This is a genomic window from uncultured Ruegeria sp. (assembly GCF_947504215.1).
GTDB lineage: Bacteria > Pseudomonadota > Alphaproteobacteria > Rhodobacterales > Rhodobacteraceae > Ruegeria.
The window spans coordinates 1-109189 of record NZ_CANNGO010000012.1; the positions used below are offsets into that span (position 1 = coordinate 1).

At 55.3% G+C, this 109189-nt stretch carries 132 protein-coding genes, 3 tRNA genes and 1 pseudogene (1 of these 136 cut by a window edge); 93 read left to right on the top strand and 43 right to left on the bottom strand.

Annotation, left to right across the window (positions count from 1 at the left end):
* Window positions 1-109: 109 nt before the first annotated feature.
* Together Q1B21_RS17600 and Q1B21_RS17605 are read right to left on the bottom strand one after the other, a co-directional pair.
* A complete protein-coding gene (locus Q1B21_RS17600; RefSeq protein ID WP_299891558.1) occupies window positions 110-451 on the bottom strand; it encodes a RidA family protein in 342 nt (113 codons plus the stop codon).
* A 226-nt stretch (window positions 452-677) separates the two neighbouring features.
* Window positions 678-1655 carry an oxidoreductase gene (locus Q1B21_RS17605; RefSeq protein ID WP_299891561.1) on the bottom strand — a complete coding sequence of 326 codons (978 nt, stop codon included), beginning with the start codon at window positions 1653-1655 and terminating at the stop codon, window positions 678-680.
* 281 nt (window positions 1656-1936) lie between these two features.
* On the opposite strand from Q1B21_RS17605, the gene rpsJ reads away from it, so the two are divergent.
* The 6 genes from rpsJ (at window position 1937) to Q1B21_RS17635 (ending at window position 4512) form a co-directional block, all read left to right on the top strand.
* Window positions 1937-2251 carry a 30S ribosomal protein S10 gene (gene rpsJ, locus Q1B21_RS17610; protein WP_008756422.1) on the top strand — a complete coding sequence of 105 codons (315 nt, stop codon included), beginning with the start codon at window positions 1937-1939 and terminating at the stop codon, window positions 2249-2251.
* 18 nt (window positions 2252-2269) lie between these two features.
* The gene (rplC, locus tag Q1B21_RS17615) at window positions 2270-2995 is read left to right on the top strand and encodes a 50S ribosomal protein L3 (protein ID WP_037314939.1); all 726 of its coding nucleotides are present in this window, start codon (window positions 2270-2272) and stop codon (window positions 2993-2995) included.
* Window positions 2992-3609, top strand: a complete 618-nt coding sequence (gene rplD / locus Q1B21_RS17620; RefSeq protein WP_299891565.1) for a 50S ribosomal protein L4 — start codon at window positions 2992-2994, stop codon at window positions 3607-3609. The genes rplC and rplD overlap by 4 nt, the downstream gene beginning before the upstream one ends.
* Window positions 3606-3902 (top strand): 50S ribosomal protein L23, encoded by a 297-nt coding sequence (locus tag Q1B21_RS17625; RefSeq protein WP_085823275.1) that lies wholly within the window; start codon window positions 3606-3608, stop codon window positions 3900-3902. Before rplD ends, Q1B21_RS17625 begins: the two co-directional genes overlap by 4 nt.
* 148 nt (window positions 3903-4050) lie before the next feature.
* A complete protein-coding gene (locus Q1B21_RS17630) occupies window positions 4051-4269 on the top strand; it encodes a DUF6500 family protein (protein WP_299891567.1) in 219 nt (72 codons plus the stop codon).
* A gap of 12 nt (window positions 4270-4281) precedes the next feature.
* Window positions 4282-4512 carry a hypothetical protein gene (locus Q1B21_RS17635; RefSeq protein WP_299891860.1) on the top strand — a complete coding sequence of 77 codons (231 nt, stop codon included), beginning with the start codon at window positions 4282-4284 and terminating at the stop codon, window positions 4510-4512.
* A 167-nt stretch (window positions 4513-4679) separates the two neighbouring features.
* Here Q1B21_RS17635 and Q1B21_RS17640 read toward each other — a convergent pair whose 3' ends face one another.
* Entirely contained in the window at window positions 4680-5408 is a 729-nt protein-coding gene (locus Q1B21_RS17640) for a hypothetical protein (protein WP_299891570.1), read from the bottom strand.
* Window positions 5392-5889, bottom strand: coding sequence for a hypothetical protein (locus Q1B21_RS17645; RefSeq protein ID WP_299891572.1), 498 nt, complete (start codon window positions 5887-5889; stop codon window positions 5392-5394). The genes Q1B21_RS17640 and Q1B21_RS17645 overlap by 17 nt, the downstream gene beginning before the upstream one ends.
* A 326-nt stretch (window positions 5890-6215) precedes the next feature.
* Here Q1B21_RS17645 and rplB point away from each other — a divergent pair, with 326 nt between their 5' ends.
* From rplB to rpmD, 20 genes are all read left to right on the top strand, one after another.
* Window positions 6216-7058 carry a 50S ribosomal protein L2 gene (rplB, locus tag Q1B21_RS17650; protein WP_298937824.1) on the top strand — a complete coding sequence of 281 codons (843 nt, stop codon included), beginning with the start codon at window positions 6216-6218 and terminating at the stop codon, window positions 7056-7058.
* Between the two features lie 3 nt (window positions 7059-7061).
* The gene (rpsS, locus tag Q1B21_RS17655; RefSeq protein WP_010437056.1) at window positions 7062-7340 is read left to right on the top strand and encodes a 30S ribosomal protein S19; all 279 of its coding nucleotides are present in this window, start codon (window positions 7062-7064) and stop codon (window positions 7338-7340) included.
* Between the two features lie 3 nt (window positions 7341-7343).
* The gene (gene rplV / locus Q1B21_RS17660; protein ID WP_120633916.1) at window positions 7344-7724 is read left to right on the top strand and encodes a 50S ribosomal protein L22; all 381 of its coding nucleotides are present in this window, start codon (window positions 7344-7346) and stop codon (window positions 7722-7724) included.
* Complete coding sequence (gene rpsC, locus Q1B21_RS17665; protein ID WP_037311761.1) at window positions 7724-8434, top strand: 30S ribosomal protein S3; 711 nt, start codon at window positions 7724-7726, stop codon at window positions 8432-8434. The genes rplV and rpsC overlap by 1 nt, the downstream gene beginning before the upstream one ends.
* 12 nt (window positions 8435-8446) lie before the next feature.
* Window positions 8447-8860 carry a 50S ribosomal protein L16 gene (gene rplP / locus Q1B21_RS17670; protein WP_085823145.1) on the top strand — a complete coding sequence of 138 codons (414 nt, stop codon included), beginning with the start codon at window positions 8447-8449 and terminating at the stop codon, window positions 8858-8860.
* 161 nt (window positions 8861-9021) lie between these two features.
* Window positions 9022-9570, top strand: coding sequence for an amino acid synthesis family protein (locus tag Q1B21_RS17675; RefSeq protein ID WP_299891579.1), 549 nt, complete (start codon window positions 9022-9024; stop codon window positions 9568-9570).
* Window positions 9571-9620: 50 nt separating this feature from the next.
* Complete coding sequence (locus Q1B21_RS17680; protein ID WP_299891582.1) at window positions 9621-10241, top strand: 2OG-Fe(II) oxygenase family protein; 621 nt, start codon at window positions 9621-9623, stop codon at window positions 10239-10241.
* Window positions 10242-10447: 206 nt separating this feature from the next.
* Window positions 10448-10654, top strand: coding sequence for a cold-shock protein (locus Q1B21_RS17685; RefSeq protein ID WP_298937827.1), 207 nt, complete (start codon window positions 10448-10450; stop codon window positions 10652-10654).
* A 199-nt stretch (window positions 10655-10853) separates the two neighbouring features.
* The gene (locus tag Q1B21_RS17690; RefSeq protein WP_298937828.1) at window positions 10854-11279 is read left to right on the top strand and encodes an ester cyclase; all 426 of its coding nucleotides are present in this window, start codon (window positions 10854-10856) and stop codon (window positions 11277-11279) included.
* 196 nt (window positions 11280-11475) lie between these two features.
* Complete coding sequence (rpmC, locus tag Q1B21_RS17695; protein WP_037311745.1) at window positions 11476-11682, top strand: 50S ribosomal protein L29; 207 nt, start codon at window positions 11476-11478, stop codon at window positions 11680-11682.
* 4 nt (window positions 11683-11686) lie between these two features.
* Entirely contained in the window at window positions 11687-11917 is a 231-nt protein-coding gene (gene rpsQ / locus Q1B21_RS17700) for a 30S ribosomal protein S17 (protein WP_298937829.1), read from the top strand.
* A 76-nt stretch (window positions 11918-11993) separates the two neighbouring features.
* The gene (gene rplN / locus Q1B21_RS17705) at window positions 11994-12362 is read left to right on the top strand and encodes a 50S ribosomal protein L14 (RefSeq protein ID WP_298937830.1); all 369 of its coding nucleotides are present in this window, start codon (window positions 11994-11996) and stop codon (window positions 12360-12362) included.
* Window positions 12363-12364: 2 nt separating this feature from the next.
* Window positions 12365-12676: a 50S ribosomal protein L24 gene (rplX, locus tag Q1B21_RS17710; protein ID WP_120633911.1), complete on the top strand. Its 312-nt coding sequence runs from the start codon at window positions 12365-12367 to the stop codon at window positions 12674-12676.
* On the top strand, window positions 12669-13229 hold the full coding sequence (gene rplE, locus Q1B21_RS17715; RefSeq protein ID WP_298937832.1) for a 50S ribosomal protein L5: 561 nt from the start codon (window positions 12669-12671) through the stop codon (window positions 13227-13229). The genes rplX and rplE overlap by 8 nt, the downstream gene beginning before the upstream one ends.
* Before the next feature lie 19 nt (window positions 13230-13248).
* Complete coding sequence (gene rpsN, locus Q1B21_RS17720; protein WP_010437098.1) at window positions 13249-13554, top strand: 30S ribosomal protein S14; 306 nt, start codon at window positions 13249-13251, stop codon at window positions 13552-13554.
* Window positions 13555-13567: 13 nt separating this feature from the next.
* The gene (gene rpsH, locus Q1B21_RS17725; protein WP_298937833.1) at window positions 13568-13960 is read left to right on the top strand and encodes a 30S ribosomal protein S8; all 393 of its coding nucleotides are present in this window, start codon (window positions 13568-13570) and stop codon (window positions 13958-13960) included.
* Between the two features lie 12 nt (window positions 13961-13972).
* Entirely contained in the window at window positions 13973-14506 is a 534-nt protein-coding gene (gene rplF / locus Q1B21_RS17730) for a 50S ribosomal protein L6 (protein WP_298937834.1), read from the top strand.
* An 11-nt stretch (window positions 14507-14517) separates the two neighbouring features.
* On the top strand, window positions 14518-14877 hold the full coding sequence (gene rplR, locus Q1B21_RS17735; protein WP_010437103.1) for a 50S ribosomal protein L18: 360 nt from the start codon (window positions 14518-14520) through the stop codon (window positions 14875-14877).
* A 116-nt stretch (window positions 14878-14993) separates the two neighbouring features.
* Window positions 14994-15563 carry a 30S ribosomal protein S5 gene (gene rpsE / locus Q1B21_RS17740; protein WP_120633993.1) on the top strand — a complete coding sequence of 190 codons (570 nt, stop codon included), beginning with the start codon at window positions 14994-14996 and terminating at the stop codon, window positions 15561-15563.
* Between the two features lie 12 nt (window positions 15564-15575).
* Window positions 15576-15764 (top strand): 50S ribosomal protein L30, encoded by a 189-nt coding sequence (gene rpmD / locus Q1B21_RS17745; RefSeq protein ID WP_008757946.1) that lies wholly within the window; start codon window positions 15576-15578, stop codon window positions 15762-15764.
* A gap of 90 nt (window positions 15765-15854) precedes the next feature.
* On the opposite strand, the gene Q1B21_RS17750 is transcribed toward rpmD, so the two are convergent.
* Entirely contained in the window at window positions 15855-16286 is a 432-nt protein-coding gene (locus tag Q1B21_RS17750; RefSeq protein ID WP_298937835.1) for a MarR family winged helix-turn-helix transcriptional regulator, read from the bottom strand.
* A 78-nt stretch (window positions 16287-16364) separates the two neighbouring features.
* Between Q1B21_RS17750 and Q1B21_RS17755 the strand changes: the two genes are divergently transcribed.
* The 21 genes from Q1B21_RS17755 to Q1B21_RS17855 all read left to right on the top strand — a co-directional run bounded on the left by Q1B21_RS17755 (window position 16365) and on the right by Q1B21_RS17855 (window position 35562).
* On the top strand, window positions 16365-16733 hold the full coding sequence (locus Q1B21_RS17755) for an antibiotic biosynthesis monooxygenase (protein ID WP_298937836.1): 369 nt from the start codon (window positions 16365-16367) through the stop codon (window positions 16731-16733).
* Between the two features lie 21 nt (window positions 16734-16754).
* Entirely contained in the window at window positions 16755-17204 is a 450-nt protein-coding gene (locus Q1B21_RS17760; RefSeq protein ID WP_298937837.1) for a hypothetical protein, read from the top strand.
* 217 nt (window positions 17205-17421) lie between these two features.
* Window positions 17422-17637 (top strand): DUF1127 domain-containing protein, encoded by a 216-nt coding sequence (locus Q1B21_RS17765; RefSeq protein ID WP_298937838.1) that lies wholly within the window; start codon window positions 17422-17424, stop codon window positions 17635-17637.
* 235 nt (window positions 17638-17872) lie between these two features.
* Window positions 17873-18346, top strand: a complete 474-nt coding sequence (gene rplO / locus Q1B21_RS17770) for a 50S ribosomal protein L15 (protein WP_299077844.1) — start codon at window positions 17873-17875, stop codon at window positions 18344-18346.
* A gap of 109 nt (window positions 18347-18455) precedes the next feature.
* The gene (secY, locus tag Q1B21_RS17775; RefSeq protein ID WP_298937840.1) at window positions 18456-19820 is read left to right on the top strand and encodes a preprotein translocase subunit SecY; all 1365 of its coding nucleotides are present in this window, start codon (window positions 18456-18458) and stop codon (window positions 19818-19820) included.
* A complete protein-coding gene (locus Q1B21_RS17780) occupies window positions 19817-20479 on the top strand; it encodes an adenylate kinase (RefSeq protein ID WP_299891600.1) in 663 nt (220 codons plus the stop codon). The genes secY and Q1B21_RS17780 overlap by 4 nt, the downstream gene beginning before the upstream one ends.
* A 129-nt stretch (window positions 20480-20608) precedes the next feature.
* Complete coding sequence (locus tag Q1B21_RS17785) at window positions 20609-21772, top strand: glycosyltransferase family 87 protein (RefSeq protein WP_299891603.1); 1164 nt, start codon at window positions 20609-20611, stop codon at window positions 21770-21772.
* Between the two features lie 278 nt (window positions 21773-22050).
* Window positions 22051-22419 carry a 30S ribosomal protein S13 gene (rpsM, locus tag Q1B21_RS17790; protein ID WP_074736181.1) on the top strand — a complete coding sequence of 123 codons (369 nt, stop codon included), beginning with the start codon at window positions 22051-22053 and terminating at the stop codon, window positions 22417-22419.
* A gap of 14 nt (window positions 22420-22433) precedes the next feature.
* Window positions 22434-22823 (top strand): 30S ribosomal protein S11, encoded by a 390-nt coding sequence (gene rpsK / locus Q1B21_RS17795; protein ID WP_037311698.1) that lies wholly within the window; start codon window positions 22434-22436, stop codon window positions 22821-22823.
* Window positions 22824-22939: 116 nt separating this feature from the next.
* A complete protein-coding gene (locus tag Q1B21_RS17800; protein ID WP_170403678.1) occupies window positions 22940-23956 on the top strand; it encodes a DNA-directed RNA polymerase subunit alpha in 1017 nt (338 codons plus the stop codon).
* A 117-nt stretch (window positions 23957-24073) separates the two neighbouring features.
* Complete coding sequence (rplQ, locus tag Q1B21_RS17805) at window positions 24074-24496, top strand: 50S ribosomal protein L17 (RefSeq protein WP_298937843.1); 423 nt, start codon at window positions 24074-24076, stop codon at window positions 24494-24496.
* A 224-nt stretch (window positions 24497-24720) separates the two neighbouring features.
* Window positions 24721-26106: a trypsin-like peptidase domain-containing protein gene (locus tag Q1B21_RS17810; RefSeq protein WP_299891607.1), complete on the top strand. Its 1386-nt coding sequence runs from the start codon at window positions 24721-24723 to the stop codon at window positions 26104-26106.
* Between the two features lie 3 nt (window positions 26107-26109).
* Entirely contained in the window at window positions 26110-27420 is a 1311-nt protein-coding gene (locus tag Q1B21_RS17815) for a replication-associated recombination protein A (protein ID WP_299891609.1), read from the top strand.
* A gap of 97 nt (window positions 27421-27517) precedes the next feature.
* Complete coding sequence (locus Q1B21_RS17820; RefSeq protein WP_299077827.1) at window positions 27518-28324, top strand: crotonase/enoyl-CoA hydratase family protein; 807 nt, start codon at window positions 27518-27520, stop codon at window positions 28322-28324.
* 127 nt (window positions 28325-28451) lie between these two features.
* On the top strand, window positions 28452-29495 hold the full coding sequence (locus Q1B21_RS17825; protein WP_299891613.1) for an RluA family pseudouridine synthase: 1044 nt from the start codon (window positions 28452-28454) through the stop codon (window positions 29493-29495).
* Entirely contained in the window at window positions 29492-30163 is a 672-nt protein-coding gene (locus Q1B21_RS17830; protein WP_299891615.1) for an HAD-IA family hydrolase, read from the top strand. The genes Q1B21_RS17825 and Q1B21_RS17830 overlap by 4 nt, the downstream gene beginning before the upstream one ends.
* Before the next feature lie 4 nt (window positions 30164-30167).
* A complete protein-coding gene (locus tag Q1B21_RS17835; RefSeq protein WP_299891618.1) occupies window positions 30168-30875 on the top strand; it encodes an ATP12 family chaperone protein in 708 nt (235 codons plus the stop codon).
* Window positions 30876-31081: 206 nt separating this feature from the next.
* Window positions 31082-32098, top strand: coding sequence for an amino acid ABC transporter substrate-binding protein (locus Q1B21_RS17840; RefSeq protein WP_298937849.1), 1017 nt, complete (start codon window positions 31082-31084; stop codon window positions 32096-32098).
* Window positions 32099-32223: 125 nt separating this feature from the next.
* The gene (locus Q1B21_RS17845) at window positions 32224-33456 is read left to right on the top strand and encodes an ABC transporter permease subunit (protein WP_298937850.1); all 1233 of its coding nucleotides are present in this window, start codon (window positions 32224-32226) and stop codon (window positions 33454-33456) included.
* 3 nt (window positions 33457-33459) lie between these two features.
* The gene (locus Q1B21_RS17850; protein ID WP_299891622.1) at window positions 33460-34758 is read left to right on the top strand and encodes an amino acid ABC transporter permease; all 1299 of its coding nucleotides are present in this window, start codon (window positions 33460-33462) and stop codon (window positions 34756-34758) included.
* A 12-nt stretch (window positions 34759-34770) separates the two neighbouring features.
* Window positions 34771-35562, top strand: a complete 792-nt coding sequence (locus tag Q1B21_RS17855) for an amino acid ABC transporter ATP-binding protein (RefSeq protein WP_298937852.1) — start codon at window positions 34771-34773, stop codon at window positions 35560-35562.
* Window positions 35563-35610: 48 nt separating this feature from the next.
* Here the strand turns inward: Q1B21_RS17855 and Q1B21_RS17860 are convergent, their stop codons facing one another.
* From Q1B21_RS17860 to ttcA, 10 genes are all read right to left on the bottom strand, one after another.
* Window positions 35611-36108, bottom strand: coding sequence for a histidine phosphatase family protein (locus tag Q1B21_RS17860; RefSeq protein WP_299891626.1), 498 nt, complete (start codon window positions 36106-36108; stop codon window positions 35611-35613).
* A complete protein-coding gene (locus tag Q1B21_RS17865; protein WP_299891629.1) occupies window positions 36105-36800 on the bottom strand; it encodes a ferredoxin in 696 nt (231 codons plus the stop codon). The genes Q1B21_RS17860 and Q1B21_RS17865 overlap by 4 nt, the downstream gene beginning before the upstream one ends.
* 22 nt (window positions 36801-36822) lie before the next feature.
* Window positions 36823-37686 carry an acetylglutamate kinase gene (argB, locus tag Q1B21_RS17870; protein ID WP_298937855.1) on the bottom strand — a complete coding sequence of 288 codons (864 nt, stop codon included), beginning with the start codon at window positions 37684-37686 and terminating at the stop codon, window positions 36823-36825.
* Window positions 37687-37800: 114 nt separating this feature from the next.
* The gene (locus Q1B21_RS17875; protein ID WP_299891632.1) at window positions 37801-39204 is read right to left on the bottom strand and encodes a PepSY domain-containing protein; all 1404 of its coding nucleotides are present in this window, start codon (window positions 39202-39204) and stop codon (window positions 37801-37803) included.
* A 66-nt stretch (window positions 39205-39270) separates the two neighbouring features.
* A complete protein-coding gene (locus Q1B21_RS17880) occupies window positions 39271-39639 on the bottom strand; it encodes a DUF2946 domain-containing protein (protein ID WP_299891635.1) in 369 nt (122 codons plus the stop codon).
* On the bottom strand, window positions 39636-40289 hold the full coding sequence (gene yihA, locus Q1B21_RS17885; protein WP_298937857.1) for a ribosome biogenesis GTP-binding protein YihA/YsxC: 654 nt from the start codon (window positions 40287-40289) through the stop codon (window positions 39636-39638). The genes Q1B21_RS17880 and yihA overlap by 4 nt, the downstream gene beginning before the upstream one ends.
* A complete protein-coding gene (locus tag Q1B21_RS17890; protein WP_299891639.1) occupies window positions 40286-41023 on the bottom strand; it encodes an MOSC N-terminal beta barrel domain-containing protein in 738 nt (245 codons plus the stop codon). The genes yihA and Q1B21_RS17890 overlap by 4 nt, the downstream gene beginning before the upstream one ends.
* Window positions 41020-42849: a membrane protein insertase YidC gene (gene yidC, locus Q1B21_RS17895; protein ID WP_299891642.1), complete on the bottom strand. Its 1830-nt coding sequence runs from the start codon at window positions 42847-42849 to the stop codon at window positions 41020-41022. The genes Q1B21_RS17890 and yidC overlap by 4 nt, the downstream gene beginning before the upstream one ends.
* 126 nt (window positions 42850-42975) lie before the next feature.
* Window positions 42976-44511: a bifunctional diguanylate cyclase/phosphodiesterase gene (locus Q1B21_RS17900; protein WP_299891645.1), complete on the bottom strand. Its 1536-nt coding sequence runs from the start codon at window positions 44509-44511 to the stop codon at window positions 42976-42978.
* 64 nt (window positions 44512-44575) lie between these two features.
* A complete protein-coding gene (gene ttcA, locus Q1B21_RS17905) occupies window positions 44576-45469 on the bottom strand; it encodes a tRNA 2-thiocytidine(32) synthetase TtcA (RefSeq protein WP_299891647.1) in 894 nt (297 codons plus the stop codon).
* A 114-nt stretch (window positions 45470-45583) separates the two neighbouring features.
* Between ttcA and Q1B21_RS17910 the strand changes: the two genes are divergently transcribed.
* The gene (locus Q1B21_RS17910; protein WP_299891650.1) at window positions 45584-46519 is read left to right on the top strand and encodes an alpha/beta fold hydrolase; all 936 of its coding nucleotides are present in this window, start codon (window positions 45584-45586) and stop codon (window positions 46517-46519) included.
* Between the two features lie 5 nt (window positions 46520-46524).
* Here the strand turns inward: Q1B21_RS17910 and yidD are convergent, their stop codons facing one another.
* From yidD to rpmH, 3 genes are read right to left on the bottom strand one after another with little or no spacing between them, the layout of a single operon-like run.
* On the bottom strand, window positions 46525-46758 hold the full coding sequence (yidD, locus tag Q1B21_RS17915) for a membrane protein insertion efficiency factor YidD (protein WP_298937863.1): 234 nt from the start codon (window positions 46756-46758) through the stop codon (window positions 46525-46527).
* The gene (rnpA, locus tag Q1B21_RS17920) at window positions 46755-47180 is read right to left on the bottom strand and encodes a ribonuclease P protein component (protein ID WP_299891653.1); all 426 of its coding nucleotides are present in this window, start codon (window positions 47178-47180) and stop codon (window positions 46755-46757) included. Before rnpA ends, yidD begins: the two co-directional genes overlap by 4 nt.
* Before the next feature lie 26 nt (window positions 47181-47206).
* Window positions 47207-47341, bottom strand: coding sequence for a 50S ribosomal protein L34 (rpmH, locus tag Q1B21_RS17925; RefSeq protein ID WP_005632162.1), 135 nt, complete (start codon window positions 47339-47341; stop codon window positions 47207-47209).
* 295 nt (window positions 47342-47636) lie between these two features.
* On the opposite strand from rpmH, the gene Q1B21_RS17930 reads away from it, so the two are divergent.
* From Q1B21_RS17930 to Q1B21_RS17945, 4 genes are all read left to right on the top strand, one after another.
* Complete coding sequence (locus tag Q1B21_RS17930) at window positions 47637-48368, top strand: TVP38/TMEM64 family protein (protein ID WP_299077780.1); 732 nt, start codon at window positions 47637-47639, stop codon at window positions 48366-48368.
* A gap of 3 nt (window positions 48369-48371) precedes the next feature.
* Complete coding sequence (locus tag Q1B21_RS17935) at window positions 48372-49790, top strand: FAD-dependent oxidoreductase (protein WP_299891657.1); 1419 nt, start codon at window positions 48372-48374, stop codon at window positions 49788-49790.
* A gap of 18 nt (window positions 49791-49808) precedes the next feature.
* A complete protein-coding gene (locus Q1B21_RS17940; protein ID WP_299891660.1) occupies window positions 49809-51191 on the top strand; it encodes an ATP-binding protein in 1383 nt (460 codons plus the stop codon).
* Window positions 51192-51255: 64 nt separating this feature from the next.
* Window positions 51256-51332 (top strand) — tRNA-Arg (locus Q1B21_RS17945).
* 617 nt (window positions 51333-51949) lie between these two features.
* Here the strand turns inward: Q1B21_RS17945 and Q1B21_RS17950 are convergent.
* Both Q1B21_RS17950 and Q1B21_RS17955 read right to left on the bottom strand, forming a co-directional pair.
* A complete protein-coding gene (locus tag Q1B21_RS17950) occupies window positions 51950-52492 on the bottom strand; it encodes a GNAT family N-acetyltransferase (protein ID WP_299891663.1) in 543 nt (180 codons plus the stop codon).
* 204 nt (window positions 52493-52696) lie between these two features.
* On the bottom strand, window positions 52697-53293 hold the full coding sequence (locus Q1B21_RS17955) for a hypothetical protein (RefSeq protein ID WP_299891666.1): 597 nt from the start codon (window positions 53291-53293) through the stop codon (window positions 52697-52699).
* 206 nt (window positions 53294-53499) lie between these two features.
* Between Q1B21_RS17955 and Q1B21_RS17960 the strand changes: the two genes are divergently transcribed.
* Genes Q1B21_RS17960 through Q1B21_RS17975 form a run of 4 tightly spaced genes read left to right on the top strand, consistent with a single transcriptional unit; the run spans window position 53500 to window position 55431 of the window.
* Window positions 53500-54111 carry a TetR/AcrR family transcriptional regulator gene (locus Q1B21_RS17960; protein WP_299891669.1) on the top strand — a complete coding sequence of 204 codons (612 nt, stop codon included), beginning with the start codon at window positions 53500-53502 and terminating at the stop codon, window positions 54109-54111.
* Window positions 54112-54148: 37 nt separating this feature from the next.
* The gene (locus tag Q1B21_RS17965; RefSeq protein WP_299891671.1) at window positions 54149-54535 is read left to right on the top strand and encodes a hypothetical protein; all 387 of its coding nucleotides are present in this window, start codon (window positions 54149-54151) and stop codon (window positions 54533-54535) included.
* Between the two features lie 7 nt (window positions 54536-54542).
* Complete coding sequence (locus Q1B21_RS17970; protein ID WP_299891674.1) at window positions 54543-54980, top strand: RidA family protein; 438 nt, start codon at window positions 54543-54545, stop codon at window positions 54978-54980.
* A gap of 10 nt (window positions 54981-54990) precedes the next feature.
* Window positions 54991-55431 carry an SRPBCC family protein gene (locus Q1B21_RS17975; RefSeq protein WP_299891677.1) on the top strand — a complete coding sequence of 147 codons (441 nt, stop codon included), beginning with the start codon at window positions 54991-54993 and terminating at the stop codon, window positions 55429-55431.
* A gap of 88 nt (window positions 55432-55519) precedes the next feature.
* Here the strand turns inward: Q1B21_RS17975 and Q1B21_RS17980 are convergent, their stop codons facing one another.
* Window positions 55520-55969 carry a GNAT family N-acetyltransferase gene (locus Q1B21_RS17980; protein ID WP_299891679.1) on the bottom strand — a complete coding sequence of 150 codons (450 nt, stop codon included), beginning with the start codon at window positions 55967-55969 and terminating at the stop codon, window positions 55520-55522.
* A gap of 256 nt (window positions 55970-56225) precedes the next feature.
* Window positions 56226-56867, bottom strand: a complete 642-nt coding sequence (locus Q1B21_RS17985) for a TetR/AcrR family transcriptional regulator (protein ID WP_299891682.1) — start codon at window positions 56865-56867, stop codon at window positions 56226-56228.
* A gap of 130 nt (window positions 56868-56997) precedes the next feature.
* Between Q1B21_RS17985 and Q1B21_RS17990 the strand changes: the two genes are divergently transcribed.
* Together Q1B21_RS17990 and Q1B21_RS17995 are read left to right on the top strand one after the other, a co-directional pair.
* Window positions 56998-58107: an HlyD family secretion protein gene (locus Q1B21_RS17990; RefSeq protein ID WP_299891684.1), complete on the top strand. Its 1110-nt coding sequence runs from the start codon at window positions 56998-57000 to the stop codon at window positions 58105-58107.
* A gap of 154 nt (window positions 58108-58261) precedes the next feature.
* Window positions 58262-59779 carry a DHA2 family efflux MFS transporter permease subunit gene (locus Q1B21_RS17995; protein WP_299891687.1) on the top strand — a complete coding sequence of 506 codons (1518 nt, stop codon included), beginning with the start codon at window positions 58262-58264 and terminating at the stop codon, window positions 59777-59779.
* A gap of 518 nt (window positions 59780-60297) precedes the next feature.
* On the opposite strand, the gene Q1B21_RS18000 is transcribed toward Q1B21_RS17995, so the two are convergent.
* From Q1B21_RS18000 to Q1B21_RS18020, 5 genes are all read right to left on the bottom strand, one after another.
* Complete coding sequence (locus tag Q1B21_RS18000; RefSeq protein WP_299891689.1) at window positions 60298-60930, bottom strand: tyrosine-type recombinase/integrase; 633 nt, start codon at window positions 60928-60930, stop codon at window positions 60298-60300.
* Window positions 60931-61154: 224 nt separating this feature from the next.
* The gene (locus Q1B21_RS18005; RefSeq protein WP_299891692.1) at window positions 61155-61280 is read right to left on the bottom strand and encodes a hypothetical protein; all 126 of its coding nucleotides are present in this window, start codon (window positions 61278-61280) and stop codon (window positions 61155-61157) included.
* A 244-nt stretch (window positions 61281-61524) separates the two neighbouring features.
* The gene (locus tag Q1B21_RS18010; RefSeq protein WP_299891695.1) at window positions 61525-62004 is read right to left on the bottom strand and encodes a RidA family protein; all 480 of its coding nucleotides are present in this window, start codon (window positions 62002-62004) and stop codon (window positions 61525-61527) included.
* Window positions 62005-62027: 23 nt separating this feature from the next.
* Window positions 62028-62786: an alpha/beta hydrolase gene (locus Q1B21_RS18015; protein WP_299891697.1), complete on the bottom strand. Its 759-nt coding sequence runs from the start codon at window positions 62784-62786 to the stop codon at window positions 62028-62030.
* Between the two features lie 96 nt (window positions 62787-62882).
* Complete coding sequence (locus Q1B21_RS18020) at window positions 62883-63329, bottom strand: MarR family transcriptional regulator (RefSeq protein ID WP_299891700.1); 447 nt, start codon at window positions 63327-63329, stop codon at window positions 62883-62885.
* 337 nt (window positions 63330-63666) lie between these two features.
* On the opposite strand from Q1B21_RS18020, the gene Q1B21_RS18025 reads away from it, so the two are divergent.
* From Q1B21_RS18025 to Q1B21_RS18035, 3 genes are all read left to right on the top strand, one after another.
* On the top strand, window positions 63667-64701 hold the full coding sequence (locus Q1B21_RS18025) for an amino acid ABC transporter substrate-binding protein (protein ID WP_299891702.1): 1035 nt from the start codon (window positions 63667-63669) through the stop codon (window positions 64699-64701).
* A gap of 72 nt (window positions 64702-64773) precedes the next feature.
* Window positions 64774-65907, top strand: a complete 1134-nt coding sequence (locus Q1B21_RS18030; protein ID WP_299891705.1) for an ABC transporter permease subunit — start codon at window positions 64774-64776, stop codon at window positions 65905-65907.
* A gap of 1 nt (window position 65908) precedes the next feature.
* A complete protein-coding gene (locus Q1B21_RS18035) occupies window positions 65909-66976 on the top strand; it encodes an amino acid ABC transporter permease (protein WP_299891708.1) in 1068 nt (355 codons plus the stop codon).
* Between the two features lie 98 nt (window positions 66977-67074).
* On the opposite strand, the gene Q1B21_RS18040 is transcribed toward Q1B21_RS18035, so the two are convergent.
* From Q1B21_RS18040 to metC, 3 genes are read right to left on the bottom strand one after another with little or no spacing between them, the layout of a single operon-like run.
* Window positions 67075-67959, bottom strand: coding sequence for an MBL fold metallo-hydrolase (locus tag Q1B21_RS18040; RefSeq protein ID WP_299891711.1), 885 nt, complete (start codon window positions 67957-67959; stop codon window positions 67075-67077).
* A 14-nt stretch (window positions 67960-67973) separates the two neighbouring features.
* Window positions 67974-68609: a VOC family protein gene (locus tag Q1B21_RS18045; RefSeq protein WP_299891714.1), complete on the bottom strand. Its 636-nt coding sequence runs from the start codon at window positions 68607-68609 to the stop codon at window positions 67974-67976.
* Between the two features lie 10 nt (window positions 68610-68619).
* Complete coding sequence (metC, locus tag Q1B21_RS18050; RefSeq protein WP_366525416.1) at window positions 68620-69795, bottom strand: cystathionine beta-lyase; 1176 nt, start codon at window positions 69793-69795, stop codon at window positions 68620-68622.
* A 92-nt stretch (window positions 69796-69887) separates the two neighbouring features.
* On the opposite strand from metC, the gene Q1B21_RS18055 reads away from it, so the two are divergent.
* Window positions 69888-72221: a molybdopterin-dependent oxidoreductase gene (locus tag Q1B21_RS18055; protein WP_299891717.1), complete on the top strand. Its 2334-nt coding sequence runs from the start codon at window positions 69888-69890 to the stop codon at window positions 72219-72221.
* A complete protein-coding gene (locus Q1B21_RS18060) occupies window positions 72218-72985 on the top strand; it encodes an IclR family transcriptional regulator (protein ID WP_299891719.1) in 768 nt (255 codons plus the stop codon). Before Q1B21_RS18055 ends, Q1B21_RS18060 begins: the two co-directional genes overlap by 4 nt.
* A gap of 20 nt (window positions 72986-73005) precedes the next feature.
* On the opposite strand, the gene Q1B21_RS18065 is transcribed toward Q1B21_RS18060, so the two are convergent.
* Entirely contained in the window at window positions 73006-73401 is a 396-nt protein-coding gene (locus Q1B21_RS18065; RefSeq protein ID WP_299891722.1) for a rhodanese-like domain-containing protein, read from the bottom strand.
* A gap of 129 nt (window positions 73402-73530) precedes the next feature.
* On the opposite strand from Q1B21_RS18065, the gene Q1B21_RS18070 reads away from it, so the two are divergent.
* The 8 genes and pseudogenes from Q1B21_RS18070 (at window position 73531) to Q1B21_RS18105 (ending at window position 83378) form a co-directional block, all read left to right on the top strand.
* The gene (locus tag Q1B21_RS18070) at window positions 73531-74805 is read left to right on the top strand and encodes an FAD-binding oxidoreductase (protein WP_299891725.1); all 1275 of its coding nucleotides are present in this window, start codon (window positions 73531-73533) and stop codon (window positions 74803-74805) included.
* Window positions 74806-74811: 6 nt separating this feature from the next.
* The gene (locus tag Q1B21_RS18075; protein ID WP_299891727.1) at window positions 74812-76878 is read left to right on the top strand and encodes a hydantoinase/oxoprolinase family protein; all 2067 of its coding nucleotides are present in this window, start codon (window positions 74812-74814) and stop codon (window positions 76876-76878) included.
* Between the two features lie 3 nt (window positions 76879-76881).
* The gene (locus Q1B21_RS18080) at window positions 76882-78528 is read left to right on the top strand and encodes a hydantoinase B/oxoprolinase family protein (protein WP_299891729.1); all 1647 of its coding nucleotides are present in this window, start codon (window positions 76882-76884) and stop codon (window positions 78526-78528) included.
* 5 nt (window positions 78529-78533) lie between these two features.
* Window positions 78534-79280 carry an SDR family NAD(P)-dependent oxidoreductase gene (locus Q1B21_RS18085; protein WP_299891732.1) on the top strand — a complete coding sequence of 249 codons (747 nt, stop codon included), beginning with the start codon at window positions 78534-78536 and terminating at the stop codon, window positions 79278-79280.
* A complete protein-coding gene (locus Q1B21_RS18090) occupies window positions 79277-81178 on the top strand; it encodes a propionyl-CoA synthetase (RefSeq protein ID WP_299891734.1) in 1902 nt (633 codons plus the stop codon). The genes Q1B21_RS18085 and Q1B21_RS18090 overlap by 4 nt, the downstream gene beginning before the upstream one ends.
* A complete protein-coding gene (locus tag Q1B21_RS18095; protein ID WP_299891736.1) occupies window positions 81175-81519 on the top strand; it encodes a RidA family protein in 345 nt (114 codons plus the stop codon). Before Q1B21_RS18090 ends, Q1B21_RS18095 begins: the two co-directional genes overlap by 4 nt.
* A gap of 13 nt (window positions 81520-81532) precedes the next feature.
* Entirely contained in the window at window positions 81533-82276 is a 744-nt protein-coding gene (locus tag Q1B21_RS18100) for an amino acid ABC transporter ATP-binding protein (protein WP_299891739.1), read from the top strand.
* Between the two features lie 418 nt (window positions 82277-82694).
* Window positions 82695-83378, top strand: a pseudogene (locus Q1B21_RS18105) (IS6 family transposase).
* A 91-nt stretch (window positions 83379-83469) separates the two neighbouring features.
* Here Q1B21_RS18105 and Q1B21_RS18110 read toward each other — a convergent pair.
* Together Q1B21_RS18110 and Q1B21_RS18115 are read right to left on the bottom strand one after the other, a co-directional pair.
* Window positions 83470-83820 carry an antibiotic biosynthesis monooxygenase gene (locus Q1B21_RS18110; RefSeq protein ID WP_299891742.1) on the bottom strand — a complete coding sequence of 117 codons (351 nt, stop codon included), beginning with the start codon at window positions 83818-83820 and terminating at the stop codon, window positions 83470-83472.
* 60 nt (window positions 83821-83880) lie between these two features.
* Entirely contained in the window at window positions 83881-84183 is a 303-nt protein-coding gene (locus Q1B21_RS18115; RefSeq protein WP_299891744.1) for a DUF1330 domain-containing protein, read from the bottom strand.
* Between the two features lie 107 nt (window positions 84184-84290).
* On the opposite strand from Q1B21_RS18115, the gene Q1B21_RS18120 reads away from it, so the two are divergent.
* Entirely contained in the window at window positions 84291-85205 is a 915-nt protein-coding gene (locus Q1B21_RS18120) for a LysR family transcriptional regulator (RefSeq protein WP_299891747.1), read from the top strand.
* A gap of 49 nt (window positions 85206-85254) precedes the next feature.
* Here the strand turns inward: Q1B21_RS18120 and Q1B21_RS18125 are convergent, their stop codons facing one another.
* Window positions 85255-85863 (bottom strand): TetR/AcrR family transcriptional regulator, encoded by a 609-nt coding sequence (locus Q1B21_RS18125; RefSeq protein WP_299891750.1) that lies wholly within the window; start codon window positions 85861-85863, stop codon window positions 85255-85257.
* A gap of 72 nt (window positions 85864-85935) precedes the next feature.
* Between Q1B21_RS18125 and Q1B21_RS18130 the strand changes: the two genes are divergently transcribed.
* From Q1B21_RS18130 to Q1B21_RS18140, 3 genes are read left to right on the top strand one after another with little or no spacing between them, the layout of a single operon-like run.
* Window positions 85936-86469 carry a peroxiredoxin-like family protein gene (locus Q1B21_RS18130; RefSeq protein ID WP_299891752.1) on the top strand — a complete coding sequence of 178 codons (534 nt, stop codon included), beginning with the start codon at window positions 85936-85938 and terminating at the stop codon, window positions 86467-86469.
* Window positions 86470-86480: 11 nt separating this feature from the next.
* A complete protein-coding gene (locus Q1B21_RS18135; RefSeq protein ID WP_299891755.1) occupies window positions 86481-86882 on the top strand; it encodes a nuclear transport factor 2 family protein in 402 nt (133 codons plus the stop codon).
* A 27-nt stretch (window positions 86883-86909) separates the two neighbouring features.
* A complete protein-coding gene (locus Q1B21_RS18140; protein ID WP_299891758.1) occupies window positions 86910-87350 on the top strand; it encodes a nuclear transport factor 2 family protein in 441 nt (146 codons plus the stop codon).
* Window positions 87351-87888: 538 nt separating this feature from the next.
* On the opposite strand, the gene Q1B21_RS18145 is transcribed toward Q1B21_RS18140, so the two are convergent.
* From Q1B21_RS18145 to Q1B21_RS18160, 4 genes are all read right to left on the bottom strand, one after another.
* Complete coding sequence (locus Q1B21_RS18145; protein ID WP_299891760.1) at window positions 87889-88587, bottom strand: vWA domain-containing protein; 699 nt, start codon at window positions 88585-88587, stop codon at window positions 87889-87891.
* A gap of 232 nt (window positions 88588-88819) precedes the next feature.
* Window positions 88820-89440, bottom strand: a complete 621-nt coding sequence (locus tag Q1B21_RS18150) for a cysteine hydrolase (RefSeq protein WP_299891763.1) — start codon at window positions 89438-89440, stop codon at window positions 88820-88822.
* 481 nt (window positions 89441-89921) lie between these two features.
* On the bottom strand, window positions 89922-90206 hold the full coding sequence (locus Q1B21_RS18155) for a hypothetical protein (RefSeq protein ID WP_299891765.1): 285 nt from the start codon (window positions 90204-90206) through the stop codon (window positions 89922-89924).
* 218 nt (window positions 90207-90424) lie between these two features.
* A complete protein-coding gene (locus Q1B21_RS18160) occupies window positions 90425-90880 on the bottom strand; it encodes an Lrp/AsnC family transcriptional regulator (protein ID WP_299891767.1) in 456 nt (151 codons plus the stop codon).
* A 103-nt stretch (window positions 90881-90983) separates the two neighbouring features.
* On the opposite strand from Q1B21_RS18160, the gene Q1B21_RS18165 reads away from it, so the two are divergent.
* From Q1B21_RS18165 to Q1B21_RS18205, 9 genes are all read left to right on the top strand, one after another.
* A complete protein-coding gene (locus Q1B21_RS18165; protein ID WP_299891770.1) occupies window positions 90984-91664 on the top strand; it encodes an AzlC family ABC transporter permease in 681 nt (226 codons plus the stop codon).
* Window positions 91661-91957 carry an AzlD domain-containing protein gene (locus Q1B21_RS18170; RefSeq protein WP_299891772.1) on the top strand — a complete coding sequence of 99 codons (297 nt, stop codon included), beginning with the start codon at window positions 91661-91663 and terminating at the stop codon, window positions 91955-91957. The genes Q1B21_RS18165 and Q1B21_RS18170 overlap by 4 nt, the downstream gene beginning before the upstream one ends.
* A gap of 184 nt (window positions 91958-92141) precedes the next feature.
* Window positions 92142-93017, top strand: coding sequence for a carbon-nitrogen hydrolase family protein (locus Q1B21_RS18175; RefSeq protein WP_299891775.1), 876 nt, complete (start codon window positions 92142-92144; stop codon window positions 93015-93017).
* 91 nt (window positions 93018-93108) lie between these two features.
* Window positions 93109-93327 (top strand): translation initiation factor IF-1, encoded by a 219-nt coding sequence (gene infA, locus Q1B21_RS18180; protein ID WP_005978431.1) that lies wholly within the window; start codon window positions 93109-93111, stop codon window positions 93325-93327.
* 11 nt (window positions 93328-93338) lie between these two features.
* The gene (locus Q1B21_RS18185) at window positions 93339-93917 is read left to right on the top strand and encodes a nucleoside triphosphate pyrophosphatase (protein WP_299891778.1); all 579 of its coding nucleotides are present in this window, start codon (window positions 93339-93341) and stop codon (window positions 93915-93917) included.
* Window positions 93914-94936, top strand: a complete 1023-nt coding sequence (locus Q1B21_RS18190; RefSeq protein WP_299891781.1) for a ribonuclease E/G — start codon at window positions 93914-93916, stop codon at window positions 94934-94936. Before Q1B21_RS18185 ends, Q1B21_RS18190 begins: the two co-directional genes overlap by 4 nt.
* The gene (locus tag Q1B21_RS18195) at window positions 94933-95115 is read left to right on the top strand and encodes a DNA gyrase inhibitor YacG (protein WP_299076757.1); all 183 of its coding nucleotides are present in this window, start codon (window positions 94933-94935) and stop codon (window positions 95113-95115) included. Before Q1B21_RS18190 ends, Q1B21_RS18195 begins: the two co-directional genes overlap by 4 nt.
* 79 nt (window positions 95116-95194) lie before the next feature.
* Window positions 95195-95269: transfer RNA gene (locus tag Q1B21_RS18200), tRNA-Phe, on the top strand.
* Between the two features lie 320 nt (window positions 95270-95589).
* On the top strand, window positions 95590-96024 hold the full coding sequence (locus tag Q1B21_RS18205; protein WP_299891784.1) for a hypothetical protein: 435 nt from the start codon (window positions 95590-95592) through the stop codon (window positions 96022-96024).
* Between the two features lie 144 nt (window positions 96025-96168).
* Here the strand turns inward: Q1B21_RS18205 and Q1B21_RS18210 are convergent.
* The 3 genes from Q1B21_RS18210 to Q1B21_RS18220 all read right to left on the bottom strand — a co-directional run bounded on the left by Q1B21_RS18210 (window position 96169) and on the right by Q1B21_RS18220 (window position 97908).
* Window positions 96169-96243, bottom strand: a tRNA-Gln gene (locus tag Q1B21_RS18210).
* Window positions 96244-96334: 91 nt separating this feature from the next.
* Window positions 96335-97324, bottom strand: coding sequence for an NADPH:quinone reductase (locus tag Q1B21_RS18215; protein ID WP_299891787.1), 990 nt, complete (start codon window positions 97322-97324; stop codon window positions 96335-96337).
* 110 nt (window positions 97325-97434) lie between these two features.
* Window positions 97435-97908 carry an SH3 domain-containing protein gene (locus tag Q1B21_RS18220; RefSeq protein ID WP_299891854.1) on the bottom strand — a complete coding sequence of 158 codons (474 nt, stop codon included), beginning with the start codon at window positions 97906-97908 and terminating at the stop codon, window positions 97435-97437.
* A 186-nt stretch (window positions 97909-98094) separates the two neighbouring features.
* Between Q1B21_RS18220 and Q1B21_RS18225 the strand changes: the two genes are divergently transcribed.
* From Q1B21_RS18225 to Q1B21_RS18260, 8 genes are all read left to right on the top strand, one after another.
* Window positions 98095-99081, top strand: a complete 987-nt coding sequence (locus Q1B21_RS18225; RefSeq protein ID WP_299891790.1) for a D-glycerate dehydrogenase — start codon at window positions 98095-98097, stop codon at window positions 99079-99081.
* Window positions 99082-99257: 176 nt separating this feature from the next.
* Window positions 99258-99524, top strand: coding sequence for a hypothetical protein (locus tag Q1B21_RS18230; RefSeq protein WP_299891794.1), 267 nt, complete (start codon window positions 99258-99260; stop codon window positions 99522-99524).
* Complete coding sequence (locus tag Q1B21_RS18235; RefSeq protein ID WP_299891797.1) at window positions 99443-99814, top strand: CocE/NonD family hydrolase; 372 nt, start codon at window positions 99443-99445, stop codon at window positions 99812-99814. The genes Q1B21_RS18230 and Q1B21_RS18235 overlap by 82 nt, the downstream gene beginning before the upstream one ends.
* Before the next feature lie 16 nt (window positions 99815-99830).
* Window positions 99831-101012, top strand: coding sequence for a CocE/NonD family hydrolase (locus Q1B21_RS18240; protein WP_299891800.1), 1182 nt, complete (start codon window positions 99831-99833; stop codon window positions 101010-101012).
* A gap of 1110 nt (window positions 101013-102122) precedes the next feature.
* Complete coding sequence (locus Q1B21_RS18245) at window positions 102123-102476, top strand: roadblock/LC7 domain-containing protein (RefSeq protein ID WP_170516119.1); 354 nt, start codon at window positions 102123-102125, stop codon at window positions 102474-102476.
* 111 nt (window positions 102477-102587) lie between these two features.
* The gene (locus Q1B21_RS18250; RefSeq protein WP_299891857.1) at window positions 102588-103265 is read left to right on the top strand and encodes a response regulator transcription factor; all 678 of its coding nucleotides are present in this window, start codon (window positions 102588-102590) and stop codon (window positions 103263-103265) included.
* Window positions 103252-104622 carry a HAMP domain-containing sensor histidine kinase gene (locus tag Q1B21_RS18255; RefSeq protein ID WP_299891812.1) on the top strand — a complete coding sequence of 457 codons (1371 nt, stop codon included), beginning with the start codon at window positions 103252-103254 and terminating at the stop codon, window positions 104620-104622. The genes Q1B21_RS18250 and Q1B21_RS18255 overlap by 14 nt, the downstream gene beginning before the upstream one ends.
* Window positions 104623-105598: 976 nt before the next feature.
* Window positions 105599-106969 carry a HAMP domain-containing sensor histidine kinase gene (locus Q1B21_RS18260; protein WP_299891815.1) on the top strand — a complete coding sequence of 457 codons (1371 nt, stop codon included), beginning with the start codon at window positions 105599-105601 and terminating at the stop codon, window positions 106967-106969.
* 377 nt (window positions 106970-107346) lie between these two features.
* Here Q1B21_RS18260 and Q1B21_RS18265 read toward each other — a convergent pair whose 3' ends face one another.
* Together Q1B21_RS18265 and Q1B21_RS18270 are read right to left on the bottom strand one after the other, a co-directional pair.
* The gene (locus Q1B21_RS18265; protein ID WP_299891817.1) at window positions 107347-107886 is read right to left on the bottom strand and encodes a luciferase family protein; all 540 of its coding nucleotides are present in this window, start codon (window positions 107884-107886) and stop codon (window positions 107347-107349) included.
* 65 nt (window positions 107887-107951) lie between these two features.
* A complete protein-coding gene (locus tag Q1B21_RS18270; protein WP_299891820.1) occupies window positions 107952-108542 on the bottom strand; it encodes a YceI family protein in 591 nt (196 codons plus the stop codon).
* A 124-nt stretch (window positions 108543-108666) separates the two neighbouring features.
* Between Q1B21_RS18270 and Q1B21_RS18275 the strand changes: the two genes are divergently transcribed.
* Window positions 108667-109189: the 5' portion of a TetR/AcrR family transcriptional regulator gene (locus Q1B21_RS18275; RefSeq protein ID WP_299891822.1), read on the top strand. Its footprint extends 59 nt past the window's final position; 523 of the gene's 582 nt are visible here — the first part of the coding sequence; its start codon is at window positions 108667-108669; the stop codon falls past the right edge of the window.

Consider the following 109189-nt stretch of genomic DNA (forward strand, 5'->3'; position numbering starts at 1 on the left):
CGTTGTGTCGAAGATTGTAGAGTAATCGGTAGACCGGGCGTCAGCCCGGCACATCGTTGAAACAAAGAAGGCCGCCCGTTGTGGGGCGGCCTTCTTTTTGATCTACCGCTTAGCCGTATGCGGCATCGACTATGAATTCTACCTTAAGTTCGGCGCGTGCCAGTTTGGCTTCGCCGCACGCCCGCGCGGGGGCGTGCCCGGAAGGAACCCAAGCATTCCAGATCTCGTTCAATCCCGCAAAGTCCTTCATGTCGGCAAGCCAGATCGTCACGCGCAGCATTTTTTCACGGGACGAACCTGCCTGCACAAGTAGAGCGTCGATTTTCTCAAGGCAAATCCGGACTTGTTCCTGAATCGTCTCACCTTCAGCAACTTGCCCGGTCAGATAGGCGACTCCGTTGTGTTTTACAATTTTGGACGAACGTTCGCCGGTCTCTATGCGATTGATCATAAGGGTCTCTTGCCATTTCTAAGGAGTGGATGCAGATTTGTTGTGTACTGCCAGTGTAGTTTTGGATGCAGAATGCCATTCAACGCAAACGCAAACTGATAAAAACAATTTCAAAATTTCTGAACTCTTTCGCCAGGTCAAACGCGTATAAGCGCCACCAAAAAGTGCCAAGGTAGCCTTACGGCGTCACACAAAAGCGGACAGGCTGAGTTGCAGTATGCTGCTCTCAGGTAGCTTTCAACAGTCGCTCGCTGATTTCCCACAAACGCTCGGCGCTTTCATCATCGCAAGCATGTGGGTCAACACCCACGTACCGGGCCATCGGGCTTTCCGGGTCGGTTGGTGCTGCCACATTGCAATCTTCACAATACACACCGGGGTAGTCTGCGAGCACCGTTGCCGTTGCCGCCCACAGCGTCGTTGAGCAGCCCTGTTCTGGTGTTTTGAACCCTTGCTTGGCCAGCTCGGATGGCTCGCCGTCTTCTCCGAGCCATCCTAGTGCGATCATTTCTTCTTTGGGCAAGTGCCGCTGCAGGGGCGTGAAAATTCCCCCAGGATGGGCGGAGAAAGCGGTACCTCCGGCGTCCTTCAGTCGCCGGGACAGGCCGTTTGCAAACAATGCGTTTGCCGTCTTTGCCTGTCCATAGGCCTGCCACTTTTCGTAGGCGGCCTGCTCAAAGTTGATGTCGTCCCAAATCATGTCTGAGAGTTTATGAGCTGTCGAAGATAGGCTCACCACCCGGGCGCCTGATGTGTCTTTCAGTTTGGACAGCATCCCTAAACTCAGTGCAAAATGGCCCATATGATTGACCCCGAATTGAGATTCCCAACCGGGTCCGACGCGGGTTTCGGGGCAGGCCATGATACCCGCATTGTTGATGAGGAAATCCAACTGCGAAAGTTGATCCTGCATCGCTTCGGTGAAGCGCTTAACTGAATCAAGATCCGCCAGATTCATCGGAGCAGTTTGAACATCGCCGGGTACGCCACCCAGCGCGTCCTCGGCTTTTTTCGGAGTGCGAACCGGAACAATCACCGAGGCGCCATTTGCGGCCAGACAGCGAACCGTTTCAAGGCCAATCCCGCTATAACCACCGGTCACAATCGCGGTTTTCCCCGAGAGGTCCAAACCATTCAACACCTCGGCTCCTGTGCTCTTGGCGTGAAATGCCGATTGCGTCGGGACTTGATCAGTTATTGCCATGATATGCTCCTGCCTTCGTGGTTCAGTTTCGGCGTTGTTTGATGTTGACATGTTGTATTGGGCGTGTGGGAAAGGCAAACGCGTTGGGCAAAGGTTTGCTTCAGCGACCAATGCTGTTTGTTGCACTTCCCCCTTGCCAAACCCCTCACACCCCTGTAGATCGCGCGAGTTCTCAACAAGAACATCAAGGCGGGGTGATTCCCGCCTTTTGGGTTCGATGAGGGTTGGCGATGCGCGCTTGTCCTCCTCTCAACCTCAACGCCTGATAAAAGGCTGTTATTATGCAAAGCCAAAATATTCGTATTCGGCTGAAGGCATTTGACTATCGCGTCCTGGATGCCAGCACGCAAGAGATCGTCAACACTGCCAAGCGGACCGGCGCGAACGTGCGCGGCCCGATCCCGCTGCCGAACAAGATCGAGAAGTTCACGGTTCTCCGTGGCCCTCACGTTGACAAGAAATCCCGCGACCAGTTCGAGATCCGCACGCACAAGCGTCTGCTCGACATCGTTGATCCGACCCCCCAGACCGTTGACGCGCTGATGAAGCTCGACCTCGCCGCTGGTGTGGACGTCGAGATCAAGCTGCAGTCGTAAGATCGGAGGGTATAGATTATGCGCTCTGGTATTATCGCAAAAAAAGTCGGCATGACCCGCCTGTTCATGGAAGACGGCAAGCAGATCCCTGTGACCGTTCTTCACCTGGACAACCTGCAGGTTGTTGCACAGCGCACTGATGAGCAGGATGGCTATACCGCTGTTCAGCTGGGTGCCGGTGCTGCCAAGGCAAAACGCACCTCGAAGGCCATGCGCGGCCACTATGCCGCTGCCAAGGTCGAGCCCAAGCGTAAGCTGGCCGAGTTCCGCGTCTCAGCCGATGGCCTGATCGAAGTGGGCGCCGAGATTTCGGCAGAACACTTCCTGGAAGGTCAGAAGGTTGACGTTTCGGGCACCTCGATTGGTAAAGGCTTTGCCGGTGCAATGAAGCGCCACAACTTCGGTGGTCTTCGCGCCTCACACGGTGTTTCGATCAGCCACCGCTCGCACGGTTCAACTGGCCAGTGTCAGGATCCAGGCAAGGTTTTCAAAGGCAAGAAGATGGCCGGTCACATGGGTGCAGCCCGTGTAACCACCCAGAACCTGGAAGTCGTCAAAACTGACGCCGACCGGAACCTGGTCTTCATCAAAGGCGCCGTTCCCGGACCGAAATCGGGCTGGGTAACTGTCAAGGACGCCGTCAAGAAGAAAGCACCGGAAGGTCTGCCTTTCCCGGCAGCCGTAAAAGGTGCCGCAACTGAAGCACCTGCGGAAGAAGCACCCGCGGAAGGTGGTGAAGCATGAAACTTGATGTAATCAAACTGGACGGCAAAAAAGCCGGCAACATCGAGCTGGATGCAGACCTGTTCGGCCTCGAGCCGCGCGCGGACATCCTGCACCGTGTGGTCCGTTGGCAGCGCAACAACGCGCAGGCTGGCACCCACAAGGTCAAGACCCGCTCGGAAGTGTCCTACTCGACCAAGAAGATCTATCGTCAAAAAGGCACCGGTGGCGCACGCCACGGCGCCCGTTCGGCACCGATCTTCCGGGGTGGTGGCGTTTACAAAGGTCCCGTCGTGCGCTCGCACGGTCACGACCTGCCGAAAAAGTTCCGCAAACTTGGTCTGCGCCACGCGTTGTCTGCCAAAATGGCAGCTGGTGAGCTGGTCGTGATCGAAGACGCCGCATCCGAGGGCAAGACTGCCGCTCTGGCCAAGCAGGTTGCAAACCTGGGCTGGAAACGCGCTCTGGTTATCGACGGCGCCACCGTGAACGAAGAGTTCGCCCGTGCAGCCGCAAACATCGAAGGTCTGGATATCCTGCCAACGATGGGCGCAAACGTCTATGACATCCTTAAGCGTGACACTCTGGTGATCACCAAAGCGGGTGTCGAAGCACTGGAGGCTCGACTGAAATGAGCGCGAAGGCAGAACACTACGACGTGATACGCAAGCCGATTGTCACCGAAAAGTCGACCATGGCGTCAGAGAATGGCGCGATTGTCTTTGAAGTGGCGATCGACAGCAACAAGCCGCAGATCAAAGAAGCGGTTGAATCGCTGTTTGGTGTCAAGGTGAAGGCGGTGAACACCACCATTACCAAAGGCAAGGTCAAACGGTTCCGCGGCCAGTTGGGCAAGCGGAAAGACGTCAAGAAAGCATATGTGACCCTGGAAGAGGGTAACACCATCGACATCTCTACCGGTCTCTGATCGGACCTGTCTTTGGAGCGAATTAAAGGCCCCCGCGCAAGCGGGGGTTTTTTTGTTTTAGCGACCGCCTGTTTTGGCCCACGCTTGCCAGATTCCAATCACTCAAGCGGTGTGCTACTGGCCTAGGGGCAACGACGGAGCGACCACATTGAGATCAAGTTTGAGAGCCAAGGCCACCGCAATCTGCAACGAAAAGATTGCCAAGAAAGGTGAGGCCGTTGGCCTGTCGTTTTATGCATTTTTCGCCAATAAGAACGACGACCCAGAGTTGCTTATGGAAGCAGCGGAATGGTGGATTAAGAAACACGAGCTGGACCATTTCGAGAAGGCAGTTAAGATCCGAGACATGATCAACTCGGGTGCTTGATGAGCGGTAGCATTGTCGGCGCAGCTGCCGTTGCTCCCCGCACATGAAGCGGATAGGCTCGCCCTTATGAAACATGTCCCTAAAGAAACGACGGATGATGCCCTTATTCAGGAGTTCCTGGATAAAGGAGGCAAAGTCAGCGTCGGCAAGACCAAACCCGCGCCCGCTGAGCTTGGTCTGAGCAAGAATGTTTGGAACGCCAAGCTGACCAAGGAAGAGAAGGCTGCGCGCGACAAGAAGTGATCGTGCGAGGCCGGTTGGGCAAGCGGAAATACGTCAAAAAGCATATGTGACTCTGGAAGAAGGGAACACCATTGATGGGTCCACCGGTCTCTGATCGGATCCGTCTTTGGAGAAAGATAAATGCCCCCCCGAAAGCGGGATTTTTTTGTTTTGAAGTTAAGTGACAGTCAATACCGCTCAAATACGTTCTGTAGCAATGTTTCAATGTGAGCGGCAGACTTATTTGGGCCGACCTTTAGTGTGTTAGGGTGGCCGCAACCATTTCTGAGCCCAAGAGCTTTTTGAAGTTCTTCTTTGGCGTTTTTTCCGATCACCGAAATAGCAGCGAGCCGATCAAGAAAATCAGATTCGCCCATGCGACCTAAGTCATCGGGCGTCTTCGCTGGTTTCCATCTGCTATTCACACGCTTTGCTTCTGCATTGAATTCGTTGAGATGGTTTGTATGAACGTGTTTATGTAGTACGTCCATTGCACCCAGCCATGACATAACAACTGCGGCTCGAAAAAGCTCGGCTTCGTGACATTTGATGGCTTCTTCGACAAACTCTCTTGTGGCTCCATCTACAATTTTAACAAGATGAGCCCTTAAATCGATTGCCACTTGCATTGCTGAAGGGCTCATTTTCGAAACACCTAGATCTCGTAGGTGTAGTTTACCCGCATTTGTTAGTTCCCAACCTTTGTCGGTGCGGATAGCTTTTCCTTTGCTGTTGCCTAGAACCTGTGAGACATTCCAATTCTTGTTCTTCAGCTCTCTCAGACCAGCAGAAGCGGCAATCTCGCGAATTTGCGAGACTGAAAGTGGGCAGGCTGAGGTGGCCAGAATAAGCAGTACCTTATCTAGCCTCGGTAGGTCCTTGTTTAGCCAATCTTTTAGTTCACTCGATGGCAGCAATTTTTGTCTCTAATTGTTTTCGTTCGCTAGCATTCAGTGCATAGGTATCTTTGGAGATAAGGTTTATGCGTTTGTTTTTGGTGAGAGTTGCCAACGTTCTTGTCAGGTTACTCCCCATGCTTTCGTTGTAGTATGTAGTAGCGTTTTTCATTTCCTTAAGAATATCCGAACGGCTTGATGATGTGTTTTTTTGTACAAATTCAAGCTGTGCTAACGCACATACCGCGAGCTCCGGCCCCGTTTGGGCGCTCAAATGGGCTGCCAACGTGTTGGTGGAAAAATCATGACCTGAGTCAAAGTTGGGTTTGATGGCATCCAGTTTGCTCGATGAATTCTCGTTAGAATTCTCAACTGGTACTTTTGTCGATAGTTCACCCATAGTTGTCAAAAGATCTTCTATCCCGCCTGTGAGAAAGGCAGGATCCCCTTCGTACTCGAGTTCCATTGAGCCGACTTTAATGCGAATTTTCGCGCTGTTCATGCGTTACTCCTATTTCAAATAACACTTTGATTGATTACAGCTTTAGGCAGACGTGAGCAAGTTGTTGCGCACGCTTAGATTTGAGTGACCAGAAGGGTCTTGAAGTTTCGCGAGAAGTGTTCTTGTGGGCTTAGGAATTTCCGCCGAACCCTATAGACACCCACCCCCAACACTGCTAAACGCACCCAATCTTACGGCCTCGGATTCGTTCCGGGGCCTCTGATATTTGTAACCGGGGACCTTCGGGGCCCTATACCCTTGGCACCTACGGGGGCCTATCACATAGCGGGGAAATCCCCGCACTTGCTAAACGGAAGACAGAAAGCATGGCACTCAAGTCGTACAAGCCGACGACGCCGGGCCAGCGCGGGCTGGTGCTGATCGACCGTTCGGAGCTTTGGAAAGGACGTCCGGTCAAGTCTCTCACTGAGGGTTTGACCAAATCGGGCGGCCGGAACAACACCGGACGGATCACTTCACGCCGCCGCGGCGGTGGCGCAAAGCGTCTCTACCGGATCGTTGACTTTAAACGGAATAAATTCGATGTCTCGGCAACCGTTGAACGGATCGAATATGACCCGAACCGGACCGCATTCATCGCACTGGTAAAATACGAAGACGGCGAGCAGGCCTATATCCTCGCTCCGCAGCGTCTGGCTGTTGGTGACAAAGTCGTGGCATCTGCCAAGGCCGACATCAAGCCGGGCAACGCGATGCCGTTCTCGGGCATGCCAATCGGTACCATCGTCCACAACATCGAAATGAAGCCTGGCAAAGGCGGTCAGATCGCACGTGCGGCCGGTACTTACGCTCAGTTCGTTGGCCGCGATGGCGGCTACGCTCAGATCCGTCTGAGCTCGGGCGAGCTGCGCATGGTCCGTCAGGAATGCATGGCGACCATCGGTGCCGTGTCCAACCCCGACAACTCGAACCAGAACCTCGGTAAAGCCGGTCGTATGCGTCACAAGGGCGTGCGTCCGTCGGTCCGTGGTGTCGCTATGAACCCGATCGATCACCCGCACGGTGGTGGTGAAGGTCGGACCTCGGGTGGCCGTACACCGGTTACGCCTTGGGGTAAGGACACCAAGGGTAAGCGTACCCGCAACAAAAACAAAGCGTCCCAGAAGCTGATCATCCGCTCGCGGCACGCCAAGAAGAAGGGACGTTAATCCATGTCTCGCTCTGTTTGGAAGGGTCCTTTCGTCGATGCTTATGTGCTGAAAAAAGCCGAAGCAGCGCGCGAGTCGGGCCGTAACGAAGTTATCAAAATCTGGTCGCGTCGTTCCACCATTCTGCCCCAGTTCGTGGGTCTGACTTTTGGTGTTTACAACGGCCACAAGCATATCCCCGTCAACGTCTCGGAAGACATGATCGGTCAGAAGTTCGGTGAGTATTCGCCAACTCGGACCTATTACGGTCACGCCGCTGACAAAAAAGCGAAACGGAAGTAAGTCATGGGCAAGGAAAAGAACCCCCGCCGCGTGGCCGAAAACGAAGCAATGGCGAAAACGCGCATGCTCCGTACCAGCCCGCAGAAACTGAACCTGGTTGCACAGATGATCCGTGGCAAGAAAGTCGAGAAGGCGTTGACCGACCTGACGTTCTCGAACAAGCGGATCGCGCAGGATGTGAAGAAATGCCTTCAGTCCGCAATCGCCAACGCCGAGAACAACCACAACCTAGACGTCGACGAGCTGATCGTTGCCGAAGCATGGGTTGGCAAGAACCTGGTCATGAAGCGCGGTCGCCCGCGTGCACGTGGTCGGTTCGGCAAGATTATGAAGCCGTTCTCGGAGATCACCATCAAGGTGCGTCAAGTTGAGGAGCAAGCCTAATGGGACATAAAGTCAATCCGATCGGCATGCGCCTTCAGGTGAACCGCACCTGGGACAGCCGCTGGTATGCAGATACCAAGGACTACGGTGATCTTCTGCTGGAAGATCTGAAAATCCGTGAGTTCATCAACAAAGAGTGCAAGCAAGCGGGCATCGCCCGTGTGATCATCGAGCGTCCGCACAAAAAGTGCCGCGTCACGATCCACACAGCACGCCCGGGCGTCATCATCGGCAAAAAAGGCGCAGACATCGAAGTTCTGCGCAAGAAGATCGCCCTGATGACAGACAGCGAACTGCACCTGAACATCGTCGAAGTGCGCAAGCCCGAGCTTGACGCGCAACTGGTTGCCGAGTCCATCGCTCAGCAGCTGGAGCGCCGGGTTTCGTTCCGTCGCGCGATGAAGAGGTCTGTTCAGAACGCTATGCGCATGGGATCTCTGGGTATCCGGGTGAACGTCGCTGGCCGTCTGGGCGGCGCCGAAATCGCACGGACCGAGTGGTACCGCGAAGGCCGTGTGCCTCTGCATACGCTGCGCGCCGACATCGATTACGCACAAGCCGAAGCGATGACTCCTTATGGGATCATCGGGATCAAGGTCTGGATCTTCAAAGGTGAGATCATGGAGCACGATCCACAGGCACGTGACCGTAAAGCACAGGAACTCCAGGACGGCCCTGCACCTCGTGGTGCTGGTGGCGGTCGTCGCTAAGGAGGGAAAGATATGCTTCAACCAAAGCGTACTAAATTCCGCAAGATGCACAAAGGCCGGATCAAGGGTGAAGCCAAAGGCGGCTCTGATCTGAACTTTGGCACCTACGGTCTGAAAGCTCTTGAGCCTGAGCGTGTAACTGCACGCCAGATCGAAGCTGCACGTCGTGCCATGACGCGTCACATGAAGCGTCAGGGCCGCGTCTGGATCCGCATCTTCCCCGACACTCCGGTCACTGCAAAGCCGATCGAAGTTCGTATGGGTAAAGGTAAAGGTTCCGTCGATCGTTGGGCCTGCAAGGTCAAGCCTGGCCGCGTGATGTTCGAGATCGACGGCGTCAATGACGACATCGCCCGCGAGGCCCTGCGCCTGGCCGCGATGAAGCTGCCGATCAAGACTCGCGTCGTGGTTCGCGAAGACTGGTAAGCGATTTTGGGGGAGACCCCGTTCGTGATGAGACTGACCCCCGTCGGGAACCCGGCGGGGGTCTTCTTTTTCTTTGGTACAGAAAATCCGCGATAACGTGATTGAGATCGACGAATGGCAAACCTACCCCTAGGCTGCCGATCAGTTAACGAGAGGTCGCCATGGTTCAGTTACGCAAAAAGGTACTGGTCAAAGAAGTGGTCACCACTGATCAACTTGGCCAGCCTTGCACGCCAGTCGTTCGCGTTGCGGTGATGGCTGTGTTCCAAAACCCGCTGGCCGGAAAATTCTCGGAAGATCTGTCGGAGTTGTTTGAAATCGGCGGAACTGTGGGCGGCGGTCTCGCGGCTGAAGCAATCGCTCATCTGGCTAGTGATCCCGTCTCGTATGGGAAGGCTGTGATCGTCGGCGCGAATGGTGATCTGGAGCAGGGTGGAGCTGTAATCCACCCACGCCTAGGTGCCCCGATGCGCGCGGTGGTTGGCGGGGGTGAGGCTGTTATTCCTTCAAATGCCAAACTGGGTGCGCCAGGTTGTGCGATTGATCTGCCGCTTGGTCATAAGGACAATCCATGGTCTTTCGACCATTTCGACACGATGACATTGAGTGTACCCGATGCGCCGAAACCGGACGAGATTGTGCTGTGCCTTGCCTATGCGGATGGCGGCCGACCGATCCCGCGCTGCGGCAAGGGGCCTCTAAAGGCATAACCCGGTCGCGTAGGCTGGCCTTGCTGGAAAAGCTAGGTTATGCCCGGCCCATGGCACAGATTGAATCGCTTTTCGTTACCCGTCTCTATCGCGCAGCTTTGTCCGAGTTCGATCCCAAGATCGACCCGGAAGAGCTGGAAAGCTCCTGCCTTGTCATCGCAGAGGATGACGAAGCCGGGCAGGAATGGTGTGAAGAGAACGGCTATCCCGGTTACACAAGCTATGCCTCTCTGAGCGATTTGCCCTGGCGGTTTCCGATCTTTGCCGATCTGGTTAAGGCGCTGGACCAGCACGTCGCGGCTTTTGCCAAAGATCTGGAGTTTAATCTGGGTGAGGGAGAACTGAAACTCGAGGACATCTGGATCAACATCCTGCCCGAGGGCGGAATGCATGCCAGCCATATCCACCCCCACAGCGTGATCTCGGGCACGACTTATGTGTCGATGCCCAATGGCACCAGCGTGCTAAAGCTGGAAGATCCCCGCTCGGCCCGTATGATGGCAGCGCCGACGCGTCTGAAGGGCGGGCGACGTGAGTTGCAGCCGTTCATCTATGTGAAACCCGAGGTGGGAGATGTCCTGCTTTGGGAAAGCTGGCTGCGTCACGAGGTGCCGATGAATATGGCCGAGGAAGAGCGGATCAGTGTTAGCTTCAACTACAAGTGGGATTAGCAAAGCGCCGCCGATCGCCTAGGAGATTTGACGCAAATTGGGGATAAGCCTTGCAATGTGCTGGAATATAACCCATGTGGGGCACGCTTACGTTTTTCTTTTTCGACCACTGTCTCCTGATTTTCGGCGCTCAGTCTCTCGATCCAGACCTACTACGCCGCGCTGTCGCAATTCCGCGGACAGCAACTAATTAGGAGACTACGGATATGGCCACTGGCACCGTAAAATGGTTCAACACAACTAAAGGTTTTGGCTTCATCGCACCGGAGACTGGTGGCAAAGATGTGTTTGTACACATCTCTGCTGTCGAGCGCTCGGGTCTGACCGGCCTGGCCGACGACCAGAAAGTAACATTCGACATCGAGCCCGGCCGTGACGGTCGCGAGTCGGCTGTGAACATCGCTCTGGCGTAAGTCACTCAGACTTTAACAGTTGAAGACGCGGTCTCGTGCAAACGAGGCCGCGTTTTTCGTTTCAATTTAGACCTAACTAGATTTTTGACTGAGTTGCCACACACCTTCGATTGGAATGGTCAGTAACACAATCTGAGAAAATCTGGAGCCAGCTCATATAGAATCTTGTATGCTCCTTGGATCATGGGGGGTGTTTGCTGTGAAAGAAGCTGAACGAGTGGTTCGCCAATTCCACGAGAGTTGGGGTATGCGCGATCCTGATCGCGGAGCCGAGGTAATTGCCGAAGATTGCCAGTTTGAGGATGTTGCTCGTGAAGAAAAACAACTTGGCAAGTTAGCATACAAAGAGGACTACGAGCGCTGGCGACTGGCATTCCCAGATGGAGAATGCATCGTTGACAATGTGATCGTCAGCGATTGCGGTGAATGGGCTATCGTCGAGTTCCACAATACCGGCACTCATACAGGTGTGCTGCATTCAAGCCTTGGTGAATTCGAACCGACCGGAAAGCGATACGAAGTGCGTTATTGTTCGGTGATGCGGGTGAAAGGTGGCATGGTTGTTGAGGGAAGAGACTATTACGACAGCGCCACCATCGCACGACATTTGGGCTTAGTGAAGTAAGCAAGGAATAGCGTGCTTAGAGTAGCTGCTTGTGTCTTCCCAAAGTTTTCCTTGCCACCCACCAGCGACTCCCCTATAGAGCGGCATCTTGCGATCACCCGGCTGAGTCGGGGATTCGTATGTCTATCATTCATCCACCAGGTCAAAGGTGACCCTTTAAGGGGCCTTCTGGTGTTTTGAGCAAAGGAAAAAGGCGATGAACGCCCAAGAACTGCGTGACAAGACCCCGGACCAGCTCCGCGAGGAACTGGCCAACCTGAAGAAAGAAAGCTTTAACCTGCGCTTTCAACAGGCCACCGGTCAGCTGGAAAGCACCGCCGGCATCAAAGCGGCCCGCCGCAACGCTGCCCGCGTCAAAACCATTCTGAACGAAAAGGCCGCTGCTGCGGCATCGGAGGAGTAATCCTATGCCCAAGCGTATCCTGTCCGGCACCGTAACAAGCGATGCCAACGCACAAACTGTAACCGTATCCGTCGAGCGCCGCTTTACGCATCCGGTTCTGAAGAAAACCATCCGTAAGTCCAAGAAATACCGGGCTCACGATGAAAAGAACGCCTTCAAGGTCGGCGATGCAGTCCGCATCATCGAATGCGCGCCGAAATCGAAGACTAAACGTTGGGAGGTTCTGGAAGCTTAAGCTTCCAGGATTTTTCCATTTGTCGAAACCCTGGGGGATCTAACCAGACCAGCCCCCACAGGTCGGGAGAAACCACATGATCCAGATGCAGACCAATCTGGATGTCGCTGACAACTCCGGCGCACGCCGAGTTCAGTGCATCAAGGTCCTGGGTGGTTCCAAGCGTAAATACGCCTCCGTTGGCGACGTAATCGTCGTCTCGGTGAAGGAAGCCATCCCGCGCGGCCGCGTAAAGAAAGGTGACGTCCGTAAGGCCGTCGTCGTGCGCACCGCCAAAGAAGTTCGCCGCGAAGATGGTACCGCGATCCGTTTCGATCGCAACGCCGCCGTCATTCTGGGCAACAACAATGAGCCGGTAGGTACCCGTATCTTTGGCCCCGTTGTTCGCGAACTGCGCGGCAAGAACTTCATGAAAATCATCTCACTCGCTCCGGAGGTGCTGTAATCATGGCTGCTAAACTCCGCAAAGGCGACAAGGTCGTCGTGCTGGCCGGTAAGGACAAGGGCAAAGAGGGGACTATCACCTCGGTTGATCCATCCGCCGGCAAAGCTGTCGTTGATGGCGTGAACATCGCGATCCGTCACACCCGCCAGACCCAGAACAATCAGGGCGGTCGCTTGCCTCAGGCAAATCCGATCGAACTGTCGAACCTGGCTCTGCTGGACAAGAACGGCAAAGCAACCCGCGTTGGCTTCCGCATGGAAGGCGACAAGAAAGTGCGCTTCGCCAAGACCACGGGGGACGTGATCGATGCTTGATACCGCAAACTATACCCCGCGTCTGAAAGCTCAGTACGCTGAAACCATCCGCCCGGCTCTGAAAGAAGAGTTCGGTTACAAGAACGACATGCAGCTGCCGAAGCTGGAAAAAATCGTTCTAAATATCGGATGTGGTGCAGAAGCTGTTCGGGATTCCAAGAAAGCAAAAGCCGCTGTCGAGGATCTGACTGCGATTGCTGGTCAACAGGCTGTTTCGACCAAGGCGAAAAAGTCGATCGCGGGTTTCCGTGTCCGTGAAGACATGCCGCTGGGTGCGAAAGTGACCCTGCGCGGTGACCGGATGTACGAATTCCTGGATCGCCTGATCACCATCGCGATGCCGCGTATTCGTGACTTTCGCGGTGTAAAGCCGTCTTTCGATGGTCAGGGCAACTTTGCCATGGGCATGAAAGAGCACATCGTGTTCCCGGAAATCGACTTCGACAAGGTCGATGAGGTCTGGGGCCTGGATATCGTAATTGCCACCACAGCGAAAACCGACGCTGAAGGCAAGGCATTGTTGAAGCAATTCAACATGCCGTTCAACGCCTGAGCGCCGGGAGGATTAAGACATGGCTAAAAAAGCAATGATCGAACGCGAAAAGAAGCGCGAGCGCCTGGTGGCCAAATATGCCGCAAAGCGTGCCGAGCTGAAAGAAATCGCGAATGACGAGAGCAAGCCGATGGAAGAGCGTTTCAAAGCGCGTCTGAAACTGGCGAAGCTGCCGCGCAATAGCTCGGCAACCCGTCTTCACAACCGCTGCCAGCTCACCGGCCGTCCTCATGCTTACTACCGTAAGCTGAAGGTCAGCCGTATTGCGCTGCGCGAGCTGGGCTCTGCTGGTCAGATCCCCGGCATGGTGAAATCGAGCTGGTAAGGGAGAGAATGATATGAACGATCCTATCGGCGATATGCTCACCCGTATCCGCAACGCGCAAATGCGCGGCAAGTCCACCGTTTCCACCCCAGCGTCAAAGCTGCGCGGTTGGGTTCTGGACGTGCTGGCGGACGAAGGTTACATCCGTGGCTACGAAGCGACGACCGGGACCAACGGTCATCCGGCCATCGAAATCAGCCTGAAATACTACGAAGGCACTCCTGTTATTCGCGAACTGAAGCGGGTTTCCAAACCCGGCCGTCGTGTTTACATGGGCGTCAATGACATCCCGCAGGTCCGTCAGGGTCTGGGCGTGTCGATTGTCAGCACTCCGAAAGGTGTGATGTCGGACCAGAACGCACGCTCCAACAATGTTGGCGGCGAAGTGCTCTGCACCGTCTTCTAAGGAGGTCTGTCAATGTCTCGTATTGGCAAAAAACCGGTCGAGCTGCCCAGCGGCGTTTCCGCCACTGTGTCCGGCCAGACCATTGAAGTTAAGGGCCCGAAAGGTGCCCGCAGCTTTACCGCAACCGACGACGTTACGCTGTCGGTCGAAGACAACGTGGTTACGATCAACCCTCGCGGCATGTCCAAGCGCGCGCGCCAGCAGTGGGGCATGAGCCGCACGATGGTCGCAAACCTGGTGGCCGGTGTGACCGAAGGCTTCAAGAAAGAGCTGGAGATCCAAGGTGTTGGTTACCGGGCGCAGATGCAGGGTAACACCCTGAAGCTGAACCTGGGTTACAGCCACGACGTTGATTTCGTTGCTCCGGAAGGTGTCACCATCACCGCACCGAAGCAGACGGTGATCATTGTGGAAGGAAACGACCAGCAGCAGGTTGGCGAAGTCGCAGCGAAAATCCGCGATTGGCGCCGTCCCGAGCCGTACAAAGGCAAGGGTATCCGCTACAAGGGCGAGTTCATCTTCCGCAAAGAAGGCAAGAAGAAGTAAGGACGCAAACAATGGCAAACAGCAAAAGAACCCTGTTTCTGAAGCGCCGCCTGCGCGTTCGGAACAAACTTCGCAAGGTCAACGCGGGTCGCCCGCGTTTGTCCGTACATCGTTCGAACAAGAATATCTCTGTTCAGCTGATCGACGACGTACGTGGCGTGACTCTGGCCTCGGCTTCGACCCTGGAAAAGGATCTGGGTGTTGTTGGCAAAAACAACGTCGAAGCTGCCACCAAAGTGGGCGCGGCTATCGCCGAGCGTGCCAAGAAGGCAGGTGTCGAAGAGGCCTATTTCGATCGTGGTGGCTTCCTGTTCCACGGCAAAGTGAAGGCTGTCGCCGACGCTGCGCGTGAAGGTGGTCTGAAGATCTAAAACCTGCGGGTGGCCGACCGGCCGCCCCGATGATCCAGGAGCCTCGGCACAAGTCGGGGCTCACTTGGATTGAACAAACGGCGCGGATAGCGCCACTAGAGAAAAGGGATGCCAAAATGGCAGAACGTGATAACCGCCGGGGCCGTGGTCGTGACCGCGACGAAACTCCGGAATTCGCAGATCGTCTGGTTGCGATCAACCGTGTGTCGAAAACCGTAAAAGGTGGTAAGCGCTTTGGCTTTGCCGCTCTGGTGGTCGTAGGCGATCAGAAAGGCCGCGTCGGCTTTGGCAAGGGTAAAGCGAAAGAAGTACCCGAGGCCATCCGCAAGGCGACCGAACAAGCCAAGCGTCAGATGATCCGCGTGCAACTGCGCGAAGGTCGGACCCTGCACCACGATATGGAGGGCCGTCATGGCGCCGGTAAAGTGGTTATGCGCACAGCGCCTGAAGGTACCGGTATCATCGCCGGTGGTCCGATGCGTGCCGTGTTCGAAATGCTGGGCGTGAAGGACGTTGTGTCCAAATCTCTGGGCTCGCAGAACCCGTACAACATGATCCGCGCAACCATCAACGGCCTGACCAAAGAGCAGAGCCCGCGTTCGGTTGCACAGCGTCGCGGCAAAAAGGTTGCCGACATCCTGCCCAAGCGGGACGAAGCACCAGCTGCTGCTGAAGCAGAAGCATAAGGAGAGCGACCCATGGCAAAAACCATCGTCGTAAAGCAGATCGGTTCCCCGATCCGTCGCCCCGCCGAACAACGCGCAACCCTGATCGGTCTGGGCCTGAACAAGATGCACAAAACCCGTGAGCTGGAGGATACCCCTTCGGTCCGCGGAATGGTCAACAAGATCCCGCATCTGGTAGAGATCATCGAAGAACGCGGTTAAACGCAGTTCTTTGAAAGATTAAAACGCCTCCGACAAGTTCGGAGGCGTTTTTTGTGCAAGTTTCTTGATTTGAGACCAATCGGGCTTGGCTCAACCTGAGCGCATGTTGGCGATAACTCTGCGCATGTAATCCATGAATTGCGCTTGCTCAGACACATTCAAAACTTGAAGCGCTTCGGCATTCACCGTCTGCGCCGAGTCATAGGCATTGTCTCGAAGTGCCGAGGACTTGTCTGTCAACCAGATCAACTGTGCTCGGGCGTCAGCAGGGTTTTTTGTTCTCTTGATCAGGCCGTCGCGTTCCATTCGATTAAGTGTATTGGCCAATGTCGCTTGTTCGACGTCGATTTTAGCAAGCAGATCCTTCTGCGAAACGCCATCCTTAACCCAGAGTTCCAACAAAATTGGGAATTGTCCGACAACAATGCCCAAAGGCACAATGTGGCGCTGCAACTCCTTGGCGAACAGCCGCGCCATGTGGTTGACGAGGTATCCGGCTGAGTTCTCTTTTTCGAAATCCATGGCCGAAACTTACACTTGCATAGTATGCTATACAATATTATATAGCTAGCTATGTTAATCTAGTGGAAAGGACGCACGATGGTACGCTTTGAGGAGTTGAATGAGATTGTCGCCTTGGCTGACCAGATGCAGTCGGAAGAGGGGCCAATCGTGTTGATCAACCTGTTTGAGGTCGATGTGAAAGACGAAGCGGCTTTGATAGAGGCCTGGACACATGATGCGGATTTTATGAAATCCCAAACAGGATACATCTCAACGCAGATGCATAAAGGTATCGCAGGCAGTACGACCTACGTGAATTATGCCATTTGGCAGGATGTCAAAAGCTTCCGTGACGCCTTTAGCCAGCCCGAATTCCAACGCCTGCTGTCCGAATACCCCAACAGTGCCGTGGCCCGCCCCCATCTTTTTCAGAAGATGGCCGTCGAAAACCACTGCATCGCCTAACGCCCTAATCGGAGCTGCCAAGTGTTAAGAGCAATCCACCCTGTTGCAGGAACGATCGGGTTCTTGACGATCCTGACTTTCTGGACCTCCACCGTTTACACTGAGTTGTTTGGAACTTACGCGGCTATAACCGTTGTCAAATCCATGATCGTCAACGGTCTATTCGTCCTCGTGCCAGCGATGGTTATCGTTGGTGCGTCTGGCATGTCCATGGGGCGCCGCCGTAAGGATGCGCCAGCAATCGCCAAAAAGAAGAGAATGCCAATCATAGCCGCGAACGGCTTGCTGATCCTGGTGCCAGCAGCGATCTATCTGAGTATGAAAGCCAGTGCCGGATCCTTCGACACGAACTTTTATGCAGTACAGATTGTCGAGCTGACAGCCGGAGCAGCCAATCTGATTTTGATGGGGCTAAGTATACGAGATGGTAGAAGGATGAGCGTACGCAGACGGCACGCTACTAAGAAATGACAGAGATTTTCACAAAACTCAGTCACATGCAGTCTTGCCGAGGCGTAGTCCACATGAGAAAAAATCAATCCCGTTCTGCCATTCACTGAATGCATAGCGGCTAGACCAAAACCTGTGTTGTTAGCGGTATCGTACGCGCCTATCTCAGCCTTGTCCGAATAAGGAACAACCAAGTGACATCGGGGAATACGCCCCGACATTCGAAAGGAATAGAGATATGGCACACACAGCAACACTGACACATGGCGGCTTCAACCTGAGCGCCCGTTTTGCAAACCTGATCGAGCGCGTAAAGGAAAACCGCGCCCGGGCGAGCGAATACACCCGCACGTACTCTGAGCTCAACCGCCTGAGCAACCGTGAACTGGACGACATCGGCATCCGCCGTTGCGACATTGCAGACATCGCGCGCGAGCACGCATATTGCGCGTAAATCAGCCCAGCTGATATACGAACCCTGAGGCGCCTTATGGCGCCTCTTTTGTGTTTAGGCGTTCCGATCACAAAAATCGCGGCCGCGCTTCCGCGCGCGAGACAAGAAACCTTGCAACCATGGGCACAAAGCTGTATCGGGCTCCGGTGGCATTGTGTCCACGAGAATCAAAATCAAGAAATGCCGTGTCTGACCCATCACGCTTCGGGGTCAATTCCGGCGAAGGAGAAGCGAAATGAAACTGAATGAATTACGCGACAACGCAGGCGCCACTAAGAAACGCACGCGCGTTGGCCGTGGCCCCGGTTCCGGCAAAGGTAAAATGGGTGGCCGTGGTATCAAAGGCCAGAAATCCCGCTCGGGTGTGGCTATCAATGGCTACGAAGGCGGCCAGATGCCACTGTACCAGCGCCTGCCGAAGCGTGGCTTTAACAAGCCGAACCGCAAGGAATTTGCCGTTATCAACCTGGGTCTGATCCAGAAATTTGTCGAAGCTGGCAAGTTGGACGCCAAAGCCGCGATTACCGAGGATGCACTGGTTGCGTCCGGTCTGGTGCGTCGCAAGCTGGACGGTATCCGTGTTCTGGCCAAGGGTGAAATCAGCTCCAAAGTGAACCTGGAAGTAACCGGTGCTTCGAAAGCTGCTGTTGAAGCGGTCGAGAAAGCGGGCGGTTCACTTACGGTCACAAAAGCTGCTGCGGCAGAGTAAGCGCTTGTGAGCGGGCCAAGACCCGCTTACATAGACCTCAGAGTTTTCCAAGACGCCGCCCGAGCCGGAAAACGGTTCCGGGCGGTGTTTGCATAAGAGAGACCGATTTATGGTATCAGCAGCTGAACAAATGGCAGCCAACACTAGCTGGGCTGCTTTGGGCAAAGCCACCGATCTGCGCAACCGCATCCTGTTCACGCTCGCTTTGCTGATCGTCTATCGTCTGGGCACCTTTATTCCGGTGCCGGGCATTGATGGTCAGGCGCTGCGTGAGTTCATGGAACAGGCGGGGCAGGGCATCGGTGGCATGGTTTCGATGTTTACCGGGGGCGCGCTGGGTCGGATGGGTATCTTTGCCCTCGGCATCATGCCTTACATTTCGGCCTCGATCATCGTGCAGCTGCTGACATCGATGGTTCCCGCGCTCGAACAACTCAAGAAAGAGGGCGAGCAAGGCCGTAAGAAGATCAACCAATACACACGTTTTGGCACCGTGGCGCTGGCGACCGTTCAGGCTTATGGCTTGGCTGTTTCGCTGGAATCGGGTGATCTGGCGACGGATCCGGGGCTCTATTTCCGCATGTCGACCATGATCACCTTGGTTGGTGGCACCATGTTCCTGATGTGGTTGGGTGAGCAAATCACCGCGCGTGGTATCGGCAACGGTATCTCTCTGATCATCTTCGTCGGCATTATCGCCGAGGTTCCGGCCGCACTGGCGCAGTTCTTCGCGTCGGGTCGTTCGGGTGCGATCAGCCCGGCTGTGATTGTCGGTGTGATTATCATGGTCATCGCAGTCATCACCTTTGTGGTGTTCATGGAACGCGCATTGCGCAAGGTTCATATTCAATATCCGCGCAGACAGGCGGGTATGAAGGTCTATGAAGGCGGTTCCAGCCACCTGCCGGTCAAGGTTAACCCGGCGGGCGTTATTCCTGCGATCTTTGCAAGCTCGCTGCTGCTGTTGCCCGTGACGATTTCGACCTTTTCGTCAGGTGCTACCAACGGACCGGTGATGTCTTGGCTGTTGGCCAACTTTGGCCCCGGGCAGCCGCTATATCTGCTGTTCTTTGCGTCGATGATCGTTTTCTTTGCGTATTTCTATACGTTCAACGTGTCGTTCAAACCGGACGATGTCGCCGATAACCTGAAAAAGCAGAACGGTTTTGTTCCGGGTATCCGTCCTGGCAAGAAAACTGCCGAATATCTGGAATACGTGGTCAACCGCGTGCTGGTTCTGGGCTCGGCCTATCTGGCGGCGGTGTGCCTGCTGCCTGAAATCCTGCGTGGTCAGTTCGCCATCCCGTTTTACTTCGGCGGCACCTCTGTTCTGATAATCGTCTCGGTCACCATGGACACAATTCAGCAGGTTCAAAGCCATCTTCTGGCGCATCAATACGAAGGTCTTATCGAAAAGTCCCAACTGCGCGGTAAAAGTAAGAAACGCGGCAGGAAGGGACCCTCTCGTCGATGAACATCATACTTTTGGGCCCCCCAGGGGCGGGCAAAGGAACGCAGGCGCGTCACCTGGTTGAAACACGCGGCATGGTGCAACTGAGCACCGGAGACATGCTGCGCGAAGCCAAGGACAGCGGGACCGAAATGGGCAACCGCGTGTCAGATGTGATGGCCAAAGGTGAACTGGTCACGGACGAGATCGTCATCGGCCTGATCCGCGAAAAGCTTGAGCATGGCGCCGAGGGCGGTTTCATCTTTGACGGCTTCCCGCGCACGCTGGCACAAGCGGATGCTCTGGGCGCACTGCTGGAGACCACGGGCAACATCCTGGACGCAGTGATTGAGATGGAAGTCGACGACACGGCGCTGGTCGAGCGTATCACGGCGCGCTCAACCTGTGGCGGCTGTGGCGAGGTCTACAACGATAAGACCAAGCCGATACCAGCAGATGGGCGTTGCACCAATTGCGGCAAGGAAAATGACTTCAAACGCCGGGCCGATGATAATGAGGAAAGCCTCAAGACCCGTCTGATGGAGTATTACAAGAAGACCTCGCCGCTGATTGGCTACTATTATGCCAAGGGCCAGCTCACCAAGATCAACGGTCTGGGTGAAATCGAGAACGTTCAGGCTGCCATCTCTGATGTGCTGGCGGTCGCCAAATCTAACAGCTAACAAGCAATTCTATGCTACGGTCCGCCTGAGCGCCGCATCCGGCAGGCCGGTTCAGTTATTGCAATTTATCGTATTTCGAGCTGCGGTCCAAAATCTTTCTTTCAGAATACATTTCGGGCGATATTTGATATGGTTCGGTGGAACAAGTACCTTTTCTTCATCATGATCAGCCTGCTCTGCTTAGCTGTTTTGGTCCTGTATTTTGCAACAATACAAAACGGCTATGACTTTGGAGATTATGTGGTCGGCCGGGATTTTCTGAACACCCATACTGGCGGCATGCTCATTTCGGAAGGTCGCTGGGGTATCTTGTTCCAACCTGAGAATTATTGGGTGGAGATTAAGAAATTACATGGGGCGGACTACCCCGTGCATGGATGGTCCTACCCCCCGCTGCTGTGGCCGGTTTCGCAGTTTCTTGCGCTCTTTCCTTATTTCCCTGCTTACTTGATCTGGACACTGTCTGGAATGGGCCTCGTCTTTGTGGCCGCTCGCATATGTGGTCTCAAATGGTTTTGGGGGGTGTTTGTGTGTCTCTCTCCTGCCGGCGTCTGGAACATATTTGCGGGTCAAAACGGTTTTTTTATATCATCTCTGATGATGATTGCGGTTGCGTTGAAGCTAAAGAACCGAAACGTCGCCGCTGGCCTGACCTGGGCTATGGTCGCCATAAAACCGCACCTGGGTCTTTGTGTTCTGCCGATGCTGGTTGGCCAGCGCCGGTTGAGGGTGATTGTATGGGGTGCGGTTTTTCTGGCTGGTGCAATTGCGCTTACCGCTTTCTTCTATGGTTTCGAGGTGTGGCGGCTGTTTCTGGCCGTGACGTCAAAGGGGCAGGTCCACGTCATTGAAACCTGGGAGGGACCTGTCCAATGGATGATGCCCAGCCCATTCATGCAAGGGCGTCTTTTGGATTTTGGCGTCGGCCAATCCTATTTGTTTCATATTGCGTTTGCGTTGATTTGCGCAGTTCTGCTCATCTTGCGCTGGCCCGGCCGAAGCCAAAGCCTGAGCCGCTGGATTCTCTGGCTCGTATTGGGTACTTTGCTGCTTCTGCCCTACAGCTTTGTTTATGACCTGGTGATGTTGCAATTTGCAGCGGCGATGTGGTTCGAGCGCGACCGTAACCTGTTTTCTGGGCGCGCGCAGCGACGGGAGCCCATCGTGATTGCGATCGTTTGGCTGCTACCTATATTGAGTGCGCTGGGTGCGCTTGCTTTCAGAGTTCAATTCGCGCCGTTCTTCCTGTTGTTCGTGCTCTATCATTTACCTCCGACAAAGGATGAGCAGTAAGAATTTCGCCGTTGGTGTGCGGCGGAATGCGTTGGTTCTCGGGCTAAAACAGACGGTGAGAGGACTTGTTACGCATAATCTGAGTACTTCCTCTTGACGGCTATGGCGTTTACACCTAACCAGCGCTATCTCAATGGAGAAACGATTCTTTGGTCCGGACTTAGTCCGCCTCGAATCGCTACCTGAATCAGCTGCGGCCCGTCGCTTAACGCTTCGGGCTTATGTTGTGAAAAAAGGTTCTGGAGCTACGGAACCGCAACAAAAAAGGAAAGTGACACGTGGCACGTATTGCCGGCGTAAACATCCCGACTGCAAAGCGGGTTCCAATCGCCCTCACATATATCACCGGTATCGGCAACACATCCGCGCAGGCAATCTGCGAAGCCGTGGGCATTGAAGCGCACCGTCGCGTTAATGAGCTGTCCGACGCCGAAGTTCTGGCCATCCGCGAGCACATCGACGCAAACTTCACCGTCGAAGGTGACCTGCGTCGTGAAGTTCAGATGAACGTCAAGCGTCTGATGGATCTGGGCTGCTATCGCGGTCTGCGCCATCGTCGTAACCTGCCCGTTCGCGGTCAGCGCACCCACACCAACGCTCGTACCCGCAAAGGCCCCGCAAAGGCCATTGCTGGCAAGAAGAAATAAGGAGGGTCTGACCGATGGCACGCGAAAAGACTCGTACCAAGAAAAAAGAGCGCAAGAATATCGCATCGGGCGTCGCCCATGTGAATTCGACCTTCAACAACACCAAGATCCTGATCTCGGACGTGCAGGGCAACGCCATTGCATGGTCGTCGGCTGGGACCATGGGGTTCAAAGGGTCGCGGAAATCTACTCCGTATGCTGCTCAGATGGCTGCAGAAGACGCAGGCAAGAAAGCACAGGATCACGGCGTCAAGACGCTGGAAGTCGAAGTTCAGGGCCCCGGTTCGGGTCGTGAATCGGCCCTGCGTGCGCTGGCTGCCGTGGGCTTCAACATCACGTCGATCCGTGACGTGACGCCGATTGCTCACAATGGCTGCCGCCCACCGAAGCGTCGCCGCGTCTAAGCGATATTATTACTGAGCTGGGGCTGTGTTTTTGCACGGCCCCGGTTCGCCGTTTTGAAACCTCGGGCGTCTGCACCTGATTGGTCATGGGGCGCAGACAGGAATGGAGGGATTACATGATCCATAAGAATTGGGCAGAATTGATCAAGCCGACCCAGCTGGATGGCAAGCCGGGCAATGATCCCGCACGTCAGGCGACTCTGGTCGCCGAGCCACTGGAGCGTGGATTTGGTCTGACTTTGGGCAACGCCCTGCGCCGCGTTTTGATGAGCTCGCTGCAAGGCGCGGCCATCACCAGCGTTCAGATCGACAACGTCCTGCACGAGTTCTCCTCGGTTGCCGGCGTTCGCGAAGACGTTACCGACATCATCCTAAACCTCAAGCAGGTTGCCCTGCGTATGGAAGTCGAAGGCCCCAAGCGCCTGTCGATCAATGCCAAAGGCCCCGCCGTTGTTACCGCCGGTGACATCAGCGAAAGCGCCGGTATCGAGGTTCTAAACCGTGACCACGTCATCTGCCACCTGGACGATGGCGCCGACTTGTTCATGGAACTGACCGTCAACACCGGTAAGGGTTACGTCTCGGCTGAGAAGAACAAGCCAGAAGACGCACCCATCGGCCTGATCCCGATCGACGCGATCTATTCGCCGGTCAAAAAGGTTGCCTATGACGTTCAGCCGACCCGTGAAGGTCAGGTTCTGGACTATGACAAGCTGACCCTGAAGATCGAAACCGACGGTTCGATCACACCTGAGGACGCACTGGCCTTTGCTGCACGCATCCTGCAGGATCAGCTGTCGATCTTTGTCAACTTCGACGAGCCGGAATCGGCTGGCCGCCAGGACGAAGACGACGGTCTGGAGTTCAACCCGCTGCTGCTGAAGAAAGTAGACGAGTTGGAACTGTCGGTCCGTTCGGCAAACTGCCTGAAGAACGACAACATCGTTTACATCGGCGACCTGATCCAGAAAACCGAAGCCGAGATGCTGCGCACCCCGAACTTCGGCCGCAAGTCGTTGAACGAGATCAAGGAAGTGCTGTCCGGCATGGGTCTGCACCTCGGCATGGATGTCGAGGATTGGCCGCCTGACAACATCGAAGATCTGGCGAAGAAATTCGAAGACGCGTTTTAAGCGCGTCTTCCCCAATGCCCGGGCTGCCGGGGACAAAACGGGCACTTCCGCCCCAAGGAGAGCCGGTGACACGCATCGTCGGCCAGACAAAGCAAAAGCTTAAGAAGGAACTAGAAAATGCGTCACGCACGTGGTTACCGCCGCCTGAACCGTACTCATGAGCATCGTAAGGCTCTGTTTGCGAACATGGCTGGCTCGCTCATCGAACATGAGCAGATCAAGACAACTTTGCCCAAGGCAAAAGAACTGCGCCCGATCGTTGAAAAACTGATCACCCTTGGCAAGCGCGGCGACCTGCACGCCCGCCGTCAGGCCGCATCGCAGCTGAAAGAAGACCAATACGTCGCAAAGCTGTTCGAAGTTCTGGGCCCCCGCTACGCCGAGCGTCAGGGCGGTTATGTCCGCATCCTGAAAGCTGGTTTCCGCTATGGCGACATGGCCCCGATGGCGATCATCGAATTCGTTGACCGTGATCTGGACGCCAAAGGCGCGGCCGACAAGGCCCGTGTTGCTGCTGAAGAGGCCGCAGACGAAGAATAAACCTCGCGCATACCCGAGGTGAAACCCCTGCGTCCCTGACGCGGGGGTTTTCTTTTGCGCAGCCAATCTTCTTCACACCAAAGAAGATCAGCCCAATTCAACTGCACGGTTGTTTTTTTGGCACGACGCATATGTGTCCTCTCGGGGGCTCCAAGGACCAAGCGGCTTGCATTCAAGCCAATCGCCCCGCATATCCATTGAGCAAGATTTTCGGAGGGTCGACGGTGCGAAAGATCATATGTTCCCTTGCGTTGGTGGTAAGCGCGTTTGCGGCGTACGCAGATACGCGGGTTCCTCAAAGCCAGGCAGAGATCGGTCTTGGATTTGCGCCGGTTGTCAAACAAGCCGCGCCGGCGGTTGTGAACATCTATGCCAAGATCGTTCGACAGGGTCGTGCAAACACTCTGTTTTCCGATCCGTTTTTCCAAGATTTCTTTGGCCGAGGGTTTGGTGCGCCGCAGCCGCGTGTTCAGAATTCGCTAGGATCCGGCGTGATCTTGTCCGGTGATGGCTATGTCGTATCCAACTATCATGTCGTGGGCATGGCGACCGAAATTCGCGTTGTTACAACCGACCGGCGGGAGTTCTCGGCCAAAGTCGTGCTGGGGAACGAGGAAAGCGACATTGCCATACTCCGCTTGGAGGAGGCAGACGGCCTTCCTTACCTAAAACTGCGCGATTCAGATCAGGTCGAAGTGGGTGAGCTGGCGCTTGCCATAGGTAACCCGTTTGGGGTGGGCCAAACAGTCTCATCCGGCATTATTTCCGGGCTGGCGCGAACGGGTACCGCAACCGGCAACGCGCGCGGCTACTTCATCCAGACTGATGCGGCGATCAACCCAGGTAACTCTGGTGGGGCGCTGATCGACGTGAACGGGGACCTAATCGGGATCAACACCTCGATCCTAACACGATCGGGCGGATCGAACGGGATCGGTTTTGCCATTCCCGCCAATCTGGTGGCCGAGTTCTTGCGGCAGGCGCAAGCAGGCAACGACCGTTTTGTCAGCCCTTGGGCTGGTATGGCCGGTCAACATATGAGCGCTGATATCGCCGAGTCGCTGGGTCTGGTCATTCCGCAAGGCGTCGTGATCTCTGATCTACATGAGCTAAGCCCATTGGCCGAGGCTGGTCTTCAGGTCGGGGATGTCGTGACGCATGTGGATGGGGATGAAGTGAACTCGCCCGCCGAGATGAAATTCCGCATGTCTGTGGCCGGAGTCGGCGGCAGGTCGGTCCTGACACGGTTGCGCGGAGAGCAGGTCGCCGATGTCGAAGTCGCACTGATCAAAGCCCCGGAGACACCAGCAGCTGATGAGGCAACCCTGAGCGAACGCACCGTTTTGCCTGATTTGAAAGTCTCGCGGATCAACCCGGCAGTGATTTCTCGTCTGGGGTTGCTGCTGTCCCAAACTGGCGTCGTCGTGGTCGATCCAGGACCCTATGGGGGGCGTGCCGGATTGCGCGCGGGTGACGTTCTGGACGATATCAATGGTGATGAAATGGAACATCCTGGCGACGTCGAAGCGGCGTTGACCGATCCAGGTCGCAGAGTGCAGATGACTATCCAGCGCGGGGGGCGTGCCGTTTCCCTGCGGTTCCGGCTGTAGATCGTGAGCGACCTGTTCGACACCGGGGAGACCGACGCCGTGCCAGCGCCCCATCGCCCTCTGGCCGACCGGCTGCGGCCACAAACGCTGACCGAGGTAATCGGTCAGGAACAGGTTCTGGGTCCCGATGCGCCACTGGGTGTCATGCTCGCCTCGGGCAGCTTGTCCAGTCTGATTTTCTGGGGGCCGCCGGGCGTCGGGAAAACCACGATTGCAAGGTTGCTTGCAAAGGAAACCGATCTGCATTTTGTCCAGATCAGTGCGATTTTCACAGGCATACCTGATCTGAAAAAAGTGTTCGAGGCTGCGAAGATCCGGCGCCAGAACGGGCAGGGCACCTTGTTATTCGTTGATGAAATTCACCGTTTCAACAAGGCGCAGCAGGACGGGTTTTTGCCCCATATGGAGGATGGCACCATCCTTCTGGTGGGGGCAACGACAGAAAACCCCTCATTCGAACTGAACGCGGCGGTTCTGAGCCGATCACAGGTTCTTGTTCTCGAACGTCTCAACCTTGCAGACTTGGAACGCTTGACCCAGCGCGCGGAAAAAGAGCTGGATCATGCTTTGCCTCTGACACCAGCCGCACGCGACGCGCTGCAGGAAATGGCCGATGGGGATGGGCGGGCCCTGCTGAACTTGATCGAACAAGTTGCGGCGTGGAATGTCGAAACTCCATTGGACCCTGACGCGCTGTCCACAAGGCTGATGCGGCGTGTAGCCAAATACGACAAATCGGGAGATGAACATTACAATCTGATCTCGGCGTTGCATAAATCGGTACGCGGCTCGGACCCGGACGCAGCGCTTTACTGGTTCGCGCGCATGCTGACGGGGGGCGAGGACCCTCGGTTTCTGGCCCGCAGGATCACCCGTATGGCGGTTGAAGATATCGGGCTTGCCGATCCTCAGGCCCAAGCGATTTGCCTTCAGTCGTGGGAGACATACGAACGCCTCGGCTCGCCCGAGGGGGAATTGGCACTGGCGCAGGCATTGGTCTATCTTGCGCTGGCGCCCAAATCCAATGGGGCGTATGTCGGCTACAAAGCCGCGATGAAATTGGCCAAGCAGTCGGGCAGCGAACCGCCTCCCAAACACATACTGAACGCGCCGACATCGCTGATGAAAGATCAGGGATATGGGGCAGGTTACGCCTATGACCATGAAGCTGAAGATGGGTTTTCTGGACAGAACTATTTCCCCGAAACCATGAAGCGGCCCGTGTTGTACCAACCGGTCGAGCGTGGATTTGAGCGCGAGTTGAAGAAGCGGCTGGATTATTTTGCCAAGCTGCGCACGCAACGAAACAGCTAGTTAACTTCAGCCTGTTGGTCTTATCTTGAAACGTAATTTGTGGCCGAGTGGGTTAGCTTTTTCCCACAAGGTCACCGCGTTTTAGGGAGGAGCGCTTATGGCCGTTTCGATAGATAAGGCGGAAGATGTTTGGACGATCCTTCATGATCGATCCGAAGTCAGAAACGCCGTTGATACAGAACATGCAAAAGCTCTGACGGATGCCTTTCTGGATTTCGAACAGAGTTCTGCCAAGGTGGCTGTGTTTTGGGGCAAAGGCGGCAATTTCTGCTCAGGTTGGGATTTGAAACTCGCCGCGACGCTGTCGGACCCCGAGGCACGTGAGGCGTATTTCAGAACGCGCGACTTTCCGATTGGTGCCGCGCCGTCCGCGCTTGGGCCGATGGGTCCCTCTCGATTGGAGCTGTCGAAACCCGTTATCGGCGCGATTGAAGGTGCGGCAGTTGCCGGTGGGATGGAGCTGGCCTTGTGGTGTGATATTCGAGTGATGGCGGAAACGGCTTTCATGGGCGTGTATTGCCGTCGTTGGGGGATTACCCTGATGGATGGCGGCACAGTACGGCTGCCGCGCCTGGTGGGGCAAGGCAAAGCACTTGAGATTGCCTTGACCGGACGCAAGGTCGAGGCAGATGAGTGTTATCAGATTGGACTTGCGGAGAAAGTGGTGCCGCATGGCGAAGCGCGCATCGCGGCCGAAGCGATGGCCAACGAGATTGCCAGATTTCCGCAAGCGGCAGTTCGGGCAGACCGCCGCTCGATCATCGAAACCCGTGGTCTGCCGGTACGCGACGCCCTCAAGGTTGAATGGAGCAATGGGTTAGAGGCGATCCGGCGCGAGGGCACGGCAGGTGCTGGCAGGTTCCGCGATGGGGCAGGGCGAGGCGGCGACTTTTCCAACATCTGAGATGATAATCTGACGGCGCTTGTCCTTGACTCTTTTGGCTTTGCGCGCGACAGACGCGCATGTTTTCAAAGACACTGACATCGGGACAGTCCGAGCGGGGCAGCCGCACGGTGCAAGGGGCAATGGCATGAGTGGCGTGCAGATGATTACGGTCGCAGAAGGTGATGGCGATCAACGCGTGGATCGGTGGCTGCGCCGCCTGTTCCCGCATGTCAGCCAGGGTCGCATCGAAAAGATGTGCCGTAAGGGTGAACTGCGCGTAGATGGCGGTCGGGCCAAGGCTTCGACCCGGCTAGAGGCCGGACAGGTTGTGCGGGTTCCACCCTTGCCGGATGCGGATCACAAGCCTGTTGAAGTGAAACGGCGGGTTTCTGAGGCGGATGCCAAGATGATTCAGTCTTGTGTCATCTACCGAGACGATCACGTCTTGGCGTTGAACAAGCCTCAGGGTTTGCCGGTTCAAGGCGGCAGTGGTCAAACCCGCCATGTTGACAGCTTGTCCGAGGCTTTGCGGTTTGGCTATGACGAAAACCCGCGCCTTGTGCATCGTTTGGACAAGGACACGTCCGGGGTCTTGTTGATGGCCCGCACCCGCGAAGCCGCCAAAGGTTTGACAGCCGCCTTCCGGCACCGTGACACGCGCAAGATCTACTGGGCCTTGGTGGCCGGTGTGCCGACCCCCTATCTGGGGGAGATCAAGACAGGTCTGGTCAAAGCTCCCGGTCACGGCAAACAGGGCGAAGGCGAAAAGATGATACCGGTTCATCTGAGCGACCTTAACGACACGCCTGGCGCGAAACGCGCCCATACACTGTACGCCACACTGTATCGCGTGGCTGGTCGCGCGGCTTGGGTGGCGATGGAGCCGATTACAGGCCGGACGCACCAGTTGCGCGCGCACATGGCTGCCATTGGACACCCGATCATTGGGGACGGAAAATATGGTGGCTCGGGTCAGGAAAACATGGGCGACGGTTGGGGTGCTCAGCTGGGCGGGATCATCAGTAAAAAGCTGCATCTGCATGCGCAGCGCTTGTCCTTTCAGCATCCGACGACGCGCAAGTCGATCACAGTGACTGCGCCGCTACCCGATCATATGAAACACAGCTGGGACACGTTTGGCTGGACCGAGGATATGGCGGCCGACGACCCGTTTGAGGCGCTGCAATGAGCGCACCCTTGCGGTTGGTTCTGTTTGATGTGGATGGCACGTTGGTCGACAGCCAGGGCAGCATCGTCCACGCAATGACGGCCAGCTTTCAGGCTGCTTCCGTCGCTGCACCGGATCGTGAAGCGATTCTGTCGATTGTTGGATTGTCACTTCCACACGCGATGGCGTGTTTGGCGCCGGATCAGTCGACTTCGGTTCAGGAGGTATTGGTCGAGGGTTACAAACAGGCTTATTATGCCCATCGTAAGGAACTTGGCGCCGCCAGCTCTCCGCTTTATCCCGGCGCCAGAGAGGCTATTGAAACGCTGCACGAAACCCCCGAGATCCTTCTGGGTGTTGCTACCGGGAAATCTCAGCGCGGATTGGATGCGTTGATCGAGGCGCATGGGTTGGAGCAGTACTTTGTGACCCGGCAAGTTGCAGATCACCATCCGTCAAAGCCACACCCGTCGATGGTGCAGACGGCACTGGCGGAAACAGGTGTGTCAGAGGCGAATGCGGCGATGATCGGCGACACCAGCTTTGACATGGATATGGCGGCTGCTGCTGGGGTGACCGGCATAGGTGTGTCCTGGGGCTATCACGACAATTCTGCCCTGACCGCTGCAGCCTGTGTGATTGAAACCTTCGACCAGTTGCCCGCCGCGCTGGCCAATGTCTGGACTTGAACTCATGAGCGAGTGGAAACCGAAACGCTTTTGGACAGAAAGCGCAGTTGTAGAAGCCGAAGGTGGCCATACGGTTGAACTGGATGGCCGCCGGGTCAAAACACCGGCCAGAGAAACATTGATCCTGCCGACCCGCGCCATGGCCGAGGCTGTCGCCGCCGAATGGGAGGCGCAGGACGAGGTTGTGGACCCAACCCTGATGCCGTTCACCCGCACCGCCAACGCGGCGATCGACAAGGTGCGCATTCAGCATCACGAGGTTGCTGAGATGTTGGCCGACTATGGCGATACCGATCTGCTCTGCTATCGGGCAACGCATCCCCAGGAATTGCAGAACAAGCAATCTGCCGAATGGGACCCGGCGCTGGATTGGGCGGCTGAAACCTTTTCCGCTCGGTTGGAGCCTGTGTCCGGAGTTCTGCATCAATCACAATCAGATGACGCGCTGGCAATTCTGCGACAGCGTGTTCACGCATTGGATGAGTTTCAGCTGGCTGCATTCCACGATCTTGTTAGCCTGTCCGGGTCATTGATTCTCGGGTTTGCGGCGGCGATGGATTGGCGCGCGCCGGACGAGATTTGGCGCATTTCAAGGCTCGATGAGCTTTGGCAGATCGAACAATGGGGCCATGATGACGAAGCCCATGCCGTTGCCGAAACCAAGAAAACCGCGTTTTTGCATGCCAAGAACTTCTTCGACATATCGGTTTGATCCTTTCTGACCAAAAAATTGGCCGCATGAGCAAATCCATTGGGCTCGACCCATCGTTTTCACTGATCCAACCCTTGACGTTTGTTTATGAATGCGACCAAACTCATGCCCACTAAAGGGGAGACACCTTTGGGGTAACCTTTCTGGCATCCACTTGCCGGACAGAGCCGCCTCAATCAGGGGCGGAAAATCAGGAAGAGGTAAAAATGAAAAAATCCGTAATCTTGGGCGCGGCAACAGTTGCCGGTCTGGCCGCTGGTGCAGCCGTGGCAGGAACCGTCGACGACGTTAAGGCGCGCGGTACACTGAACTGTGGTGTGACCACAGGTCTGGTCGGCTTTGCAGCGCCTGACGCAAATGGCGAATGGCAAGGTTTTGACGTATCCGTCTGCCGCGCGGTTGCTGCGGCCGTTCTGGGTGACGCGAACGCTGTTGAATTTGTTCCGACCACCGGTAAGACACGCTTTACCGCGCTGGCGTCAGGCGAGATCGACATGCTGGCTCGTAACACAACCTGGACCTTCAGCCGCGACGTCGACCTGAAGTTCGAATTCGTTGGTGTTAACTACTATGACGGTCAGGGCTTCATGGTTCCCAAGGCACTGGGCGTAAGCTCGGCCAAGGAACTGGACGGCGCCCGCGTCTGCATCCAGACCGGCACCACTACCGAGCTGAACCTGGCCGATTTCTTCCGTGCCAACAACATCAGCTACGAGCCGGTTCCGATCGAAACCAACGCTGAAGCACAGCAGCAGTACCTAGCCGGTGCGTGTGACGTATACACCACTGACGCTTCGGGTCTGGCCGCAACCCGTGCCACGTTCGAAAGCCCGGATGAGCACGTGCTGCTGCCTGAAATCATCTCGAAAGAGCCGCTGGGCCCACTGGTCCGTCACGGCGATCACGAGTGGGGCGATGTTGTCCGCTGGACTCTGAACGCCATGATCTCAGCCGAAGAGCTGGGCGTCACTTCGGCGAATATCGATGAGCTGAGCGCTGGCACCGACAACCCGGAAGTCAACCGTCTGCTGGGCACCGAAGGTACCCTGGGCGAGATGCTGGGCCTGGACGCTGATTGGGCGGCACGCGCTGTTAAAGCGGGTGGTAACTATGGTGAAGTATTTGCCAAAAACATCGGGGAAGAAACTCCGATCGGTCTGGCACGCGGTCTGAACGCACAGTGGACCGATGGCGGTCTGCTGTACTCACCGCCGTTCCGCTAAGACATAAACGGAAGAGGGCGCGGGGCAACCCGCGCCCTCTTCCACAATAAACTGCTGCGGGCAGATGTAGAGCGGGGAAAACCCCGCCAGAATAAGTAGCCCGCAAGCTACGGGGATCCCAAAATATGTCGACTATGACTGACCCGCCGAAATCTGAATTTCGGCTGTCGATGCTCATAAACGATACCCGCTATCGCTCACTAACATTTCAGGTGATCGCGGCCATCGTTATTGCGCTTTGTATCTGGTATCTAGGCAACAACCTGATCCAGAATTTGAGAGCCGCAGGGCTCAATATTTCCTATTCATTCCTCGGCGACTCTGCCGGGTACGACATCAACCAGCGACTGGTCGAATACGACAGCCAATCCTCGCACGCACGTGCGGCTCTGGTCGGTCTGCTGAACACGCTGCTTGTCGCGTTTCTTGCCTGTATCACCGCGACCATCTTTGGTGTCGCCGCCGGTGTGTTGAGGCTTTCCAACAACTGGCTCGTGTCGAAACTTATGGCGGTCTACGTCGAGATCTTCCGGAACATTCCGGTGCTGATCTGGATCATCATCATCTTTACGATCATGACGGCCGTTCTACCTGCACCAAGCGCTTTTCGTGGCGAAAACCCGTCATCCAGCATGCTGTTCGACGCTTTTGCGTTCACCAACCGGGGTGCATATATACCGCGGCCGGAGTTCGCGAATGGGCTGTTCAGCTCAACAGCACTAAACTGGTTGCTGGTTATTGCGTTTCTGATTGGGTCCTGGTTCGCCACGCGCGAAATCGAAAAACGCGCAACAAAGAAGCAGGAAGAGACCGGTGAACGGCCCAAGACGCTGCTTTTGAAACTGGGTGTATGGCTGGTGCCGTTTGCACTGCTGATGCTTGTGATGGGCCTGACCTGGAACATCCCGGAACTCAAAAGGTTCAACTTCAGCGGCGGCATCAATGTAGGTGGCCCGCTGATCGCGCTGTGGTTTGCACTGTCGATCTATACTGGTGCGTTTATCGCAGAAAACGTGCGCGCCGGCATTCAGGCCATCTCGAAGGGTCAGACCGAGGCCGCGGCCGCTCTGGGGTTGCGTCAGGGCCGGATCATGAACCTTGTGGTGCTGCCACAGGCGCTGCGTGTGATCATTCCACCATTGATTTCTCAGTATCTGAACATCACCAAAAACTCGTCGCTGGCGATTGCCGTGGGATATGCGGATATCACTGCGACGCTGGGTGGCATCACGCTGAACCAAACCGGTCGCGCGATCGAATGTGTTTTGTTGCTGATGTTGTTCTATCTCACGGCTTCGCTGCTGATTTCGACGGTGATGAACTTCTACAACGCTTCCGTTAAGCTGAAGGAGCGCTGAGCCATGGCTGATCAAACAAACAATCCGATCGCGTTTGTGGCTGACGGGAACATCCCGGAGTCACCCCCTCCTGCCCGCGAAACGGGCGTGGTCAAGTGGCTGCGTGAGAACCTGTTTTCAGGCGTGGCGAACACGATCCTGACGGTTCTGTCGCTGATCCTGATCTATCTGCTGTTAAAAAACACGTTGCCTTGGATCTTTAATGGGGTCTGGAATGCGAATTCGTTGGCAGAGTGTCGCGAGATATTGGCGGGTAAAACCGGTGCGTGTTTCGCAGTTCTTGCCGAACGCTGGCCGCAGCTGATTTATGGCTTCAAATACCCCGTCGATGCCTATTGGCGTCCAAACCTGGCCTTTATCCTTATGCTGGTTGCGTTTGCTCCGGTTCTGTTCTTTGACCTGCCGCGCAAATTGCTGTTGTTCACAGCTGTCTACCCGTTCATCGCGTTCTGGCTGATCTGGGGTGGCAGCATCCTGGTACCGCTGGTTGCACTGATCGGATGTGTGGTTGCAGGCGGTGTCTTCCAGAAATTTGGCAAGAACAGCTTTGCTGCGGGGTTCTTTGGGGCCATCGTTGTTGCATTGGTGATCTGGAACATCGGCGGCGCATTGATCCCTGAAAGCGCATCAGAAAATGCGTGGCTTTCACCCGTGCCCAGCCGTGATCTGGGTGGCTTCATGCTGAACATGATGCTGGGTGTGACCTGCGTGTCGCTCTCTGTGCCTTTGGGTATCGCGCTTGCATTGGGACGTCAGTCGAACATGCCGCTTATCAAGTGGGTCTGTGTCATCTTCATCGAATTCATTCGTGGCGTGCCTTTGATCACGCTGCTGTTTGTGGCTTCGGTGATGCTGGCGTATTTCTTCCCACCTGACAGCACGGTCGACCTGTTCCTGCGCGTCGTGATCATGATCACCATGTTCTCGGCCGCTTATATTGCCGAGGTGATCCGCGGCGGTCTGGCAGCCTTGCCGCGCGGGCAGTACGAAGCAGCGGACAGTCTGGGTCTCGACTACCCTCAGGCTATGCGGCTGATCATCTTGCCGCAGGCACTGAAGATCTCGATCCCTGGTATCGTGAATGTCGCAGTGGGTCTGTTCAAGGATACCGTGCTGGTCTCGGTCATCTCGATGTTCGACCTGTTGGGCATGATTCGTGGACCGATCCTGGCTTCGACCGAATGGAATGGCGTTTACTGGGAGCTGCTGGGCTTTGCCTCGCTCCTGTTCTTTGTCGTGTGCTACGGCATCTCACAATATTCGCAGTGGCTCGAACGTCGTCTTGCCACTGATCATCATTAAGGAGTTCAACACATGTCTGAACTTGCAATTGAACGTGAAATCGACCGCTCGAAAATGCAGGTGAGCGATGAGATCGCCATCGACATCAACGGTATGAACAAGTGGTACGGATCTTTCCACGTGCTGCGCGACATCAATCTGACCGTCAATCAAGGCGAGCGGATCGTGATCGCGGGCCCGTCGGGGTCAGGGAAGTCAACCCTGATCCGCTGCCTGAACGCGTTGGAAGAACACCAGCAGGGTTCTATCGTTGTAGATGGGATCGAGCTGTCGAATGACCTCAAGAATATCGACAAAATCCGGTCTGAGGTCGGCATGGTGTTCCAGCACTTCAACCTGTTCCCGCACCTGACCATTCTAGAGAACTGCACGCTGGCCCCGATCTGGGTGCGCAAGACGCCCAAGAAAGAGGCCGAAGAGCGCGCCATGCACTTCCTGGAAAAGGTGAAAATTCCCGAACAGGCCGACAAGTATCCCGGTCAGCTTTCGGGTGGTCAGCAGCAGCGTGTGGCGATTGCCCGAAGCCTGTGCATGATGCCGCGGATCATGTTGTTCGATGAACCGACATCGGCGCTGGACCCGGAGATGATCAAAGAGGTGCTCGACACCATGATCGAGCTGGCCGAAGAAGGTATGACCATGCTGTGCGTGACCCACGAGATGGGCTTTGCCCGTCAGGTCGCCAACCGCGTGATCTTTATGGATGCCGGTCAAATCGTGGAACAGAACGAACCCGAAGAGTTCTTCAACAACCCCAAAAGCGAGCGGACCAAGCTGTTCCTCAGCCAGATTCTGGGGCACTGATCCAGTTCAATATCAATGTAAGAAGGCGGGGCAGGTCCCCGCCTTTTTCTATTCCAGCAGTTCTCGCGGAATGACAAAGCCCAAAACCTCACCGCTGTGCCATTGGACATCTGCCCAATTGGCAACACCAAAGCGGATAACGGTCGTCGCACAGGTTGGATAATCGTGGAACCGTGTGTGGTTCGGAGCTTGTCGAACAATCTGATTTGCAAATGCCGCGATCCCAGGATTGTGCCCCAGCATCAACACACAGTGCCCTGTGGCGCCCTTCAGGACGCTTAGCATGTCATGGGGCCCGGCGTGATACAAACGGCGCGTGAAGCCAATTGAGTTGGGCTGCAGCCCCATCCTGTCAAACGTCTCGCGCGTGCGGGCAGCGGTAGAACTGATAATCTCATCAGGGAGCCAGCTATTTCTTGTCAACCAAGCACCAATGGCAGGTGCCGATTTGCGCCCGCGTTTGTTCAAAGGACGGTCATGGTCTGATTGCAGCGGGTCATCCCAACTTGATTTTGCATGGCGTGTCAGGATCAAGGTGAGGCTCATGTCGGGTGAAACGCTTTCATGTGGTGGGCTGACTGTTCCGCAAGGCGGCCCGCGCTTTTACTGAGAGGGCAGGCCAATCGCACGGCACATCCACCTGTCATGCAGATTTGGCCCGCTGCCGAGCTCAGGTAATTGTGGCAGGCGTCGACATTGTAGAAACTCTTGACGTTCAACGCGCCCACAGGGCAGGTCGTTGTGCAAGGCGCGTCGCACGTGGTGCAGGGTGAGGGTTCCGACGCGTCTGGTAGGTCAAATTCAGATAAGAAGTGAAGCGCGCCGCGAAACGAGATCATCATTCCTACTGTGTCATGCACCAGCGCCCCGACAGGGCTGCTGAACGTTCGCCCTGACTTAAGCGCCCAGTCGATGAACGGGGCATATGGTGGTCCGCCAAAGGGAAAATGAGCCTGCGCACCTAGATTCTGAGCCATGTTTCCGATGACCCGCAAAGACCATCGGTCAACTGGATCCGGGCGTTGATCCATCCATTCGGGTGACGTCTTTAGCGCGGGCCAGAATGCTCCAGCTGCGCCGAGCAAAATCAACGTGCCAGACTCGAGGTTTCTGGCCTGTGTCGCGCGGGGGTGCAGCGCGCCCATCACCATCAGCCCAGCCTCGTTGGCGGCCTCTTCGATCCGGGCGTAGGAAGAACCTGGATCTGGATCAAAGGCGGCCTTTGACTGCTCTACCATGCCCCCTCCGCGCGTTTTCGGCTTAGTCTGGCCGGATCAGTGACCCCGCGCCGTGTTCAGTAAACAATTCCAGCAATACCGCATTCGGCGCACGCCCGTCCAGAATGACAACCGCGCGCACGCCGCTGTGCAAAGCATCCAGCGCGGTTTCGGTTTTCGGGATCATCCCTCCGGCAATTGTTCCTTCACTCGTCATCTCGCGGATCTGTCCGGCTTTCAGTTCGGTCACCACATCACCGGCAGCGTTTTTGACGCCAGAGACGTCCGTCAGAAGCAGAAGGCGGTCTGCCTTCAAGGCCGAGGCGATTGCCCCCGCCGCTGTGTCGCCGTTGACGTTGAATGTTTCCCCGTCATTGCCAGCACCCAGCGGTGCGACGACCGGGATCACGTCATGTGAAAACAGATCATGCAAAACCTTTGGATCCATCTGCGCGGGTGTGCCTACGAACCCCAAAGAGGCATCCGTTTGTTCGCAGCTCATCAGATTGGCGTCTTTACCCGAAAGGCCGACAGCGGTGCCGCCCTGACGGTTGATGGCTTGAACGATACGTTTGTTAACAAGACCCGAAAGCACCATCTCAACAACTTCGACCGTGGCTTTGTCGGTGACACGTTTTCCATTTACAAACTCGGACTGGATATCAAGCTTGTCCAACATCGAGTTGATCATCGGCCCGCCACCATGCACGACAACAGGGTTCACACCGACCTGCCGCATCAGAACCACATCACGGGCAAAGCTCTCCATGGCTTCGTCACTGCCCATTGCGTGGCCACCCAGTTTGATGACGACAATGGCGCCGTCATAGCGCTGCAGGTAAGGCAGTGCGCTGTTTAGTGTGGCGGCAGTTGCGATCCAATCCCGGTTCATATCTCTTGTCTTCATGGCTGTCAGTCCTCTGATCAACCCTGTTAGGGCCTTTAGATCGGGCTGCCAAGACCAGATAGCAGCAATTGCTGCAAAGTAGGGCCGCGCCTGTTCAGCGCAGCCCGTTCCAGATCAGCTTAATGCCCGTTTCATTGCTGGAATATTGTTCAGGATCAACAGATCAAAGGCCAGAACGCCAAGCAGTGTCAGGCCGACCAACGGGAAGGCCATTGCCGTGAACAGTCCGATCAGAACGGCACCTTTCCAAAGCGGCATTTCCACCGGTAGTGGTGGGGCCGCCAACCGTCCGGCGCTTCGAGGTCGACGTTTAACCCACATCACAACACCTGAGACGCAGACGAAGATCACCGACAAGCAGAACACCACGTTGAGCACAAAGTTCCACATGCCCATCAAACCCATGTGAAACGGGATACCCAGGGCCATACTTTTGCCCATCAGCGAGTAATCGTCATATCGCACATCTGCGAGGATCTTTCCGGTGTACTGATCTACGTGAACGGTGCGGTCACTTACCGGATCTGTTGAATCGCTGCTCATGCTGTCCCGGTTCAGTGTCCAGACCCCGCTGTCACCGTTGGGGTAAGCCACGCGGAAACGGCCCGTCATGTCGAGCGCGGTTCCAAGCGAAACGAGCGCGTCGATATCGATATTCGTACCCTCGGGCACCCCGTCAACACCTGCCTCAGATCCGGACGCGGGCATCGGTGTTTGCTCGAGCGCCCACGGGACGTCATTCTGATGCCCGTGGTTCATGCTGGCATGCAGATCATCCGACAACGGGACATTGTCCCATTTCTCGGCTGGAAAACTGCTCCAGGCCTGGACGAACATACCGCCCCAGACGCCAGCCCAGGACAAGCCTGAGATTAAGAAGACCACCAGCAACCCCGACATCCAGAACCCGACGACGGCGTGAAGCGACTTCCACAGGGCGCGTCCCTTGGCGCGGAGATTGGGCACAAACGCTGACATTGCGTTTCCACGCGGCCACCAAAGGTAGAGGCCGGTAAAAACCAGAACCAGGCTTAGCCCGGCAGCAATTTCGAGAATCCGGTCTCCGGTCGTTCCGATCATGAGGGATGAGTGAACGTTGTCTGCAAGATCATACCAGCCAGCCCTGCGATCCCATATTTCCAGCACCTCACCAGCATAGGGATCCACGGCGACAAGGCGCTGACCGCCTTCCGTTTCGATGCGGAAAACAGTGGCCAGATTGTCTGCTTTTGGGCCAATCCACTCAACCACCGATCCCGGCACTTTGGTCAGAGCGACCTCGGCTTGTTGAGAAGCGGACAGGGCCATGCCCTGAACTTCGACGCTGATCTTTTCGCCATCACGGCCGTCAATTTGCGTGATGAACATCATCATCAACCCGGTTGCGGAGAGAATTGTCAGGAATGGGATCACAAATATCCCGGCGTAGAAATGCCACCTCCAGGCAGCAAAATAGAGTTTTTGCGCAGTACTGTTCTGCGCCGGGCTTTCAGCCACAGTTTGGCCGTTCATTGCCATATCAATCTCCAGATGCGGAATTGCCCCGCGCACGAGGTGCGCAGGTTCAAACAAGACTTCCTTAATTCAGGAGATTTGGGGTGGCGCTCGCGCGTCATAGCGCGCATGGAAACCCGCGCTGCGGCGGGTGAATTCTGCGTGCGCCCAGCGCAGTTGTACCGGAAAGTCGAGGTGTTTCAGGGCGCCCGAATTTGGCACATGTACATCCGCAAACAGCCCTGCAAACGAACACTCCGATCGGCGGTCCGTCTCATCATGCATTGGGTCGCTTGGGTCCAGATCGACCCATTGCTCGACCGCTCCTTCTCCGGTGCATATGACAAGCAGGAGTTTGCCGTCCTGACCCTGCGTTGGCATCCAACCCTGCGGGATTGTTCCGGTCGCGACCAAAGCAAGAAGCGTCACAAGACTGAGGAGGCGCGCGATGGCCCTCATTCCAGATGCGCGATGATTGAGCGCAATGTTGGAACACCGTCATTCTTTTCAGATGACGTTAGTACGATTTCTGGGTAGGCCGCCGGGTGTTTGGACAAGGCGGTGCGCACCTGATCCAGCACTTTTTCACGATCCTTGAAATTAACCTTATCCGCTTTGGTCATAACGCACTGAAAAGTAACCGCGCTGGTGTCCAAGAGCTTCATGATCTCATCATCAACCGGTTTTACCCCGTGGCGCGCGTCGATCAGAACAAAGGCGCGACGCAGGGTTTGTCGTCCGCTCAGGTATTTTTTCAGAAGTCGCTGCCATTTCTCGACAATCTTAAGCGGCGCATTGGCATAGCCATATCCCGGCAGGTCGACCAAATACAGCTCTGGGCCCTGCGAGAAAAAGTTGATCTCTTGCGTACGCCCCGGCGTGTTTGAGGCCCGCGCCAAACCTTTGGTGCCGGTCAGCGCATTGATCAGGCTGGATTTTCCCACGTTTGACCGACCTGCGAAACAAACCTCAAGCCGGTCAGGGGCTGGCAGGCCGTCCATTGCGACGACACCTTTGACGAACTCCGACGGGCCAGCGAACAATTTACGTCCGCGTTCCAATGCAAAGGCGTCGGGGTCTTCGGCCAGTGGAAAAGGAAGTGCGGTCATAGAACCTGAACCTTGTCACCGACACGGATGTTGCCACCCCGAACCACGACGGCGTAAACGCCGAAATCCTGATGGTCCCAGCTGTTCAATGCGCCAAGCGTGTCGGCATCCCGCTCACCGGTCTCTGGATTGGCAGTGGTTGCAAGGCAGCGCACTATGCGTTCGCGCACATGGAACACGGCCTCTCCGATCTGAACGTCCTTACCCAGCCAGTCAAATTCTTCCCATAGAGGCAGGCCATCAAACCAGATGTTCCCCCGCCAGCGGCAAATCGACAGGTCACGGCCCAGCTTCTGCTCAACTGCACGGTGCGAGGCCATGTTGCAAAAGCTGATGGACGGAAAATCGCTGTCTGTCATCCCGCGGCCTGGAACACGAATGATGCGTGCCGATGCGGCGCGATCTGCGGGCATCAATGGCTTGACCCAGTTCAGAAACGCATCCTGCTCAGTATCCGGGGCAAACCGCAAATCTGGTTGTTGAGGATGGCTGAGCGTAACAGTGTCGCCTTCAAGACGAGCCGAAATTGCCATCAGATTTGGCGCCTTCGATCCGCGACTGAAATTGGCACAGTGCACCCATTTGCTGCCGTCGGCTTTTGACGCCTCGTGCGCGACGGCCCAAACGCGATCCCCGGGCAGTGTCTGCCCGGGAGATACGGTTACGTGATCAAGGCTTTCGCGCCCGTGGCTTTTGATCGGATGTCGCCACAGACTGGTGATCGATCCGGTCATTTGTCATCCGTTTTTGGCGTTCGTTTGAACCCGGATATGATGTTGCCAAATACGTCCGGCTTATACCCCTGACTGCGCATGATCAGGTACTGCTGCGTGAAGGTGATCGTGTTGTTGGCGATCCAGTACACAACCAGACCACTCGCAAATCCGCCCAGCATGAACATGAAGACCCATGGCATCCAGGCAAAGATCATCGCCTGCGTCGCATCAGTCGGGGCCGGGTTCAGTTTCTGCTGCAGCCACATCGAGATGCCTAACAGCAGGGGTAGGATACCAATGAAGATCAGGGCCATGATGGTATCTGGCTGTGGTCCCGCCCAGGGCAGCCAGCCAAAGAAATTCATGATCGAGGTTGGATCCGGAGCGCTGAGGTCTTGGAACGGACCAAACCAGGGGGCCTGACGCAGTTCGATCGTGACAAAGATCACCTTATACAATGAGAAGAAGATTGGGATCTGCATAAGGATCGGCAAACAGCCTGCGGCAGGGTTCACCTTTTCCTTCTTATACAGCTCCATCATGCCTTGCTGCATCTTCTGGCGGTCGTCACCTGCGGCCTCTTTCAGGGCCTCCATCTGTGGCTGCAATTCCTTCATCTTTGCCATCGAGACATAGGATTTGAAGGCAAGCGGGAACAGGATTGCCTTGATGATCAGGGTCAGGCCGATGATAGACCAACCCATGTTGCCGATCAGGGCGTTGATGTTGTGCAGCAGCCAGAAAATCGGCTTCGTCAGGAAAGAGAACCAGCCCCAGTCGATGCTCTCGATAAACTTCTGCACACCTTCCGCCTCATACTCGCGGATGGTTTCCCATTCTTTCGCCCCTGCAAACAGGCGCGTCGTCACTTGCTCTGTCGCGCCGGGTGCAACGTTCAGGGTCGGTAGAACCGTTTCCGTCTGATAAATCTTGCGACGGGCATCGTATTTTGCCGCAGCTTTGAAGGTCGCACCTTCCTCAGGGATTAGGGTGGTCATCCAATAATGATCGGTAAACCCAACCCAGCCGCCTTCTTTGACCTGAAACACCTCAGCTTGGGCGCGTTCAACTGGATCGATGTCGAAATCCTGAACGTCGCCATAATCGATTTCATCCAGAACGCCATCGGCCATGACCATCACGCCTTCATGCAGGATGAAGAAGTTTTTCAAGCCGGGCAGGTCCCCGTCTTCGCCAATTCCGTGACGCGCCAGAATACCGTAGGGGGCCATGCCAACCTCGGCCTCAGTCGCGTTTTCCACCGATTGCGTGACAGAGAACATATAATCCTCGTCCACCGAAATGGTGCGGCGGAACGTCAGGCCGTTTTCATTGCGCCAGACCAGAGTGATCGGGGCGTCAACGCCCAGCGTTTCACCCTGTTCAAGCGCCCATAGGGTATTTGGGCCGGGAACATCCGTGCCAATCACACCTGCACCTGGCGCCCAACCATAAAGCGCATAGTAGGCGGATTCTGATCCGACCGGTGACAGGAGTTCGACAATCGGAGCGCCTTCTTTGATCGAAACCTTGTAGTCCTTCAGGAACAGCTCATCAATGCGGCCACCCGACAAAGACAGGCTGCCTTTCAGGCGTGGTGTATCGATCTGCACGCGGGGGGCTTGATCCTCTGGCAACGTTTCTTCGGCGGAAGCTGTCGCCTCACCCACGGTGCCTGTGCCGGACGCGCTTGGGGCTTGAACCTCATCACCTTGCGCAGCGGTGATTTCGGACTGCTCGGGTACTGGTGCCGGCTCTGGTGGCGGGAACAGGACAAACCAAACCAGGATCACCAGGAAGCTGAGCGCGGTTGCGAGGATGAGATTCTTGTTCTGATCGTCCATCTGGGACAGCCACCTTGAGCAGTGAAAGACACCCGCAGGGTTCAACAGAGTGCAGGCCGAAAGGTCAAGCGGAATCGCCCTTTAATTCGTCATGCATGGATCTTCTTTGCGGTAAACTCAGGTCCTTTACCCAGTTTGCCGTCCGATTTTTGGAACACCGTTGACTTTGTTGCGATACGTGGCGATCCAATCCAGCGTCTGATCAAAGGGCATGGGCTTCCCAATCCCGAACCCCTGAACATGGTCACAGCCCAATTGCGCCATCAAAGCGTGTTCTCCGGGCGTCTCGACACCTTCGGCCAGTGTCTCGAGCTGCAATCGTTCGGCCATGGTCAGAATGGCGCTGGCGAGTTGCTGTTGGCTGGGGTCTTGATCTGATTTGGCAACAAACGATCGGTCGATTTTGATCCGCGAGACGTTGAAGCGTTTGATTGACGCAATCGACGCGTGCCCGGTTCCAAAATCGTCCAGATCAATGCAACATCCAAGCGCGGCGAGACCGGTGACATTGCGCGTGATCACGTCGTTAGGTCGCCTAGAAAAAACGGTTTCCAAAACCTCGATCGCCAGCCTGTCCGGTGTCAGGTCGAAATGGTCCAACTCCCACTTGAGGCGATCAACAAGGCCCGGGTCTCGCAATTCGTCTGAGGAAAAATTCACGCCAATTCGGGGAACGACGACACCGGCGCGATCCCAGGCCTGCATGGCGGTAAATGCGTGGTGGCGTATTGTTTGCCCAAGACGTTCCATGAGTTCTGCCTGCTCGGCAAACGGTAGGAAGACATGCGGTCCCAAAACGCCCTTTTGCGGGTGTTCCCAACGAGCCAGAGCTTCAAAACCTGTAATGCGCCCAGTATTAGTAGACACCTGCGGTTGGAACCAGGGGCAGATCTCTCCGCTGCTTAGTGCAGCATCAAATTCCTTGCGTAAATTGGTCCTGATCCGCGACCTGCGCCGTGTTTCCGTTGAAAACGCCCTGATTGTAGATGGTCCATTTTGCTGCGCCTCCACCAGTGCGCCAGTTGCGGCGTTGATCCACTGTTCTGCGGTGCTACTTGTTTCGTTCGTACTGAGGCAAAAGCCGATAGAACACGACATGTACAAACCCGTGCCGTTCAGCATCACGGGGTCCTCGACTACGGATTGGATGCGTCCCGTCATCTGAATACATGCTTCCAAATCCAGCTGTTGAGCTGGCCGCAAGCCGATCAGCATTTTGTTTCCACCGACGCGCGTGGCGACGTCGCGGGTGCGGATCATGGACAGAACGCGGGTGCAGAACTGTTCCGTTACGTGGTTTGCTGCCGCTTGTCCGTGAAGATCAAGCAACTGGTTGTAGTCGTCCAGCGCCACAGCAATGCAGGCCGAGGTTTCGCCGCTGCGATTTGCAGCCTCAAACACCTTTTCAAGCTCAAGTTCAAACCGATCATTTGCCACTAAGCCGCCAGTGTGCCGGTTGGATCGTGCTGCGCCGCCCACACCTAGTATGCCAACGCCCGCATACGCCAGTGGCAGGCCCAGAGCCGCAGCAACAAGCGCGCGCTCCCCTCCGACCCAAAAGGCACCTAGGCATAGCGCTGGGAGAAAGGCCAACGCGGCCGGGCTGTTCAGAGTTCTGACAAGAGAATGGGCAAATCGGTCAAAAGAAGGATGGTTCCGCATTGGTTTTCGGCCTTGGGCATAGATCGCGCACGGCCGAGCGTAGGAAACCAGTCTGAGTCAGTCGTTAACGCAACACAGGAATTTCGTCCGAATTTTCTGCGTTTTTGTCTAACTTCAGAGAAAGACCCGTGAAATCAAATAGTTTCGGATCCAAAAGATGAGATGGACGCGCGTTTGTCAGCGCGCGGAACATGACTTGCCGACGACCCGGGCTGTTCTTTTCCCACTGATCCAGAATCTGTTTGACCTGCTGACGCTGCAACCCGTCCTGACTCCCACACAGGTCACAAGGAATGATGGGATATGTCATGGCTTTGGCAAACTTCTCGCAATCCGCCTCGGCCACATGGGCCAGCGGGCGATACACAAACAGATCACCTTCCTCATTCACCAGCTTGGGTGGCATCGTGGCCAACCGTCCGCCGTGGAACAGATTCATGAAAAACGTCTCAAGGATATCGTCCCGGTGATGACCCAGGACAACGGCCGAGCATCCTTCTTCACGCGCGATGCGATACAGGTTTCCGCGCCGCAACCGCGAGCACAGCGCGCAGAACGTGCGTCCCTGCGGGACCTTGTCCATAACCACTGAATATGTGTCCTGATATTCGATCCTGTGGGGCACGCCCATCCGGTCCAGAAATTCAGGCAAGATGGTGGCTGGAAAGCCTGGTTGGCCCTGATCCAGATTGCAGGCCAATAGATCCACCGGCAGCAATCCGCGCCACTTCAATTCGTATAGAACCGCCAAAAGGGTATAGCTGTCCTTGCCGCCCGACAAACAGACCAGCCAGCGAGGCGCTTTGCCGTCCCTGTCATGTGCAGATGGCGCCACCATCCCATACTGCTCAATAGCCTCGCGGGTCTGGCGCACGATGCGTTTGCGCAGCTTTTTGAACTCGGTGGTCGAGGGCGCCCCGGCGAATAGGGGATGGATGTCGCTGTCATCGTCCAGCATGTCGGCTCTCCTCAGGCTTGCGGGCGTATGCCATGGAAGCGCCGCGCTGCAAAGACCTGATTCAGGAGACAATTTGTGCTATGCTGTGCGGATATTTTTTGAAAGGATTGATCGATGGACTACTTTTTTTCCGTCCGCGGCCGCGATGGCAACCATTATTCGAACAAACCGGGGGGCACGCGATATCTGGCCATCCCCACCAATGCCAGACGACCTGCACGGCAGCACGAAATTCGGGTTTCGGATTGGATACAAGGGGTTCAGGCCGAAGCCGGGGCAAACGATGAAGAGAATGGGCACATCGTCATTTTCGTGCACGGCTTCAACACTGAGCAATTCGAGATGTTGGAACGCCATCGTAAAATCCGCTCGGGGCTAGAGGCGCACGGATTCAAAGGGACAGTTATCAGCTATGATTGGCCTAGCGACGGGTCGGTGCTTGGCTACAATTCGGACCGGGCTGATGCGCGTCGTTCGGCGGACAAATTGTTCACCCATGGCATCAAAAGGCTATCGCGGATGCAGACGCCTGATTGCCGCTATAATATCCATGTTCTGGCGCATTCCATGGGAACGTATCTGGTGCGTGAGGCAATGGATTATGCAGATGATGATCACACAACCGCGCAACACAGCTGGACCACCAGTCAGGTCGCCTTTGTGGCCGCTGATATTTCGTCGAAATCACTTGGCGTCGGCAATCCTAAGTCGTCATCGCTTCTGCGCAGATGCACTCGGCTGACCTGCTATTACAGCCCCTTTGACGAAGCTCTGTCGATTTCCGAGGTGAAACGTGTAGGCGTATCACGCAGGCTTGGCCGCGTAGGTCTGCCCGCTGAACATCCCGAAAAGGCCGTGAACCTCTATTGTGGCAAGTTCTTCAAAGACAATCGTGCTGATTTTTCGGACGGGAAATCAGCAAGCCACAGCTGGTATTTCGACTCGCCGCGGTTCTACGAAGACCTTCACCATACCTTTATGGGCAAGCTGGATCGTGAGGTGATTCCAACCCGAGCACTCACGGATCGGGGCAACTTGGCGTTGCTCTGAGAAGATCAGTCTTTTTGGTGATCGGGAACCGGGTCATATCCATCGCCGCCCCAGGGATGGCACCTGCCGATACGGCGTGCGGCCAACCAAGCGCCTTTGATCGCGCCGTGTTTTTCCAAGGCCTCCAATGCATAGGCCGAGCAAGTCGGCTGGTAGCGGCAATTGAAGCCAACCCACGGGCTGAAGACCAGACGATAAGCCCGCACGGGCAGGGCAAGGATATGCGCAAGCAAAGTCATTTCTGGGCATTGTGCAGCTTGCGCAGCGCGTATCGAAAGTCGTCCAAAAGGGAATCAAATTGACGTGCGGCAGTCACATCGGCGCGTCCGATCAGGACATAGTCCCAGCCATCAAGGCCATGGGCAGGCAAAACGGCGCGCGCGACTTCGCGTAGCCGACGTTTGGCGCGGTTACGGGCAACCGCATTGCCAACTTTCTTGGAGCAGGTAAAGCCAACGCGAATCCCGGTTGCCTCATCCGAGGCGCGCTTGCGGGCCTGCACCATCATCGAGGACGTGCCTTGCCTGCGCGCCCGCGCTGCCTTGAGGAAATCGGAACGGTTCTTGAGAATAGTCAGAGTTTCAGGCGCGCAAACGGACGCCGCCGGGGGCGTATCCCCGGGCTGGTTCTTACCATCCTCAGGGGCCTCCGGCGGCGTCATGTTCATAACCTGATCGGTGGGCGGTTTTATGCGCTCAGCGATTTACGACCGCGGGCGCGGCGTGAATTCAGGATTTTGCGGCCGGCTTTTGTAGCCATGCGCGCGCGGAAACCGTGGCGGCGTTTGCGAACCAGGTTCGAAGGCTGATAGGTGCGTTTCATCGCTCCGTCTCCAATCTATGCGGTCGGGTGCGGCGCGGATTCGCCTGCCCGTAGTGTTCGAAGCCCGTCCTCTACTGCTAAGAGTAGGGTAAGTCAAACCCCATGGACGCGGTTTTCGCGCCTTTTGCAACAATTCTGTAATCCGTCGTCGCAAAACATTTCAAAAACCGGCTTTTATACAGAAAACACTCACATTCGCGGCGGGAAACTTCAAGGGGCCGTGAACACTCTGTTGTTGCGCGCGCAGGCAGCGCATCTTGTGAGGAGAATGGAACCCAAAAAACCGGACAACCAGATGAGCGAAACGACCCAACCGCCACGCAGCGGGATTGCACGTCACATCCCATTGCTTGTTATCCTTACCGTCGCCACGGTCGGGTTCTTTACACTTGGGGACTACCTGACCTTTGAAACTCTGCGCGACAACCGCGAGGCATTGCTGGCGTGGAGAGATGCGAATTACTGGGCGATGACGGTGGCGTTTATTGCGATTTACATAGTGGTTGTGGCGTTTTCCTTGCCAGGCGCGGCCGTTGCGTCGATGACCGGCGGGTTCCTTTTTGGTCTGGTTGCCGGCACCGTGTTCAACGTTTTTGCAGCCACGGTCGGCGCTTCGGCGATTTTCCTAGCGGCACGTTGGGGCCTGGGTGAGTCGTTGACAGCGCGATTGGAATCGTCAGAAGGCTCCATCAAAAAGCTTAAGGACGGGCTGCGGGAAAATGAAATCTCAGTGTTGTTTCTGCTGCGGCTTGTACCAGTAGTTCCGTTCTTTGTCGCAAACCTTGTTCCGGCTTTGGTCGGCGTGAAGTTCCGCAACTTTCTGCTGACAACGGCGCTGGGCATTATCCCCGGTGGGATCGTCTATACTTGGATCGGTGTTGGCTTGGGCGGCGTATTCGACCGAGGCGAGACGCCTGATGTGTCGCTGTTGTGGGAACCTTTTGTGATTGGCCCAATCATTGGTTTATGCGTATTGGCTGCATTGCCGATCGGCATCAAATACCTGCGTGGCCGAAAGGACGTCTGAAACATGAAAAACCTGAAAACCGATATCCTGGTGATTGGGGCCGGGTCGGGTGGTTTGTCCGTTGCCGCGGGTGCCAGCCAGATGGGCGCCGATGTCATCTTGCTGGAGGGCCACAAGATGGGAGGTGACTGCTTGAATTTCGGTTGTGTGCCGTCAAAGGCTTTGATTGCAAGTGGCAAAGCAGCCTACGGACAAGCACATTCGGCGGTCTTTGGTGTTGCTGATAGCGCACCTCAAGTGGACTACGCTGCTGCCAAGGACCATGTCCGAGATGTTATCGCCCAGATCGAGCCTATGGACAGTCAGGAGCGGTTTGAGGGGTTTGGCGTCAAGGTGATCCGTGAATACGGTTCATTTGTCTCTCCAACTCAAGTTCAGGCGGGTGATCAGGTGATCACAGCGCGACGCGTGGTGATTGCGACAGGGTCTTCACCATTGGTCCCGCCTATTCCCGGGCTCGACAACGTCCCATTCTACACAAACGAAACCATCTTTGAGCTGCGAGAAAAACCTGGCCACCTGCTGATCATCGGCGGTGGCCCGATCGGTATGGAGATGGCCCAGGCCCATATTCGACTGGGATGCAAAGTGACCGTGATCGAAGGCATGAAGGCACTGGGCAAAGATGACCCCGAGGCGGCAGATGTCGTGCTCGATGCCTTGCGCTCGGAAGGGGTCGCCATTCACGAGAACGCAATGGTCGCGCAAATCCGGGGCTCTGATGGCGCAGTCGAAGTTGTCACCGAAAACGGTGAGATTTATGCTGGTTCCCATCTGATGCTGGCGGCTGGGCGCAAGGCCAATGTCGAGCGTCTGAATCTTGAAGTGGCAGGCATTGACCGAACGCGGACCGGGATAAAAACAGATGATGCGTTGCGCACGACAAACCGCAAGGTTTATGCCATTGGGGATGTCGCTGGCGGGATGCAATTCACCCATGTCGCCGGGTACCACGCGGGCATTATCATCCGGTCGGCCTTGTTTGGTCTGCCGTCCAAAGCCAAGACAAACCATATCCCATGGGCCACATACACGCAGCCGGAACTGGCACAAGTTGGGTTGACCGACGCGCAGGCGCACGCGCAACACGGCAAAAACGTCGAAATTGCACGGTTTGACTTTCACCACAACGACCGTGCTGTGGCGGAACGAAGAACAACCGGTTTTATCAAGGTTATGGTTGTCAAAGGTCGTCCAGTGGGTGCCACAATCGTTGGCCACCAGGCGGGTGAATTGATCAATTTGTGGTCTCTGGCGATAGCCAATAACCTGAAAATGGGTCAGATTGCTGCGATGGTGTCCCCATATCCGACAATCGGAGAGCTTAACAAACGCGTCGCGGGGGCCTATTTCTCGCCAAGGCTGTTTGAGAATCAGACAGTTAAACGAGTGGTCAGATTCGTCCAGCGCTGGATCCCCTAGCCGAAAAAGGAGCGCCCATTGAATTCGCTGTCCGGACGTTTCCTGATCCTGACAACGGTCTTCGTGATGTTGGCCGAGGTATTGATCTTCGTGCCTTCGATTGCGCGGTTTCGGGAAGATTTCCTGCTGAACCGCCTGGAACGTGCTCAGATTGCGTCGCTGGCCCTGTTGGCCGATGACATGCTGGCCGAAGATCTTGAGGCCGAGCTGCTGGCAAACGCTGGTGTCTATAACGTCGTTCTGCGCCGTGACGAAGTACGTCAGTTGATGCTGTCATCCCCCATTCCTGAACAAATCGCTAAAACCTACGACCTTAGGGATGCTGGACCATGGGTTCTAATCCGTGACGCGATGACTCGTTTATTCACTGTCGAAGACCAGGTCATCCGTGTGATCGGCGAGCCGGTCAAAGGCGCCGGTCTTCTGATCGAAGTGACAACTGACAGCGCCCCCCTGCGAATGGCGATGACGGATTACGGATGGCGTATTCTGGGCCTGTCCTTTGTAATTTCCATCATTACTGCCTCGTTCCTGTTTCTCGCGGTGCGGGTGGTGCTTGTCCGACCAATCAAAAGCGTGGTCGGCTACATGCAACGCTACGCCAGCGCGCCCGAGGATGCCCGCGGTATCATCTCGCCGAACTCCAAAGTGACCGAGTTGCGCGAGGCGGAAGAAGCCTTGAAGATGCTGCAAACGGATCTGACCCAAGCCCTTAAACAACGTGAGAGGCTGGCTCAGTTGGGCGGGGCAGTGGCCAAGGTCAGTCATGATTTACGTAACATCCTGACATCCGCTCAGCTGTTTACCGATCGGATCGAGGCCAGCGATGACCCGCTTGTGCGGCGGATGGCTCCGAAACTGGTGAACTCGATAACACGCGCGGTTTCGCTTTGTGAAAACACGCTTGCCTTTGGCCGCGCCGAAGAGCCCGCTCCGACACTGAACATGGTCCGATTGCGGGATTTGGCCGAAGATGTTGCAGCAAGCGAACAACTTGCGATCGCAGATGCGTGCGTGGAAATAGTGAACGATGTGCCCAACGACCTAGTGGCCCGAGCGGACCCAGAACAACTGTTCCGAGTTATCATGAACCTTGTCCGGAATGCCAGGCAGGCTTTGGTCGCATCTGGCAAGCCGGGTCAAATCACTATTGCCGGGCGCGAAGTTGAAGACAGTTGGTGCCTCGAGATCCGCGACACAGGTCCAGGATTGCCGCCCAAAGCGCGCGAAAATCTGTTCACCCCGTTCCAGGGCGGGGTGCGCAAAGGCGGGTCTGGTCTGGGCCTGGCAATTTCGCAGGAACTGGTTCGTGGCCATGGGGGCGATCTTGTCTTGAAAGACACTGGACCTAAGGGAACCACGTTTGAAATAAGGCTTCCTCGCGGGGAGATGACTTTTTGAAGGTTTTTCGAAGAATCGTCTTGCACGTCCTACGTCCCGGGTCTAAACAGCGCCTCACCAACGCGGACCGATAGCTCAGCTGGATAGAGTACTTGACTACGAATCAAGGGGTCGGGGGTTCGAATCCTCCTCGGTCCGCCACTGGCCCCCTGTCAGGCGACACATAGTTCTGCCACCAGCGACAGAACCTTTCCATTTTCGCCTCACATCCTTCATCCAGCACCTAGACCGGTTTCAATGATCCTGACTTCTCCATTGGGAAAATCAGGGCTGATTTGCAGATCAGACGCCGAAGGCGCCTGTTCCTGCTAATCTGCCAAGTGGCGAACGCGGATGGGGCGAGGCAATGCTATTCGACAATAGTGGTGCGACCCGCAGGCGCAGCCGAGGACACGGTGTTGTCTAATAGGGTTGCCCGAGGGGGAAGGCAGCGTCTTACCCCTGATGGCCAGGGGCGTTTGGCTTGTCCAAATCCCGCTGGCCCCAAAACAAGTGCGGCGGAGCTGGCTGCGCCTTTACTTTTTGCGCAAGAACGCGTTGTTATTCTAATGAATCGGGCGGGACGCGGTCATTCGCTGCAGACATCGTAAGTCCCTATGAAGTTCGCAGAAGCGGACGTCCAGCTATCAGAAAGGTAGAGTGACAACTGAAGCCGCCACCGATACCCCATGCGTGTCATCACTACCAGGCGCCCTATCCCTGGATCTCTAGGGCACAACGTTGACCACTGGCCGCACCTTATTGATGCATCCGGTAGATCAGCGGAACTGGCGCGCTCGTCGCATGAAAAGCGTCTCGAGGGTGCTATAGGTGCCCATAGTTTTGTTCGAGAATCCGGTCTTTTCAGCAACCCTGATGGAGTTGGAGTGTTCTGGATCAAAAATGCAGGATGTTTGATCGAACTCCAACCATTCATCTGCCCATTCCAACATCCTTGTAACGGCCTCGGTGGCGTAGCCTTTACCTTGTGCGCCCGCTTTGAACACCCAGCCTGCCTCCGGATTTCCATCCAGGGAAGGAACCGTATCGCGTCGGTGGTTGGCAAACCCAACCTCTCCAAGGAATACGCCGGTCTTCTTGCATTCGACGACCCAATACCCGAAGCCGAGATGCGACCAGTGACCGGTATAGCTCAGAAGTCGCGTCCAAGACTGCTCCTCGGTGGATGGCTCGCCTGAAATCAAGGCAACCACCTCCGGATCAGCCCACATCGAAGCACTGTCATCGAAGTCGCTGGTCCGGTGACCTCTTAGGATGAGGCGGTCAGTGCCGAGGATTGGAGCTAGGATGTGGTTTGGCATCGGCGATCTCTTTCTGTGTTCTGCGTCAAATCTGGGCACGAAGCACCTAGCATCTTGATCTAAGCAAGGCATACCAGATTTCGTTTTTGTTTAGGTTGCCTTGGTGTGAGCTACGGATGTGCCAATGCTGCTCGGATTGCTACACCATGTCATTAGCTCTGCCTGATGTGATCTGATCTCTTGCGGACCATGCCCCCATTGCTGTCAACCAGCTCTATATGGTTCTTCCTGCACCGCATGGCCGAGAACCATCTTCATGAAGAGACAGGGAATAAACCATTCCAGCCCGTCCCCAAGCGGCAGAAGAAGCTGGTCGCCAAGCAGGGCAAGTACGGTCAGTCCGGTTGCAGATGCACGCCGTAGATAAAGCGGCATTAACAGCACTGTTGTCACGCTGACGAGAAGCAGCGCATACCAGATTGCCGCATTCAGGAGGTTGCCGTTCAAAAAGTAGGCGATGATGACCGGGTGTACGTGTATTGCGGTGAACAGCATCGGATTCTTTGCCAGCCGGGCGCTTAGGCCCTCACCTGGTTGCAGGTCCGTGTGATAAAACCGTTTGCAAGAGTTGAGCATGTTCGCGACCGCGCCACCGGCGATGTCAAAGGCGAAAAAGGCGAGCAGCGCAATTTTCCAACCTTCGGCGACGGGCACATTCCGAGCCTGATCCGCAGCCAGAATGATGCCGGTGAAAATAGAGGCCATGCCATATGCCAGGATACGTTCAGCCACTGTGGCGCCTGTCCCGCAAAGCGGATCAATGCCGCCTGAGTAAGTCCAGTTGATCGGTGCGGTTTGCATGTCTTCTCCTTAGAGTCGGTGATTTACCCATGACTTTGGTTTGTGTGTTTGCCGTCGCAGCAAAAAATGATGGCGAGGTTGTTTTCAGAATTGATTTATAATGACCAGCTGGTCATTAAAAGTGGGTGCGACAAAAATGACCATCCGGTCATAATAATTCTGTGTCTATGATGGGCACGAAAGAGAGCAGTAAGGATTACAGGTGAATGCCCAAGGTCGTGGACAAAGCGAAAATGCGAGGTGAAATCCTCGATGCGGCCATGAAGGTTTTTGTTGAAAAGGGTTATCATGCGTCATCGGTGAGCGATGTTGCACGCGCGGCCAGCTTGGCCAAAGGTACACTCTACATATATTTTGACGGCAAGGACGCGATGACGAAGGCGATTGTCGATCGCCATTTTGCAATGCTGGAAGACCGGATCACACAAGGCCAGACTTGCGAGACGCTTGATGCCTTTCTCGATGAGCTCAACCGAACGATGGATATCTCAACTGAGCAGGCTTCATTTCTTCGTGTCTTCTTCGAGGTGTTCGGTCCAAGTTTTGCATCTGAGGATTTCTCGCAGCATGTGGCCCGGTTTTTTGATCGTCTGGGTGCCCACTACGCCAACCAGATCTCACATCTTCAAGAACGAAAGCAGGTTGCAGAGCACTATGAAGCCGCCTCGATAGGCCGCGCGCTGGCCAGCATGATGGATGGAGTAGTCTTGCATATGAGTTTATTTGACATAACAAGGCGACGGCACAGTCGTTTGGTCCGCGAGGCAATTTCAATGCTTGGGGCCGGGTTACGGCCAGCATCAGCCTCAAACGACTGACCCGCCTTTGCCACGTTTCACATAGCGGAGATATCACTTGAACATTTGGGTTTTCATCGTTGCCTGCATTACGCTGGCCGCCTTTTTGGCTCATGTTGTCATCGGTACAAAAGAGACTGCCACACTCGCCCCACCCAGATCGGAGACGCAACGCAACACCAATTGGGTCCAGGCCATGTGCGCCTTTCAGATGCTGTCTGTCGATCTTCTGCTGGTGGCGGCGGCGCTGTTCGGCATCGCAGTCCTGAACCTAGGTCCGTTGGAACGTCCGGCGATCCTGTTTTTCGGACTGCTGTTCTTTTTGTGGGGCGTGGTTTGGATCGTCCAGATGAAGATCCTGCGCAAAACTGCGGTCAGCCTGTGGCGACTGCCACACTGGTTTGTCTGGTTCGTCTGTTCAGCACTTCTTTTGCTTGGCAGCTAGAACCGTGATGCCCTGCGATAACACCAACAAAGACACAATGCATCTGGAAGGGTATACCATGCCGAAATCCATTGTCCCGGAAAGCCTCGAAAGCTACGTGACGGACTGGATGATGTCACCGGGGCTTGAACACGATGGCTTTGTCTTCATGACCGGTCTCACAGGTGCCGATGCGGACGGCTTGCTGGCTGACAACCCGACCGATCAGATTGAGGCGGTCTTTGAGAAGATCGGGATGGTGCTGGCCGAAGCCGGACTGGGCTTCGAACATCTGGTGGAGATGACCAGCTACCACGTTGGTCTGCGTGACCATCTAAATGCGTTCAAAGACATACGGGCGAAATATGTGTCGGAACCGTTCCCTGCATGGACAGCGATTGAAGTCGCGGGTTTTGTCCGGGAAGGCGCTTGCATCGAGATCAGATGTATTGCGCGCAGGAACTGACGAGGCTCGCATGAGGATTGTCACTGTACAGAACGACTATCCCGTAAGCGCGTCAAGATTGTGGGCGATGGCCACCGACTACGCGGCGCTGAGCGAGGTTATGGAAGGATTGGTCTCGTTTGAGGGGTTGCCAGCCGGGCGCACCCAAACTGGGCAGAGGCTTGAAGTGATGGTGTCGCTCTTCGGCAAACTCCCTGCGCAACCCTATCGCATGGAGGTGTTGGAATGCGACAATCAGCGCATGATCCTTCGATCTTCTGAACGGGGTGCCGGTGTAAAGACATGGCTGCACAGTCTTTCGGTCACGGAGATCGAGAGCGGCAGCCGATTGCATGACCGCATCGAGATCGATGCCGGTATGCTGACACCCGTGTTCGCACTCTGGGCCCGATACCTTTACCGTGCACGGCACAAACCGCGGCTCAGATTGTTCGAGAGCGGGCGATACTAAACGGTCTATCTACCCTAGGTATGATGACAGCTTGGTGTGGTTGGGAAATGCTAGGCGGGACGTTGTATGTCGTCGCCCAGCTCTTTCGTCAGCTTTTCAATCGCAACTGGACAGTCTCGAAGGGCAAACCATCATCATCCATTGCCCGTCTTGATAGTTCTTCGAACCCAAGCGTTTGATAGAAGGCAAGTGCCCGGTGGTTGTCCATGTAAACCTCCAACCGCAACTCCTCCTTCAATGCCATTGCATGGGCGACTAGAATTCGGCCGATTCCCCGCCCCTGATAGTGCGGCGCGATAAACAAGCCGCCGATGAAACTGTCCACAAGGCTGATGAAGCCAATCGGCTCCCCCGATTGACAGGCCACCCAGGTCTCCGAGTTGGGGAGATACGTCGTCTCGATAAGTCTTTGCTGCTTACGCAGCCGTTCTTCTCCAATAAAGGTATGCGCCGAAAGAGAGGCATCAAGCCAGATTGTCGAAAGCTTTTCATTGTCCGATGCCATATAGGCACGGATACGTGTATTGATGTTTTTCATGATAGTCCTGCAGAGATGTTGCACAGAGAGACAGTGCCAAGACTGGCACTTATTGACACCGCAGCTGCGGTTCAGGTTTGGCTTCTGCGCATAGATCTCCTTCGACAGGTTCTGTATCGCTAGTTTATCATTCGAGGAACTGCAAGAGCGGATGCAGTCTCCGAGGCTTGGATCCCGTTCCGAGAAAGACGCAATGCTCAAGTAGCCGGTTCCGGGTAGTGCGCCTTTTTGCTTGCCGCTTCTTTAGCGGCTAGGACTAAGCTGGAAAGTCGGAAGCTTCTTCAATGCCCGGCGTTCTGGTAAACAATCTAACCGCGCACGCAACCTTTTCCCTCAACACCGCTTGGGAAGGCTGTTTACCGGCAAGCACTGCCGACAAATGCACATCCCCTCGAACGGCACCCAAAAACTGTTCTGCCGCTGTTTGGGCGTCTGAGATTACAAGGTTGCCTACCGTTTGATTGGCTTCAAAGAAGCGGGCCAATCCTTTACTTGCAACGACAGGACCGCGCTCAAAGAAATCCCGGGATAGCTCCGGAAAATGATGCGCTTCTGCCGTCATGATACGATACAAAGCGATGCCCTCGGGCGACAGAAGAACGCTCAGATACTCGTATCCCATCCGGAACAGAGCCCGTCCAAATGCGCCCTCCGCCGGTTTTGGCTGCAAAGCCGTAAAGACCCGCCCCGAAATCCGTTCGACAATCGTGTGAAACAAGGACTCCTTGTTGGGGAAGTGGCTGTAAAGGGTACGTTTGGAACCGCCCAGGCGGGCATGGATCTGATCCATGCTGGTTCGCCCGAACCCTTCCCGGAGGAAAATTTCCGATGCGATTTCAATTATTTCTTCTCGCTTTTTTCTTTGTCGTGCTGTCAACACCGTTGGTGTTTCGTTCAAAATCAATCTCCAGAACGCGATACGGGAGCTTGCAATGGTACGGTATCGTACCGTATAGTGCAACGGTACGACTTCGTACCCTTTTGCATCCATCCATCGGCAAGTGCCGGTTCTGAGGAGAAAGATTGACATGGTCCATAGGCTTGCAAAGAAGACTGCCGTCATGGGTGTCACAGCCCTATGCCTTGCCTCAGTTATTGGTGGATACAACTACTGGCAAACCCGCAGTAACTATGCCCGGACCGACAACGCATATGTGCGTAGCGATAAAGTGCCGATTGCGCCAAAAGTGTCCGGGTACATCGTTGAGGTTGCCGTCAACGATAACGAAAGAGTTGCAGCGGGAGATGTTCTACTTCGGATTGACCCAGTCGACTATCAAGCAAATGCGAGGCAGGCGAAGGCCGCATTGGCAGCCGCAAAGGCTGCCCGAGCAGGGCTTGACGAAGAACGCCACATGCAGGTCCTGTTTACCGACGAAGCCCGCGCCAGAAAAGATGCCGCGCTGGCTGAAGCCGAGCGAACCAAAAAGGATCTGCGCAGGGCAAAAAGCCTGATAGATGAGGGCTGGGCAACCGAAGCGCGTCTGGAAACCGCTACCGCCACCGCCGTCAGGGCGCGATCATCCGTCGAGCAAGCCCAAGCAGCATTGAAGGCCAGCCAGCAAAAGCTTCGTGTTTTGGATGCCCAAGCCGTAGCACTTGATGCATCTGTCGAACAAGCGTCTGCACTGTTTCAGCTCTCTGAAATCTCTCTTGAAGACACAGTCGTCCGCTCGCCAATAAACGGGCTTGTCGGGAACCTGCATGTCGAACCGGGGCAGTTTGTGCGAGCCGGGTCGCCGCTTCTGGCTGTCGTGTCGGATGAACAAAAATGGGTTGTGGCCAACTTCAAAGAAACTCAACTGGAAAACTTAGCTCCAGGTCAATTGGTTGCAATTCGCGTTGATGCGTTTGGAAGTCAGGAAATTCTGGGACATGTAGACAGTATTGCGCCAGCCAGCGGAGCAGAGTTCAGCCTTTTGCCGTCTGACAACGCTACTGGGAACTTCATACGCGTTGTCCAAAGGATACCTGTAAAAGTTTCAATAGAACCTGAAAGCCCGCTTTTTAGCCGACTTCGCGCCGGAATGTCCGCCAAAGTTCGTGTCGATACCCAATCTGTAGCTGCGGACAAAACAACAAGTGAAGCGTCAACCAAGATCCCCGCAGAGGCTTACTGGAGCCAGAAAGATGGATGAAGCTGGCTCTTGTTATGAAAACCGGCAAGTCGGCCACTATGGTGCCAAGTCTGCGTCTTTAGATACTCGAAAGCATTCATATCCAATCTTGACTTGCTTGCACGCAGACCGGAGTGGTCATCGACCGGACGCATATGCTCTCGCGTTGGTGGTGGTGGGACTGACGCTTGCGGTTACTGTGGATGCGCTGAACAGTACAGTTTATGGGATGGCCCGCCCTCAGTTCATGGAAGGCTTGTCAGCCACTCAGGATACCGCGAACTGGTTGAATACGGCCTTCGTGGCCGCAAAGCTTACCCTTCTTCCCGCCTGCGCATGGGCCGTCAACCGGGCCGGGGCTGGACGTATCCTTTGGTTTGCGTTGGTTGGAAGTATCGTAGCGTCCCTGCTATGCACGGTTTCTCCCGGCATCTTGAGCCTTGTGGCCTCTCGAGTTTTGCAGGGCGCAACGGGCGCCGCCCTTCTCGTTTCCTGCCAGACAATCCTATTCCAGCTGTTTCCCAAAACGCGGCAGGGTCTGGTCCAGGCTGTGTTTGCCTTTGGAGTTGTGGTTGCGCCAGCGTCTGCCGCGCCCGCCTTGCATGGCGAACTCATCGTTGGGGGTTCATGGAGGTGGATGTTTGCCCTCAGTGCCTGCGTGGCGTTGGCCGCATTACTCATTCTGTTTGCCGTGCGACGCTACCTGCCTGCGCAGAAGTACGATGAGTTGGAGTTTGATTGGGTTTGCCTGGGGCTGTTTGCCGTTGCAATGACTGCAATGGCTTATGCGTTGTCGGAGGGTGCACGCTGGAACTGGCTCGACACTACCCACATTCGCTGGTGGGTTGCTGCAGCGCTCGTTGGGTTGATCGCCTTCGTGGTCCGAATGAATATGCGACCGGGCCGCGCCATGTTCAAATACGATGTGTTTCGCAAACCGGAATTCGCCTTTGGCTTTGCGGTCAGTTTCGTAGCTGGCTTTGCTTTGTTCGGCAGCGCTTTCCTTATTCAGGTTTTTGCGCTGAATGTGTTACACCTACCGTCGGATACGACCGCGCGGCTTCTTCTTCCTTCCAGTTTGACCATCGGGTTGGCTCTGCTGATAGCCGGTCGGTTCACGACATCACGCGGCGCCAATCCCGTGATATTCATCCCGATCGGTGTTCTTCTTGTGATGGCGTCCATGTGGATGCTTTCCGGATCAGGCCCACAAAGCGGATCACATGACATGTGGCTCGCACTGTTGTTGCGAGGGCTGGGACTGGGATTTTTGTTTTTGAGTCTAACGCTGATCGCCCTGAGCGGATTGTCGCAGCCATTGGTTTCCGCCGGGACAGCTTTGTTTAACCTTGGGCGTCAATTGGGAGGGTTGATCGGCGTTGCATGTCTAGACACGTACATACAGAGGATCAACGCACTGAATCTCCAGATTTTAGGCAGTAATCTCCATCCGTCCAATCCGGCACTTCAGCAAAGAACCGAGCTCGTGTCACAGAGTTTTGTCGGCCGTGGGCTTGATCCTGGCATTGTTGATGGCGCTGCGTTGGTAGCCATTCAGCAATCGATCAGGTCGCAAGTTGCGCTGCTAACTTTCAACGAAGCGTTTCTTTCGATTGTTTGGCTTTTTGTTGCAGCTTTGCCGCTCGCAATCCTGTTTAAGGTCGCGCTAAAGAAAACCACTTATTTTCAATAGCTTTTCTGCCAAATCGCTGCGGCCGAAGTGCTTCGATTCATAACGTCAGTCGCCGCTCTTCAGGTCAGCCCCGTTGGCAATTACAGGCAGGCAATAAGTCTACTCATCTCTGGTGGCGTATTGCGCTGCCGATGCAAATGCGAATGAAAGCGCACCCCACCGTCCAGAACGAACGGCGGGTTTGTTCGCGACTGGAATCTTGAGCGCTTTGTTTCCGCTGTAAAAGCGCAGCTCTTGTCCGCAGTGAGTTATTGCCTTGGCAGCTTACAAAGCACCGTACGACCCAAGCGGTAGCCAAGATTTGTTGATCGAGCAGCTCGCGGTCGCCTCAAGGCGATCCTGATTGCGGACATCCCCGCAGCCGTAGCGAATATGCGCTTAGTCCCTCGGTCCGGCCATTGAAGAGCTCTTGATAGAGCGCGCGAGCCTCAATGTCCGCTCTGCGGGCTGCGGCCGCAGCATTCCGAGACCATGCCAAATGTCGGCAATGGGCCGCCCGCGAGAGCGACCCGTAAGCGTTAAAACTCAATGGCTTCGGCGATGGCCAAGGCATCCTCGAGTTCGACGCCGAGATACCGGACCGTACTGTCCATCTTGGTATGGCCGAGAAGAAGCTGAACAGCTCGAAGGTTGCCAGTTTTCTTGTAGATTTGGGTAACTTTCGTGCGCCTCATTGAATGGGTTCCGTAGGCGCTTGCTTCGAGGCCGATCGATGTGACCCAGTCTCGAACAATCCGCGCGTATTGACGGGTCGAAATGTGCAATCGTTCGTGGAAACGACCGGGCCAAAGGTGCTCCGAACCGACCATCAGCTCATCTTCCATCCACTTTTCAACAGTGGCACGCGTGCCCTCTGATATCTCAAAGCGCACGGGTTTCTGCGTCTTGCTTTGAAGGACCGAAGCCCGTTCCTTGATCTGGCCCGATGACATGACATCTGCCACCGTCATCTTCACCAGATCGCAGCCGCGGAGCTTACTGTCGATTGCCATGTTGAAGAGCGCAAGATCGCGATGGTTTTCGGCAAGCTCGAGGCGGACTCGGATTGCCCAGACATGTTTTGGTTTCAGCGGTCGCTTCTGGCCGACGATGCGTCCTTTGTTCCAGGCTGGGCGAAGAGCACGAATGGCAGGCAAGTTTGGGGTTTCCATGGTTGATCCTCCGATCCGCCATGCCCGCTCACAACGACAACCCGACGTTGACCGGAAAATTTTATCACAGCATGCTGGGCTGCTTCCGAGGTCTGCAGTGAGCCCAAATCTCCAAATTTCTGCGACGCAACAGATGTCCGCTTTTCGGCTTCACTGCCTCAACGAAATCTCAGTTTTGGTTGTTAATTGGTGTTTCGTTTTGAGGAAATCAGTGCTGCGGCCACCTATGACAGCAGCATGATCACACCGGCGACCACCATTCCCATCATCAGGCCGAAATAGCTACCTGTGATCATCCAGGACATCGCGGCCAATGTCGGACCAATTCGATGAAGCCGCGAGGAATACATGTTGCGCCGGCAATGGTTCCGGTTTCTTGAATCGCGGCTGTGTCGCGCACGCCGATGAACACGCCGTCGCCTTTTGCGTGAATAGCTACAGCCTCAGCTGCAGGCTTTTTTGACAACAGCAGTTGCATTGTCGAGGTAAGATTGAGCGGTTCTCATTTTGTCTCCTTTAGATAAGAAGACAGAGCTGGAAACAGGTCCGGCTCTGTCAGGTCAGGGTGTGGTCTTCACCCATTTTGTTCTGAGCCTACTTATAGGCAATTAGCGCCACTTCGACCAAAACCGGTGCGCCTGGTTTTCCGCCAGGCAACGCTCCAACTTCAACAGCCGCGCGGGCAGGCGGAATGTCACCTTCCTTCCAATAGGTGCCATAAACCTCGTTAAACGCACCGTAGTTGCCCATATCGGTCATGAAAACGGTGGCGCGCACCGCATCGTTAAAGTCGTATCCGGCCTCACTCAGCACGGCGCGGATGTTCTCCATCACGATTTTAGTCTGATCCTGGATGTCGTTTTCGCCGTCGCGCGCATGTTCAGGGATTTCACCTTTCACGTAGGCAATTTGGCCCGAGACATAGAGGAAACCATTGGCGGTTTTCACTCCAGGTGAGTAGGGGGCGATGGGAACGTTCCCAGCCGGATAGATCCCTGTCCGAGCGTCTTCTGCAAAGGCCATGCCAGAGCAGGCCAACGTGGCTACCAAACTTAGTTTGAGCAGTTCCTTCATTGTCATTCTCCCTTGATTTCCGCTTACTTGGCAGCTTCGATAATCATGTTTGCGACGACATTGGGATAAGTCAGCATCGGGACGTGACTGGTGTCGACTTCAACCGCCTTTGCGTTCAGTTTGTCGACCTGTGCACGTTGTATATCTGTGTGCGTCATTCGATCCTGCGTTGAAACCACGGTGAAATTGGGCTTGGTTTTCCAGGCCGCATGTTTCACCGGTGTACCCAACGATGCACTGTTGATCGGACCTTGTGAGGCAGCAATCGCAGCGATCTCTTCTTTGGGCAGGTCGAAAGCGAAGTGTTCGGCCACGCCTTTGTCGGTCAGGCGATAGTAACCTGCAGGGTCCTTATCCAGGTGATCGAGCCCTTCAGCATGGGGGAAATCTGCGGTGTAGCTACCAAGCGATTGCCCTTCGTCCGGTGCAAATGCCGCCACATAGACTAGAGATTGCACCTTGTCCTTCAGCCCAGCTTCTGTGATGACCATGCCGCCCCAGGAATGCCCAACCAGTACAACGGGTCCTTCCAGTCTTTCGATTGCTCGGTTTGTGGCCTCGATGTCCGCTTCCAGCGAACTGAGTGGAATTTGGACGGCAATAACGTTGAGCCCCGCGTCCTCTAGCAATGGTGTCACCCGGTTCCAAGCTGAGCCGTCCGCGAACGCACCGTGGACGAGCACCACGGATTTTGCGGTCAATGTCTGTGCATAGGTGGCAGAGCCAATAGCGATTGCGAATGCTGCGGCGGATACTGCTTTTAGTAGTGTTCGACGTTTCAAAGTAGGCGCTCCTTGTTAAAACTAGTGCACTAGGTAATAGATATTAGCTAGTGCACTAGTCAAGTAACAAGATCATGAGCTTGGCTTATGTTTGCGTTATCCCATGGTTCTACGAAGGTCGCGAAGGTGTTTCATCAACGTATCGACCTGGCTATCCGTCACGCCTAACGCACATCCAAGACGCTCTGGAACATCCCGGGCACGTGCGCGCATTGTGTGGCCTTTTTTCGTAAGAAACACCTCAAATCTACGCTCATCTTCTTTGCTGCGTTTCTTCTGGACGAGGTCGAGCGATTCCATGCGCTTCAGCAAGGGCGTAGTAGTTGCCCCCTCAAGTTCAAGGCAATCTGCGATTTCTTGGACGCTCCTGCCGTCCTTTTCCCAGAGAACAAGCATAGTCAAATATTGCGGGTAGGTAAGACCTAGTTCGTCCAGGATGCCAGAGTATTTTTTCGTAATAGCACGCGACGTCGAATACAGTGCAAAGCAAAGCTGCTCGTCAATCAAAGGTGCGGATTGTTCGTTGGTCTCGGCTTTTGACATCTATGTATTCCTCGTGAATTTCCAGTGTAATCCTAGGGCGCTAGGCAATCAAGTCGTGCAAATTCGTGTTTGATCCTCAACGAGCGAATTTTCCGCGTGGTTCCAAGCTCTGCTATACACTTCATCTTTCGAGTGCCGCGCCCTGATCTTCCATGAAACCGGAGAAAACATAATCACGGGCACTCGCTACGCGCCTAAAATCTGAGCGAAGATTCCGTGGTTTTTGAGTTCAACTGCGTGCCCCACTCTCGAAACTGTTGACTCGTTGCGGCAAGTTGTCCATTCTCTATATCGACACATCTGTGCCGAAATATAGAACAACAGCGGAGTTAGAAAAATGCAAGTCAAAGGTTTAGCGGCCGGATTGGCCGTTGCCGCGGGGCTCACATTCCCAAGTCTGGCGATGGCAGAAAGCCCTACTATCAAAGCAATTCAGGACCGCGGCACCTTGCTGTGCTCGGGGCACAACGGTTCCTATTTCGGTTTTGTCGAAGTGAATGATAAAAACGAGTGGAAAGGCCTGGATATCGATCTTTGCCGCGCGATGACGACAGCGCTGCTGGGCGATCCGGATAAGTCAAAGATCGTCCCATTGAGCTGGGCGCAGCGTTTCCCTGCGCTGCAATCGGGTGATGTGGATGTCATCATCAAAGCCACTGGCTGGACCATGGGCCGTGACACTGAGCTGGGTCTGCAGTTCTCAATCCCCTATTTCTTTGGTGGTGCTCAGTTCATGGCGCATGGTGATCTGGGGATCACCGAAGCAAAAGATCTGGCAGGCGGTACAATCTGTGTCGAAGCCGGCACTACGATCGAGCGTATTGCGGCAAATTATCTGCAAAGCCTTGGCGTTGAGCACACCATGGTCAGCTATGAAAAAGCATCGGAACTACGTGCGGCTTATCTAGCCAACCGCTGTGACAGCTTTGTCGCCTGGGGTCCATTCCTGGCGGTTCTGCGTGCCACCGAGATGGAAAACCCCGACGCACATGTGATCCTGAACGACCAACTGTCGAACGAGCCGATCTCGGCCGCGATGCGTCAGGGGGACGAAGACTTTGTCGACTTCACCAACTGGATGTTGGCCGCTCTGCTGATTGCCGAAGAGGAAGGCATCACCTCGGAGAATGTCGAAGAAATGGCAGCCAACCCGCCGAACCCGAAAATCGCGCGCCTACTGGGTGCAGAGCCGGGCATGGGTGAGCGTCTGGGCATCCGTGACACATGGGCCAAAGAGATGATCGCAGCCGTCGGCAACTATGGCGAGATTTACCACCGCAACCTTGGTGACAACAGCCCGTACAAACTGGAACGCGGTCTGAACAACCTCTGGAGCCACGGCGGCGTTCTGTACGCCCCGCAGCTTGACTAAGCGCTGACTTAGCCCGGGGCCGCGCGACGTTGCGGCCCCGCATTCTCCCCTAAAATCAGAAGATTAAGAGCCATGGACGCATCCGAACTGAAGGCGCGCGCCAACAGGCGCAAATTGATCATCCAAACCGCGCTGATCGTGTTTTCTGCGCTGATCGTCATCAGCGCCATCCAAAGTGCCAAGGTCAATCTGAATGCGCTGGGTCTGGCCAGCGGCTTTGGCTTCCTTGAGCGGTCAACCGGCTGGTCCTACTCTTTCTCGCTGATCGACCGGGATATCAACGACAGCTACGCCCGAACTCTGACCATCGGGTTTCTTAACACTGTTTTCCTGGGCTCTCTGACGATTGTGCTGTCCACGGTCTTTGGGTTTCTCATCGGGACATTCCGAGACGCGCGGAACCCGGCGCTGAAAACTGCTGCGACGGTCTATATCCAGACCTTCCGGAACATTCCGCTGATCCTGCAGGGCATCTTTTGGTATGCCGTTATGATTCACCTACCGGGGCCTCGGCAGGCGATGAACCTTGGGGAGGCGATTTTCCTGTCCAATCGCGGGCTGATGATTCCGCTGCTGAACGTGTCTTTGACAGTCGCTCTTGTCATGGCGTTGGTTCTGATTGCTGCAGCATTCTTTTTGTCGCGGATGAAGATCAGCTTTGCCAAGATCGTTCTGGCGCTGATCGGCTTGAGCTTTTTCATGATTCTGGTCGCAACCGGCCTGACAGTTCCGGCGGGTGAGGGCGCGATTTCATGGCCCGCGCTCAAGGGCCTGCGGTTTGAGGGTGGCCTGACGATCTCACCAGAACTGCTGGTCATGATCATCGCCATCACGCTGTATGGCTCAGCCTATATCGCCGAGGTCGTACGCGGTGGCCTTGCCGAAGTGCCCAAAGGCCTAATTGAGGCAGGTGAGGCGTTGGGGCTGACCCAACGTGCGATCTGGGCACGGATCAAGATGCCCATGGCGCTGCGGACGATTATTCCGCCGCTTGGCAACCAGTGGATTTTCATCATGAAAGCCACAACCATCGGTGTCGCCATCGGGTTCTCTGACCTGTTCTACATCGTCTCGACCTCGATCACGCAGTCCGGGCAGACGCTGGAACTGATCGCCATCCTCATGGGCGCGTTCCTACTGGTCAATTTCTCGATTGCTCAGTTCATCAATTGGCTGAACGAAAGCCTAAAACTGAAGGCGCATTGATATGGCTGACGCGGTACTTAACAAGAAATTCGACTGGGAGAAATTCCGCCGCCGCTCGTTCACCACGCCGACGGATTCGATCATCACGGTTGTAGTCTTCGCAGGCCTCACATGGCTGGTATGGCAGGCGCTCAGTTGGGGTGTGTTTCACGCGGTGTGGAGCGCGGACAATGTTGAGGAATGTGGCCATGGCGGGGCGTGTTGGTCGGTTATTGATGCCCGGCACCGGCTGATCCTGTTTGGTCTTTACCCGTACGACGAACACTGGCGGTCGGCCTTGGCCTGTTTGTCGATTATTGGCACGGTCATCATTTCGTGTTTTCCTTGGACCTGGACGGCCAAGCGCCTGTCGACACTCTGGATCGTGGGCTTTGCCACCTACTTCCTTTTGATGGAAGGCAGCCTGTTGGGTCTGCCGCAGGTCACTACGGACCAATGGGGCGGTTTGGCTCTGACATTGTTCCTGTTCTCCAGCGTTGTTCTGATCGGGATGCCGATGGGGCTGGGTCTGGCGTTGATGCGCCGGTCCGAGATGCCTGTCGTGCGCGGGTTTGCCTCGCTGGTGATCGACACGATCCGCTCACTACCGTTGCTGACAACCCTTTTCACAGCCGCAGTGGTGATCCCGATCCTGCTGCCAAGTTGGCTGGAAGGGGACAAGATCTGGCGCGTGATCATTGCTTTTGGCTTGTTCTTCGCTTGCTATCAGGCCGAAGTGCTGCGTGGTGGTTTTCAGGCCATCACCAAGGGGCAGTTCGAAGCGGGCAAGGCGCTGGGTCTGACCTATTGGCAGATTCTGGGGCGCATTGTGCTGCCGCAGGTGTTCCGTCACGCGCTGCCTGCCACAGTCAACAACGTAGTTGTGACCTTCAAGGAAACCGCGATCGTGATCATCATCGGGTTCTTTGATGTGCTCGCCTCCGCCAATGCGGCCTTCGGTACCGGTGAATGGGCGCCATATTACATCGAGGTGCTGGCCTTTGTCGCCGCGATCTACTGGGTCTTCCTGTTTGGCCTTGGCCAGTACGGCGAATACCTCAAGCGGCGCATGAAAGTTGCAGAGCGGTAATCTCCCCAACCTCCCCTTTGAAATCCGTTCCTGCAAAAGCGACCGCCCATCTGAAACCAGATGGGCGGTTTGTTTTTATGTGAGTGATGGTTTGGGACTTACAGCTTGTTGATGGGGGTCTTGAGCATCATGTCTCCCTCATCATCCTCGGGCACCTCACCGGCGCGCATGTTTACCTGAAGCGATGGCAGGATGAGCTTTGGAACGGCCAGCTGCGCGTCGCGCTCCGTGCGGAACTTGATGAACTCTTCCCGCGATTTGCCGCCGCCAACATGGATGTTTTTTGCCTTCTGCTCACCAATGGTGGTTTCCCACGCAATCGCGCGTCCTCCGGGGCCGTAGTCATGGCAGATGAAAAGCCGCATCTCATCAGGCAGCGAAAGAACCCGCTGGATCGAGTCATAAAGCTGCCCCGCATCGCCGCCCGGGAAGTCGGCGCGGGCTGATCCTCCGTCCGGCATGAACAATGTGTCGCCGACAAAAACGGCGTCACCGATCACATGGACCATGCAGGCGGGTGTGTGACCCGGTGTGTGAAGCGCAAAGCAGGATATGTCGCCCAGCTGATACGCCTCGCCATCCGCAAAAAGTGCGTCAAACTGCGAGCCGTCGCGCTGAAACTCTGTCCCTTCGTTGAAGATCTTGCCAAACGTGTCTTGAACGGTTTGCACATGCTCGCCTATGCCGATCTTGCCGCCCAACTCCTGCTGCAGGTAAGGCGCGGCTGACAGGTGGTCGGCATGGACATGTGTTTCGATGATCCATTCAAGGGTCAGATCGTTCTCGCGAATATAGGCGATGACCTGATCGGCGCTTTCAAAGGTCAGGCGGCCCGCTGCAAGATCGAACTCCATCACCGGATCGACAATGGCACAGGCCGTCGAACCAGGGTCGCGCACGACATAGGTGATCGTGTTGGACCCCGGATCAAAGAAACCGGTAACCTCCGGTTTTTGTGACAGATTGACCGATGGGATCGTCATAGATCACCTCTTGTTTAGTCGAGCGTTACCGTTCCGTTTGGGCTTTCCAGAACAAAAGAAAGCGCGATGGGGCCGTCGGAAATCTCTGCCAGATGCGCGATTTGAAGTTTCGCGAACATGTCCGTCATGCGCGCGGTGTCTGGTGTCTGTACCTGCACTTTTAAAAGCGTCACGTCCAGATCCTGCTGACCGGTTGACGGGTGCGGACCGGGGGACAATTCGATGAAGGCCGGAAGCAGGCCGTTTTCCGGTAGATGTCCGTCTTTTGGAACGGTCAAACGCCAGCTGCGGTCGCCACGCTGGAAATTGACAACTTCGCCCAGATCAACCGGGCTGGTGGCGATGACGGCATCCAGATCATCGGTGTTCACCACCCAGCACAGCGCCCGTGGGCGCGCATTCAGCCGGTCTTGCGTCGCGGGATCGTCCAGAGTGAACCAGCGGACCCGGCCCGGATCGGGGGCATCGGGGTCGACTGCGATCAGTTCAAAGAAGCTCTCGTTCCCCGCCTGCATGACGCAGTTATGCGTGCTCATTGCATCGTGTTTTGAGCCTTGAGGCACCTCGACACCCAGCGCGTCTTTCATGGCCGCAACGCCTTGGGTCAGAGTGCCTGCGCCGATGGCAAAATGGTCGATCTTGTTGAGCATTCTCAAATCCTTACTGATCAAGCAGGGGGAGGGCGTTAGCGACATCTGCTTTCAGACTGTCAAGGTCCTCCAACCCGATATTGAAACGGACAAGCTGGCCGGTTTCCGACCACTCGGTCGCCGTGCGCACAGGCGTGACCGGCAGGGCGAGGCTTTCATAACCGCCCCAGCTGACCCCTATTCCGAAATGGTGCAGCGCGTCGACAAAGCGAAGCACGGCGCTTTCGCTCGTGGTGTGGAAGACGACGCCAAAAAGTCCGGCAGCGCCGGTAAAATCCTGCGCCCAGTTTTCGTGTCCGGGGCAGGAGGGCAGCGCCGGGTGCAGAACAGTCTTCACCTTCGGCTGGTCCGCAAACCATTTTGCCATCTCGCGACCGGCTTTGTCGAAATACTCCATCCGCAGCTTCAGCGTTCTGAGCCCGCGCAGGGCGAGCAGGATTTCCTGCCCCCCGGTTTTGTCGCCGACCTGCATCACCGCCTTGCGAATGATCTTTGCATAAGCGGCGTTGCTGGCGGTTATCCCCAGCATGCAGTCAGAGTGGCCCGAGATATACTTGCTGCCAGAATAGACAACGATATCGACACCCCAAGACAGCGGTTGGCTGAAGACGGGCGTTCCCCATGTGTTGTCGAGGATCGTGGGCACATTTGCAGATTGCGCCGCTGCTGCGATGGCCCGGATATCAGGCATCTCAAACGTGCCGGAGCCGGGGCTTTCAAACATGATTGCAGCGGTTTCTGCGCGGATCAGATCGCTGATTGCGCCGCCGATCATCGGGTCGAAATATTCGATCTCGACCCCTTGCTGGGTCAGCAGCCCATCGCAAAACCCACGCGTGTTGCCATAAACGTTGTCGGCCACCAATACGTGGCAGCCAGGGCGGGTCAGCGCCATCAGGGTTGTCGTGATGGCGGCCACCCCCGAAGATGTCAGCGTAATTGCCTCGGCGCCCTCAAGCTTTGCCAGCATCTGCTCAAGCTTATGGGTCGCTGCATTGCCATAGCGCCCATAATAGAGTGTGCCGCTTTCATAGCGCGCGTTGCGCGCGGCTGCGAATTCCGCAAAGCTGTCAAACACCATTGTCGAGCCGAGCTCGATCGGCATATTTACATGCCGACCCTCAACACGATCAGGACGCCCATCCTGCACAAGGCAGTCTGCTAGATTAAATGGGATGTCTTGCACTTTTGTGCCCTCTAATGCTGTTCAGCATGATGACAGGTCGCCAATTTTGTGTCAATATACGGAAAGACAGTTATTTATACCGGAACAATGACGTGACCGCAGAGACGACCCGGACCCTGACCGGAAACCATTGGGGTGCTGGTATTTCAGAAACAAAAGACGGCAAACTGGTCGCGGTTCACCCGCATCCTGACGATCCGAATCCTTCAGAGATCAACCGCAATATTGCCTCAAGTTTGAATGGTCGCGCGCGCGTATTGCGTCCGGCTGTCCGTCGCGGATGGCTGGAAGGTGAGGGCGTACGTGGACGCGACAGTTTTGTCGAGGTCAGCTGGGATGACGCGCTGGAGCTAATTGCCGCCGAACTGACTCGTATACGTCAGACCTTTGGTAACACAGCCATCTATGGCGGGTCATATGGCTGGTCCAGCGCGGGCCGTTTTCATCATGCGCAAAGCCAACTGAAGCGTTTCCTAAACGGGCAGGGCGGGTTCGTCCGGTCCGAGGGTAACTATAGCTACAATGCTGCACTAGTACTGATGCCCCATATCGTAGGGCCGTTCAGAACGCATGTTGCACAGGCGACCCGTTGGCAGGTCGTCGCCAAACACACCGATCTTGTCGTGATGGTCGGGGGCATGGCCACGCGGAACACGCAGGTCAGTGACGGTGGCGTTGCCAAGCACAGGATGATGGACAATCTGAAGGCTTGTTCAGAAGCTGGAGTTAAGTTCGTGAACTGCAGCCCGCTGAAAAGTGATGCTGCGGATGAGATCAAGGCCGAATGGTTGCCGCCAAAACCCGGCACCGACACAGCGGTTATGATGGGGCTTGCACACACCTTACTGTCCGAAGGGCTTCATGACCCGGAGTTTCTCGATCGATACACGGTCGGGTTTGACAAGATGGCGGTATATCTACGCGGCGAGGCCGATGGGGTCAAAAAATCAGCGGAATGGGCGGCTGCGATATCCGGTGTTCCAGCGGATCGCATTACATCCCTCGCACGCGAGATGGCAGCAGGCCGTACAATGATCACTTGTGCAGCGGCGCTTCAGCGAGCGGATTTCGGTGAACAGCCTTTGTGGATGACGGTTACCTTGGCTGCGATGCTGGGACAGATCGGACTGCCCGGCGGTGGTTATACCGTTGGATATGGTGTGAACGCCAATATAGGAAACATCGAGCGCCCCTTCCGCTGGGGTACATTCCCTCAGGGTAAAAACCCGATTTCGGATTTCATTCCGGTGGCAATGATCACAGAAATGCTTCTCAATCCGGGCGAGGAGTACAAGTACAACGGGGAGAGCCGTGTTTTCCCGGATATTCGCATGATCTGGTGGGCTGGAGGGAATCCATTTCACCACCATCAGGATTTGCGGCGTCTACACAGGGCATTTCAGCGACCGGAAACCATCATTGTGAACGAGTTGAACTGGACTTCGACGGCTCGTCACGCAGACATTGTCTTACCTGTCGCAGCGCCGCAGGAGCGCACAGATTTTGGCGGTGGCAAATCAGACAATGCTCTGGTGCCCATGCCTGCGAGTGCAGAACCTCCGGGGGAAGCGCGGGCAGAATTCGACGTCTATGCTGATCTCGCCGAACGTTTGGGAACTGCGGAGCAGTTCTCCGAAGGGCTAGACAGTGACGGTTGGTTGCGCCGTATTTGGGATCAGACGCAAAAGGCCGCAATCGCGTCCGGAGAGAGCGTGCCCGACTGGGAGACCTTCATGAGTGGCGATGTCGTAGAATTGAAGGACCCGTCTCCGACACAAGTCTTCATGGCTGAGTTCCGAAAGGATCCCGAAGCGAATCCGTTGCAGACTCCAAGTGGCCGTATCGAAATCTATTCGGACCGTATTGCCGGGTTTCAATTGGACGACTGCAAGGGGCACGCGACTTGGTTTCAGCCACGGGATGCCGCGGCAGGCAAACAGCCTCTCTATCTGCTGTCAGGTCAACCGGGCACACGGTTGCACTCTCAACTAGACAATGGCGACTACAGCCTGAGCCGGAAAATACAGCGGCGCGAGCCGGTTCTGATCCATCCGGACGATGCGGCGGAACGGGGAATTGCAGACGGGGAGATCGTCGAATTGTTCAACGATCGCGGTCGATGTTTAGCGGGCGCGCGTATCACAGCTGATATTTTGAAAGGTTGTGTTTTTTTGTGGACCGGCGCCTGGTATGACCCCGACTATGACGCACCACAGGACCGTGACCGGCATGGCAACCCAAATGTCCTGACCCATGATTTGCGCACGTCCAGCCTGACCCAAAGTCCGGCTTCTCATTCAACAATGGTCGATATGCAGCGCTATGAAGGAGAGGTTCCTGATTTGATTGTTCATGACCAACCTGCGTTTGAAGACGCTTCGCGTTCTGCTATACAGCACAAGTTGCGAGGAAAGGATAAGCAGTGAGCGAAACACCCAAAGAACCTAAGGTCGATTCTACTCTGTCCAAAGGCTTGGCTATTCTGGAAAACCTCGCTGCGTCTCAGGGTAGCAAGGGTGTAACTGAGCTCTCCCGCGAACTGGAATTGACGAAATCTAATACATTTCGTCTTTTGCAGACCTTAAACACGCTTGGTTATGTCAAACACCTTGATGACAAGACATATGCTGCAACCTTGAAAACCTGGCAAGTTGGGCGCAGTTCCGTCGAAAACCTGAATCTGCGTGCCGCAGCTGCCCCCGAGATGGCGTATCTAAGTCAAAAAACGGGCGAAGCTATCTATCTTGCTGTGCCGGAAGGTTTGAATGTCATCTATATTGACAAGGTTGAAAGCCTGAAGCCTATCCGATCTTGGAACCCCGTGGGTGGAAGTGCGCCCATTTACTGTGTAGGAACGGGCAAGGCCATTCTGTCGAGCAATTTTGAGCAATTCCGCGAAAAGCTGAAGGGTCAATTGGCGCGATACACTGACAAAACCCTGACGACGCTGGATGAACTAGAGGCAGATGTACAGGAAACTTGTAAACAGGGTTATGCCTTTGACCGCGGAGAGTTCCGCGATCGTATTCTAAGTTTTGGCGCACCTATACTTTTGCCAGATGGAGAGGCGATTGCCGCCCTTGGCATCTCACTCCCCGACATCAACCTAAGTGAAGGCGGAGAAGACCGTTTAGGCAGATTGGTTCATCACGCCGCAGAAAGCGTGACGCAGAAGCTGCGCCAACTCTAGCCCGCAGCCTCTGCCAGGTATCAGTCCTTCTTTTCGACAGGACCGCCGGATTTTTCCCACGTGCTAAAGCCTTCTTTCAGGTGGGCGGCTTCAAATCCCATGTCCTGAAGGGTGGCAACGGTGATGGCCGAGCGCCAACCAGAGGCGCAATGAAAGACGTACTTCTTGCCTTCCTGGGCGAATACGTCTTTGTGGTAGGGGCTGTCGGGGTCAACCCAAAACTCAATCATTCCGCGCGGCGCGTGGAAACTGCCCGGGATGAAACCGGTGCGCTGACGTTCTCGTACATCACGGATGTCCACAATAACCACGTTGGGGTCGCCGACCATCGCGATTAGCTCCGCTGTTTCGATCTCTTCAATTCGATGACGTGATTCCTGCACCATCTGAGCTGCTGTTTTCTTAAGCTGGGCCATGCCTATTGTTCCGATATTTAAAACGAGCTTTTCGTATATTGACACAAAGTCGGCTTCATTGCAACTTAGGATAACAGGAATCACCACACTATGTGGCGTATTTGTAGTTAGAAAAGAGGGTGCCCGCGCATGAGTACAGACAGCCCAATCTCTCTTTGGGATATGTCCGCGGAGGAACCGGATATTCGCAATCCGATGGCCGGCGACGTAGAGACGGATGTCGCAATCGTTGGTGGGGGCTTCACGGGTCTTTCAACAGCGCTTTTTTGTGCGGAGAAGGGGCTGAGTGCCCATGTGCTCGAGGCCAAGCATATCGGCTTTGGCGGCTCGGGTCGCAATGTGGGCCTGGTCAACGCCGGTGTTTGGCACCCCCCTGCCGCTGTTCGGGAGAAGCTGGGCGATACCTACGGGCCGCGCTTCGTCACGCGGTTTGGCGAAGGGCCGGCACAAGTTTTTGATCTTATCGAAAAACACCAGATTCGCTGCGAAGTGACCAAGACAGGGACAATTCACGCCGCGCACGCGCCGTCCGGTTTTGAGGACCTAAAAGCGCGTCACGCCGAGTGGGCGCGTCTGGGAGAGCCGGTCGATTTGCTTTCGCCAGATGAAATGGTCGAGAAAACCGGAACAAGCGCTTTCTATGGTGGCCTACTGGATCACCGCGCTGGCACAATCAATCCGATGGGCTATTGCCGAGGGCTTGCGCGCGCAGCAAAAGGCGCAGGAGCCGAAATCAGCACCGGTGTTTGCGCGACCAACCTACGACGCGACGGCAAAAAATGGGTTGTTGAAACCGACAAGGGTACGGTCCGCGCCAACTATGTTGTGCTGGGCACAAATGCATATAGCGACGCTTTGTGGCCTGACCTGAACCGCGTGTTCACTATGATCCACTATTTTCAGTTGGCTACGAAACCACTGAAAGGAAACATGTCTCATATTCTTCCGGGTCGTCAGGGCATCTGGGATACGGGCCAGATTATGTTTAGTATTCGACGTGATGCACATGATCGCCTCGTGATCGGTTCCATGGGTACTGTCGTGGGCTCAGTCGGGCGCGGGCTGTCGCATCGCTGGGCCAAAAAGAACCTCGCCCGCCTTTATCCCGAATTGGGTCCGGTTGAATTCGAAGAGGCCTGGCATGGTCAGATCGCCATGACTCCGGACCACCTGCCGCGCATCTATCAGTTGGCACCGAACCTGTTGACCCCAATCGGCTACAATGGGCGTGGCATCACAACTGGTACTATCTTTGGTGAGTGCATGGCCAATCTGATCTCGGGCATGGACCCGGCAGACCTTCCGCTGCCCATGACCGAGCTTTCGACCGTTCCGTCAGCCCCGATTATGTCCCGTCTGTATCAGACGGCTTTCACGGCCAACCAAATCCTCAAGAGCTTTTAGAGTCCCATGAGCAAGATTGATATTCGCGTCGGCGTCGACATTGGTGGAACCTTTACGGATGTCGCGTTGCGGCATCCCGGCGGTTTGTCTACCTGCAAAGTCCTCACCAACTATAGCCAACCGGAACAGGCGATTCTGGACGGCATCGTCAAAGCGGCGGATCAGGCCAGCATTGCATTGGGTGATATTAGGCAGGTCATTCACGGCACAACGCTGGTGACCAACTCGCTAATCGAAAGGCGCGGTGCAAAGACCGCTTTCATCACCACCGAAGGGTTCCGGGACGTGATTGAGATGCGTTCGGAAAACCGGTTCGAGCAATACGATCTGAACCTAAACCTGCCCAAACCGCTGGTGCCGCGGCAGGACCGGTTCACCCTGAACGAGCGCATGGGCCCGGACGGAAAGGTTCTTCTGGCGCTGGATCTGTCCGAGGTCAACGCGATGGTCGACACGATCAAAGCGGGCGGGTTCGAGGCGGTTGCCATAGGTCTGATGCACGCCTACGCCAATGACGCGCATGAGGTCGCCATGGGCGAGGCGCTGAGCAAGGCAATGCCGAACCTGTCGATTTCGCTGTCTTCGGTGATCTCGCCTCAGATGCGAGAGTTGCCGCGTTTCAACACGGTGATTGCAAACGCTTATGTGCAACCGCAGGTCGCTGACTATCTGGGCCGTCTGGTGGCGCGTCTGCGCGACACCGGGGTGACGGCGCCTGTGTTTATGCTGCACTCTGGTGGAGGTTTGATTTCGGTCGAAACCGCGGCAGAACAACCCGTGCGACTGCTGGAATCCGGCCCTGCCGGTGGAGCAATCTTTGCCGCCGATTTTGCGCGGGCGCATGGTCTGGACAAAGTACTCGGCTTTGACATGGGCGGAACCACCGCCAAGATTTGCCTGATCGAAGATGGTGCGCCCAAGACCGCCAACACGTTCGAAGTCGCGCGCACCTATCGGTTCAAAAAAGGCTCGGGCATGACCGTGTCGACGCCTGTCGTGGAGATGGTCGAGATCGGAGCCGGAGGCGGTTCGATTGCTTCTCTGGATAGCATGGGGCGACTCCAAGTTGGTCCGCGCTCGGCGGCGTCCGAACCCGGACCGGCCTGTTACGGGCGTGGCGGGACAGAGCCAACAGTGACTGATGCTAATCTACTGCTAGGCCGACTGGATCCGAATAATTTTGCCGGGGGCGCTATCCCTTTGCAAATTGCAGAATCCGAAAAAGCCGCCACGAAATTGAACCTCTCTGCCAGGGATGCCGCTTTTGGGATCACTGAACTGGTTGACGAGAACATGGCCAACGCCGCGCGGGTTCATACAGTTGAGAACGGGCGCGACATTGAGCATTTCACCATGATTGCCTTTGGAGGCGGCGCGCCACTGCACGCGTGTCGCCAATGCGAAAAGCTGGGGATAAAGGCGCTGATCATACCTCCGGGCGCGGGTGTAGGCTCGGCCATCGGGTTCCTGAAGGCTCCGTTCAGTTTTGAGGCGACACGCGGGCTGTTTCAGCGATTGGACGATTTTGACGCTGGGGCGTTGAACGCTGCGTTGATCGAGATGGAAGCCGAAGCGCGTGCTTTTGTCGACGAAGGCGCCAAGGGTGCAGAAACTGAAATCCGTCTGTCCGCGCAGATGCGTTATTCTGGACAGGGCTGGGAAATACCCGTGGTGCTTCCTCACAAACAATTCGAAGACAGCGACGTATCGCTGATCCTCAGCGCCTTTGAAGATGCTTATTGCACACTCTTTGGCCGGATTATCGACGGGTTGGCGGTTGAGATCACCAACTGGCTTCTCACAGTGTCCACGGTTTTGCCAGATACCGAACCTGTCGTCGGCTACAAAAACGGGTCTGACGCGAATGTCGCGCAAACGCGCGAGTTTTTCGACGCCGCCCTGCGCAAATCCGTCGCGGCGCGTGAGGTTGAACGGTCGAGCATGACACCAGGAAAGGCCGTCGAAGGCCCCGCGATCATCGTCGAATCCGAAACTTCAACCGTAGTCACTTCGGGTTATCGCGCAGTCGGGCAGGGCGACGGAAGTTTGCTATTGCTGGCGAAGGAGGCTTAAGCCATGGGCGCGTCAGATATCGATCATCAGATCATGTGGAACCGCCTGATCGCGGTTGTGGAAGAACAGGCCACAACGCTGATCCGCACGGCCTTTTCAACCTCGGTCCGCGAGGCGGGCGACCTGTCGGCGGGTCTGTTTGACCGTGAAGGGCGGATGATCGCCCAAGCCGTGACCGGCACGCCGGGGCACGTCAATGCTATGGCCGAAAGCGTCACGCATTTCGCTGCGCAGATCGGGCCACAGAACACGTTTGATGGCGATGTTTTCATCACCAATGACCCGTGGCTGGGCACCGGCCACCTGCACGACATCACCGTGGTGACCCCCGTATTCCGCAAGGGCGCGCATATCGGCTACTTCGCCTGTACCGCGCATGTGGTCGACATTGGCGGGCGCGGTTTTGGCCCGGACGGCAACGAGGTGTTCGAAGAAGGTCTGCTGATCCCCATCACCAAATTTGCCGAACGCGGTCAGGTGCAGCCTTTGCTGATCGAGATGATCCGCGCCAACGTACGGACCCCGGATCAGACCGTAGGCGACATGTACTCGCTAGCGACCTGTAACGAGGCGGGTGACCGCCGCCTGCAGGCGATGATGGATGAATTCGGGATCGACGATTTGCAATCCCTGTCGGATTTCGTCATCGAAACCAGCCGCAAGGCAACGCTTGAAGCGATCTCGAAAGTACCCTCGGGCACCTATCACGAGACCATGCAGGTCGATGGCTATGACGCGCCGGTGCATATGGAGGTGACCCTCAGCGTCGATGGCGATCAGCTGCTGGCTGATTTCGCAGGCACATCGGGTATGAGCCGCTTTGGCGTCAACTGCCCCGAGGTCTATACCCGCGCCTACGCCTGCTACGCGCTGAAATGCGCGATTGCGCCCGAGGTTCCGAACAATACCGGCTCGCTTGAGCCGTTCCGCATTACCGCGCCCGAGGGCTGCATTCTGGCGGCAAAACGCCCGGCACCCGTGTCGGTGCGCCATGTGATGGGCCATCTGGTGCCCGATGTGGTTCTGGGCGCGCTGCACAAAGCGATGCCCGACACGGTTCCGGCCGAGGGCGCAAGTGCGCTGTGGAACATCCAGATTTCCGCCCGTGCGTCCGACCCCGAAAGCGGGTTGCCGAACCGCGAGGTGCTGATGTTCAACTCAGGCGGCACCGGTGCGCGCCCCGGTTTTGACGGGCTCAGCGCCACGGCCTTCCCCTCGGGCGTGTCGACGATGAGCGTCGAGGCCACCGAGCATGTCGGGCCGATCACCGTCTGGCGCAAAGATCTGCGCGAAGGCTCCGGCGGGGCAGGGGCTCTGCGCGGCGGTCTGGGCCAGACCATCGAGATCGAACCGCGCGAAGGCTATGATTTCTACTTCAACGCCATGTTCGACCGGGTCGACAACCCGGCGCGCGGGCGTAACGGCGGGCTGGCCGGTGGTGCCGGTGCGGTCGAATTGGCCGACGGGACAAAGCTGCGCTCAAAGGGTCGGCAACTGGTCAAGAACGGCCAGAGGCTGAGACTAAGCCTGCCGGGCGGCGGTGGCTATGGCGCGCCGGAACAAAGAAATCGCGACGCGGTGGCAGGCGATGTGGCCGCCGGGTTCATCACAGCCGAACAGGCAAAGCAAGATTACGGATTCGAAGGATAAAGCAGATGGCTGACACTCCAATTGCAGTTGTAACCGGGGCTGCGCAGGGCATTGGACTGGCCTGTGCCGAGGCGCTGACCGAGGATGGCTACAAGGTCATTCTGGTCGATATTCAGGACGGCGTGCACGAGGCTGCCGCCAAGCTGGGCGGTGTTGGAATGGTCTGCGACATGGGCGACATGGATGCCATAGGTGCGATGTTCGACACGATTGAGGCAGAACACGGCCCGGTCTCTGCACTGGTGAACAATGCGGGCATCGCGATGCCGGGGAATTTCCTGGACTATGATCTGTCCGCCTTTGATCGGGTAATGGATATCAACCTGCGCGGCGTGTTCGTCGCCATGCAGCGCGTTGCATCGACCATGGTCGCCAACGGCATCGAGGGTGCGATTGTGAACATGTCGTCGGTCAACGCGCAGGTCGCGATCCCGGCGATCCCGGCCTACTGTGCCTCGAAAGGCGGCGTCATGCAGCTGACAAAGGTGGCGGCGCTGGCGCTGGCTCCCAAAAATATCCGTGTGAATGCGGTCGGCCCTGGCTCGATTGATACCGAGATGATGGCGGGCGTGAACGCCAACCCCGAAGCCTTCAAGATGGCGATGTCACGCACCCCGCTGGGCCGCGCAGGCACCGCGCGTGAGATTGGCGATGTGGTGGCGTTTCTATGCTCGAAAAAATCCAGCTATGTCACCGGTGAGACGATTTACGTCGATGGTGGCCGCCTCGGCCTGAACTATGTGATGTCATGAGCTACGCCGACGCATATGCAAGCTGGCAGGCCGACCCCGAAGCGTTCTGGGGCGCGGCCGCCGAACAGATCGACTGGTTCACGCCAGCCGACAAGGTCTTTGACCCGGATATGGGCGTTTACGGCCGCTGGTTCGCTGGCGCGACCTGCAACACCTGCTGGAACTGCGTCGACCGCCATGTCGAGGCCGGTCAAGGCGACCGCAAGGCGCTGGTCTATGACAGCCCGGTCACGGATACCGCCCAGACCTTCAGCTTTGCTGAACTGCAGGCAGAGGTCGGCGCACTGGCTTCGGTCATGCGCGCCCATGGTGTGGGCAAGGGCGACCGCGTTGTCATCTATATGCCGATGGTGCCACAGGCGGTGTTCGCGATGCTGGCCTGCGCCCGTCTGGGCGCGATCCATTCGGTGGTGTTCGGCGGATTTGCACCGCACGAACTGGCCACTCGCATCAACGATGCCGAGCCCAAGATGATCATTTCGGCCTCTTGCGGGATCGAGCCGGGGCGGGTCATCCACTACAAGCCACTGCTGGACGCCGCGATTGAAGAGGCCACGACCAAACCCGAACACTGCCTGATTCTGCAGCGCGACTTGGAATTGGCGGAACTGATTCCGGGCCGCGATCTGGACTATGCCGCGCTGGTTGGCGCCGCGAAGGACGCAGGCGAGACCACGGAATGCGTGCCGGTCGAGGCGACCGATCCGCTCTATATCCTCTACACCTCGGGGACGACCGGCCAGCCGAAAGGCGTGGTGCGCGACAATGGCGGCCATATGGTCGCACTGAAATGGACGATGGAGCATCACTACGGGCTCACTCCCGGTGAAGTGTTTTGGGCCGCATCAGACGTGGGCTGGGTCGTCGGGCATTCCTATATCTGCTATGGGCCGTTGCTGCATGGATGCGCCACCGTTGTGTACGAGGGCAAGCCCGTGGGCACGCCCGATGCAGGCGCGTTCTGGCGGGTCATTCAGGACCATGAGGTTGCCGCGCTGTTCACTGCTCCGACTGCTTTCCGCGCGATCAAGAAAGAGGACCCCAAGGGTCAGTTGATCGGGCAATATGACCTGTCGAAATTCCGCGCGCTGTTTCTGGCTGGAGAACGCTCGGACCCGGCAACGATCCAATGGGCAGAAGAGAAACTGCAACGCCCGGTGATCGACCACTGGTGGCAGACCGAAACCGGCTGGGCCATGTCGGGCAACCCAGTCGGGTTGGGGCAGTTCCCGGTCAAGTATGGCTCACCCGGCAAGCCAATGCCGGGCTACGATATTCAGGTGCTGGATGACGAAGGCCATGAGGTCCCGCCCGGCACCTTGGGCAACATCGTGTGCAAACTGCCGCTGCCGCCCTCGGGCTTTCCGACGCTTTGGAATGCGCCCGAACGTTTCCTGACCTCGTATATGAATGAATTCCCCGGCCACTACGCCACATCGGATGCTGGGATCATTGATGAGGACGGCTATGTCTTCATCATGGCCCGCACGGATGACATCATCAACGTCGCCGGGCACCGCCTGTCGACCGGCGCGATGGAAGAGGTGATCGGGGCGCACCCCGACATCGCTGAATGCGCTGTGGTCGGTGCGGCGGATGCTTTGAAAGGCCAGATGCCACTGGGGTTCTATGTGACCAATGACGGCGCCGATCGGGTCTCAAGCGAGCTGGAAAACGAGCTGGTCGCGTTGATGCGGGAACAGATCGGGGCGGTCGCAGCCTTTAAAACCGCCATTCCGGTCAAACGATTGCCGAAAACGCGCTCTGGTAAGGTATTGCGCGGTACGATGCAGAAGATTGCCGACAGTGTTGAATTCAAGATGCCGGCCGCCATCGACGATCCGGCCATTCTGGATGAGATTTCCGATGCGCTGAAGGGTCGGGGGCTGTTGAAATGATAGAACGTCTCCGCACCGGTGCCCGGATGTCGAAGATCGTCAAGCACAATGGCGTCGCCTATCTGTGCGGTCAGGTTGGTTCGGGTGACAACGTCACCGAACAAACGCAGGACTGTCTGTCGCGCGTTGATGCCCTTCTGACCGAGGCGGGCTCGGACCGCGAACATATCATGCAGGCCACGGTTTGGCTGAGTGATATGGCGGATTTTGCTGAAATGAACGCCGTCTGGGATGACTGGGTGCCCGAGGGCCATGCGCCCGCCCGCGCATGTGGCGAGGCCCGTTTGGCGCGGGATGTATTGAAAGTCGAGATCATCATCATAGCCGCAATAAAAACCTGAAGGGGAGATTACCATGTCCGAAACACCAGCTGTCAGACTAAGCAAAGTGGAAAAATACTACGGGTCTTTCCACGCCCTCAAAAATGTAAACCTGACCGTAAGCAAGGGCGAAAAAATTGTCGTCTGTGGGCCGTCTGGATCGGGCAAATCAACCATGATCCGCACGATCAACCAGCTTGAGGAGCATCAGTCGGGTCTGATCGAGATCAATGGCCACGTGATCAGCGCCGAAGATCCCAATATCGACAAGCTGCGGCAAGATGTTGGCATGGTGTTTCAGCACTTCAACCTGTTCCCGCATATGACGATCCTTGAGAACTGCACGCTGGCCCCGATGCTGGCGCGCAAAATCTCGCAGTCCGAGGCGGAAGAGACCGCGATGATGTATCTGGAAAAGGTCCAGATCGCCAATCAGGCGCCGAAGTATCCCGGCCAGCTTTCGGGCGGCCAACAACAGCGCGTGGCCATCGCGCGGGCGCTGTGCATGAAACCGGATATACTGCTCTTTGACGAGCCGACCTCGGCATTGGACCCCGAAATGATCGGCGAGGTTCTGGACGTCATGGTTCGTCTGGCTGAAGAAGGCATGACCATGATCTGCGTGACCCATGAGATGGGGTTTGCCCGTAAAGTTGCTGATCGGATCATCTTTATGGATGCCGGTGAAATCATCGAAGAGGACGATCCCGAAAGCTTCTTTACCAATCCCAAGAGCGAGCGGACGAAGAATTTTCTGGAACAGGTGTTGGTTCATTGAAAATGAACGCGATCTGCTTTTTCAATTGCAAGGCGCGGCTTTACGCCGCGGTTCGCTTGAGGCGGCCGCTAGATCGTCTGCCCTGCGACCTCCCCAAGTTAACCTTGTCATATTCTAAGGATAGATTGGGCAGATGAGGATCGTGGGCTTCATTCGCATGCGACTCAGGCAATCTCACAAAGTTCTCGAGAGAGACGGCTTCGGAGCTTTTCTCTATACAAATTAGGCGTCTCCACACGTCCCGCACTCAACGTCGTCCATGGAGTGTTTCTCCTACTCTGGAGATTGAACAAATGAGACCTCGTTCTGATTTCTGCGACTTTAGTACGTCCCATCGGTTCTGTCGCAAACTCCGTCCCCACCTGTCAGATCGAACGCAGTTCTGTTAACGCGGGCTTGCATATGACAGGAGCAAACCGTGACGATCTCATTTAAGGGTGCGCATTTTCCGAAAGGCGTGATTTTGCACGCGGTTTTCTTCTACCTACGCTACGGTGTTTCATACCGGGATCTGGAAGAAATCATGGCCGAACGTGGTGTTGACCTGGACTACGCGACGTTGGACCGTTGGGTCATTCGATATTCTGGTCTCATTGCGGACGCAGCGCGGTATAGAAAGCACCCCGCTGACCGTACGTGGCGAATGGATGAAACCTAAGTGCGGGTCAAAGGCAAATGGGTTTATCTTTACCGAGCGATCGACAAACACGGCAAGACCCTTGATTTCATGCCGTCCGAGCGCCGCAACAAAGCCACTGCGACGAGGTTTTTTGCCCGCGCGCTTGAGCTGAACGGTCTACCATGCAAGATCGTCATCGACAAAAGTGGTGCCAACACTGCTGGCATCAAGGCGATCAACAAGATGCTCAAGAGCTTTGGTTGTCCCATACCTATTGAAATGGTCAGACGGAAATACCTCAATAACATCATTGAACAGGATCACCGTTTTATCAAACGCAGGGTCAGGCCCTTGCTGGGCTTCAAAGCTTTCGCTACAGCCTCATCTGCCCTGGCAGGCATAGAATTGGTCAACATGATCCGTAAGGGTCAATTCACGCCCGAGCTCCGACCGTTTCAGCAATTCTCCCAATTGGCAGCATAATCAACTCTCCAGTTTCGTCTATACAACTCTCAAAGAAATTTGCGACAGAACCCCGATCAACCCTCTGAGACTTGATTGTTCTGCCGTCCAATCAACGCGCGAAGCCGTCGAATAGTTTGTAGACCATTGGGCTGATGGCTGCGTGCCGATCTTGAATTTCCTGTGGAATATTGCCCAGATACACCATGCGAGTCGCTGGGGCTGCTTCCAGCCAGCGATCTGCGAAACGATCCCAGTTCGTGATGTGAATATGCGCTGAATCCACATTTGCAAAACGCTCATAGACAAGAACGGCGCCGTCATCAGAGACATAGTATTGGTAGTTCAGCGTTCCGCCTTCCGCGCGTGTGGCGGCAACGATTTCTTCTACGATGCCTTTAAAGTCGTCGCGTCGACCGTCCTTGATTTGTGCTTCAACGATCCATCCAAGGTTTTCGAACATAGTTCTATCCACTTTCTAAATTGGGAAGAGATTGGGCTGCCCGATGCACCCCAGAGTTGGTCAGGCGAGATCGTCTTTGCCTTCGATGACAAAGTGATAGCTTTCTGATCCGGCTGTGCGTGCCTCCAGATGAGATTTGTATTCGGGGTCGTTCATGAAGTTCATGGCAGCTTCTTTCGACGGCCACTCAAGAATGATGCGCAGGGCGGCGGGTTGTTCGGAGCCTTCGACCTGTTCGTGCGAGGCGGTGCGGGCCAGGTATTTGCCACCGTGTTTTGCGACCAGCTTGTTCGCCGTCGGCAGATAGTCGGGAATCCAGTCTTCGCTGGTTGGTGATACGGCGAGAACAGAGTAGTAAGCCATGAACATGTCTCCTGTGATTGATATTTGATTGAGGGACATGTGATCTGTTGTGTGAGCCAAATAAACCGGGGTAATTTTGACTTCAGTATTCTGATATTGGATATAATATGGACACCAACACCCTTCGCCTGTTCGTCCTTGCCGCTGACAAGTTGAACATTAGCGCCGCCGGGCGTGAGCTTGGCTTGGCCCCATCTGTCGCAAGCGCGTGGATGAGCAAGCTTGAAAAGACCATTGGCGCAGACTTGCTCCACCGGTCAACACGTCAGGTTTCTCTGTCGTCAGAGGGTATGGCGTTTCTGCCCTACGCAAGGGATATCGTCGCTAAAGAGGACGCCGCGCGTGCCGCGCTTGGTCAAGGTCAAGCGCGAGTCTCGGGGACGTTAAGGTTTACAGCGCCGAGCACCTTCGCCCAGCTCTATATCGCGCCGATACTGCCTGAGTTTATTGACCTGCACTCCGAGGTCAAACTGGACCTGCGGCTGTCAGACAAACAATTCGACCTGATCGAGGGTAGCTTTGATCTGGCATTGCGCAACGCAGAGCTTGAGGATTCCAATCTGCGCGGTCGCAAACTTGCAGATGACACCCGCATTTTCTGCGCATCACCGGATTATCTGGAGAAATACGGCCGCCCCGAAACTCTGTACGATCTGACACAGCATCGGATCGTGGCTTTTGGAAACGACAGGTCGCTCAAAGTAACTAAACCCGATGGCACGATCGCCACCTACGACCCAAAGGCAGGGCGCTGCAATCTGGTGTTTGACGATGGTCATAGTCACAAGGTTGCTGCACTTGCAGGTGCCGGGATATCCCAAAACTCAGTCTGGAGCGTTCACGAAGAGCTTCAGTCAGGCGATCTGGTTCGGGTGTTGCATGAATACGCAGGCGTGGCGGAGACCGCGCTTTGGCTCATTTACCCTCAATCAAATGTTCTGTCGTCAAAGGTTCGTGTCTTTATGGACTTTCTGCTGGACCGTATCGGGCGAAAGCCACCATGGGCAGCCTCAATCACGTAGTAGTTCCGATAGAAGAAACTACAGGTATTTGACCAACTGGTTTTAGCGCTCAATGCGACAGCAGCATCTGGACTCTGGAATCGAGGTCTTGCTGCATGCGTTCGCTACTCCAACCGGCGCGTCCTCTGAACATGTAACCTTGTCTAAGGTCATATAGAAGCGCGGCCCGTTCACGGGACGGGAAATCTGCCGGTAAAGTGCCCTTTTCGATTTCCCGGTCGAACCGAGCAGCGAGGCGTTTCTCGGTGTCGTCAATCGCCGCCTCAACGCGTTCAGCTACGCCTTCGACCTGCCCAACCGTCGTGACAACGCTGGATGCCAGAAAACACCCTTTTGCCCCGCTTTCATGCTCGGTGGCATAGTGGACCACTTCGGACAGAAACCCTTTGATGGCTTTGGTGATGTCTTCCTCGGTTTCGAAGGCCACGACTGGCGCACAGCCATCCACGTCGGCATAAAGGTCGATGGTTTTGAGATACAGCTCTCGCTTGTCCCCGAAGGCCGCATAGAGACTTGGCCCGGTAATCCCCATCGCCTTTGTCAGATCGCGTAGAGATGCCCCGTCATACCCCTTGGTCCAGAAGACCGACATCGCCTGCATAAGAGCTTCGTCATAGTCGAAGGTTCTTGGGCGGCCCAATTTTTTTGTATCGATCAATATATAATTCCTTGACTCTCGCGTGGTCACGGTAGTTATGTATCAATCGATATATAATCAGAAAGGTTCCTCATGACCAGCCCCAAACCTGCCGTCGGAAAGGCATTTCCGGCGATCGATCTTCCTGTGCTTGACGGTAGTATCCGAAGCCTGTCCACACCCCGGGACGGGTACGACTGGATGTTAACCATCGTCTATCGTGGCAAACATTGCCCGCTTTGCACGACCTACTTGCGAGATTTGAACAGCGCGCTCCCTGACCTGAACGCTTTGGGCGTCGATGTCCTGGCGGTCTCGGCCGACAGCGCAGAGCGCGCCACCGCACAGATTCAAGAGGTCTCACCAACCTTCGATATCGGCTATGGGCTGAGCGTTGAGCAGATGCAGACGCTGGGTCTGTACATCTCCGGACCGCGCAATGGGATGGATGTCGAAGGGCCGTTTGCCGAGCCCGGTCTGTTTGTCATCAACGATCAGGGCGTACTGCAGATTGTCGATATTTCGAATGTTCCGTTCGCCCGCCCCAGCCTGACAAGCCTTGTGATGGGCATCCGGTTCCTGCGTGGATTGACAGGTGACTTCCCCGTTAATGGCACTCACGCCTGAAGGAGGCAAAAATGTCAGATAGAACAGAAACAGGCGTGCGCGCCGCGATTGAGGACTTGATGAATGTCGCGGTCCACGGCGATGCAAGCGGTCTGGACCGCGTTTACCACAAAGACATGCAAATCCTGATGCTGGACATCAGTGGCGAATTGGCACGTTTTGACAAACCCGGCTTCATGGCTCTGATGGCCAGCTCGGTCAAAGACACCAACCCGGATGATCACAAATGGGCCCGGTTCAACGCTGTTGAAGCTGTTGGAGACCAAGGACATGTCCTGATCACCCGACGCGTGCCAATCGGCGAAGCTCGCAAAGTGCTTGAGCTCAGCATCGACTTGGTTTTCGAAGACGACCGCTGGCAGGTTACGCGAGAGGTGATCTTCGCGCGCCCTGATCCCGATCCGATTTCCTGACACTTCCCTATCTAAGAGGAACGCACAATGCGTATCATAACCAATATTGCGGCTTTGCTGCTGTCAGCTGGTATAGCAGTTGCAGATGATGCAACCGCCAGCCTGAACGCTGTCAACGATCAGTTCAACACCTTTGCTGCCGACTACGACGCGGCTGGGTTGGTATCACTCTATTCCGAAGACACGCTTTGGATCGAACAAGGCAAACCTGTGCGACAGGGTTTGGAAGGCCCAAAGGAGCTGTTCGAGTTTGTCACCGCCAACAAAGGCGACGTTACTCATACGATTGACCACTTATACATTTCCGACGACCAGACTCTGGCCGTGATGATCGGCTTCGTAGAGGCAAAAATCGAAACCGTCGGGATGGATGCCACAGGCACCTATCTGTTCGTCTTGCGCCCGGAGGACGATGGTTGGGAAATCGTCACTGATATGTGGCATCAGCATGCCCTCGGGGGGAATTAAAACCTACAGCACGGAACACTCGCCCGTGATGCAAGTTTGGTTGATCTAGACATGCGCTGCACCGGCCCCCGATACTCCCGGTTGAACCCTTTGACCAAATCTACAAACTTGATCGTACGCAACCAAAAGAAGACATCCAGTTGGGGCTAGCGAATGCAGATAGCGCCCCGGAGAGAGGCGCTATCAAACTTATTGGAATGTCTGCTTCCGTAGTGTGGTAGGGGTGCTTTCGCGGCGGTCGCGAATTTGGGGATCCGCCCGTCCCATTTTTCGTTGCTGAAGCAAAGCGCGCAATGCGACCTTTCGTTTCGAGCGGGGCAACGGCTACATAGTCTCGCGAATTGCTAGTTCGACGACCTTCGGATTTCGCGCCTGCAGCGAATGGCCGGAAAGCGGGCTGCGAGCACAGCATTTTAGGTGGGCGGAGAAAGTCAGCTCTGGGCCGTGGGTGCAAACCGGTTAGCTCGGGCTTCCGATCGTCGGACGCGCTGATGAAAACTCTGATTTGCTTCCAGAACCCGCACTGTGCCATTTCAGATTAGCCGATAACATTGCAGCCCAAGGTTCTACGCAGTGCATCGCTAAGCTCTTCAATGGCCTCGGTGGAGATATACATGCCACCTGTGCGATCAGAAATGCATTTCGCTACAGAAACATCATCAGGAAAAAGTTCCACGTCTGGGCTGTCGCCTGCAAACCGACCTGTATCGACGCGGAACCCGATCACATGCACAGTAAGATTTGCAGCAGTAGACGCGAGCTCTGCACCAAGCGCGCAGGGCGAGCCTCCGCAAGTCTCATTGCCATCCGTGACCAGCACCACGATGCCGGGATCCTTACGGTAGTTGAGCACTTCGGATGCTTCCCGGACCGCTTCTGTAAGCGGCGTCAATCCGTTTGGATCCAACAAGGCAATTGCGTCCACCACTGGCTGCATCGCATTCGCGACCGGTCGGAACTTCAGATTAATTCCGTCACAGGAATTTTCGGGGCCCGGACCATAGGTGATCAAGCCGATACGACGAATTGGGGCGATCTGAGGCATCACGTCTCGCAAGGCCGCACGAGCAGCATCAATTCTCTTGGGTTCATCCAGATGTAAGCCAAGTTCTGCCATAGACGCTGAGCCATCAAACACGAGCATCGCATCGCGCGCACAATCTTGAGCGGAAACCGATGAAATACTCGTTAGAGCAGCGGCAAGAAGGGCCACGCAATTTGTCAATGGACGTCTCATAGTCCGATAGAATTTATTCCTTACTCTTAGGTCAACCAAGAAGGTCGAGAAAATGAGAGGTTTTAACCTACGGCACAGAGCCAGTCTCAGCTAAGCTGTGTGGCCTTTTCAACGCTACGCTGCGTTTGCTCCTAGGTTCGCTTTGAGCCCAATCCTGCCAGCATTCGACACATTTCGAATGGCTGGTTTGGGCTTAGGCAATGTGAAACAGAAATAATGAAGCCATTTCGGATCAGAGCAAAGAGATCGCGTTGATCACCGTTTCACGGTTCTGAACAGCGCCGGTTTGCAAATACTCCATTGCTCTGAGCGCAGCTTCATGGGCTTCGAGGGATGACCCGCCGACGCAATCCTCCACAACGCGGCAGAAGTAGTCTGATTGGTGGCCATCAACGAACGTGTAGTGCACACAAACATCAGTCAGCCCTCCGCATAGTATCAAAGTATCTACCTTCAGGCCGCGCAGCAGAATTTCGAAATCGGTTCCAAAAAACGCAGAATAACGCCGCTTCGGAACCAAATAGTCACCAGTGCGATATCCCATCTCTTCTTTGGCAACCTCTGTCCGCGGATCACCTTCGAGACAGTGAATGTCCTCATCGCCATCCAGCTCCCGGCCAAAGTCAATCTGGTCGGAACGATGAACTTCCTGAATGAAAATGACGGGCACACTGTTTTGATGTGCGGCATCAACCAAATCGCGCGCAGCGAGCATTCTTTCCTTGTAACCCGGCATATTGTCGATTGAGCGGATTGCGCTGTTATCAATGAACGTGCTCTTCTGAATGTCGATCACGATTAGGGCGGGTCGACCCTCGATTAGTTTCTTTGCATTTTTGTGTTTGGTTGTCATCTTCGACCTCAGTTTTATCAGGTCGTCCTGACTAAGCGCCGTTCCTGGCCGGGTCGTCCCGGCGGGCAGATCAATTTTGCCTAAATGTGCTAGGGCGCTTGGTCAAGGGTATCGGCATATTTGCATTGGGATGAATAGCAGACGTTCACACCCAAACCGGCATTGTCGGCTTTGTCCGCGACCCGTAAATTGGCTTCGACTATCTCGCTGCACCATGAACGAATGGCAGCGATTTCCGCCGCCATGACGTGGACGCAGTGCTGTCTCATGTGAGCTGGGTGCGCCGCATGAAACGCAAAGGCATTCTGGATTTGATTGCCGCCTTTTCCGAAGATGAGGAGCCGGACTGACACAAACTTGGGGAGGTTCACATATTGCCCCACTGCGACGTTCGCGATCGTTGCTCCGGCCTGGCGGCTCCAAGATCTGCAGAAATCCGGGCGCTGTCCCACCAGACATGCGCCCGGAAAGTGCTGTGATCTTAGTCTCCTTTGTCTTCGCCATTCTCCGTGGGCGATTTGCTCAACGCTTCAAGCAAGAGCCGTTCCATGCGATCGGGCATCTCATCGACACCCCAGGCCCGTCTTGGGTCCGGCCAGAGCTTGTCAAAGAGTTCTTCGGTCATGACAACATAGGATACGCGCCCGCCGTGACGTAGAAATGTCGGGCCAGCATCTGCTTGTTTCATAAGGCTGACCGCATTGTACTGAAGCGTTTCGATGTCGAAACGCCGACGTTGGATTGGTGGAAAGCCAGTATGGTTCATGTGTCTTCCTTTCTAATGCGCACGTCATTAACCACGGAGAATTCCGTGTTGAGTGCGGCTCGAAGGAAAATGATCACATCATGGTTCCAGCTAGCATATCAAAGTCCTGCTGTCAGCAGAAGTGCAGAAACAGTTCAGCGCTGACGTTCGATTGGATCTTCATCAATTGCTGCTCTGCGGGACTCTGCTGCCGTTCATGGTAAACGCTGGAATGTCTGCTATGAAATTGGCAAATCCGAAGTTGCTTTCTCCGTTGAAACCACGATGGAAGTCCGAAATTTCCGAACGTTTTTATCGGCAAAGAAAAACCGGTGGGTAAAAGCTTCATAGTCCGCGATGTCTTTTGCCATCACGACGAGGATGAAATCGGCCTCACCCGCAATGCAATAGAAATGCGTTACTTGCCGATCTTCACGCGCTTTACGCTTGAAGGCATCAATCTGATCAAGCCGATCTCGTTCCAGTTCTACCGATACTATTGCAGTGATGCCCAAGCCCAGAGACTTTGGGTCGAGAATTGCAACCTCCCGTTTGATCACACCTGTTTCGCGCAGCGTTCGCATCCGCCTCTGGACTGAAGCTGTCGAAATGCCTGCGGCATCTGCAAGTGATTGAACGGAAGTTTTGGCATTTTTCTGAAGAAGATCGAGTAGCTTTCGATCTGTCGCATCCATGATCTAAACGTTCCCATAATCTGCCAATACATGATGTAATCACATCAAGTATTCTCTCAATTAGCTGTATATCGTATCGGGCACTCTGTCTATTCCTGCCCTCGTGAAACACGGTGCTATCGCTATCCTCCCTCTCGCCCTAGGCGCTGCCATCTATGGCTTTGCGTTCGGTCTTCTTGCCGCCCAAGTTGGTTTCCCGTGGTGGGGCGTTGGATTGATGAGCGCCACCGTCCATTCAGGGTCGTCTCAGATCGTCGCTGTGGAACAGTTTGCCTCCACACAAACGGTGGTGGGCGCTGCATTGGCAGGGGCCGCGCTGAATCTGCGTTATATTGGGATTGTCGCATCCCTGTCGGATGTTTTGGCTGGTCTGTCGTTAAAAACCAAACTCTTGGCGATCCACATCACAGGCGACGAAAACTGGGCGTTGACGATGGCAGAACGCGCAAAATCACCAGATGTAGGGGCGGCCTTCCTTATGGGCTCGGGCCTCGTGATGATCACTGTCTGGACAGCTTCAACAACAGCCGGGGCAGTGGTTGGGGCGGTAATACCCGACCTTGAACGCTTTGGAATAGGGTTCGCATTCACAGCCGCATTCATTGCGATGGCACGAGGGCTTTGGCGCGGAAGACCACAATTGTTCCCATGCGTGGTTGCCGCCGCCGCAACCATCGCTGTCGTGTCGTTGGGTTTGCCGAAGGCCTATGCAATCGTCGCTGGGACGATCTCCGGTCTCGCAATGTCCTTGATCTTGCGACGCGCTAGCGGTGCGGTCGCATGAGCGGGGCGCACTGGGGCGTCATCGGCATTTTGGCCCTCGCGGCGTTCTCTATTCGCGTTCTCGGTTTGATTGCAGGCGGACGCATCCGTGCCTCTCGACATGCGTGGGTGTTAGACGATCTACCGGGCTTGATCGTTGTTAGTCTGGTTGCAGCTTCGCTTGCGGGTCAGCCCTTGCAGACATGGGTTGCTGCCGGTGCGGCGCTCGGAGCGGCAGTTCTGACCAATCACGTTATCGCTACTATGGTCGTTGGTGTGGTGGCCTTTGCGGGTCTCGCAGTAGTCGGGCTGTGAAGGATACATCTATGGCGAGGGCCCAAGTTAACGCAAGAGCAGCCCTTCGTGCGCCGCGCAGCATTCGTCAAAGTGGGCTCAGAGCGGAACTCGGCGTTTAATCCTTAGCGATTGATTGATTGCTCTGTACACGCAACGACGCTGCCTTTTAGTGTCTCGGCATACCGCCCTAAGGAATGCTCTGATGAAAGTCGCAACCGCTGCATACAACCTCGACTGGCTCGATAGCTGGGGGCAGTATGAGGACAAGCTTGAGGCTTGGGTGTCTGAGGCCGCAGAGCAGGGAGCCGAGCTATTGGTATTTCCCGAATACGGCGCGATGGAATTGTCGACATTGGACGGAGCCTGCGTGGCGAGGGATCTGGAGCGCTCGATCCGGGCGGTATCCGAACGAATGGAAGATGTACAACACGTACATGTCCGCCTCGCAAAGACCTACAATACGTACATATTAGGCGCGTCCGCCCCGGTTTTGGCCGGGGCGGGGCGTCCGGTGAACCGCGCGGTGCTTTACGCTCCGACCGGTGCGTTCGATCATCAGGACAAGCAGATCATGACCCGGTTCGAGCGCGAGATTTGGGACATCGCCCCCGGCGGGCAGCTTAAAATATTCGACACTGCGCTGGGTAAAATCGGCGTGCTGATCTGCTATGACAGCGAGTTCCCTTTGCTCGGTCGGGCGTTGAGTGAAGCTGACTTGATCCTGGCTCCGTCCTGCACCGAGGCCTTGTCGGGTTATTGGCGGGTACGTATCGGCGCTATGGCTAGAGCCCTGGAAAATCAATGTGTTACAGTGATGGCGTCGCTGGTCGGAGCGAATAATTGGTCCGAAGCCGTAGACATGAATACCGGCACAGGTGGCATCTTTGGACCACCAGATAAGGGCTTTCCGCAAACGGGTGTTTTGTCCGAGGGTGTTCTGAACCAACCCGGCTGGACCTATGCTCAGGTAAATCTCACCGAGATTGCCGATGTCCGCGCCGATGGTAACGTGTTGAACCGAGCCCATTGGGCGGAACAAAATCCCCGAGTCGATTCAGTCACATTATGTTCCCTTTAGGCGAATCCGCCCTTGAAATAAGGCGGAAATAGGCTCATTTAGGCGCACATCCCCGCAGATTCTGCGGGTGCAACGTAAGTATGGAGACAACATGGCCAAGGAAGATACGCTCGAATTTCCCGGTGTCGTGAAGGAACTCCTGCCTAATGCGACGTTTCGGGTCGAGCTGGAAAACGGCCATGAGATCATCGCACATACGGCAGGCAAGATGCGCAAAAACCGCATCCGTGTTCTGGCTGGCGACAAAGTTCAGGTCGAAATGACCCCGTATGATCTGACAAAGGGTCGGATCAACTACCGCTTTAAGTAACGCACTGTTCAATGGCGTTTATTCTAGGATCGGGCAGCCCAAGGCGGCTGGACCTGCTGGCCCAGCTTGGCGTGCAGCCCGATGCCATTCACCCCCCGGACATCGACGAAGCGCCTGTGAAGGGTGAGCTGCCGGTTCCCTATTGCAACCGCATTGCGCGTGAAAAAGTTCAGGCTGTTCAGGCGGATGACGAAGATGTCGTCTTGTGCGCGGACACGACTGTGGCATTGGGGCGACGCATTCTGGGAAAACCTGAAAACGCTGGGCAAGCCGCCGAGTTCCTTCACGCTTTATCCGGGCGTCGGCACAGGGTTGTGACCTCGGTCGCCGTCCGGCGCGGGGATCGCCTATTGCAACGCGACGTGGTTTCCCAAGTCAAAGTCAAGCGCTTATCGGATGTCGAAGTAAATGCCTATCTGGCCACGGACGATTGGCAAGGCAAGGCCGGAGCCTATGCAATTCAGGGACCCGCTGGTGTCTTCATCCCTTGGATTTCAGGATCGTTCACTGGCATAGTTGGGTTGCCACTCGCCGAAACCGCAGCGTTGCTTCAAGGCATCGGTTATCTGTTATACAGTGAGGCGCCATGAAGGGCCGTACCATCATTCTTGACCAACTCGAAGGGCGCGAAGCCGCGGCCTTGATGGTCGACGGTAAGTTGGACGATTTTCTGATCGAAGGTGACAGACCAAGGCCCGGAACCATTTACCGCGCGCGCGCGGACCGGCCTGTCAAAGGGCAGGGCGGTATGTTCGTCACAACGCCGGATGGCCCGGCGTTTTTACGGCAGGTTAAGGGGTTGGCCCCTGGTGCTCAATTGCTGGTACAAGTGACGGGCTTCGCAGAACCCGGAAAGGCCTTACCGATCACCGATCGGATACTGTTCAAAAGCCGCTATGCAATCGTGACACCGGATGCACCGGGTCTAAACATCTCGCGAAGCATCCGCGACGAGGATGAGCGCGATCGCTTGCTGGAGATCGCACATGAGCAAATGGAAGACAGCTCCTATGGTCTGATTTTGCGTTCATGCTGCTCCGGTGCAGATATCGTGGACATTGAAGAAGACATTAGTGCCATGCGGGCTCTGGCTGAGCAGATTCTAAACGATTCAGGCACCGAACCCGAAACCCTGTGCGAAGGCGATGGTCCTCATATTCTAGCCTGGAGAGACTGGACCGATCCTGCAGAAGTCATCACCGAACCCGGTGGGTTCGAGGCGCAAGGTGTCTTGGACGCGCTGGATACAGCACGCGGTATTGCTGAGCCTCTGCCTGGCGGAGGACATTTGTTCATCGAAGCCACCCGTGCTTTGGTGGCGGTTGATGTGAACACAGGTAAGGATAGCTCTCTGGCAGCGGGCACCAAAGCCAATTTTGCCTGCGCGAAACAGCTTGCACGTGCATTGCGCGTGCGAGGGCTCGGCGGACAGATCACGTTGGACCTTGCCCCAATGCCCAAGAAAGACCGCCGAGGGTTTGAACAGGTTCTTCGCGCAGCGCTCAAGGCGGATTCCGTAGAAACAACACTAGCTGGCTGGACCCCTTTGGGGCACTACGAGTTGCAACGAAAACGTGGGCGCATTCCTTTGGCCGAGGTGTTGAAATGAGCTGCCCCATCTGCAGTGAAGACACGGTGACGCAGTTCCGTCCATTTTGTTCAAAGCGCTGCGCAGATATCGATTTGGCCAAATGGCTGAACGGGTCATACGCGGTCCCGTCGCAGCGGGAAGAGGCTGGGGAAATCAGCATTTCGGATGCGGAAGACACCGTTCCACGACCCCACTGAAAAAATGTCAAAAAGCCTCTGGACACTGGATGGTGCAAGTCATAGAACGCCTCCACCCAGCGGCCAATGCCGTTCCCGTGCCCGGGTAGCTCAGGGGTAGAGCAGTGGATTGAAAATCCTCGTGTCGGTGGTTCGATTCCGCCCCCGGGCACCATATCACTTACCCAAGAATTTGAATTCTAACCTAGTCAGAAGGTTGCCTGGGTCTTTGATTTATTGCCCACTCGAACCAACCGCAGCGAGTGGATGTTAGAGGTTTCGATGGAAGCCCAAGGTTCGCGCAGCATACAACGCAGCCCAGTACTCAGATGGAAGGGTTGAGATGATGAGGTGGTGGGCAGATTGGCATCAATGGCGCAAGATATGTCAGCGGCCGAAATTGCCTTAGCAACGGAGCTTCTCAGAGACTGCCAATCCGATAGGAAGCGTCTGAGTCTGATCGCGAGAGCAGATATACGACAAGGTTCTCTGACCGTGCAGCTGGACCTTCACGCACTGGCACGATTGATCGAGCGCAGGGCGGATCAGGTCAATGTAGCCGAGCTGACAATCCAAGCTCCATTCCAAATGCGCCATAGAGGCGTGGAGCTGAAACTTCATCTTGGCGACGCCCCGCCTGAGATTGATCAAACACTTGCCCGCAATGTCATCAAAGCACGCTGCTGGTTAGCGATGATCATAGGTGGCAGAACGTTCTCTGAAATCGCGGCAGAAGAAGGCACATCCAAACGCCGGGTGCAAGATGTTGTCGATCTCGTAGTGCTGGCGCCTGCGGGCGAACAGCCTGATGGCCTGACTACGGATTACCTGATCAAGTCAGGCTTCCCGGAAATCTGGTCTGAGCAGCGCGAGCAGTTCGCAAAGCTCTGCTCTGCAAACTCTCCCAAAGGCACCAAACTCGAACCGTAGGAATCGCGAACTGAGACTGCGGCTCGAAATCGACCATTGTTGTGCTCACACTCGAGTCTCAGTTGAAAACGCCAGAAGCTAAACCGCTGAAAATCTGCTACAATCGGCACCCAAATACTCAGTATGTGATTCTAAGGAAAATCATGGCTGGGGTGGTAGGATTCGAACCTACGATACACAGTACCAAAAACTGCTGCCTTACCACTTGGCTACACCCCAACAGTGAGCGGCTATCTACGACTGTTGTTGGCAGGGTTCAAGAGCTTTTGGATAAAAAATTTGAACGCCCGACTCTTAGTTTCTCATGCCTTCAGATTGTCTCGATCAGTACTGCGCCCGTCCGGTTACCAGCCTGTACCAGTTCGTGCGCCCTTGCGCAGTCACGCAACGGCAGAACCTTTTGGATGGGGCAAACCAACGCCCGGTCTACTAAGGCAGCGTGAAGCGTTTCAATGGCGGTTGCTCTGGCGTTCCCGGGCAGAAGGTAGATCAAAACCACCTCAAGGGTTACTGCTTTGAACATCAAGGGATAGAAAGGCAAGATGGGCGTCATGTGCTGAGCTGAGCCATACGCGTTTATTCGGCCATTCTCGGATATGACAGTCGTGTTTGTTTCGACGTTCTGGCCAAACTCAACGTCAATGATTCGGCCAACCGTTTGCCCTTTGTTGGCATCGAGTATTTGGTCGGCAAGGTCATCAGCGGAATAGTCGATCACAAAGTCTGCACCGGCGTCGCAAACGCGTTCAAAGTCGCGCGGGCTGGCTGTTGCGATGACGCTTGCTCCCGCCCATTTAGCCAGCTGCACTGCCAGATAGCCCACTGTGCCTGCACCCCCATGAATCAGAATCGTCTGGTCTATGGGGTCTCCGCCGGAAAACACCGCATGGCAGGCTGTCAGCCCCGGAATTCCAAGAACGGCTCCGGTTTCCAGCGAGACTGGATCTGGCATTTGGACGGCTTGCGCCTCGGGTAAAGCGATCTGCGTTGCGGCTGTCCCAAACGCACGCTTCCATTGGCCGTTCCAAATCCAGACACGCTGACCAATCCGCGAAGCAGGGACGCCCTCCCCAACGGCCGAGATCACCCCAGACCCGTCGCTATGGGGAATTATCACGGGAAAAGGTGGTTTTGTAATGCCCGGTCTAGATCCGGCGCGTGCCTTGATGTCAGAGGGGTTCACGCCTGAAAAGGCCAGATCAACGGTGACCTCACCAGGCCCTGGTGTTTGCAGCGGCATGTTTTGAAGCTGCAATACATCTGCAGCGTCGCCGAAGGCGGTGTATGTGACGGCTTTCATGAATGATCCTCTGATCCTGACGCGTCACAATAGCTGCGCCAGTGGTCAGGGCAAGCCTATGAGATGACAGGAAGCGAACCATTGTCGGATGCGATTGAAAGGCAAAAAGTCTATTCCCGGATCTCAGACGGGTCCACACCCCAGAGGTTCGATTTCATCGTCCAGCCACGGTGACCTCCGGCTGACACCTTGCACCAGTCCAGCGAGCAGGACCCAAGGCGCGCCACGACACCTGTTTCGAAATGAGCATTAACCGGCGCGCTGGGATCAGGGCGAGAATAGACGGGTAACATTTCGGATTCGATCAATACCGTACGGACACCTGACAGCAACGCGTAGTGAACCCAGCCGCCAGCCCCGTCGCGGTCCTGAACTTTGCGCCAATTGCCGTATTCGGCTGTGATCTGCAATGGCATGCCGCGACGCTTGAACACCCAATCGATTCGATGGGTCAAAGACGGCCCGCGGCGCACGTTCCCTTCGGCGGCTTTCATCGAGACATAGCGCGGTAGCGGCAAGTTCGTCACCGGGCCACGTTTGTCCTTCGCGTGAGCCGCAATCGGGACCAACGCAAACAAGGAAATGGAAAGGACCGCCCAGAAAAGGCGTTTCACCGATAGAAGGCCGTTCACTGACTAACTGCTCTTGTGCCTGTTGATCTGCTTTCGAAAAAAGGTCGACTCAATGCCTATGGGGTTCTTGTGCCCCGCCTTATCCTGCGCCACGATGCCATGGAGCGCGCGCGTTTGCAAAGCAGTGGGAGGGCTAAAGTGCCACGAGAACGTCTGAGTGTTGTTGTAACGCGACGGTTGCCAGAGGCGGTCGAAACCCGGCTAAGCGAGCTTTTTGATGTCCGATTGCGCGACAATGATGCGCCCATGACGCGTGAAGAATTGGTCGAGGCGGTCAACGAAGCAGATGTATTGGTGCCAACCGTCACGGATTCAATTGACGGAGGTTTGCTGGGACAGGCGGGCGAAAGGCTACGGTTGATCGCGAATTACGGTGCAGGTGTCGACAACATCGATGTGGCGACAGCCCGCCAGCGCGGAATTCTGGTGTCGAATACACCCGGTGTCCTGACAGACGATACTGCCGATATGGCCATGGCCCTTATCCTTGCGGTCACCCGTCGTATTCCCGAAGGTCTGGGCGTGATGCAGCAGGGCGATTGGTCGGGCTGGGCGCCAACCGCTTTGCTTGGAGGTCGGATCGGCGGGCGACGTTTGGGCATACTTGGTATGGGGCGGATCGGGCAGGCGGTCGCCCGCCGCGCCAGCGCGTTTGGGATGCAGGTGCATTACCACAATCGCCGTCGTTTACGCCCCGAGATCGAGCGGGAGCTGGAAGCCACACATTGGGAAAGCCTCGATCAGATGGTGGCCCGGATGGATGTGATATCGGTCAATTGCCCCTCGACCCCTTCGACCTTCCACCTGATGAACGCGCGCCGATTGAAGCTGATGAAGCCATCGGCGGTGATCGTGAATACCTCACGCGGCGAAGTCGTCGACGAAAACGCCCTGACCCGAATGATCCGATCCGGTGATATCGCAGGGGCGGGCTTGGATGTTTATGAGCACGGCACCGATGTGAACCCGCGGCTGCGACAATTACCGAACGTGGTTTTGCTGCCTCATATGGGGTCTGCCACTTTGGAGGGGCGGATCGAAATGGGTGAGAAGGTTATCATCAACATCAAAACCTTCGAAGATGGGCACCGTCCACCGGATCAGGTCGTGCCCGCCATGCTGTAACGCAACGGGAAGGAGGCAAGGTCGGCTGTGCGGACGAAGCTTCCGCTCACTCGACAAGATTCAGTGTCCGGAATGAGTATGGTTTCGGGCCAAGGTGCCAAGCGACGCAGCGTATCGGTAGACATGGCTTATGACATCAATTCATAACGTCCAAGCCTGATTTGAGGGAGACGCAAATGCGCAAATTGGCGTTGGTTTTTCTTTTGTTGGTCGCAGTTGCTGCAGGTGGATTGTGGTTTCTAAGGGGCGGCCCCTTGCCATATGTGCCTTCAGATTTGTCTGACCTCTATCAAAACCCAGACAGCCCGGTTCGTGTCACCGATGTCAGCGCACTCGAAGAGGCGATTGTGATCGACGCGACGTGCCAGTTGTCGTTCGTGATGGCACACGCCTATCGGCCAATGTCTTCCGACCCATATCATCTGGTCCATTCCCCGTCGTGATGATGCTGACGGCCTATCACAAGGACGAAGGCCCGACTCGCTACCCGGACATTCTACGCAATCATCTGAAGCCGGAGTTCAATCTTGGTCCGATCGAAGTCAGCACCTGGACGCCATGGGAAGGACCCGATCCGGCGTACTGGGTTCAGCAAGGTTATGCTGTCGTAACGCTTGACAGTCGCGGATATGGCAAATCCGAAGGCATTGCCAGTGTGCTGACAATGCAGGACCGGCACGACTTCCACGACGCCATAACATGGGCCGGGACACAAGGCGTGGAGCAACGGTAACGTCGGGCTGACGGGCGTGTCCTACCTTGCCATCGCCCAATGGGTCGCGGCGAGCGATGCACCCGAACACCTCAAAGCGATCATGCCGTGGGAAGGTCAAAGCGATAGTTTCCGCGAGGTCCTTTTCCACGGCGGCATTCCCGAGACCGCCTTCACAGCCTTCTGGCTGGACCGCATGCGGTGTAAAGCAAACGAGTCCAGCCTGCCTCCCAACTTTGCCGTAAATTTTGCAGGCAAACGCCCCATGGTTATGAAATGGTTGCAGCAAAACTTGATGCCACCCTCAGGCATTTCGCTGACGGACATATCAGTGCCTGCCTTGATCGCCGCCGGTTGGTCGGATCATGGGCTCCATTCGCGCGGTTCGTTCGAGGGTTTCAAGGCAATCTCGTCGGAGCAGAAATGGCTTTATACGCATGGACGGTCCAAATGGCCGGTCTACTATAGCGAAGATGCGCGCCGCATTCAGACGGACTTCTTCGATCATTTCCTAAAAGGCCTCGACAACGGGTTCGACATGCGCCCGCGGGTTCGGCTGGAGGTACGCGATACTCTTGAAACCTACACGGTGCGAGGCGTGGAAGATTGGCCGTTACCGGGGACTGTCTATGCCCCTTATTACCTTAACCCCGAAGATGGAAACCTGCTGCCTGATGCGTTGCGTGACGCTCAGTCAGTCCGATATGAGGCAACGGAAGGTAGCGCTGAATTCAGGGTGAGATTCGACTCCGAAACGGAAATCACCGGGAATATGAAGCTGCGACTTTGGGTTGAGGCAGATAGCGCCAGCGACATGGACCTGTTTGTTGCCATCAGAAAATACGATGCAGCCGGTGACGAAGTTACGTTCTACGGTAAGGCTGGTTATACAGGCGCGCCTGTTGCCCTCGGATGGCTGCGGGTCTCGCGCCGGGCGCTTGATCCGGAACGGTCCACCCCTGCACAACCAGCCCAGTCATTTGAAAGCAGACAAAAGTTGAGTGCCCGACAAATCGTGCCCGTCGAGATCGAGATTTTGCCCAGCGGCACGAGGTTTTTCCCCGGCGAAACGCTGGAGGTTGCCATCCAAGGGAGGGATCACTTCGACCATCCCTCGCTTGGCCACAAGGACACAGTGAACAGCGGCACACACATCATTCACGCTGGCGGATCGTTCGACAGCCACCTGCTTTTGCCGATCATTCCCAAAAACCTCTGAAGCCCCCACGGCTCTCAATTGTTTGTCGCTTTAGAAGCGTTTTTAGCTGACCTGCAAAGCGGCCATTATGGCAAAGTGCAGCATCCGGGAATATGGGCTCGAAACAGACGTTCTCCGCGCGCAGGATCAATGACTGCTATCCGGCGACTAAAGTAATGGTCCGTTTGATCCGCAGGGGAGCTGACCACTCAACCAGAGATCGCTTCACATAACACCCCATTCGCCGATGTTAGCTGTTCGTTATGGAGAAGCGATTCAGCCAAAAGTTGTCTGCGCGTGCCTCTGTGTCGGGAAACACGCGCAGACTTTCGAGAAACCTGCCGGGCGTCTGCCCCGGCATGATGGGCTCCGACGGGTTCGCCGGGGGCGAGGCAATGCTATTCGACAAGCCACAGCCGGTGTCTTAATACTCGCAAGGTCAGTTGATGAATCATTTGCGCCGAATTTTCCATTTTTCGTCAACGTAAAGAGTCAATTCTTACAAATGTTTAAGCTTTCTGAAAGGCTGGTTAAAACTCTTAGCACTCTACGGACCACTTAGTCGTTTGGTAACGAGGCGAAGGTCTGATGCTGAGTTCTGTTTTACCCGTTTTGGCTGGCGTTCTTTTCGAACTCGGACATTTGTGGCCCGCATTCCTTATGGGTCCGGAAAGTGTATTGCCTCTTTCAACCAACACTGCGCAATACTTGGCCCCTGCCTGCGTTGTCGCGTTGAAATTTTTGCACAGAGGCCAGAATAGCTCCCGAGACCCAAGCGCAACAGTTTTGAAAGTTACATCAGAACCCAAGTGTCTTCCCCATCAAAGGAAAAGCGATCTCCCTTGTTTGGATGACAGATTGGTTGATCAGGTGTTTCTTCATGCCCAAGCAGTTCGAAACAAGTGTCACCCAGTTCGACGTTCTACTTCCACGATCACAACGAGAATTGGATTGTAAATGTCGAGACCCAAAGATGAGGCCACCTCTGTGCTGGCCAGATTTAACGAGAGATTTGGCCTAGTTCAAAGGCACGTAATCACCATTCCACCCGCAAACAACAGAGCCGGCCCAGACAATCAAGCGTCTGGTGTGGTTCAGACTAACAATTCCAAGGCCAAAAAGGAGCCAAACATGTCGTTGGACATTTCCAAACTAAGTGAAATCAAAGGTCTTCTGGGGGCTTGCCTCGTAGACAGTGATACTGGCCTTACTCTGGGTACAGAGGGCGGTTCCAAGTTTGATCTTGATACTGCAGGGGCAGCGAATGTTGAAGTCGTCCGTGCCAAACTTCAGGCAATTGAAGCTTTGAAACTTAACGATACCATCGAAGACATTCTGATCACGCTTGGCAAACAGTTTCATCTGGTTCGTCCGCTGGACAAAAACCCAAACATTTTTGTGTATGTCGCGTTGGACAAGAAGACCGCCAATCTGGGTCTCGCCCGCTTACAAGTAAAAGCTGTTGAAGAAACGCTCAGCCTCTAGTCTGCAACGAAATGCCAAATGGACTTCGCCATCCCGTTATGGCTGAGTTCAGTTAACCCCGCATTGGTAACTGCGATAAACGAATCCAACGGTAAAGTCGGAGGTCTTGAAATGAAAATACTCGTCGCAGAAGACGACAAAAAGACCGCCGATTTTGTCAATTCCGGGCTGAGATCGAACGGTTTTGGTGTGGAGTGGTATGATGATGGTCGAGATGCGCTCTCATATTGTTTGTACAACGAATGTGACGCCATAGTCTTAGACCGTATGTTGCCTGGAATGGATGGTCTCGCTGTTCTCAAGGCCCTGAGGGCCGCGAAGAAACAGACCCCAGTTTTGTTCCTCACATCAATAGGCGACGTTCAGGACAGAGTTGAGGGTTTGACCGAAGGTGCGGATGACTACCTGGTTAAGCCTTTTCATTTTTCAGAACTTCTGGCGCGCCTAAACAGCATTATCAGACGACAGCCGACCAGCATTGCCTCAACTGAGCTTCACGTCCACGATCTAACGATGGATCTGCTCAGCAGGGTGGTGAAAAGGCAAGACGTTACAATAGACTTGTTGCCTCGTGAGTTTGCGCTGTTGGAAGTTTTGATGCGAAATGCCGGGCGGATCGTGACACGCAACATGCTTTTGGAGCAAGTCTGGGATTACAACTTTGATCCAAATTCGACCGTGATCGAGACGTATATTAGTCGCTTGAGGTCGAAGATCGACAAACCCTTCGAGACACCACTTTTGCACACGTCTCGAAACCTTGGATACAGCCTTCATGGGCCGCTTTAGCATTCTCTCAGGAGTCCCGTTCCGATCGGCTTGTTTCGCGGCATTGATAGTCTGGATCATAACTGCTGTGTTTGGCTATGCTGCCTACTTAGCGCTTACAGACAGGCTTCGCAGTGATCTCCAGCAACAAATCCTCGATGAAGAGCTCCTGCTTCATGAGATTTTACTGGACGGCGACTCAGAAGCAGTTCAGCGAGCAATTGAACATTTGAATAGTCCCATTCGAACTGGGCTTCACGTAGTCGCGCTGTTCGATCAGAACGGTTCAGCACTTGCTGGATCAGTTGCGAAAACGCCCGATACGATAGGTTGGCACGAAGTCGATCCGGATTTTTTGCAAATCGGTGGGACTGCTCCTGTCTATCTTCTCCATGTATCAGAGTATCTTGGGTATCGCACGGTGGTCGCCCGCAGCCTGACAACACTTAATCAGGCTTTGACAACGCTTTGGGAAGGGTTGTTGCTGCTGACGCTTTCGACAACTGCCGCTGTCCTGGGTCTTGGCTATTACTTCAGCGCTCAAGACCAACGAAAACTTCAATGGATTGAGCGAACCCTCGACCAGGCCTTTCAAGAAGATATCAGTCTTCGTCTTCCCGTGTCAGATACAAGCGACCTATGCGATCGAATTTGCCATATGATCAACCGACGTCTCGACTGGATTTCGAGCTCACTCAACTGTGCTCAATCCACTGCGGTCACAATTGCCCGCGATTTGAGGAGCCCTTTGACGAACGGGTTCACGGCTTTACAAAAGGTATATAGCGAAGTTGAGTATGATGGTGACCCGCGACCAAGCCTCGACGATTTAGAGAAAAACCTTAAGCGCATCAGAACCGTCTTCGACACAATACTCAGAGTATCTCAGATCGAGGCAGGCGGGCATGAGATAAACTTCCAAACCGTCAATTTGAGTGCACTCGTTGAGAATATGGCAGAGGCGTTTCACCCGGTTGCCGTCGAAGCAGGTAACCACATCACCGCTGACTACAACGCTGACACGATTTTGATACGAGGCGACGAAAACATGCTGAAGCGGCTGCTCGTCAATCTTGTGAACAATTCACTCCGGTTTTGCCCTTCTGGATGTTGGATCAGGATTTCCCTAACGGCTACGACTGAAGCGATACAGCTGGTTGTCGAAGACGACGGACCGGGGGTTCCGGATCCACAAATCAGCAAGATTTTTGACGCGTTTTTCCGAGCTGACCACCCAAAAAACGACGCCGGAAATGGACTTGGCCTATCGCTTGTTAAGGCCATCGCAATGCGGCATGGCGCACTTATCACCGCAGAAAACAACAAACCGGGCCTGCGGGTATGTGTGAGCTTTGGGAAGCCTCCCATTGCGGCCTGAACACAAGCAGATGATTTGTGCAGCTCAGGATTCTAACCATCACCTGGACCACTCAAACCTGAAAGCTCAACCTCTTTGATCGGAAACACAATGATGAAAAATGCAATATTCCTAGTGGCACTCTTGCCTGCGAGTGCGGCGACTGCGGGCGAGACAGTATTCCAATGCACGTCAGAAACAAACGGAGAAGTAGTTCAGGTTTTTCAGGATACCGACCTCTCAGAAGCGCGACTGATAGTGCAGGATACAGAAGGCATAGCCTCCGTCGCACACGGCCTGGACGGCGTAACATTTATCCACATCAAGCCCGACGAAGTCTGGACGTTGGTGCTCCACTTTCCAACCATGACCTATGAGTTGTCCACTCATGGTGCCACACCAATCGAAGATCATGGACACTGCACAAAGGGTGGATGATCAATGCAAATCACTCGGTGTTCGCGGGTAGATCGCAAAACCCTTTCAAAAACGTAAGGATGGTGAAAACCCGCTGGCAAGATCACGTTGCAGAAGATGACGTCAGGTTCGGAACTGAAGCCGAATACTCGACTGAGGAAGCACTCGTACCCCTTTTTTGGGTATTACCGGTGCCGTGAAGACACGGACCACTCACTCATAAGCAAGCTTCTCTCAGTCAAAGCAGCGCGCCCTTCCTCCCCCTCGGAAGGGCGCGTTGTAAGTTCACTTAATCCTGCTTTCTGTTGCTTCCTAATACCGGCCGTGAACTTCTTGTGCGTTGGCTGTCAAAAGTGGCTCGCTGTGCACAATCAAGTGCAGCTTGTATGAACGTCAAAGCACTGACTCTACTGAACTTCGCTGGGCCCGCATCGCCAGTGTTGCAACACTTTCGGCCAAATTCCCCATTCTTCAACTGAAAATGCAGCTAAAACCCTCAGATCACATACTTGATCCGCCAGAACAGGTTCGTCGTTAGCCGAACAACATGGTGACGACACAAAAACTGGACTAAAGAAGAATGAAACGCTCAAACATTGTTTCTGGAGCAGCCTTTACTACCGCGTTGTATGCTGCGGTGGTCATACTTCTTTCGGTTGCAGCATTGGCGTTTTTGACATTTGAAAGAATTCGTGGCGACTTGCAGCGTGAAATGGACTCGTTGTTAATCGACGAAATGCGTTTCATTCAAGAAATTCTGGACGACAACGACAACGACAACGATTCCGATGTAGTACAAGCGATTGATGACGCGACACTCTGGTTGCCGTTCGACACGAGTTTGATTGGTTTGTTCGATAACCAAGGGAAGCGTCTGGCTGGAAACATCGACGAATACCCATCCTTTCGAGGCTGGGGAGAAATCGAAGATGATGGCATTAACCTAGGCGGTGAAAAACGTATCCATCGTGTAAACGTGCAAACCTACCGTGGCTTCGTAATAGTGGTTGGTCGCGATCTTGCATTTGTAACAAGCACACTTCGATCGTTGGCTTGGTCTTTGGTTGCAATCGGATTAGGAGCAACGCTGTGCACTCTGTTGGTTGGCTACATCTCCAGCGTAAGAACATATCGCAAACTTGATCAAATGGCGAAGACGCTCAACAAGGTCTCAAGAGGGGAAGTCAAAGCGAGGCTTCCGGTCGGCAAGAACAATGATCAGATAGACCGGGTTTCAAGGTTAATGAACAGCCATCTCGACAACCTGACTGCTTTGATGTCAACGACGCGATCAGCCGCTGCGGCCATTGCGCATGATCTGAAGAACCCGCTCACCCATGCTTACATCACACTTCAGCAAGCGAAGGATTCACTGCAATCGGACGGTCAATCTGTCGAAGCTATTGACCAAATTCAATCTGAACTTGATCGTCTCAAATGGACCTTTGAAACAGTTTTGCGGATCAATCGCATCGAAGAAGGCAACAGTTCAAAAGCGTTCAGCTATCTGGATTTGAATAGACTGGGTCAAGAAGCTGTTGAGAACATGATCCCGCTAGCGGAAGTGAAGGCACAAAGCCTTAGTTTTGTGGAGAACCAATCAGGGCGTACACTAATCGAAGGCGATGAGGGTATGCTGAAACAGCTCTGCGCAAACCTTTTGCAGAACTCAATTGATCATTGTCCAGAGCATTCCAAGGTTCTGCTGACCGTTGAACAAGAAGAAAGCACCGTTACGCTCTCGGTTGTCGACAATGGCCCTGGCGTTCCCGAAAACACACTAGGTAAGCTTTTTGTTCCTTTCTATAAACTAGAAAGTGAACGGAACAGTGTTGGGAATGGTTTGGGATTGGCGCTAGTGAAAGCTATTGCAGACCACCATTCATCGCTCTTAACAGCCACAAACAATTCACCTGGGTTGGCGGTCTCAGTTCAGTTCGACGCTGCTTAGTGAGCCTCCAATATTGAGCGGGTTCATCGTTGTGTTTTGGAAGCGGAGGATCATAGAAGGCCTTCACACGACCGAATTCGGAAGAAATTACTTCGAAGTAACGGCAATTCAAAGTGACTTATACGCAGTTCGCCAGGGGGGCTAATCGCCGCCACATTTCCAAAAGGAAAGCGACCGGCCGACATAGGGTAGGATGTCGTTAGCTATCTATTTTGACCGGCGAACAATTTGCGTTTTTTTCCAGAACTTCCGTCTTGTCACACTCGATGGTTGATGATGGGTGGAGTGACGGCGCTTTTAAGGCGGCAAAAGCAAGGCGGCTGAAACAGCACTCTTAAAGGAAGCAGGCGTCACCGCACACTTTCGGGCAAACAGGCTTAACCCAAGGTGTTGCCGGTGATGAAGGTGTACGAACTTTCCACCAGATCGATGACGACATCCAGCTCTTCTGGTGTGGTCGGAGTATAGATCATGACAAAGCCACTCCATCCGGGACGTTGATTGGCCCAAGGGTGTCCTACGGCCCAGCCAGCCTCAATTGCCCGTCGCGCCATTGCGGGGTGCAGCGAAGCGTGCAAGCTGCCATCAGGATGCATATGCGCAAACTCAAACCCACCAACGATAGAGCTCGGTTGGGACAACAACATGTCGCGATCAAGCTGAAAACCAATTGCGCCAGGAAGCGATATGCGTGTCGGGCCAAGTGTGACCCCGGGGAATTGCGCAACACGCTCCAGCAATAGCTGGGCCAAATCGGCATCGATTTCGACACCAATCTGAGTATGCGGTACGCCGCTTGTCGTTTCAGGACGGGGTGAGGTGCGCTCCGGCAAGAAGCGCTCTTGTGCGGATGCCAAGGGGCACATCAATGCCACCGCCGTTGCAGCAACCGCCAATGTTCTCAAAAACACATTCATCGTGTTGACCATCCGCCAAAATTAAAGAATGAGTGCTCAGTGCAGCATCGGCGCCCTAGCACACATCATTCAGTCTTTAACGCTTCGACATTGATCAAGACTGCTATTTCGTCGCTCACCGCAGGTGCAAACGCCCCAAGTCCGAATTCAGACCGCGCGATAGTCGCCGTGGCTGCCAGCCCCAAGGTCGGCGTGCCCTCCTTTTCGCCAAAAGGGTATGGCGCTGATTTGTTAAGCGTTGTTTCCAGAACAACAGGTTTGGTGACGCCATTCATGGTCAGGTCGCCAGAAATATTCGCGGAATTGTCCCCGGTCACTTCAATGCTGGTTGAGGCGAAAGTGACCACGTCATCGTCACTCGCGCTGAAAAAGTCATCGGACATGAAGTGTTGCAGACGGGCGTCCCAGCCCGTGATCATGGATTTTACAGGCATAGACACTGTGACAGATGACGCAGACGGATCATCTTCGTTGAACTCAATCTCACCGCTAAAACCTGAGAACATTCCAAACGTTTCTGAGAACCCGATGTGGTTGTAGCTGAACAAAACCTGGCTGTGTCCAGGATCCAGCTCGTAAGTGCCACTCTCGGACAACGCGGTTGTCGCGCCCATCGATAAGAGTACCGCCAGCGGGGTTGCTGCAACTTTGAACATTGATAGGCTCCCATTTTGACAAGACGTGTTTGTGGAATTGAGTATTGGGATTTAGGTGTTGGCCGACCATACTTTTAGGACAAAATGTTCTACTATGCAACAAATTGTTCTATAGGGGGAGTGATTGAAAGAAGATCCTAGGCTGATCGCCACACGACAGACTGCGCTTGATGCTGCGCAAAAGATACTGATGGATGAAGGCGTGCTGCACGTAACTCATGGCGCAGTTTCAAAGGCAACGGGTATTTCGCGTAGTACACTTTACAGGCACTGGCCAGATGCGCGTAGTCTGCGTGATGCAGCATTTCGGCGCATCGCAACACCGCCGAACATACCGCCCAAAACCGATGGCCCGCTACGATCTGACCTGCGCTGGTTACTCGGTATACTGATGGGAGCCTTGAATGACACACCATGGGGCCAAATCGCGCCTCAGGTGGTCGCTGCTGCGTCCACCGACGAAGAAGCGCGGTTGGTGATCACTGAATTCATGAAAGACAGGTTCGCGAGTGTTGAAGCAGTATTTGCAGCCGCAGTAGGCCGCGGTGAGATCACCGCCGACGTTCCGGTTGACCAACTCATAGAACTAGCAGTCGCTGCCCCCTATTTCCGCAAGCTCATACGTCACGAGGCCCTGGACGAAGATT

What these genes read in the sequence shown, in the direction of transcription:
- Q1B21_RS18035 (WP_299891708.1), top strand. Translation starts at nt 65,909, where the DNA reads ATGGCTGACGCGGTACTTAACAAGAAATTCGACTGGGAGAAATTCCGC.
- Q1B21_RS18120 (WP_299891747.1), top strand. Translation starts at nt 84,291, where the DNA reads ATGGACACCAACACCCTTCGCCTGTTCGTCCTTGCCGCTGACAAGTTG.
- rplX (WP_120633911.1), top strand. Translation starts at nt 12,365, where the DNA reads ATGGCTGCTAAACTCCGCAAAGGCGACAAGGTCGTCGTGCTGGCCGGT.
- Q1B21_RS17675 (WP_299891579.1), top strand. Translation starts at nt 9,022, where the DNA reads ATGGTTCAGTTACGCAAAAAGGTACTGGTCAAAGAAGTGGTCACCACT.
- Q1B21_RS17830 (WP_299891615.1), top strand. Translation starts at nt 29,492, where the DNA reads ATGAGCGCACCCTTGCGGTTGGTTCTGTTTGATGTGGATGGCACGTTG.
- Q1B21_RS18130 (WP_299891752.1), top strand. Translation starts at nt 85,936, where the DNA reads ATGACCAGCCCCAAACCTGCCGTCGGAAAGGCATTTCCGGCGATCGAT.
- rplD (WP_299891565.1), top strand. Translation starts at nt 2,992, where the DNA reads ATGAAACTTGATGTAATCAAACTGGACGGCAAAAAAGCCGGCAACATC.
- Q1B21_RS17765 (WP_298937838.1), top strand. Translation starts at nt 17,422, where the DNA reads ATGGCACACACAGCAACACTGACACATGGCGGCTTCAACCTGAGCGCC.
- Q1B21_RS18030 (WP_299891705.1), top strand. Translation starts at nt 64,774, where the DNA reads ATGGACGCATCCGAACTGAAGGCGCGCGCCAACAGGCGCAAATTGATC.
- Q1B21_RS18230 (WP_299891794.1), top strand. Translation starts at nt 99,258, where the DNA reads ATGCGCAAATTGGCGTTGGTTTTTCTTTTGTTGGTCGCAGTTGCTGCA.
- Q1B21_RS17600 (WP_299891558.1), bottom strand. Translation starts at nt 451, where the DNA reads ATGATCAATCGCATAGAGACCGGCGAACGTTCGTCCAAAATTGTAAAA.
- Q1B21_RS18080 (WP_299891729.1), top strand. Translation starts at nt 76,882, where the DNA reads ATGGGCGCGTCAGATATCGATCATCAGATCATGTGGAACCGCCTGATC.
- yidD (WP_298937863.1), bottom strand. Translation starts at nt 46,758, where the DNA reads ATGACTTTGCTTGCGCATATCCTTGCCCTGCCCGTGCGGGCTTATCGT.
- Q1B21_RS17865 (WP_299891629.1), bottom strand. Translation starts at nt 36,800, where the DNA reads ATGGTAGAGCAGTCAAAGGCCGCCTTTGATCCAGATCCAGGTTCTTCC.
- rpsE (WP_120633993.1), top strand. Translation starts at nt 14,994, where the DNA reads ATGGCAGAACGTGATAACCGCCGGGGCCGTGGTCGTGACCGCGACGAA.
- rpmH (WP_005632162.1), bottom strand. Translation starts at nt 47,341, where the DNA reads ATGAAACGCACCTATCAGCCTTCGAACCTGGTTCGCAAACGCCGCCAC.
- Q1B21_RS18085 (WP_299891732.1), top strand. Translation starts at nt 78,534, where the DNA reads ATGGCTGACACTCCAATTGCAGTTGTAACCGGGGCTGCGCAGGGCATT.
- rplE (WP_298937832.1), top strand. Translation starts at nt 12,669, where the DNA reads ATGCTTGATACCGCAAACTATACCCCGCGTCTGAAAGCTCAGTACGCT.
- Q1B21_RS17975 (WP_299891677.1), top strand. Translation starts at nt 54,991, where the DNA reads ATGAGGATTGTCACTGTACAGAACGACTATCCCGTAAGCGCGTCAAGA.
- Q1B21_RS17970 (WP_299891674.1), top strand. Translation starts at nt 54,543, where the DNA reads ATGCCCTGCGATAACACCAACAAAGACACAATGCATCTGGAAGGGTAT.
- Q1B21_RS18100 (WP_299891739.1), top strand. Translation starts at nt 81,533, where the DNA reads ATGTCCGAAACACCAGCTGTCAGACTAAGCAAAGTGGAAAAATACTAC.
- Q1B21_RS18070 (WP_299891725.1), top strand. Translation starts at nt 73,531, where the DNA reads ATGAGTACAGACAGCCCAATCTCTCTTTGGGATATGTCCGCGGAGGAA.
- rpsK (WP_037311698.1), top strand. Translation starts at nt 22,434, where the DNA reads ATGGCACGCGAAAAGACTCGTACCAAGAAAAAAGAGCGCAAGAATATC.
- Q1B21_RS18250 (WP_299891857.1), top strand. Translation starts at nt 102,588, where the DNA reads ATGAAAATACTCGTCGCAGAAGACGACAAAAAGACCGCCGATTTTGTC.
- Q1B21_RS18185 (WP_299891778.1), top strand. Translation starts at nt 93,339, where the DNA reads ATGGCGTTTATTCTAGGATCGGGCAGCCCAAGGCGGCTGGACCTGCTG.
- rplR (WP_010437103.1), top strand. Translation starts at nt 14,518, where the DNA reads ATGGCAAACAGCAAAAGAACCCTGTTTCTGAAGCGCCGCCTGCGCGTT.
- Q1B21_RS18000 (WP_299891689.1), bottom strand. Translation starts at nt 60,930, where the DNA reads ATGGAAACCCCAAACTTGCCTGCCATTCGTGCTCTTCGCCCAGCCTGG.
- Q1B21_RS17800 (WP_170403678.1), top strand. Translation starts at nt 22,940, where the DNA reads ATGATCCATAAGAATTGGGCAGAATTGATCAAGCCGACCCAGCTGGAT.
- rpsS (WP_010437056.1), top strand. Translation starts at nt 7,062, where the DNA reads ATGTCTCGCTCTGTTTGGAAGGGTCCTTTCGTCGATGCTTATGTGCTG.
- rplQ (WP_298937843.1), top strand. Translation starts at nt 24,074, where the DNA reads ATGCGTCACGCACGTGGTTACCGCCGCCTGAACCGTACTCATGAGCAT.
- Q1B21_RS18195 (WP_299076757.1), top strand. Translation starts at nt 94,933, where the DNA reads ATGAGCTGCCCCATCTGCAGTGAAGACACGGTGACGCAGTTCCGTCCA.
- Q1B21_RS17605 (WP_299891561.1), bottom strand. Translation starts at nt 1,655, where the DNA reads ATGGCAATAACTGATCAAGTCCCGACGCAATCGGCATTTCACGCCAAG.
- Q1B21_RS17835 (WP_299891618.1), top strand. Translation starts at nt 30,168, where the DNA reads ATGAGCGAGTGGAAACCGAAACGCTTTTGGACAGAAAGCGCAGTTGTA.
- Q1B21_RS17935 (WP_299891657.1), top strand. Translation starts at nt 48,372, where the DNA reads ATGAAAAACCTGAAAACCGATATCCTGGTGATTGGGGCCGGGTCGGGT.
- rplP (WP_085823145.1), top strand. Translation starts at nt 8,447, where the DNA reads ATGCTTCAACCAAAGCGTACTAAATTCCGCAAGATGCACAAAGGCCGG.
- rnpA (WP_299891653.1), bottom strand. Translation starts at nt 47,180, where the DNA reads ATGACGCCGCCGGAGGCCCCTGAGGATGGTAAGAACCAGCCCGGGGAT.
- argB (WP_298937855.1), bottom strand. Translation starts at nt 37,686, where the DNA reads ATGAAGACAAGAGATATGAACCGGGATTGGATCGCAACTGCCGCCACA.
- Q1B21_RS18150 (WP_299891763.1), bottom strand. Translation starts at nt 89,440, where the DNA reads ATGACAACCAAACACAAAAATGCAAAGAAACTAATCGAGGGTCGACCC.
- Q1B21_RS18095 (WP_299891736.1), top strand. Translation starts at nt 81,175, where the DNA reads ATGATAGAACGTCTCCGCACCGGTGCCCGGATGTCGAAGATCGTCAAG.
- Q1B21_RS18215 (WP_299891787.1), bottom strand. Translation starts at nt 97,324, where the DNA reads ATGAAAGCCGTCACATACACCGCCTTCGGCGACGCTGCAGATGTATTG.
- Q1B21_RS17990 (WP_299891684.1), top strand. Translation starts at nt 56,998, where the DNA reads ATGGTCCATAGGCTTGCAAAGAAGACTGCCGTCATGGGTGTCACAGCC.
- rpmD (WP_008757946.1), top strand. Translation starts at nt 15,576, where the DNA reads ATGGCAAAAACCATCGTCGTAAAGCAGATCGGTTCCCCGATCCGTCGC.
- Q1B21_RS18175 (WP_299891775.1), top strand. Translation starts at nt 92,142, where the DNA reads ATGAAAGTCGCAACCGCTGCATACAACCTCGACTGGCTCGATAGCTGG.
- Q1B21_RS18170 (WP_299891772.1), top strand. Translation starts at nt 91,661, where the DNA reads ATGAGCGGGGCGCACTGGGGCGTCATCGGCATTTTGGCCCTCGCGGCG.
- Q1B21_RS18155 (WP_299891765.1), bottom strand. Translation starts at nt 90,206, where the DNA reads ATGAACCATACTGGCTTTCCACCAATCCAACGTCGGCGTTTCGACATC.
- Q1B21_RS17625 (WP_085823275.1), top strand. Translation starts at nt 3,606, where the DNA reads ATGAGCGCGAAGGCAGAACACTACGACGTGATACGCAAGCCGATTGTC.
- Q1B21_RS17900 (WP_299891645.1), bottom strand. Translation starts at nt 44,511, where the DNA reads ATGCGGAACCATCCTTCTTTTGACCGATTTGCCCATTCTCTTGTCAGA.
- Q1B21_RS18025 (WP_299891702.1), top strand. Translation starts at nt 63,667, where the DNA reads ATGCAAGTCAAAGGTTTAGCGGCCGGATTGGCCGTTGCCGCGGGGCTC.
- Q1B21_RS17955 (WP_299891666.1), bottom strand. Translation starts at nt 53,293, where the DNA reads ATGCAAACCGCACCGATCAACTGGACTTACTCAGGCGGCATTGATCCG.
- Q1B21_RS18045 (WP_299891714.1), bottom strand. Translation starts at nt 68,609, where the DNA reads ATGCTCAACAAGATCGACCATTTTGCCATCGGCGCAGGCACTCTGACC.
- rpsQ (WP_298937829.1), top strand. Translation starts at nt 11,687, where the DNA reads ATGCCCAAGCGTATCCTGTCCGGCACCGTAACAAGCGATGCCAACGCA.
- rplB (WP_298937824.1), top strand. Translation starts at nt 6,216, where the DNA reads ATGGCACTCAAGTCGTACAAGCCGACGACGCCGGGCCAGCGCGGGCTG.
- Q1B21_RS18135 (WP_299891755.1), top strand. Translation starts at nt 86,481, where the DNA reads ATGTCAGATAGAACAGAAACAGGCGTGCGCGCCGCGATTGAGGACTTG.
- rplO (WP_299077844.1), top strand. Translation starts at nt 17,873, where the DNA reads ATGAAACTGAATGAATTACGCGACAACGCAGGCGCCACTAAGAAACGC.
- Q1B21_RS17860 (WP_299891626.1), bottom strand. Translation starts at nt 36,108, where the DNA reads ATGAGCCTCACCTTGATCCTGACACGCCATGCAAAATCAAGTTGGGAT.
- Q1B21_RS18140 (WP_299891758.1), top strand. Translation starts at nt 86,910, where the DNA reads ATGCGTATCATAACCAATATTGCGGCTTTGCTGCTGTCAGCTGGTATA.
- Q1B21_RS18010 (WP_299891695.1), bottom strand. Translation starts at nt 62,004, where the DNA reads ATGAAGGAACTGCTCAAACTAAGTTTGGTAGCCACGTTGGCCTGCTCT.
- Q1B21_RS17950 (WP_299891663.1), bottom strand. Translation starts at nt 52,492, where the DNA reads ATGCCAAACCACATCCTAGCTCCAATCCTCGGCACTGACCGCCTCATC.
- rplC (WP_037314939.1), top strand. Translation starts at nt 2,270, where the DNA reads ATGCGCTCTGGTATTATCGCAAAAAAAGTCGGCATGACCCGCCTGTTC.
- Q1B21_RS17855 (WP_298937852.1), top strand. Translation starts at nt 34,771, where the DNA reads ATGTCTGAACTTGCAATTGAACGTGAAATCGACCGCTCGAAAATGCAG.
- Q1B21_RS18190 (WP_299891781.1), top strand. Translation starts at nt 93,914, where the DNA reads ATGAAGGGCCGTACCATCATTCTTGACCAACTCGAAGGGCGCGAAGCC.
- Q1B21_RS17645 (WP_299891572.1), bottom strand. Translation starts at nt 5,889, where the DNA reads ATGAACAGCGCGAAAATTCGCATTAAAGTCGGCTCAATGGAACTCGAG.
- Q1B21_RS17825 (WP_299891613.1), top strand. Translation starts at nt 28,452, where the DNA reads ATGAGTGGCGTGCAGATGATTACGGTCGCAGAAGGTGATGGCGATCAA.
- Q1B21_RS18145 (WP_299891760.1), bottom strand. Translation starts at nt 88,587, where the DNA reads ATGAGACGTCCATTGACAAATTGCGTGGCCCTTCTTGCCGCTGCTCTA.
- rpmC (WP_037311745.1), top strand. Translation starts at nt 11,476, where the DNA reads ATGAACGCCCAAGAACTGCGTGACAAGACCCCGGACCAGCTCCGCGAG.
- Q1B21_RS17890 (WP_299891639.1), bottom strand. Translation starts at nt 41,023, where the DNA reads ATGACCGGATCGATCACCAGTCTGTGGCGACATCCGATCAAAAGCCAC.
- Q1B21_RS17680 (WP_299891582.1), top strand. Translation starts at nt 9,621, where the DNA reads ATGGCACAGATTGAATCGCTTTTCGTTACCCGTCTCTATCGCGCAGCT.
- rplN (WP_298937830.1), top strand. Translation starts at nt 11,994, where the DNA reads ATGATCCAGATGCAGACCAATCTGGATGTCGCTGACAACTCCGGCGCA.
- Q1B21_RS17850 (WP_299891622.1), top strand. Translation starts at nt 33,460, where the DNA reads ATGGCTGATCAAACAAACAATCCGATCGCGTTTGTGGCTGACGGGAAC.
- Q1B21_RS18270 (WP_299891820.1), bottom strand. Translation starts at nt 108,542, where the DNA reads ATGTTCAAAGTTGCAGCAACCCCGCTGGCGGTACTCTTATCGATGGGC.
- Q1B21_RS17930 (WP_299077780.1), top strand. Translation starts at nt 47,637, where the DNA reads ATGAGCGAAACGACCCAACCGCCACGCAGCGGGATTGCACGTCACATC.
- Q1B21_RS18040 (WP_299891711.1), bottom strand. Translation starts at nt 67,959, where the DNA reads ATGACGATCCCATCGGTCAATCTGTCACAAAAACCGGAGGTTACCGGT.
- Q1B21_RS18020 (WP_299891700.1), bottom strand. Translation starts at nt 63,329, where the DNA reads ATGTCAAAAGCCGAGACCAACGAACAATCCGCACCTTTGATTGACGAG.
- Q1B21_RS17910 (WP_299891650.1), top strand. Translation starts at nt 45,584, where the DNA reads ATGGACTACTTTTTTTCCGTCCGCGGCCGCGATGGCAACCATTATTCG.
- secY (WP_298937840.1), top strand. Translation starts at nt 18,456, where the DNA reads ATGGTATCAGCAGCTGAACAAATGGCAGCCAACACTAGCTGGGCTGCT.
- Q1B21_RS17785 (WP_299891603.1), top strand. Translation starts at nt 20,609, where the DNA reads ATGGTTCGGTGGAACAAGTACCTTTTCTTCATCATGATCAGCCTGCTC.
- rpsH (WP_298937833.1), top strand. Translation starts at nt 13,568, where the DNA reads ATGAACGATCCTATCGGCGATATGCTCACCCGTATCCGCAACGCGCAA.
- Q1B21_RS18255 (WP_299891812.1), top strand. Translation starts at nt 103,252, where the DNA reads ATGGGCCGCTTTAGCATTCTCTCAGGAGTCCCGTTCCGATCGGCTTGT.
- rplF (WP_298937834.1), top strand. Translation starts at nt 13,973, where the DNA reads ATGTCTCGTATTGGCAAAAAACCGGTCGAGCTGCCCAGCGGCGTTTCC.
- Q1B21_RS18115 (WP_299891744.1), bottom strand. Translation starts at nt 84,183, where the DNA reads ATGGCTTACTACTCTGTTCTCGCCGTATCACCAACCAGCGAAGACTGG.
- infA (WP_005978431.1), top strand. Translation starts at nt 93,109, where the DNA reads ATGGCCAAGGAAGATACGCTCGAATTTCCCGGTGTCGTGAAGGAACTC.
- Q1B21_RS17755 (WP_298937836.1), top strand. Translation starts at nt 16,365, where the DNA reads ATGGTACGCTTTGAGGAGTTGAATGAGATTGTCGCCTTGGCTGACCAG.
- Q1B21_RS17820 (WP_299077827.1), top strand. Translation starts at nt 27,518, where the DNA reads ATGGCCGTTTCGATAGATAAGGCGGAAGATGTTTGGACGATCCTTCAT.
- Q1B21_RS18160 (WP_299891767.1), bottom strand. Translation starts at nt 90,880, where the DNA reads ATGGATGCGACAGATCGAAAGCTACTCGATCTTCTTCAGAAAAATGCC.
- Q1B21_RS17960 (WP_299891669.1), top strand. Translation starts at nt 53,500, where the DNA reads ATGCCCAAGGTCGTGGACAAAGCGAAAATGCGAGGTGAAATCCTCGAT.
- Q1B21_RS17750 (WP_298937835.1), bottom strand. Translation starts at nt 16,286, where the DNA reads ATGGATTTCGAAAAAGAGAACTCAGCCGGATACCTCGTCAACCACATG.
- Q1B21_RS18110 (WP_299891742.1), bottom strand. Translation starts at nt 83,820, where the DNA reads ATGTTCGAAAACCTTGGATGGATCGTTGAAGCACAAATCAAGGACGGT.
- rpsC (WP_037311761.1), top strand. Translation starts at nt 7,724, where the DNA reads ATGGGACATAAAGTCAATCCGATCGGCATGCGCCTTCAGGTGAACCGC.
- Q1B21_RS17780 (WP_299891600.1), top strand. Translation starts at nt 19,817, where the DNA reads ATGAACATCATACTTTTGGGCCCCCCAGGGGCGGGCAAAGGAACGCAG.
- Q1B21_RS17880 (WP_299891635.1), bottom strand. Translation starts at nt 39,639, where the DNA reads ATGAGGGCCATCGCGCGCCTCCTCAGTCTTGTGACGCTTCTTGCTTTG.
- Q1B21_RS18260 (WP_299891815.1), top strand. Translation starts at nt 105,599, where the DNA reads ATGAAACGCTCAAACATTGTTTCTGGAGCAGCCTTTACTACCGCGTTG.
- Q1B21_RS17840 (WP_298937849.1), top strand. Translation starts at nt 31,082, where the DNA reads ATGAAAAAATCCGTAATCTTGGGCGCGGCAACAGTTGCCGGTCTGGCC.
- rpsJ (WP_008756422.1), top strand. Translation starts at nt 1,937, where the DNA reads ATGCAAAGCCAAAATATTCGTATTCGGCTGAAGGCATTTGACTATCGC.
- yihA (WP_298937857.1), bottom strand. Translation starts at nt 40,289, where the DNA reads ATGACCGCACTTCCTTTTCCACTGGCCGAAGACCCCGACGCCTTTGCA.
- Q1B21_RS18075 (WP_299891727.1), top strand. Translation starts at nt 74,812, where the DNA reads ATGAGCAAGATTGATATTCGCGTCGGCGTCGACATTGGTGGAACCTTT.
- Q1B21_RS17875 (WP_299891632.1), bottom strand. Translation starts at nt 39,204, where the DNA reads ATGGCAATGAACGGCCAAACTGTGGCTGAAAGCCCGGCGCAGAACAGT.
- Q1B21_RS18090 (WP_299891734.1), top strand. Translation starts at nt 79,277, where the DNA reads ATGAGCTACGCCGACGCATATGCAAGCTGGCAGGCCGACCCCGAAGCG.
- ttcA (WP_299891647.1), bottom strand. Translation starts at nt 45,469, where the DNA reads ATGCTGGACGATGACAGCGACATCCATCCCCTATTCGCCGGGGCGCCC.
- rplV (WP_120633916.1), top strand. Translation starts at nt 7,344, where the DNA reads ATGGGCAAGGAAAAGAACCCCCGCCGCGTGGCCGAAAACGAAGCAATG.
- Q1B21_RS17845 (WP_298937850.1), top strand. Translation starts at nt 32,224, where the DNA reads ATGTCGACTATGACTGACCCGCCGAAATCTGAATTTCGGCTGTCGATG.
- Q1B21_RS18065 (WP_299891722.1), bottom strand. Translation starts at nt 73,401, where the DNA reads ATGGCCCAGCTTAAGAAAACAGCAGCTCAGATGGTGCAGGAATCACGT.
- Q1B21_RS17685 (WP_298937827.1), top strand. Translation starts at nt 10,448, where the DNA reads ATGGCCACTGGCACCGTAAAATGGTTCAACACAACTAAAGGTTTTGGC.
- Q1B21_RS17980 (WP_299891679.1), bottom strand. Translation starts at nt 55,969, where the DNA reads ATGAAAAACATCAATACACGTATCCGTGCCTATATGGCATCGGACAAT.
- Q1B21_RS18265 (WP_299891817.1), bottom strand. Translation starts at nt 107,886, where the DNA reads ATGAATGTGTTTTTGAGAACATTGGCGGTTGCTGCAACGGCGGTGGCA.
- Q1B21_RS18245 (WP_170516119.1), top strand. Translation starts at nt 102,123, where the DNA reads ATGTCGTTGGACATTTCCAAACTAAGTGAAATCAAAGGTCTTCTGGGG.
- yidC (WP_299891642.1), bottom strand. Translation starts at nt 42,849, where the DNA reads ATGGACGATCAGAACAAGAATCTCATCCTCGCAACCGCGCTCAGCTTC.
- Q1B21_RS18005 (WP_299891692.1), bottom strand. Translation starts at nt 61,280, where the DNA reads ATGTATTCCTCGCGGCTTCATCGAATTGGTCCGACATTGGCCGCGATG.
- rpsN (WP_010437098.1), top strand. Translation starts at nt 13,249, where the DNA reads ATGGCTAAAAAAGCAATGATCGAACGCGAAAAGAAGCGCGAGCGCCTG.